Annotated in this window: 117 protein-coding genes, 4 tRNA genes and 1 pseudogene (1 of these 122 running past the window's edge); 52 read left to right on the forward strand and 70 right to left on the reverse strand. The window is 63.0% G+C overall.

The features are described 5' to 3' along the window. Positions 1–127, reverse strand: a 127-nt coding sequence (locus CK219_RS15155) for a GTP-binding protein (protein ID WP_244571411.1), incomplete at its 3' end; no start/stop codon positions are given. 229 nt (positions 128–356) lie between these two features. Between CK219_RS15155 and CK219_RS15160 the strand changes: the two genes are divergently transcribed. Further along, the gene (locus CK219_RS15160; protein WP_095767576.1) at positions 357–1,244 is read left to right on the forward strand and encodes a DMT family transporter; all 888 of its coding nucleotides are present in this window, start codon (positions 357–359) and stop codon (positions 1,242–1,244) included. A 71-nt stretch (positions 1,245–1,315) separates the two neighbouring features. Here the strand turns inward: CK219_RS15160 and CK219_RS15165 are convergent, their stop codons facing one another. Continuing rightward, the gene (locus CK219_RS15165; protein ID WP_095767577.1) at positions 1,316–1,573 is read right to left on the reverse strand and encodes a GlsB/YeaQ/YmgE family stress response membrane protein; all 258 of its coding nucleotides are present in this window, start codon (positions 1,571–1,573) and stop codon (positions 1,316–1,318) included. A 129-nt stretch (positions 1,574–1,702) separates the two neighbouring features. Between CK219_RS15165 and CK219_RS15170 the strand changes: the two genes are divergently transcribed. Then, entirely contained in the window at positions 1,703–2,158 is a 456-nt protein-coding gene (locus CK219_RS15170; RefSeq protein WP_095767578.1) for a YidB family protein, read from the forward strand. 68 nt (positions 2,159–2,226) lie between these two features. Here the strand turns inward: CK219_RS15170 and CK219_RS15175 are convergent, their stop codons facing one another. The 3 genes from CK219_RS15175 to CK219_RS15185 all read right to left on the reverse strand — a co-directional run bounded on the left by CK219_RS15175 (position 2,227) and on the right by CK219_RS15185 (position 3,053). Beyond that, positions 2,227–2,739, reverse strand: coding sequence for a hypothetical protein (locus CK219_RS15175; protein ID WP_095767579.1), 513 nt, complete (start codon positions 2,737–2,739; stop codon positions 2,227–2,229). A gap of 67 nt (positions 2,740–2,806) precedes the next feature. Further along, positions 2,807–2,880 (reverse strand) — tRNA-Gly (locus CK219_RS15180). An 88-nt stretch (positions 2,881–2,968) separates the two neighbouring features. Further along, positions 2,969–3,053 (reverse strand) — tRNA-Tyr (locus tag CK219_RS15185). Between the two features lie 199 nt (positions 3,054–3,252). On the opposite strand from CK219_RS15185, the gene CK219_RS15190 reads away from it, so the two are divergent. After that, the gene (locus tag CK219_RS15190) at positions 3,253–4,116 is read left to right on the forward strand and encodes an RNA methyltransferase (RefSeq protein WP_095767580.1); all 864 of its coding nucleotides are present in this window, start codon (positions 3,253–3,255) and stop codon (positions 4,114–4,116) included. Positions 4,117–4,175: 59 nt separating this feature from the next. Here CK219_RS15190 and CK219_RS15195 read toward each other — a convergent pair whose 3' ends face one another. The 3 genes from CK219_RS15195 to gcl are packed head-to-tail and all read right to left on the reverse strand — an operon-like array spanning position 4,176 to position 7,795. Then, on the reverse strand, positions 4,176–5,147 hold the full coding sequence (locus CK219_RS15195; RefSeq protein ID WP_280950901.1) for a 2-hydroxy-3-oxopropionate reductase: 972 nt from the start codon (positions 5,145–5,147) through the stop codon (positions 4,176–4,178). A gap of 42 nt (positions 5,148–5,189) precedes the next feature. Further along, entirely contained in the window at positions 5,190–5,987 is a 798-nt protein-coding gene (gene hyi, locus CK219_RS15200) for a hydroxypyruvate isomerase (RefSeq protein WP_095767581.1), read from the reverse strand. A 26-nt stretch (positions 5,988–6,013) separates the two neighbouring features. After that, positions 6,014–7,795, reverse strand: coding sequence for a glyoxylate carboligase (gene gcl / locus CK219_RS15205; protein ID WP_095767582.1), 1,782 nt, complete (start codon positions 7,793–7,795; stop codon positions 6,014–6,016). 203 nt (positions 7,796–7,998) lie between these two features. Between gcl and bhcR the strand changes: the two genes are divergently transcribed. Next, a complete protein-coding gene (bhcR, locus tag CK219_RS15210) occupies positions 7,999–8,820 on the forward strand; it encodes an HTH-type transcriptional regulator BhcR (protein ID WP_095767583.1) in 822 nt (273 codons plus the stop codon). Positions 8,821–8,917: 97 nt separating this feature from the next. Here bhcR and CK219_RS15215 read toward each other — a convergent pair whose 3' ends face one another. Then, positions 8,918–9,277 (reverse strand): hypothetical protein, encoded by a 360-nt coding sequence (locus CK219_RS15215; protein WP_095767584.1) that lies wholly within the window; start codon positions 9,275–9,277, stop codon positions 8,918–8,920. A 204-nt stretch (positions 9,278–9,481) separates the two neighbouring features. Here CK219_RS15215 and CK219_RS15220 point away from each other — a divergent pair, with 204 nt between their 5' ends. Then, on the forward strand, positions 9,482–9,841 hold the full coding sequence (locus CK219_RS15220; protein ID WP_245340488.1) for a hypothetical protein: 360 nt from the start codon (positions 9,482–9,484) through the stop codon (positions 9,839–9,841). A gap of 114 nt (positions 9,842–9,955) precedes the next feature. Here the strand turns inward: CK219_RS15220 and CK219_RS15225 are convergent, their stop codons facing one another. Both CK219_RS15225 and CK219_RS15230 read right to left on the reverse strand, forming a co-directional pair. Further along, the gene (locus CK219_RS15225; RefSeq protein ID WP_095767586.1) at positions 9,956–10,267 is read right to left on the reverse strand and encodes a BA14K family protein; all 312 of its coding nucleotides are present in this window, start codon (positions 10,265–10,267) and stop codon (positions 9,956–9,958) included. 204 nt (positions 10,268–10,471) lie between these two features. Continuing rightward, positions 10,472–10,639, reverse strand: coding sequence for a hypothetical protein (locus CK219_RS15230; protein ID WP_095767587.1), 168 nt, complete (start codon positions 10,637–10,639; stop codon positions 10,472–10,474). A 150-nt stretch (positions 10,640–10,789) separates the two neighbouring features. Between CK219_RS15230 and CK219_RS15235 the strand changes: the two genes are divergently transcribed. Further along, positions 10,790–10,865, forward strand: a tRNA-Thr gene (locus CK219_RS15235). 111 nt (positions 10,866–10,976) lie between these two features. After that, the gene (locus CK219_RS15240) at positions 10,977–11,177 is read left to right on the forward strand and encodes a DUF2905 domain-containing protein (RefSeq protein ID WP_095767588.1); all 201 of its coding nucleotides are present in this window, start codon (positions 10,977–10,979) and stop codon (positions 11,175–11,177) included. A 27-nt stretch (positions 11,178–11,204) separates the two neighbouring features. Here CK219_RS15240 and CK219_RS15245 read toward each other — a convergent pair whose 3' ends face one another. Beyond that, on the reverse strand, positions 11,205–11,819 hold the full coding sequence (locus CK219_RS15245; RefSeq protein WP_095767589.1) for a TetR/AcrR family transcriptional regulator: 615 nt from the start codon (positions 11,817–11,819) through the stop codon (positions 11,205–11,207). 93 nt (positions 11,820–11,912) lie between these two features. Here CK219_RS15245 and CK219_RS15250 point away from each other — a divergent pair, with 93 nt between their 5' ends. From CK219_RS15250 to CK219_RS15270, 5 genes are read left to right on the forward strand one after another with little or no spacing between them, the layout of a single operon-like run. Next, entirely contained in the window at positions 11,913–12,995 is a 1,083-nt protein-coding gene (locus CK219_RS15250; RefSeq protein WP_095767590.1) for a spermidine/putrescine ABC transporter substrate-binding protein, read from the forward strand. A gap of 8 nt (positions 12,996–13,003) precedes the next feature. Further along, on the forward strand, positions 13,004–13,849 hold the full coding sequence (locus CK219_RS15255; protein ID WP_095767591.1) for an ABC transporter permease: 846 nt from the start codon (positions 13,004–13,006) through the stop codon (positions 13,847–13,849). A 2-nt stretch (positions 13,850–13,851) separates the two neighbouring features. Beyond that, a complete protein-coding gene (locus CK219_RS15260; RefSeq protein WP_095767592.1) occupies positions 13,852–14,634 on the forward strand; it encodes an ABC transporter permease in 783 nt (260 codons plus the stop codon). Continuing rightward, positions 14,631–15,695 carry an ABC transporter ATP-binding protein gene (locus tag CK219_RS15265; RefSeq protein WP_095767593.1) on the forward strand — a complete coding sequence of 355 codons (1,065 nt, stop codon included), beginning with the start codon at positions 14,631–14,633 and terminating at the stop codon, positions 15,693–15,695. The genes CK219_RS15260 and CK219_RS15265 overlap by 4 nt, the downstream gene beginning before the upstream one ends. A gap of 3 nt (positions 15,696–15,698) precedes the next feature. Beyond that, entirely contained in the window at positions 15,699–16,457 is a 759-nt protein-coding gene (locus tag CK219_RS15270; RefSeq protein ID WP_095767594.1) for an MBL fold metallo-hydrolase, read from the forward strand. A 19-nt stretch (positions 16,458–16,476) separates the two neighbouring features. Here the strand turns inward: CK219_RS15270 and CK219_RS15275 are convergent, their stop codons facing one another. Next, positions 16,477–16,641 carry a hypothetical protein gene (locus tag CK219_RS15275; RefSeq protein WP_224532355.1) on the reverse strand — a complete coding sequence of 55 codons (165 nt, stop codon included), beginning with the start codon at positions 16,639–16,641 and terminating at the stop codon, positions 16,477–16,479. 245 nt (positions 16,642–16,886) lie between these two features. On the opposite strand from CK219_RS15275, the gene CK219_RS15280 reads away from it, so the two are divergent. Then, complete coding sequence (locus tag CK219_RS15280) at positions 16,887–17,660, forward strand: NAD kinase (protein WP_095767596.1); 774 nt, start codon at positions 16,887–16,889, stop codon at positions 17,658–17,660. A gap of 291 nt (positions 17,661–17,951) precedes the next feature. Continuing rightward, positions 17,952–19,493, forward strand: coding sequence for a DEAD/DEAH box helicase (locus CK219_RS15285; RefSeq protein WP_176477022.1), 1,542 nt, complete (start codon positions 17,952–17,954; stop codon positions 19,491–19,493). 93 nt (positions 19,494–19,586) lie between these two features. On the opposite strand, the gene CK219_RS15290 is transcribed toward CK219_RS15285, so the two are convergent. The 9 genes from CK219_RS15290 to CK219_RS31690 all read right to left on the reverse strand — a co-directional run bounded on the left by CK219_RS15290 (position 19,587) and on the right by CK219_RS31690 (position 28,740). Continuing rightward, entirely contained in the window at positions 19,587–20,195 is a 609-nt protein-coding gene (locus tag CK219_RS15290; RefSeq protein WP_095767885.1) for a hypothetical protein, read from the reverse strand. A gap of 252 nt (positions 20,196–20,447) precedes the next feature. Further along, the gene (locus tag CK219_RS15295) at positions 20,448–21,098 is read right to left on the reverse strand and encodes an OmpA family protein (protein ID WP_095767597.1); all 651 of its coding nucleotides are present in this window, start codon (positions 21,096–21,098) and stop codon (positions 20,448–20,450) included. A gap of 137 nt (positions 21,099–21,235) precedes the next feature. Next, positions 21,236–21,604, reverse strand: coding sequence for a GFA family protein (locus CK219_RS15300; protein ID WP_095767598.1), 369 nt, complete (start codon positions 21,602–21,604; stop codon positions 21,236–21,238). 261 nt (positions 21,605–21,865) lie between these two features. Further along, complete coding sequence (locus CK219_RS15305) at positions 21,866–22,243, reverse strand: hypothetical protein (protein WP_095767886.1); 378 nt, start codon at positions 22,241–22,243, stop codon at positions 21,866–21,868. 293 nt (positions 22,244–22,536) lie between these two features. Further along, positions 22,537–22,941, reverse strand: coding sequence for a GFA family protein (locus CK219_RS15310; RefSeq protein WP_095767599.1), 405 nt, complete (start codon positions 22,939–22,941; stop codon positions 22,537–22,539). A 31-nt stretch (positions 22,942–22,972) separates the two neighbouring features. After that, positions 22,973–24,104, reverse strand: a protein-coding gene (gene prfB / locus CK219_RS15315) for a peptide chain release factor 2 (RefSeq protein ID WP_141245365.1) whose coding sequence is annotated in 2 segments (ribosomal slippage) — positions 22,973–24,037 and positions 24,039–24,104 — 1,131 coding nt in all. Because the reading frame shifts where the segments join, the coding sequence is not laid out codon by codon here. Between the two features lie 137 nt (positions 24,105–24,241). Beyond that, positions 24,242–26,698, reverse strand: a complete 2,457-nt coding sequence (locus CK219_RS15320; protein ID WP_095767601.1) for a penicillin-binding protein 1A — start codon at positions 26,696–26,698, stop codon at positions 24,242–24,244. A 231-nt stretch (positions 26,699–26,929) separates the two neighbouring features. Then, positions 26,930–28,129, reverse strand: a complete 1,200-nt coding sequence (locus tag CK219_RS15325) for an N-acetylmuramoyl-L-alanine amidase (RefSeq protein WP_224712837.1) — start codon at positions 28,127–28,129, stop codon at positions 26,930–26,932. A 473-nt stretch (positions 28,130–28,602) separates the two neighbouring features. Next, positions 28,603–28,740: a hypothetical protein gene (locus CK219_RS31690; protein ID WP_176477023.1), complete on the reverse strand. Its 138-nt coding sequence runs from the start codon at positions 28,738–28,740 to the stop codon at positions 28,603–28,605. 92 nt (positions 28,741–28,832) lie between these two features. Here CK219_RS31690 and CK219_RS15330 point away from each other — a divergent pair, with 92 nt between their 5' ends. Next, on the forward strand, positions 28,833–31,781 hold the full coding sequence (locus CK219_RS15330; protein ID WP_095767603.1) for a ribonuclease E/G: 2,949 nt from the start codon (positions 28,833–28,835) through the stop codon (positions 31,779–31,781). A gap of 125 nt (positions 31,782–31,906) precedes the next feature. Here CK219_RS15330 and CK219_RS15335 read toward each other — a convergent pair whose 3' ends face one another. Together CK219_RS15335 and CK219_RS15340 are read right to left on the reverse strand one after the other, a co-directional pair. Then, positions 31,907–32,836, reverse strand: coding sequence for a glutaminase (locus CK219_RS15335; protein ID WP_095767604.1), 930 nt, complete (start codon positions 32,834–32,836; stop codon positions 31,907–31,909). 5 nt (positions 32,837–32,841) lie between these two features. Then, complete coding sequence (locus CK219_RS15340; RefSeq protein WP_095767605.1) at positions 32,842–33,990, reverse strand: aminotransferase class I/II-fold pyridoxal phosphate-dependent enzyme; 1,149 nt, start codon at positions 33,988–33,990, stop codon at positions 32,842–32,844. Positions 33,991–34,173: 183 nt separating this feature from the next. Here CK219_RS15340 and CK219_RS15345 point away from each other — a divergent pair, with 183 nt between their 5' ends. From CK219_RS15345 to aat, 6 genes are all read left to right on the forward strand, one after another. Continuing rightward, complete coding sequence (locus tag CK219_RS15345) at positions 34,174–35,586, forward strand: M48 family metalloprotease (RefSeq protein ID WP_095767606.1); 1,413 nt, start codon at positions 34,174–34,176, stop codon at positions 35,584–35,586. 58 nt (positions 35,587–35,644) lie between these two features. Further along, entirely contained in the window at positions 35,645–36,472 is an 828-nt protein-coding gene (locus CK219_RS15350; protein ID WP_095767607.1) for a DsbA family protein, read from the forward strand. 133 nt (positions 36,473–36,605) lie between these two features. Beyond that, on the forward strand, positions 36,606–37,040 hold the full coding sequence (gene aroQ / locus CK219_RS15355) for a type II 3-dehydroquinate dehydratase (RefSeq protein WP_095767887.1): 435 nt from the start codon (positions 36,606–36,608) through the stop codon (positions 37,038–37,040). Between the two features lie 26 nt (positions 37,041–37,066). Then, positions 37,067–37,531 carry an acetyl-CoA carboxylase biotin carboxyl carrier protein gene (gene accB / locus CK219_RS15360; protein ID WP_095767608.1) on the forward strand — a complete coding sequence of 155 codons (465 nt, stop codon included), beginning with the start codon at positions 37,067–37,069 and terminating at the stop codon, positions 37,529–37,531. 19 nt (positions 37,532–37,550) lie between these two features. Beyond that, a complete protein-coding gene (gene accC / locus CK219_RS15365; protein WP_095767609.1) occupies positions 37,551–38,894 on the forward strand; it encodes an acetyl-CoA carboxylase biotin carboxylase subunit in 1,344 nt (447 codons plus the stop codon). Between the two features lie 12 nt (positions 38,895–38,906). Beyond that, complete coding sequence (gene aat / locus CK219_RS15370) at positions 38,907–39,524, forward strand: leucyl/phenylalanyl-tRNA--protein transferase (protein WP_095767610.1); 618 nt, start codon at positions 38,907–38,909, stop codon at positions 39,522–39,524. Here the strand turns inward: aat and CK219_RS15375 are convergent. From CK219_RS15375 to CK219_RS15385, 3 genes are all read right to left on the reverse strand, one after another. After that, complete coding sequence (locus CK219_RS15375; RefSeq protein WP_095767611.1) at positions 39,515–39,904, reverse strand: hypothetical protein; 390 nt, start codon at positions 39,902–39,904, stop codon at positions 39,515–39,517. The two genes, aat and CK219_RS15375, sit on opposite strands and share 10 nt — an antisense overlap. A gap of 61 nt (positions 39,905–39,965) precedes the next feature. Beyond that, positions 39,966–40,538, reverse strand: a complete 573-nt coding sequence (locus tag CK219_RS15380) for a DUF2155 domain-containing protein (protein WP_095767612.1) — start codon at positions 40,536–40,538, stop codon at positions 39,966–39,968. Between the two features lie 136 nt (positions 40,539–40,674). Continuing rightward, positions 40,675–41,073, reverse strand: a complete 399-nt coding sequence (locus CK219_RS15385; RefSeq protein WP_095767613.1) for an NADH:ubiquinone oxidoreductase subunit NDUFA12 — start codon at positions 41,071–41,073, stop codon at positions 40,675–40,677. Positions 41,074–41,343: 270 nt separating this feature from the next. Between CK219_RS15385 and panB the strand changes: the two genes are divergently transcribed. Together panB and panC are read left to right on the forward strand one after the other, a co-directional pair. Beyond that, a complete protein-coding gene (panB, locus tag CK219_RS15390; protein WP_095767614.1) occupies positions 41,344–42,183 on the forward strand; it encodes a 3-methyl-2-oxobutanoate hydroxymethyltransferase in 840 nt (279 codons plus the stop codon). After that, positions 42,180–43,031, forward strand: a complete 852-nt coding sequence (gene panC / locus CK219_RS15395) for a pantoate--beta-alanine ligase (protein WP_095767615.1) — start codon at positions 42,180–42,182, stop codon at positions 43,029–43,031. Before panB ends, panC begins: the two co-directional genes overlap by 4 nt. A gap of 29 nt (positions 43,032–43,060) precedes the next feature. Here panC and CK219_RS15400 read toward each other — a convergent pair whose 3' ends face one another. The 3 genes from CK219_RS15400 to gatB form a co-directional block, all read right to left on the reverse strand. After that, positions 43,061–43,759: an AIM24 family protein gene (locus tag CK219_RS15400; protein WP_095767616.1), complete on the reverse strand. Its 699-nt coding sequence runs from the start codon at positions 43,757–43,759 to the stop codon at positions 43,061–43,063. A gap of 131 nt (positions 43,760–43,890) precedes the next feature. Continuing rightward, the gene (locus CK219_RS15405; RefSeq protein ID WP_095767617.1) at positions 43,891–44,379 is read right to left on the reverse strand and encodes a GNAT family N-acetyltransferase; all 489 of its coding nucleotides are present in this window, start codon (positions 44,377–44,379) and stop codon (positions 43,891–43,893) included. Positions 44,380–44,381: 2 nt separating this feature from the next. Then, positions 44,382–45,884, reverse strand: a complete 1,503-nt coding sequence (gatB, locus tag CK219_RS15410; protein WP_095767618.1) for an Asp-tRNA(Asn)/Glu-tRNA(Gln) amidotransferase subunit GatB — start codon at positions 45,882–45,884, stop codon at positions 44,382–44,384. 308 nt (positions 45,885–46,192) lie between these two features. Between gatB and CK219_RS15415 the strand changes: the two are divergent. Next, positions 46,193–46,449, forward strand: a pseudogene (locus tag CK219_RS15415) (YjhX family toxin). Between the two features lie 46 nt (positions 46,450–46,495). Here CK219_RS15415 and CK219_RS15420 read toward each other — a convergent pair. Then, on the reverse strand, positions 46,496–46,927 hold the full coding sequence (locus CK219_RS15420; protein WP_095767888.1) for a CBS domain-containing protein: 432 nt from the start codon (positions 46,925–46,927) through the stop codon (positions 46,496–46,498). Between the two features lie 204 nt (positions 46,928–47,131). Beyond that, positions 47,132–47,869, reverse strand: a complete 738-nt coding sequence (locus CK219_RS15425) for a rhomboid family intramembrane serine protease (protein WP_095767619.1) — start codon at positions 47,867–47,869, stop codon at positions 47,132–47,134. 430 nt (positions 47,870–48,299) lie between these two features. Here CK219_RS15425 and CK219_RS15430 point away from each other — a divergent pair, with 430 nt between their 5' ends. The 4 genes from CK219_RS15430 to CK219_RS15445 all read left to right on the forward strand — a co-directional run bounded on the left by CK219_RS15430 (position 48,300) and on the right by CK219_RS15445 (position 51,900). Continuing rightward, the gene (locus CK219_RS15430; RefSeq protein WP_095767889.1) at positions 48,300–48,938 is read left to right on the forward strand and encodes a PAS domain-containing protein; all 639 of its coding nucleotides are present in this window, start codon (positions 48,300–48,302) and stop codon (positions 48,936–48,938) included. Positions 48,939–49,110: 172 nt separating this feature from the next. Next, on the forward strand, positions 49,111–49,728 hold the full coding sequence (locus tag CK219_RS15435) for a PilZ domain-containing protein (protein ID WP_095767620.1): 618 nt from the start codon (positions 49,111–49,113) through the stop codon (positions 49,726–49,728). A gap of 257 nt (positions 49,729–49,985) precedes the next feature. Then, complete coding sequence (locus CK219_RS15440; protein WP_095767621.1) at positions 49,986–50,591, forward strand: transglutaminase-like cysteine peptidase; 606 nt, start codon at positions 49,986–49,988, stop codon at positions 50,589–50,591. Between the two features lie 757 nt (positions 50,592–51,348). Continuing rightward, positions 51,349–51,900, forward strand: coding sequence for an ankyrin repeat domain-containing protein (locus CK219_RS15445; RefSeq protein ID WP_095767622.1), 552 nt, complete (start codon positions 51,349–51,351; stop codon positions 51,898–51,900). A gap of 28 nt (positions 51,901–51,928) precedes the next feature. Here the strand turns inward: CK219_RS15445 and CK219_RS15450 are convergent, their stop codons facing one another. Beyond that, positions 51,929–52,456 carry a gamma carbonic anhydrase family protein gene (locus CK219_RS15450; RefSeq protein WP_095767623.1) on the reverse strand — a complete coding sequence of 176 codons (528 nt, stop codon included), beginning with the start codon at positions 52,454–52,456 and terminating at the stop codon, positions 51,929–51,931. A gap of 19 nt (positions 52,457–52,475) precedes the next feature. Next, entirely contained in the window at positions 52,476–52,820 is a 345-nt protein-coding gene (locus CK219_RS15455) for a hypothetical protein (RefSeq protein WP_095767624.1), read from the reverse strand. 110 nt (positions 52,821–52,930) lie between these two features. Here CK219_RS15455 and CK219_RS15460 point away from each other — a divergent pair, with 110 nt between their 5' ends. The 3 genes from CK219_RS15460 (at position 52,931) to CK219_RS15470 (ending at position 55,819) form a co-directional block, all read left to right on the forward strand. Continuing rightward, complete coding sequence (locus CK219_RS15460; RefSeq protein WP_095767625.1) at positions 52,931–53,659, forward strand: hypothetical protein; 729 nt, start codon at positions 52,931–52,933, stop codon at positions 53,657–53,659. Between the two features lie 162 nt (positions 53,660–53,821). Next, a complete protein-coding gene (locus CK219_RS15465) occupies positions 53,822–55,060 on the forward strand; it encodes a cytochrome P450 (RefSeq protein ID WP_095767626.1) in 1,239 nt (412 codons plus the stop codon). 51 nt (positions 55,061–55,111) lie between these two features. After that, positions 55,112–55,819: a transporter substrate-binding domain-containing protein gene (locus CK219_RS15470; RefSeq protein WP_095767627.1), complete on the forward strand. Its 708-nt coding sequence runs from the start codon at positions 55,112–55,114 to the stop codon at positions 55,817–55,819. 13 nt (positions 55,820–55,832) lie between these two features. Here the strand turns inward: CK219_RS15470 and CK219_RS15475 are convergent, their stop codons facing one another. From CK219_RS15475 to CK219_RS15500, 6 genes are all read right to left on the reverse strand, one after another. Then, the gene (locus CK219_RS15475) at positions 55,833–56,177 is read right to left on the reverse strand and encodes a cupin domain-containing protein (RefSeq protein WP_095767628.1); all 345 of its coding nucleotides are present in this window, start codon (positions 56,175–56,177) and stop codon (positions 55,833–55,835) included. A 1-nt stretch (position 56,178) separates the two neighbouring features. After that, on the reverse strand, positions 56,179–57,459 hold the full coding sequence (locus tag CK219_RS15480; protein ID WP_095767629.1) for an O-acetylhomoserine aminocarboxypropyltransferase: 1,281 nt from the start codon (positions 57,457–57,459) through the stop codon (positions 56,179–56,181). Positions 57,460–57,615: 156 nt separating this feature from the next. After that, positions 57,616–58,137, reverse strand: coding sequence for a CoA-binding protein (locus CK219_RS15485; RefSeq protein WP_095767630.1), 522 nt, complete (start codon positions 58,135–58,137; stop codon positions 57,616–57,618). Next, entirely contained in the window at positions 58,134–58,751 is a 618-nt protein-coding gene (locus CK219_RS15490; RefSeq protein ID WP_245340489.1) for a GNAT family N-acetyltransferase, read from the reverse strand. The genes CK219_RS15485 and CK219_RS15490 overlap by 4 nt, the downstream gene beginning before the upstream one ends. Positions 58,752–58,899: 148 nt before the next feature. Further along, positions 58,900–59,676 (reverse strand): AAA family ATPase, encoded by a 777-nt coding sequence (locus tag CK219_RS15495; RefSeq protein ID WP_095767632.1) that lies wholly within the window; start codon positions 59,674–59,676, stop codon positions 58,900–58,902. A 44-nt stretch (positions 59,677–59,720) separates the two neighbouring features. Next, the gene (locus tag CK219_RS15500; protein WP_095767633.1) at positions 59,721–60,542 is read right to left on the reverse strand and encodes an enoyl-CoA hydratase; all 822 of its coding nucleotides are present in this window, start codon (positions 60,540–60,542) and stop codon (positions 59,721–59,723) included. Positions 60,543–60,692: 150 nt separating this feature from the next. On the opposite strand from CK219_RS15500, the gene CK219_RS15505 reads away from it, so the two are divergent. The 4 genes from CK219_RS15505 (at position 60,693) to rpsI (ending at position 63,055) form a co-directional block, all read left to right on the forward strand. After that, positions 60,693–61,157, forward strand: coding sequence for a PaaI family thioesterase (locus CK219_RS15505; RefSeq protein ID WP_095767634.1), 465 nt, complete (start codon positions 60,693–60,695; stop codon positions 61,155–61,157). A gap of 116 nt (positions 61,158–61,273) precedes the next feature. After that, the gene (locus CK219_RS15510) at positions 61,274–61,849 is read left to right on the forward strand and encodes a LysE family translocator (protein WP_245340490.1); all 576 of its coding nucleotides are present in this window, start codon (positions 61,274–61,276) and stop codon (positions 61,847–61,849) included. Positions 61,850–62,120: 271 nt separating this feature from the next. Beyond that, entirely contained in the window at positions 62,121–62,585 is a 465-nt protein-coding gene (gene rplM / locus CK219_RS15515; protein WP_040983169.1) for a 50S ribosomal protein L13, read from the forward strand. Then, positions 62,585–63,055, forward strand: coding sequence for a 30S ribosomal protein S9 (gene rpsI / locus CK219_RS15520; protein ID WP_040983171.1), 471 nt, complete (start codon positions 62,585–62,587; stop codon positions 63,053–63,055). Before rplM ends, rpsI begins: the two co-directional genes overlap by 1 nt. Before the next feature lie 90 nt (positions 63,056–63,145). Here the strand turns inward: rpsI and CK219_RS15525 are convergent, their stop codons facing one another. Beyond that, complete coding sequence (locus CK219_RS15525; RefSeq protein WP_095767636.1) at positions 63,146–64,054, reverse strand: LysR family transcriptional regulator; 909 nt, start codon at positions 64,052–64,054, stop codon at positions 63,146–63,148. Positions 64,055–64,149: 95 nt separating this feature from the next. Between CK219_RS15525 and CK219_RS15530 the strand changes: the two genes are divergently transcribed. Continuing rightward, positions 64,150–65,022, forward strand: a complete 873-nt coding sequence (locus CK219_RS15530) for an aldo/keto reductase family oxidoreductase (protein WP_095767637.1) — start codon at positions 64,150–64,152, stop codon at positions 65,020–65,022. A 314-nt stretch (positions 65,023–65,336) separates the two neighbouring features. Here the strand turns inward: CK219_RS15530 and CK219_RS15535 are convergent, their stop codons facing one another. Both CK219_RS15535 and CK219_RS15540 read right to left on the reverse strand, forming a co-directional pair. Next, positions 65,337–66,395, reverse strand: coding sequence for a glycerophosphodiester phosphodiesterase family protein (locus CK219_RS15535; RefSeq protein WP_095767638.1), 1,059 nt, complete (start codon positions 66,393–66,395; stop codon positions 65,337–65,339). A gap of 83 nt (positions 66,396–66,478) precedes the next feature. Further along, entirely contained in the window at positions 66,479–67,693 is a 1,215-nt protein-coding gene (locus CK219_RS15540; protein ID WP_095767639.1) for an acyltransferase, read from the reverse strand. A gap of 124 nt (positions 67,694–67,817) precedes the next feature. Between CK219_RS15540 and speB the strand changes: the two genes are divergently transcribed. Further along, positions 67,818–68,819, forward strand: coding sequence for an agmatinase (gene speB, locus CK219_RS15545; RefSeq protein WP_095767640.1), 1,002 nt, complete (start codon positions 67,818–67,820; stop codon positions 68,817–68,819). A gap of 29 nt (positions 68,820–68,848) precedes the next feature. Then, positions 68,849–69,781 carry an N-acetyl-gamma-glutamyl-phosphate reductase gene (argC, locus tag CK219_RS15550; RefSeq protein WP_095767641.1) on the forward strand — a complete coding sequence of 311 codons (933 nt, stop codon included), beginning with the start codon at positions 68,849–68,851 and terminating at the stop codon, positions 69,779–69,781. Positions 69,782–69,833: 52 nt separating this feature from the next. On the opposite strand, the gene CK219_RS15555 is transcribed toward argC, so the two are convergent. Beyond that, entirely contained in the window at positions 69,834–70,925 is a 1,092-nt protein-coding gene (locus CK219_RS15555) for a COX15/CtaA family protein (RefSeq protein ID WP_095767642.1), read from the reverse strand. Positions 70,926–71,075: 150 nt separating this feature from the next. Here CK219_RS15555 and CK219_RS15560 point away from each other — a divergent pair, with 150 nt between their 5' ends. After that, a complete protein-coding gene (locus CK219_RS15560; protein ID WP_040999884.1) occupies positions 71,076–71,291 on the forward strand; it encodes a DUF2842 domain-containing protein in 216 nt (71 codons plus the stop codon). 33 nt (positions 71,292–71,324) lie between these two features. On the opposite strand, the gene CK219_RS15565 is transcribed toward CK219_RS15560, so the two are convergent. Continuing rightward, on the reverse strand, positions 71,325–72,383 hold the full coding sequence (locus CK219_RS15565) for a polysaccharide deacetylase family protein (protein WP_095767643.1): 1,059 nt from the start codon (positions 72,381–72,383) through the stop codon (positions 71,325–71,327). A gap of 90 nt (positions 72,384–72,473) precedes the next feature. On the opposite strand from CK219_RS15565, the gene CK219_RS15570 reads away from it, so the two are divergent. Continuing rightward, the gene (locus CK219_RS15570) at positions 72,474–73,703 is read left to right on the forward strand and encodes a GNAT family N-acetyltransferase (protein ID WP_095767644.1); all 1,230 of its coding nucleotides are present in this window, start codon (positions 72,474–72,476) and stop codon (positions 73,701–73,703) included. A 122-nt stretch (positions 73,704–73,825) separates the two neighbouring features. Next, positions 73,826–74,062 carry a hypothetical protein gene (locus CK219_RS15575; RefSeq protein ID WP_095767890.1) on the forward strand — a complete coding sequence of 79 codons (237 nt, stop codon included), beginning with the start codon at positions 73,826–73,828 and terminating at the stop codon, positions 74,060–74,062. 370 nt (positions 74,063–74,432) lie between these two features. On the opposite strand, the gene CK219_RS15580 is transcribed toward CK219_RS15575, so the two are convergent. Beyond that, positions 74,433–76,664 carry an exopolysaccharide transport family protein gene (locus tag CK219_RS15580; protein WP_095767645.1) on the reverse strand — a complete coding sequence of 744 codons (2,232 nt, stop codon included), beginning with the start codon at positions 76,662–76,664 and terminating at the stop codon, positions 74,433–74,435. A gap of 263 nt (positions 76,665–76,927) precedes the next feature. Between CK219_RS15580 and CK219_RS15585 the strand changes: the two genes are divergently transcribed. The 4 genes from CK219_RS15585 to CK219_RS15600 all read left to right on the forward strand — a co-directional run bounded on the left by CK219_RS15585 (position 76,928) and on the right by CK219_RS15600 (position 81,608). Beyond that, positions 76,928–77,491: a polysaccharide biosynthesis/export family protein gene (locus CK219_RS15585; protein WP_095767646.1), complete on the forward strand. Its 564-nt coding sequence runs from the start codon at positions 76,928–76,930 to the stop codon at positions 77,489–77,491. A 10-nt stretch (positions 77,492–77,501) separates the two neighbouring features. Continuing rightward, entirely contained in the window at positions 77,502–78,632 is a 1,131-nt protein-coding gene (locus CK219_RS15590; RefSeq protein ID WP_095767647.1) for a glycosyltransferase family 4 protein, read from the forward strand. A 97-nt stretch (positions 78,633–78,729) separates the two neighbouring features. After that, positions 78,730–80,265: an undecaprenyl-phosphate glucose phosphotransferase gene (locus CK219_RS15595; RefSeq protein ID WP_095767648.1), complete on the forward strand. Its 1,536-nt coding sequence runs from the start codon at positions 78,730–78,732 to the stop codon at positions 80,263–80,265. A 65-nt stretch (positions 80,266–80,330) separates the two neighbouring features. Beyond that, positions 80,331–81,608: an O-antigen ligase family protein gene (locus CK219_RS15600; protein ID WP_095767891.1), complete on the forward strand. Its 1,278-nt coding sequence runs from the start codon at positions 80,331–80,333 to the stop codon at positions 81,606–81,608. On the opposite strand, the gene CK219_RS15605 is transcribed toward CK219_RS15600, so the two are convergent. The 6 genes from CK219_RS15605 to CK219_RS15630 form a co-directional block, all read right to left on the reverse strand. After that, complete coding sequence (locus CK219_RS15605; protein ID WP_210200002.1) at positions 81,600–83,366, reverse strand: tetratricopeptide repeat protein; 1,767 nt, start codon at positions 83,364–83,366, stop codon at positions 81,600–81,602. The two genes, CK219_RS15600 and CK219_RS15605, sit on opposite strands and share 9 nt — an antisense overlap. Positions 83,367–83,613: 247 nt before the next feature. Beyond that, the gene (locus CK219_RS31695; RefSeq protein ID WP_095767649.1) at positions 83,614–84,459 is read right to left on the reverse strand and encodes a hypothetical protein; all 846 of its coding nucleotides are present in this window, start codon (positions 84,457–84,459) and stop codon (positions 83,614–83,616) included. A gap of 48 nt (positions 84,460–84,507) precedes the next feature. After that, positions 84,508–84,702 (reverse strand): hypothetical protein, encoded by a 195-nt coding sequence (locus CK219_RS32170; protein ID WP_095767650.1) that lies wholly within the window; start codon positions 84,700–84,702, stop codon positions 84,508–84,510. A 22-nt stretch (positions 84,703–84,724) separates the two neighbouring features. Then, positions 84,725–85,960 (reverse strand): hypothetical protein, encoded by a 1,236-nt coding sequence (locus tag CK219_RS15620; protein ID WP_176477024.1) that lies wholly within the window; start codon positions 85,958–85,960, stop codon positions 84,725–84,727. A gap of 221 nt (positions 85,961–86,181) precedes the next feature. After that, the gene (locus CK219_RS15625) at positions 86,182–87,510 is read right to left on the reverse strand and encodes a TfuA-like protein (RefSeq protein ID WP_095767651.1); all 1,329 of its coding nucleotides are present in this window, start codon (positions 87,508–87,510) and stop codon (positions 86,182–86,184) included. Further along, positions 87,507–88,715 (reverse strand): YcaO-like family protein, encoded by a 1,209-nt coding sequence (locus CK219_RS15630; RefSeq protein ID WP_210200003.1) that lies wholly within the window; start codon positions 88,713–88,715, stop codon positions 87,507–87,509. Before CK219_RS15630 ends, CK219_RS15625 begins: the two co-directional genes overlap by 4 nt. Positions 88,716–88,857: 142 nt before the next feature. Between CK219_RS15630 and CK219_RS15635 the strand changes: the two genes are divergently transcribed. Next, positions 88,858–88,934: transfer RNA gene (locus tag CK219_RS15635), tRNA-Pro, on the forward strand. Between the two features lie 416 nt (positions 88,935–89,350). Then, positions 89,351–90,421 (forward strand): acyltransferase, encoded by a 1,071-nt coding sequence (locus CK219_RS15640; protein WP_095767653.1) that lies wholly within the window; start codon positions 89,351–89,353, stop codon positions 90,419–90,421. Position 90,422: 1 nt separating this feature from the next. Here the strand turns inward: CK219_RS15640 and CK219_RS15645 are convergent, their stop codons facing one another. Continuing rightward, positions 90,423–91,436, reverse strand: a complete 1,014-nt coding sequence (locus tag CK219_RS15645) for a sugar-binding transcriptional regulator (RefSeq protein WP_095767893.1) — start codon at positions 91,434–91,436, stop codon at positions 90,423–90,425. Positions 91,437–91,589: 153 nt separating this feature from the next. Between CK219_RS15645 and CK219_RS15650 the strand changes: the two genes are divergently transcribed. Further along, positions 91,590–92,372 (forward strand): hypothetical protein, encoded by a 783-nt coding sequence (locus CK219_RS15650; RefSeq protein ID WP_095767654.1) that lies wholly within the window; start codon positions 91,590–91,592, stop codon positions 92,370–92,372. A 17-nt stretch (positions 92,373–92,389) separates the two neighbouring features. Here CK219_RS15650 and ptsP read toward each other — a convergent pair whose 3' ends face one another. From ptsP to CK219_RS15675, 5 genes are read right to left on the reverse strand one after another with little or no spacing between them, the layout of a single operon-like run. Continuing rightward, positions 92,390–94,375, reverse strand: coding sequence for a phosphoenolpyruvate--protein phosphotransferase (gene ptsP, locus CK219_RS15655; RefSeq protein WP_095767655.1), 1,986 nt, complete (start codon positions 94,373–94,375; stop codon positions 92,390–92,392). Between the two features lie 48 nt (positions 94,376–94,423). Continuing rightward, positions 94,424–94,804 (reverse strand): PTS glucitol/sorbitol transporter subunit IIA, encoded by a 381-nt coding sequence (locus tag CK219_RS15660; protein ID WP_095767656.1) that lies wholly within the window; start codon positions 94,802–94,804, stop codon positions 94,424–94,426. A gap of 26 nt (positions 94,805–94,830) precedes the next feature. After that, a complete protein-coding gene (locus tag CK219_RS15665) occupies positions 94,831–95,835 on the reverse strand; it encodes a PTS glucitol/sorbitol transporter subunit IIB (RefSeq protein ID WP_095767657.1) in 1,005 nt (334 codons plus the stop codon). 15 nt (positions 95,836–95,850) lie between these two features. Then, a complete protein-coding gene (locus CK219_RS15670; RefSeq protein WP_042643976.1) occupies positions 95,851–96,618 on the reverse strand; it encodes a PTS glucitol/sorbitol transporter subunit IIC in 768 nt (255 codons plus the stop codon). Positions 96,619–96,670: 52 nt separating this feature from the next. Then, positions 96,671–97,108, reverse strand: a complete 438-nt coding sequence (locus CK219_RS15675) for a transcriptional regulator GutM (protein WP_095767894.1) — start codon at positions 97,106–97,108, stop codon at positions 96,671–96,673. 189 nt (positions 97,109–97,297) lie between these two features. Between CK219_RS15675 and CK219_RS15680 the strand changes: the two genes are divergently transcribed. Both CK219_RS15680 and CK219_RS15685 read left to right on the forward strand, forming a co-directional pair. After that, positions 97,298–97,939: a hypothetical protein gene (locus tag CK219_RS15680; RefSeq protein ID WP_095767658.1), complete on the forward strand. Its 642-nt coding sequence runs from the start codon at positions 97,298–97,300 to the stop codon at positions 97,937–97,939. 89 nt (positions 97,940–98,028) lie between these two features. Next, positions 98,029–98,700 (forward strand): HAD family phosphatase, encoded by a 672-nt coding sequence (locus CK219_RS15685; protein ID WP_095767659.1) that lies wholly within the window; start codon positions 98,029–98,031, stop codon positions 98,698–98,700. Between the two features lies 1 nt (position 98,701). On the opposite strand, the gene CK219_RS15690 is transcribed toward CK219_RS15685, so the two are convergent. The 7 genes from CK219_RS15690 to CK219_RS15720 form a co-directional block, all read right to left on the reverse strand. After that, the gene (locus tag CK219_RS15690; protein WP_095767660.1) at positions 98,702–99,859 is read right to left on the reverse strand and encodes a DUF930 domain-containing protein; all 1,158 of its coding nucleotides are present in this window, start codon (positions 99,857–99,859) and stop codon (positions 98,702–98,704) included. A 134-nt stretch (positions 99,860–99,993) separates the two neighbouring features. After that, positions 99,994–101,364 (reverse strand): pyruvate dehydrogenase complex dihydrolipoamide acetyltransferase, encoded by a 1,371-nt coding sequence (locus CK219_RS15695; protein WP_095767661.1) that lies wholly within the window; start codon positions 101,362–101,364, stop codon positions 99,994–99,996. 3 nt (positions 101,365–101,367) lie between these two features. After that, on the reverse strand, positions 101,368–102,366 hold the full coding sequence (locus CK219_RS15700) for an alpha-ketoacid dehydrogenase subunit beta (RefSeq protein ID WP_095767662.1): 999 nt from the start codon (positions 102,364–102,366) through the stop codon (positions 101,368–101,370). Beyond that, positions 102,366–103,397 (reverse strand): thiamine pyrophosphate-dependent dehydrogenase E1 component subunit alpha, encoded by a 1,032-nt coding sequence (locus CK219_RS15705; protein WP_095767663.1) that lies wholly within the window; start codon positions 103,395–103,397, stop codon positions 102,366–102,368. The genes CK219_RS15700 and CK219_RS15705 overlap by 1 nt, the downstream gene beginning before the upstream one ends. Before the next feature lie 2 nt (positions 103,398–103,399). Next, complete coding sequence (locus tag CK219_RS15710) at positions 103,400–104,728, reverse strand: NAD(P)H-dependent oxidoreductase (RefSeq protein ID WP_095767664.1); 1,329 nt, start codon at positions 104,726–104,728, stop codon at positions 103,400–103,402. Between the two features lie 248 nt (positions 104,729–104,976). Further along, complete coding sequence (locus tag CK219_RS15715; RefSeq protein WP_095767665.1) at positions 104,977–105,435, reverse strand: YbaK/EbsC family protein; 459 nt, start codon at positions 105,433–105,435, stop codon at positions 104,977–104,979. Between the two features lie 205 nt (positions 105,436–105,640). Next, the gene (locus CK219_RS15720) at positions 105,641–105,907 is read right to left on the reverse strand and encodes a helix-turn-helix transcriptional regulator (RefSeq protein ID WP_095767666.1); all 267 of its coding nucleotides are present in this window, start codon (positions 105,905–105,907) and stop codon (positions 105,641–105,643) included. 298 nt (positions 105,908–106,205) lie between these two features. On the opposite strand from CK219_RS15720, the gene CK219_RS15725 reads away from it, so the two are divergent. Together CK219_RS15725 and CK219_RS15730 are read left to right on the forward strand one after the other, a co-directional pair. Next, positions 106,206–106,814, forward strand: a complete 609-nt coding sequence (locus CK219_RS15725; RefSeq protein WP_095767667.1) for a hypothetical protein — start codon at positions 106,206–106,208, stop codon at positions 106,812–106,814. A 300-nt stretch (positions 106,815–107,114) separates the two neighbouring features. Then, positions 107,115–107,375 (forward strand): hypothetical protein, encoded by a 261-nt coding sequence (locus CK219_RS15730; RefSeq protein WP_095767668.1) that lies wholly within the window; start codon positions 107,115–107,117, stop codon positions 107,373–107,375. Positions 107,376–107,444: 69 nt separating this feature from the next. Here the strand turns inward: CK219_RS15730 and CK219_RS15735 are convergent, their stop codons facing one another. The 5 genes from CK219_RS15735 to plsX all read right to left on the reverse strand — a co-directional run. Further along, positions 107,445–107,747 (reverse strand): DUF883 family protein, encoded by a 303-nt coding sequence (locus tag CK219_RS15735; RefSeq protein ID WP_095767669.1) that lies wholly within the window; start codon positions 107,745–107,747, stop codon positions 107,445–107,447. A 97-nt stretch (positions 107,748–107,844) separates the two neighbouring features. Next, positions 107,845–108,384: a MerR family transcriptional regulator gene (locus tag CK219_RS15740; protein WP_095767670.1), complete on the reverse strand. Its 540-nt coding sequence runs from the start codon at positions 108,382–108,384 to the stop codon at positions 107,845–107,847. A 130-nt stretch (positions 108,385–108,514) separates the two neighbouring features. Then, on the reverse strand, positions 108,515–108,838 hold the full coding sequence (locus CK219_RS15745; protein WP_040983242.1) for an integration host factor subunit alpha: 324 nt from the start codon (positions 108,836–108,838) through the stop codon (positions 108,515–108,517). Between the two features lie 104 nt (positions 108,839–108,942). Beyond that, on the reverse strand, positions 108,943–109,914 hold the full coding sequence (locus CK219_RS15750) for a beta-ketoacyl-ACP synthase III (RefSeq protein ID WP_095767671.1): 972 nt from the start codon (positions 109,912–109,914) through the stop codon (positions 108,943–108,945). A gap of 9 nt (positions 109,915–109,923) precedes the next feature. Beyond that, on the reverse strand, positions 109,924–110,828 hold the 3' portion of the coding sequence (plsX, locus tag CK219_RS15755) for a phosphate acyltransferase PlsX (protein ID WP_095767672.1). It continues 163 nt past the right edge of the window; 905 of the gene's 1,068 nt are visible here — the last part of the coding sequence; its start codon lies off the right edge, out of view; its stop codon occupies positions 109,924–109,926.

Raw genomic sequence — 110,828 nt, forward strand, 5'->3', positions numbered from 1 at the left:
CATAGCGCTTGTATTCGCCAAAATACTTCGTGATCGCCGCCGTCAGCGACGTCTTGCCATGATCGACGTGACCGATCGTGCCAATGTTCACATGCGGCTTGGTGCGCTCGAATTTACCTTTTGCCATAGTCTCTTTCCTTGGACGGCCTTGACCTTCAGTTCAGTCGAATGCGGGGCGATTAGCGACAACGGCTGAAAAACACAAGTACCTTGTGGCTGAGCGGATTCTTGCTCGACCCGAACCAATGGTCGATTTCGGTGGGATATGGCGCGGATATAGGGCCGCCGCGTGTAAAAATCAAAGGCTCCGGGCTGGCCCATTGCCGCCACGACGCCGCTCTGATCTTGTTCGCCGGATGCAGTTCATTCCATCCAATATCCGCGGCCCGCTGTTCATGATCGTCTCGACGGGGTCCTACCTCGTCAACGACACGATGATGAAGCTCGCCACCGTCGGATTGCCGCCCTATGAAGTTCTCCTGTTGCGGGGTGCTGCCGCCACGCTGTGGGGCGTGCCGCTGCTTCTGATGCTGGGCTATGCAAGGCAGATCCCGCTGCTCTTCGAGCGCAAGGTGCTGCGCCGCAACCTGTTCGAGCTGCTGGCGATCCTGTGTTACGTCGTCGCTTTAGCCAACATGCAGATCGCGGATTCCACCGCGCTCGGGCAAGTCACGCCGCTCATCGTGCTGGTCGGCTCCTCGATGCTGTTCGGCGAAAAGATCGGCGCTACGCGCATGGCGCTGATCGGCCTTGGCTTTGTCGGGGCGCTCATGGTCGCGCAGCCGACCATGCAGGGCATTTCGGTCTATGCGCTGCTGGCGCTCGGCAACGCCGCCTTCGCGGCGGTGCGCGATATAGCCGGCCGCAAGGTGGCCGCCGAGGTGCCGGGCATGATCGTCGCCATCTCCGCGGTCGTGGTGGTGCTGGTCGGCTCAGGCGCGGCGCATCTGGCGACGGAGCAATGGGTGATGCCGGAAGCACGCCATCTGCTGCTGATCGCCGGAGCCGGCCTGTTCCTGATCTTCGGCCATTTCTTCATCTTCATGGCCTACCGGGTCGGGCCGACGAGCGTGGTCGCGCCCTTTTATTACTGCTTCACCGTCTGGGCGGTGATCTCGGGGCTGCTGGTGTTCGGGCAATTCCCGAACGCGCTCGCCGTCTGCGGCATCCTGCTGGTCATGGCCAGCGGTCTCGCCATCGTCTCGCTCGACGAAAGAAAACGCCGGCTGGCCATGGTCGCCTGACGGCGCGCCTCCAGCCTGGGTCGACCCGACCGGGTCGACCTCCAGCAGCCTACTGGCTGTTCCCTGGCCTTCTACAGCGTGCGCTTGCCGGAAATCTGATGATAGGCCCAAAGCACGACGACCGAGCCGATGACGGCCACAATCAGGCTCCAGATGTTGAGACCTGTGACACCCGCCGAGCCGAAGGCGCTGAAGATCAGCCCGCCGACGACGGCGCCGACAATGCCGAGCACGATGTCCATGATCATGCCCTGGCCGGTCTTGTTGACGATCTTGCTGCCGATGAACCCGGCGATAAGGCCGAGAATGATCCAACTGATAATGCCCATAATTCCCTCCTAATTTCCCCGCCTAGTCATCATGGTCATATGATTGGCAAAAGCTCAAGACAGCTTGAAATTCCGCCCGTTTGCGCCATTGTGGGGCCGGGCGGGCTCGGCTGGATAAGGAGAGCCACGATGGGCCTTTTCGACAATGCCGTTCCGGGCGGCAACATCACCAAACCCCTGATGATCGCGCTCGGCGCGCTTTTGGTCGGCAAGATGCTGAGCGGCAGAAGCGAAGAGGCGGCCGCGCCGCAAGCGCCGGCGCCGACGCCTGCGGGAACCGACGCGTCCGCCGATGGCGGCCTGCTCGGCGGTCTCGGCGGCCTGCTCGACAAGCTCAAGGATGCCGGCCACGGCAATGTCGCCGACTCCTGGGTCGGCACCGGCCAGAACCAGCCGATCAACCCGGGTGATCTCGGCTCGGCGCTCGGGCCGGCGGTGATCCGCGAGATCGCGCAGCGCACAGGCATGAACGAGCAGGAGTTGCTGCAACAGCTCTCCACGGCGCTGCCCGGCATCGTCGACAAGCTGACGCCGAACGGCCAGATCCCGCAGCACCATCAGGTCGTTTCCGCTTTCAACAGCTAAGCGGGCTGGATGAAATGGAAACGCTGCGCGTCTCGGCGCGCGGCGTTTCTTGTGCGAACCGGTTGCAGCTATGCTTTGAAACCGTCAACGTCGATTAGTTCGATGACATTGTGAGGATCAGCACGTAGTACGTTGATAACCGCCAACCATATACGATGTGCTGTTTCGTACCATCTATGAGTAGCCTCGAAGTCCAGCGACTCTAGCCTGGAGTGGCCGACGCCGTCAGGTGATACCCCGAAGTGTCGACAGGCGTCATAGATATTAATGAATTTGTCGAATTCGTCCGCACTGACGTCCATCACGCCATGCTGCGCTACAAATCGCCTCCAGATGACTTTTGGGCTGGCAACCCTCCCGGCCAGCGGCGCTGGATCATTCTGACCAAGCAACTGAGACACGCTCAGACCCAAGGTAGCGACAATGAAAACGCATCGTTCGACTAGATTTTCGGTAGCTTCCTTGTCCTGCAAATAATTTGCGGCGAGTTCATCCCAATAGCGTCGAGCTTGCCGCAACGCATACAGCTGGAGGTTGGTGCTAGCGGTTCCGTCCGTGTTTATCGAATAATATGGTCTCATCGCCCGGCGATCCCTGAACCAGCGGTGCCAAGTAGGAAGCAACTTTCGGGACTTCTAGAGGCTTATCTGGAGCGGGTAGCGGGAATCGAACCCGCATATTCAGCTTGGAAGGCTGCTGCTCTACCACTGAGCTATACCCGCGCCTTGCACTGAGGTACCGGATTCCCCCGAAAAGCGCCATGCACTTTCGGGTCCGAGACTTTTCGTTTCAGGGCTTCCGGGCCGGCAGTGGTGGAGAGGGTTGGATTCGAACCAACGTAGGCTAAGCCAACGGATTTACAGTCCGTCCCCTTTAACCACTCGGGCACCTCTCCAGTCTGCCGCCGGAGCCATGCAACGAGGCATTTCCGCCGATCCGGAGCCCGAGTAAGATCTTCTCCGAAATCAGCGAAGCGCCTTATGGCGGCAAGGCCGGTGGGTGTCAACCGGCGCGGCCAGGGTTTTTCGAGGATGTTCGGCATTCATTTGGCCAGCCCATATCCTTAGCCGGACGGGACGGCTATAGAGGCCGCCATGAGCAACGATAAAAGCAACAAGTCCGGCTCGCGCAAGGACACCCACTACGCCAAGCTGAGGCGCGCGCATCGCGACCAGAAGGCGGGCGGGGCGCCGGCATTCCGGCCGCGCCAACCGGTGCCGCCGGGCGAGGCTGCCGCCGACGGGCTGGTGCGGCTTTACGGCCTGCATACGGTGCGGGCCGCGCTCGACAATCCGCGGCGCAAGATCAGGACGATGCTGGTGACGCGCAACGCCGCTGAGCGGCTTTCGATCGGCGATCTTGCCGCCCTGCCCTTCCAAGCCGAGCTTGTCGAGCCGAAGGACATCGACAGGATCACCGGGTCTGATGCGGTGCATCAAGGCGTGCTGATCGAGGCCGAGCCGCTCAAGCCGAAGCGTCTCGACGCGCTCGGCGACACAAAGCTGGTGCTGGTGCTCGACCAGGTGACGGACCCGCACAATGTCGGCGCGATCCTGCGCTCCGCCGTCGCCTTCGGTGCCGGCGCGCTGATCACCACCGCCCGCCACAGCCCGCAGGAATCGGGCGTGCTGGCGAAATCCGCCTCCGGCGCGCTGGAGCATATCGACCAGATCGAGGTGAAGAACCTCGCCGACGCCCTGGGGCAGCTGCACGACGCCGGCTTCCAGACCATCGGACTCGATTCGGAAGGACCGGCCGAGCTCGAGCAGACCTTCGACAGCGATAAAATCGCGCTGGTGCTGGGCGCGGAAGGCAAGGGCCTGCGCCAGAAAACCCGCGAGACGGTGACGGCACTGGCCCGCCTCGACATGCCCGGCGCCATCCACTCGCTGAACGTATCGAATGCGGCGGCAGTGAGCCTTTATGCGGCGAGGAAATTCATAGCGAGTAGGGAGTAGCGAATAGCGAATAGCGAATATTCGGGACACGATCCTTCGGCCCCGCACCCCCCTATTCGCTACTCCCTACTCGCTATTCGCTCCTTCGCCACTTCATGCCCCGCCATCCGCTCCAGCGCCCTGACCAGCGCGGAGTGATCCTCCTTGGCGCCGCCATTGGCGGCGCAGGAATTGAACAGCTGCTGCGTGGTCGAGGTGTTGGGTAGCGATACGCCGAGCGCCTTCGCCCCTTCCAGCGCCAGGTTGAGGTCCTTCTGGTGCAGTTCGATGCGGAAGCCGGGCGCGAAGGTGCGCTTGATCATGCGCTCGCCATGCACTTCGAGGATGCGCGAGGCGGCGAGCCCGCCCATCAACGCCTGCCTGACCTTGGCCGGATCGGCGCCGGCCTTCGAGGCGAAGACCAGCGCTTCGCCGACGGCTTCGATGGTGAGCGCCACAACGATCTGGTTGGCGACCTTAGTGGTCTGGCCGACGCCGTTCGGTCCGACCAGCGTGATGTTTTTGCCCATCTTCTCGAACACCGGCCTGGCGCGCTCGAAGGCCTTTTCCTCGCCGCCGACCATGATGGTGAGCGAGGCCGCCTTGGCGCCGACCTCACCGCCCGACACCGGCGCGTCGAGATAGTCGCAGCCGAGTTCGTTGATCTTTTTGGCGAATTCCTTGGTGGCGATCGGCGAGATCGAGCTCATGTCGATGACGAGCTTGCCCTTGGTCAAGCCGGAGGCGACGCCGTTCTCGCCGAATAGCACGTCCGCCACCTGGGGCGTGTCCGGCACCATGGTGATGATGATGTCGGCGGCCTTCGCCACCGCGTTGTGGCCAGAAACGGTCTTCAGCCCTTTGGCGATCAGGTCAGCAGACGGCTTGGAGCGATGGTCGCTGGCGACGACCGTGTAGCCGGCATCGAGAAGATGGCCCGCCATCGGCGCGCCCATGATGCCGAGGCCGATGAAGCCGATGGTGTCCATGTTGTTCTCCGTCGTAATGTCGAGGTCGCGTTCCTTCGCGCCCCCCTCTGGCCTGCCGGCCATCTCCCCCACAGGTGGGGAGATTGGCAGCTTCGCCGCAGGCTCTTAAGCCGCCGCGCTCCCCTGCCCGGCGAATTCCTTGAACCAGCCGAGCCCGGCCTCGGTGCCTGCTTTCGGCTTGTATTCGGCGCCGATCCAGCCGGAATAGCCGAGGCGGTCGATGTGGTTGCAGAGGAAGGGATAATTGATCTCGCCCGTCCCCGGCTCGTGACGGCCGGGATTGTCCGCAAGCTGGATGTGCGCGATGCGGCCGAGGTTGGCCTCGATTGTACGGGCGAGATCCCCCTCCATGATCTGCATGTGGTAGATGTCGTATTGCAGGAAGATATTCTTCGAGCCGACGCGATCGATCAGCGCCAGAGCCTGGTCGGAATAGTTCAGGAAGAAGCCCGGGATGTCGCGGGTGTTGATCGGCTCGATCAGCAGCCTGATGCCGGCCTGCTCCAGCTTCTCGGCCGCGAAGGCGAGGTTTTCGGCAAAGACGTCTCCCAGCGCCGTGCGGTCGGCGCCCTGCGGCGCGATGCCGGCAAGACAGTTGATCTGCTCGCAGCCCAGCGCACGGGCGTAGGTGATCGCCTTGGCGACGCCCTGGCGGAATTCCGGCACGCGGTCCGGCAGCACGGCAATCCCGCGTTCGCCCTTCGCCCAGTCGCCGGCCGGCAGATTGAACAGAACCTGTGTCAGGCCGTTCTTCTTCAGTCGCGCCGCCACGACATCCGGGGCATGCTCATACGGGCCGATATATTCGACGCCCTTGAAGCCGGCGCGGGCGGCGGCATCGAAACGATCGAGGAACTCGTGCTCGCCAAAGAGCATCGAAAGATTGGCTGAAAAACGCGGCATTCTTTTTCTCCTTCGTCCGCCTGAACTCAATCCAACATCATGATGGCCGTCGGCGCATCCTCGTTGCGCTCGGCAAGCTCCTCGAATTCGGTGACCTTGTCGATTTCCGTGCCCATGGAAATGTTGGTGACGCGCTCGAGGATGAATTCGAGGACGACCGGAACCTGGTGCTCCTTCATCAGCCGCTGCGCCTCCTTGAACGCGCCGGCGAATTCCTCAGGCTTCTTCACGCGGACCGCCTTGCACCCCATCGCCTCCGCCACCGCGACATGATCGACGCCGTAGCCCGCCTCCGGATCGCCTGCACGGTTGACGTTCTCGAAGGCGAGGCTCACCTCATAATCCATCGAGAAGCCGCGCTGCGCCTGGCGTATGAGGCCGAGATAGGCGTTGTTCACGACGACGTGGATGTAAGGCAGCTTGTGCTGGGCACCGACTGCCAGTTCCTCGATCATGAACTGAAAATCATAGTCGCCGGAAAGCGCGACGATGTCGCGATCCGGATCGGCGGCGCGCACGCCGAGCGCCGCCGGCAGCGTCCAGCCGAGCGGGCCGGCCTGGCCGCAGTTGATCCAGTTGCGCGGCTTGTAGACATGCAGGAACTGCGCGCCGGCGATCTGCGACAGGCCGATCGTGGTGACATAGGTGGTGTCGCGGGCAAACGCCTTGTTCATCTCCTCATAGACGCGCTGCGGCTTCAGCGGCACCTGCTCGAAATGCGTCTTGCGCTTCATGGTCTTCTTGCGCTGCTGGCACTCCTTCGCCCAGCCCGACCAGTCGCGCAGCTTGCCGGCCGTGCGCCATTCGGTGGCGACGTCGAGCAGGATCTTCAGCGCGGCGCCCGCATCCGAGACGAGGCCTAGATCCGGCGCGAAGACACGGCCGATCTGCGTCGGCTCGATGTCGACATGAATGAATTTTTTCCCCTTGGTGTAGACGTCGACCGAGCCGGTGTGGCGGTTGGCCCAGCGGTTGCCGATGCCGAAGACGAAGTCCGCCTCAAGCATCGTCGCATTGCCGTAGCGGTGCGACGTCTGCAGGCCGCACATGCCGGCCATCAGCCGGTGGTCGTCGGGGATCGCGCCCCAGCCCATCAGCGTCGGGATGACCGGCACGCCGGTGACTTCCGCGAACTCGATCAAAAGATCGGAAGCGTCGGCGTTGATGATGCCGCCGCCGGCGACGATCAGCGGCTTTTCAGTCTCGTTGAGCATCGCCAGGGCCTTCTCGGCCTGGGCACGCGTTATCGCCGGCTTGAAGGCAGCGAGCGGCTCATAGGCGTCGATGTCGAATTCGATCTCGGCAAGCTGCACGTCGACCGGCAGGTCGACCAGAACCGGCCCGGGCCGCGAGGAGCGCATCAGATGGAAGGCCTTCTGTAGCGTCATCGGCACCAGATAGGGCTCCATGACGGTGACGGCCCATTTGGCGACCGGTGCGGCGATCGAAGCGATGTCGACGGCCTGGAAATCCTCCTTGTTGAGGCGCGCGCGGGGAGCTTGACCAGTTATGCATAAGATCGGAATCGAATCCGCCGATGCCGAATAGAGGCCGGTGATCATGTCGGTGCCGGCCGGACCTGAGGTGCCGATGCAAAGGCCGATATTGCCGGCCTTGGCCCGCGTATAGCCTTCAGCCATGTGCGAGGCGCCTTCGACATGGCGCGCCAGCACATGGCGGATGGTGCCGCGCGCCTTCAGCGCCGAATAGAGCGGGTTGATCGCCGCGCCCGGCACGCCGAAGGCATTGGTGATGCCTTCCTTTTCGAGAACGAGAACCGCAGCGTCGACAGCGCGCATCCTGGCCATGGCAAGCCTCCATTTCGTTGGTTGGCTTGACAATGCCAGTGTGCGTTCGATTTTTCAATTTTTTCAGAATATTTTTTCATTTCTAGAAAACCGCTGTTATGGGCTGATTTCGCTTCACTTTTCCTTTTCCAAAAAATCGCTCATGGCCACTACTGAAAAACTTTTTCATTGCATTCGATGTCAAATCGGCGAGAATGGCCGGTATGGAAACGACGGAAAAACGCCAGCGCGGCCGGCCGCGCGCCTTCAACGGCCCATCCGAAGCGGCCTCGGTGCAGTCGCTCGACCGGGCGCTGCGGATCCTGGCCATCGTCGCCGAGGCCAGCGGCTTGTCGCTGAGCGAGATCGCGGCGCAAAGCGGCATTGCCGCCTCGACCGCCTACCGCATGCTGACGACGCTGGAAAACCACGGCATGGTCGAGTTCGATACGACCGATCAGCTCTGGTCGGTCGGCGTCGAGACCTACCGCATGGGCGCAGCCTTCCTGCGCCGGCGCAAGCTGGTCGACCGCGCCCGCATCGTCATGCAGGAATTGATGGAAAAGACCGGCGAGACCGCCAATCTCGGCGTCGCCGAGGACGATTGCGTCGTCTTCGTCAGCCAGGTCGAGACGCACCAGGCGATCCGCGCCTTTTTCCGGCCGGGCACGCGCAGCCCGTTTCATGCTTCCGGCATCGGCAAGGCGGTGCTGGCGCATCTCGAGCCCGAACGGGTCGCGGCAATCCTGCGCAAGGCGGGCCTGCAGCGCTACACCGACAAGACGCTTTCCGACATCTCGGCGCTTGCCCATGATCTGGCCGTTATCAAGCATCGCGGCTGGTCGGTTGACGACGAGGAGCGCCACCCCGGCATGCGCTGCGTGGCCGCCGCCATCTTCAACGAGTTCGGCGAGGCGCTCGGCGGCGTTTCGGTGTCCGGACCGACGGTGCGGGTCACGCCTGAGCGGCTGGCCGAGATCGGTCCGCTGGTGCGCGACGCCGCGGTCGAGGTGACGAAGATGATCGGCGGCGTGAAAGCCTACTAGAGCGTTTCACCGTTTCATGGAAACGGCGAACCGCTCTAGCTCTTTGTTTTGACGCAATTCCGGACGGAAAACCGCACACACTTTTCCTGGAATTGCTCTAAGACGCGCCTGGCAATGCGCTCTTTGCCGATATGTCGAAGAAATCGAGCAGGATGGCCAGCGCGACGCCACAGGCCGCGAAAATGAGGCCGGCGAGGAATATCCGACTGGCGCGGTCATGAATGCTTCGCTGCAAGGATTTGATGTCGAGCAGAATGGCCAGCGCCCGGATCTGCAGCGCAATGCCGACCAGGATCGGCAGGACGGCAATCAGATGGTAGGTCTGCCATGGGATGGGGTTGGCCGCCCAATGGGTGATGAAGCCTAGCGAGAACGCCAGCAGGATGCCGACGATGGTGATGGTGCCGTTGCGGAAAACCGGTTCGACCCGTTCTTCCTTGGGATCCAGATTGTCCAAGCGAGCCTCCCCGCGATTGGCGTCAAGGCCAGATTAAACGCTTGCAAAATCGCTGTACATCGTTGGTTGCTCAGCAAGGCAGGCCGGCCATACCAGGACGGACGCCGGACTTGACCGGTCTTGCCGCGGCGTCGGAATGCATGCCAAAGGGCACGGATGCGGAAAACAATCTACCTTCTGTCCGCCGCTTCACTTTGCGGATGCGTGGCGGCGACAGCGCCGCCGCCCTCCCCCAGCGGCAATCAACGCGTCGATCCTATTCCGATTTCGCTGGCCCTGGAGGAGATCATCACCGCCGGCGTCCGCCAGCACCTGAAGAACCCCATCGCTGCCAGATTCGGAACGATGCTCGCCGGAGAACGCACGTTGAACGGCCGCCACGAAGTGGTGGCGTGCGGCTATGTCGACGACAAGGGCTCTCCCGGCGGCAGCGAGCCATTCATCGGCAAGATCTATCCCGATGCCGGAAACAGCTTTGAACTGGTTGCGATAAATGACGTTTCGGTCATCGGCGCCTGCAAGGCGGCGGGATTGGCAATGCCGGAGCTGAAGCCCAATTCCTGAATTGCTGGAGGCCGAAACGTCGTCCGCTTCACATCAAGCCAATCAGGCGGATGCTCAGCGCAAGAAAAGGGGCTGCGGGCAGCCCCTCTTTCCAGCCGTTTGTTCAGCTCCCTCCTAGAGCCTGCAATAACGCGGGCCGTCGTAGCTCATATAGGTGTCGGTGCGCTCGTCGTAGCTGGCGTAGCGGGCATAGCAGCGGCGGACGTGGATCGAGTCGTAGCCGTCGTCTTCGACATAGACGCTGCGGGGCTGCTGCTGGGCAAGCAGGCTGCCGAGAACGAAACCGCCGACGCCGGCGGCGATGCCGATGCCGAGCTCGCGGCGGTGATGATGGTCGTGGGCGGCCGAAGGCTGGACGGTGCCGACGAGCGAGCCGGCGGCGACAGTGGTGGCGATGAGGCCGGAAACGATGGTGCGCTTGAACATGACGATCTCCTGTTTCGGTGGAGAGGCGAACCATCCGCCTCTTGATCGTCTGTCGCTGCGGCCCGGAAAAAGGTTCGAAGTATTTTTGCGATTTTTTTCGCCGGGATTGAGCGAACAGGGAGCAGCGAATAGCGAGTAGGAAAAGCGGGGATATGCTGAATGCAAATCCCCTATTCGCTATTCCCTATTCGCTACTCGCTCACTTCATCCCATCCCCGTCACGTGCCTCAGCCAAAAGGCCAGCACGATGAAGCCGACGAAGGTGGCGACGCCGGTCCAGTCGATGTTGGCCTTCTTCAGATCGCTGACGACCTTCACCAGCAGAAGCCAGGTCACGACGATGAGCGGCAGGATGATGACGAATCTGATCATGCGGCACCCGTTCGATGCGATTGCACCCGAGACAGATGTAGGAAGCGGCGCAGCGTTTTTCAGCAAGCCGGCCAAGCCACCCGGTCCATTAAGAAACCAAAACGGAGTTTTGTCTTTACTGGCGCACAAAATGTGCTACCGGAGCGCCGTGCCCTTGTAGCTCAGCTGGTAGAGCAGCGGTTTTGTAAACCGAAGGTCGCGGGTTCGATCCCTGCCGGGGGCACCATCCTGTAGCGGAGACGCCCGCAATGCCCTTCGAACAAACGCTGTTCGCGAGCGCACGCGGCTGAGCACGCCGGTTATAATCGCTAGTGGCGTGACGCAGACGCGGGGAAGCATGTCGCGAACCCTGATCATCGTTGGTCTCTGTTTGGTTGCCGTAGGTCTGCTATGGCCCTGGGTGGGCCGGATCGGCCTTGGCCGGCTACCGGGCGATATCGTCATCGAGCGCGAGAACTTCAGGCTCTACGTTCCCATCACCACGGGAATACTGATCAGCGTCGTGGTCTCGGCGATCCTGTGGCTGATCAACCGTTAGGGGCACTTCGGCGGCAGCGATTTCGCTTCACACCCCGATCGCCGCCACCAGCACCCTGTTCTGCCTTCGTATCGTCGCGCGCAGCTCCGGCATCTTCGCCTCGTCGCGCTTCACGAACTCGATGAACATCATGTTCATGTTGTTGAAGATCAGCTCGCCCACCGCCGGGCCGTCTATGTCTGGGCGCACTAGGCTGAGCTCCTGGAGGCGGACTATCAGCGCACTGATCTGCTTGGTCAGTTCCCGGTCGAGCGCCGTATAGGCCTGGCCGAAGGGGCTGTCGGGCAATTGCGTCGAGATCGCCATCGCCTGGCGCCACATCTCCTTGCTGAGATAATTTAGCGAGTGCTCGATATAGATGCCGATCAGCGTGTCCAGCGCGTCGCCGACATTGGCGGGCGGGCTGGCGACAACCCCTCGCCCGGCATTCAGCACCTCGTTGACCTCCATGGAGACGATGGCGCCGAGGATGTCGCCCTTGTTTCGGTAGTAGTTGTAGATCGTGCCGATCGAGACCTCGGCCTGCGCTGCGATCGCCTCGATCTTGGCGCCTTCATAGCCGGCCTCGCGGAACAGCTCCGTCGCCGCATCGATAATGCGCCTGTGCCGGTCCGCCTTCTGCCGTTCGCGCAATCCGCTCATATCGGCCTCTCTGCCATAAAATCATAATTGACTCAATTTTAGAATTGGTTCAACTTTTCTTCCAACAAGCCAGCAAGGCAGGGAGAACACTCGATGACCATCACCGCCCGGACTCCGCATTTCACCCTGAAGTCTCATCTCGTAGCGGCCTGCGCGACAGCCGCGTTGCTGCTCGCAGCCAGTGCCGCCCAGGCCGCCGATCTCAACGCTCTGATCTGGTGCGATCATTCCGATCCGGCGCTGCTGCAGCCCTTCGAGGAAGCCAACAACGTCAAGGTCAACGTCAAGGAATTCGAGGGCACCGGCGCGGGGCTCGCCATCGTCGACCAGTCGCAACCCGGCGACTGGGACGTGATGGTGATCGATTCCATCGACGTGCCGCGCGGCGTCGAGAAAGGCCTGTTCGAGCCGCTGCCCGAGGACAAGCTGCCCTTCGCCGACCTCTTCCCGGAAGTGAAGATGGATAAGTCGACCGTCGTTAACGGCAAGCGCTACGGCATCACCGAAAAGTTCGGCTACAACACGATCGGCTTCAACAAGACCAAGGTGGATCCGGCCGACATGCAGTCGCTGGCCTCGCTCACCAGCGACAAATACAAGGGCAAGATCGCGATCTACGACTATTACCTGCCGGTGATCGGCATGGCTGCTCTGGCCATCGGCAAGAAGACGGCCGACCTCACCGAGGCCGATCTGCCTGCCCTCAAAGCCGAGCTGCTCAAGATGAAGGCCAACGCCAAGCTGGTCGGCGAGGTCACGGCCAGCCAGACCGCTCTCGCCACCGGCGAGGTCGACATATTGGTCGGCGGCGGCGAATGGGTGACGGCGGGGCTCGCCAAGGAGAATCCAGCGCTCGATTTCTCGATCCCGAAGGAAGGTGCTGTGCTCTGGTCGCAGTCGCTCGCCATGTTCAAGGATTCCAAGAACAAGGACATGGCGCTGAAATTCATCCAATATATCCTGAGCCCCGAGGGCCAGGCGCGGCTTGCCACCTCTTCCTGCTACTGGGGCATGCCTTCGAACAAGAAGGCGGCGCTGACTGATGATCAGAAGAAGATCCTGCGCTTCGACGAGCAACCCGGCTTCCTCGCCCGCGCCCAGGCCTATCCGGCGCCGAACGCCGATCTCGATAAGAAGATGCAGGATATGTGGACCGAGATGCTGCAGGCGCAGTAAACCGGCCGATGACATCAGTGGGAAACAAGTCGCGCGCCCTGCCCTGGGCGCTGGTCACGCCGGCGCTGGCATGGACATGTGCTTTCTTCGTGCTGCCCTTCATCGCCATGGGGTTTTCCAGCCTGACGGCGCATGACGGCGGCGGCTTCACTCTGGCCAACTACAGCCAGTTCTTCACCGATCCGTCCTACTGGCGGGCGATGGTGAACTCGCTGGAGGTAACGGCGATCGTCACCGTCATCTCGATCCTGCTTGCCTATCCCTTTGCCTGGATCCTTGCCGAGATGGTGCCGGAACGCTGGCAACGGCTGGCGCTGATGCTGGCGGTGCTGCCGTTCTGGACCTCCTATGTCGTGCGCTCCTATTCCTGGCTGCTGGTGCTGGCGCAGAATGGCGTCATCAACCGGGCGCTTACCGGCATCGGCCTGATCGGCGAGCCGCTCCAGCTTGCCAACACGCGTTTCGCGACCGTCACCGGCTTCGTGCATTTCTTCGTCATGTTGTTGACGCTGACGATCTTCGCCAATCTGAAACAGCTCAGCCCGAGCTACCGCAAGGCTGCGGCCGACCTCGGCGCGGGGCCGGTGCGCACCTTCCTGCATGTCGTGCTGCCGCTGACCTTGCCCGGCATCATGGTCGGCGCCTTCCTCACCTTCGTGCTCTGCATCGGCGACTACATCACGCCGCAGATCCTCGGCGGCAACAATGAGCTGGTCATGCCGCAGCTCGTCATGATGCAGATCGGCCGCCGCGGCGACTTCCCGTTGGCTTCGGCGCTGTCGATCATCCTGATGGCTGTGGTGACCATCGCCTATCTTGCCTGCGCCCGCTGGCTGAAGATCGAGCGGGCCTGACCATGCGCGCCGCCATCCGCCTCGCCGCCTGGGTCTACGCCATCGCGATATACGGCTTCATCTTCCTGCCGGTGATCGTGCTGGTGCTGTTCTCGCTGCAGGCCACGTCTTTCCCGATCCCGCCCTTCACCGGCCCGTCGCTGCGCTGGTATCAGGCGGTGCTGTCGGATGCGCGGCTCACCTCGGCGCTCCTCAACTCGCTGCTTGTGGCGGTGCTCTCCTCGCTTGCCTCCGTCACGCTCGGCTTTCTTTCCGCCTGGGGTTTCGCCCGCTTCGTGCTGCCAGGTTCGGCCATCCTGCGCGGCCTGATCACACTGCCGCTGACCGTCAGCTATCTCATCATCGGCATGGGCCTGCTGGTGCTGTTCAACTGGGCCGGTGTGCCGAAATCGCTGCTCGCGGCCGGCATCGGCCATGTCGTGATCAATCTGCCGCTCTGCTTCGCCATCATCTACAGCCAGATGGGCGATCACCAGATCAACATCGAGCGCGCCGCGCGCGACCTCGGCGCCGCCGAATGGAAGGTGCTGCTCATGATCACCGTGCCGGTCATGGCGCCGGCGATCTTCGCCGGCTTCTTCCTGTCGATGACCTTCTCCTGGGATGAGTTCGTCATCTCCTTTCTGCTCACCCGCTTCGAGACGACGCTGCCCGTGGAGATCTGGAACCTGCTGCGCTCAGGCCTCAATCCCAAGACCAATGCCGTCGGCTCGCTGGTCTTTGCCGTCTCCATCGTCCTGGTGGTGCTTTTCGAGCTGACGCTGTTGCGGAGAAAGCCGGCATGAGCGCGCCCTTGGTCGATATCCGCAATGTCTCGCATCGCTTCGGCCAGCTACCGGTGCTGAAGAATGTCTCGCTGGCGATCGAGCCCGGCAGCTACACGATCCTGCTCGGACCGTCCGGTTCCGGCAAGACGACGCTGCTTTCGATCCTTGGCGGCTTCGTCACGCCCAGCGAGGGCAAGGTGTTCATCCGTGGTGTGGATTGCACCGCGGTGCCGCCGGCGAAGCGCCCGACGACCACCGTCTTCCAGGACTACGCGCTGTTTCCGCATATGAGCGTCGGCGGTAATGTCGGCTTCGGGCTGCGCATGCAGGGCGTCGACGGCGCGACCCGGGCGGCCAAGGCGCGCGAGGCGCTCGCTCTCGTCGGGCTGGCGGCCGCCTTCGACAAGAAGCCGCATCAGCTCTCCGGCGGCCAGCGCCAGCGCGTGGCGCTCGCCCGCGCGCTGGTCATCGAGCCGGCGGTGCTTTTGCTCGACGAGCCGCTCGGTGCGCTCGATCTCAAATTGCGCCGGCAGATGCAGGACGAGTTGAAGGCGATCCAGAAGCGCGTGGGCACCGCCTTTATCCATGTCACGCACGACCAGGAGGAAGCGATGGCGCTTGCCGATCATTGCGTGGTGATGAATGACGGCCGCATTGAGGACGAAGGATCGCCCGAGCGGGTCTACGCGCGGCCGGCGACGCGCTTTTCCGCCACTTTCATGGGCGAGAGCACGATTCTTGCCGGCAGCGTGACCGAGGCGAGGAACGGGATCGTCACGGCCTCGACGGCGGTGGGGCCGATTTCACTGCCAGGTGCATCGCATGCCGGCGCCAAGGTCACGCTTGCCATCCGACCCGAGCACCTGGTCCTGGGCGAAGCGAAAGGCGATGTCGCGCTAGGCATGGCCAAGATCGGCGATGTCGTCTTCCAAGGCAGTTTCAAGCGCGTGCTGGCCATCTCGACGCAGGATACCGCGCTGCAATTCATCGCTAAGGCGCCCGCTTCCGCTACCGTTCAGGCAGGCGACACGATCCAGGTTTCATGCAACGTTCAAGACATCATCCTGCTGGCGGACTGATCCATGGGTATGCTTCCGGTCATCGAGGCTCCGGACTGGTACGAAATCATCCGCATGGGCGACGATATCACGCTCATCCATGAGCCGTGGATAAAACCGTTCTTCCGCTGCAACATCTGGCATGTGCGCGGGCGCGACCGCGACCTGTTGTTCGACACCGGCCTCGGCCATTTCAGCCTGAAACGCCATGTGCCGCTGGTGAGCGAGCGCAAGCTTACCTGCGTGGCCAGCCACACGCATTTCGACCATATCGGCTGCCATCACGAATTCCCGGACCGCTGCGTGCACTCCGCCGAAGCGGCAATCCTCGCCGATCCGCGCAATGAATGGACGGTGGCGGACCGCTACGCCAATGAGCAGATGTTCGACGGTGCGCCTGAAGGATGGGATACGGCGCGCTACCGCATCCTGCCCGCGCCGGCGGGCCGGCTGCTCGATCATGGCGATATGGTCGACCTCGGCGACCGAGCCTTCGAGGTCATCCACACGCCTGGACACTCGCCCGGCGGGATCGCGCTTTATGAGAAAAAGACCGGCATCCTGCTGTCCGGCGACATAGTTTATGACGGGCCGCTGATCGACGACGTCTATCACTCAAATATCGAGGATTATGTCGCAACGCTGGTTGCCGTGCGCGAGCTCGACGTCTCGGTCGTGCATGGCGGCCATTTCCCAAGCTTCGGCAAGGTGCGCTACCGGCAACTCATCGATGAGTATGTCGCGGGCAAACGCAAGGCCGGGTGCCACTTGCAGAGCGGCTGAGCGATCAGGGAAGCGAAGCCTACAGCGCCCTTTGCGGGCAAAGCGTTCCCGTGGCGTCGCCGCAGCGGGAAGCTGTCGGTTGCGGCCGCTGGCTCATCTCTTCGGAATGACGCACCAGCTCGGCGAACATCAGCGCGAAACTTCCCATCATCAGGAAGACTATGATCAGACGCGTTACCGGCAATAGACAGGTCTCTCGACTGGCTAGCCCCCGCCAACCCATCCACTGTCGGCTAACATGATCGATCCGGCTTTACGAGTGTTTAAGCTTCGCCTTAACCATAGCAGCCATCACATTCATGTCGCGGCTGTCACGAAGCGCGATTGTCGGGTGTGCCCCCCGGCCGGCGCAGCGCCCTTCACAGACGTGGGCGCCGCATGCTACGCCGTCGCCGGCGCGGCCCCCCAGACGGTCGCCCTCCGGGAGCCATGAGCAAAGCCGCCAGCCGTTTCGCCTTCGTTTCTTCCGACACCGACGACGCCCGCGCGGCGTTGGAAAGCCTGTCCGCGCGCTATGGACAGGTGCCTGTCGCGGATGCCGAGATCATCATCGCGCTCGGCGGCGACGGCTTTCTTCTGCAGACGCTGCGCGAGACGATGAGCACGGGCAAGAAGGTCTACGGCATGAACCGTGGCACCATCGGCTTCCTGATGAACGAATATCGCGCCGGCGGCCTCGAGGACCGCATCGCCAACGCCGTCTCCGAGACGATCCGGCCGCTGGAAATGGTCGCTGTGACGCATGACGGCGAAACGATTTCGGCGCCGGCCATCAACGAGGTGGCGCTGTGGCGCCAATCCTACCAGACGGCGAAGATCCGCATCACCGTCGACGGCCAGGTGCGGCTGGAGGAGCTGAACTGCGACGGCGTGATGATCGCGACGCCCGCCGGTTCCACTGCCTACAATCTGTCGGCGCATGGGCCGATCCTGCCGCTCGATGCGCCGCTTCTGGCGCTGACGCCGGTCAGTCCTTTCCGGCCGCGCCGCTGGCGCGGGGCGCTGCTGTCCAACAAGGCGACCGTGCGCTTCGACATCCTGGAAGCCGAAAAGCGCCCGGTGAATGCCGCGGCTGATCATACCGAGGTCAAGGCGGTGGCCTCCGTCACCGTGCGGGAATCGCCGACGGCGACGGCAACTTTGCTGTTCGATCCGAACCATTCCTGGAACGAGCGTATCCTTGCCGAGCAGTTCCGCTACTGAGCCGGCGCAAGGATATTGTTTCGATCAATGCGTGTCGCCCAAAAGCGCGCAGCGGTTTTGGGCATACGGCGTGATCAAGCAAAGATATAAAGCGCGGAGCCTCAACCGTTTCAGCTCGACGCGCTTTAAGCATCGCGATTAAGGTTACGTCTTCACAATCGCTGTATTTCGGTCCGTTTCTGTTGACAAATCGAGGGCTTGCGCCTAACTGCAACACCGATCTTGCAGGCGCGCGGCGCCTGCCGCGGCTACTGTGTCGCGATTTTCCCAACCAACAAAGACAACAAACACTTGTCCTCAGACACCACGATCGCTCAAGAAGCGTTGACATTCTCAGACCTCGGCTTGTCGCCGAAGGTTCTCTCCGCGGTCACCGATGCCGGCTACACCACGCCGACGCCGATCCAGGCCGGCGCCATCCCGCATGCGCTGCTCGGCAAGGACGTGCTGGGTATCGCCCAGACCGGCACCGGCAAGACCGCTTCGTTCGTGCTGCCGATGCTGACGCGCCTGGAAAAGGGCCGGGCGCGCGCCCGGATGCCGCGCACGCTGATCCTCGAACCGACCCGTGAGCTCGCCGCGCAGGTCGAGGAAAACTTCATCAAATACGGCAAGAACCACAAGCTCAATATCGCGCTGCTGATCGGAGGCGTCTCCTTCGACGAACAGGACAAGAAGCTCGAGCGCGGCGCCGACGTGCTGATCGCGACGCCCGGCCGCCTGCTCGACCACCGCGAGCGCGGCAAGCTTCTGCTCAACGGCGTCGAGATCCTCGTCATCGACGAGGCCGACCGCATGCTCGACATGGGCTTCATTCCCGATATCGAGCGCATCTGCGAGATGATCCCGTTCACGCGCCAGACGCTGTTCTTCTCGGCGACGATGCCGCCGGAGATCACCAAGCTCACCGAGAAGTTCCTGCACGCGCCGGTGCGCGTCGAGGTTTCGAAGGCCGCCTCCACGGCGACCAGCATCACGCAGCGGCTGGTCAAGTCCGGCTCGAAACCCTGGGAAAAGCGCGAGACGCTGCGCGATCTGATCAAGGCCGAAGACGCCGATCTGAAGAACGCCATCATCTTCTGCAACCGCAAGGTCGAGGTGTCGGAGCTGTTCCGCTCGCTGTTGAAGCATGATTTCGATGCCGGCGCGCTGCATGGCGACATGGACCAGCGCGCCCGCATGCAGATGCTCGCCAATTTCCGCGACGGCAAGCTGCGCTACCTCGTTGCCTCGGACGTCGCAGCGCGCGGTCTCGACATTCCCGATGTCAGCCATGTCTTCAATTATGACGTGCCCATCCACGCCGAGGATTACGTCCACCGCATCGGCCGCACCGGCCGCGCCGGACGCGCAGGCAAGTCCTTCACCATCGCCACCCGCTCCGACACCAAATATGTCGACGCCATCGAGAGGCTGATCGGCACCAAGATCGAGTGGCATGACGGCGACCTGTCGACCGTGACCGAGAGCGAGGGCGAGGAGCAGCCGCGCCGCGGCCGCGGCGCCCCGCGTCGCGCCGGCCGCAAGGACGAGGACCGCAAGGACCGGGGCGAGCGCAAGAAGGACCGTCACGCCAAGCGCGACGAGACGCCCGATGCCGCGCGTGAGGAACAGCCTGTCGCCGAAGTGGCCGACATCGCCGAACGCCGCGCCCGCAAGGACGCGATCCGTTCCGAGAACGAGCGCAAGGGCCCTGGCAGCCGTCACGAGCAGCGCGGCGACGCCCGTCCGCAGCGCGACCGCCCCGGCCGCCATCGTCAGGAAGAAGACGACGCAACCGTCGGCTTCGGCGACGACGTGCCGGCCTTCATGCGGATCGTCGCGAAGGTCTGAAGCCGATATCAGCGTAGCCTGAATTGAAAACGGCCCCACACGGGGCCGTTTCGTTTTTGGCTTCGCCTGGACCAATTCAGCCAAAGGCGATGCCTACATCGGACCCGGCATCATCTTGGTCGGCTTCTCAAGCATCGGGAACTCGGCCTTGCTGCATTTCACGTTCGGGTTCGTCGGGCTGAACATGCCGTTCGGATTGTCCCTGAACAGCCATGCATGCAGGTCGTAGTGGACGAACTCCCTCGGAATGAGCGGGTAGTGGCCTTCCATCGGCCCCATGAATTTCTGCCCGAACAGCGTCGGCACCTCCTTGGTGTCCGGCGTCAGCGGCACCAGCCATTCCACCCCGACCAGCTTCAAGCCTTTCTTGGTCGGCTCGTAGATCAGGACGTTGGGTTTCATTGGGTCGAGCGGCTTGCCGACGCTCGGAACGTTGACGAAATGGATGCCCATCGCGCCCTTCTGATAGTACATAGCGCCGTCTATCTTCTCGCCGCCATAGTGGATGCAGCCGACGGTCGACAAATAGAGGTCGCGAACAGCGGCGGTGTAATCTTCATACTTGGCCAGCGATTTCTTCAAGGCTTCGATGTCGGCCTTGTTGGCGTCCTCGGCCTGGGCCGAAGCGAGCCCGAACGATGTGCCGATAAGACATGTCAAAACGAGGACGCCGCAGCGCCCCAAGCGAGCTGTTCTTGTCATGCATTCCTCCCAGATTCTCTTGATCTGGCCGTGCAAGACCGGGGCGGTAGATGTTGATTGCGCGGCCGATTGACCGCCCCGTCCCCTCTGGAACAGCAGAATGTTAGTCCTTTCCCTGGTTCTGGAAAAGCATTAATTAGAACAAACTAATGTCCTAAGGCCTTCGAACCCATCTTTGGGCCATTTCAAACAAAAACGGCCCCCTTCGGAGCCGTTTGTCTTGATGGAATTGCGCCTCTGCGCGCCGTTTTCTCAGGTGAGCGGCGACAGCTGGATTTCGACGCGGCGGTTCTGCTCGCGGCCGGCGGCGGTCGCATTGGATGCGATCGGGCGGGTCTTGCCGAAGCCGGTGACGGCGAAGCGGCGCTGATCGACGCCCTGGCCGGACAGGTAGTTGGCGACGGCAAGCGCGCGACGCTGCGACAGGTCGAAATTGTGCTCGTCGCTGCCGGTCGAATCGGTGTGGCCGAACACGTCCACAGTGGTCTGGCGGAATTTCTTCAGCACCAGCGCGACCGAATTCAGCACCGGATAGAAGCCCGGCTTCACCGCGTCCTGGTCGACATTGAAGGTGATGTCGGACGGCATGTTGAGGATGATCTGGTCGCCACTGCGGGTGACGCTGACGCCGGTGCCCTGCAATTGACGGCGAAGCTCGGCCTCGTTCTGGTCCATCGTCGCGCCGATCGCGCCGCCGGCGAGCGCGCCGATGCCGGCGCCGATCAACGCGTTGCGGCGGTCGTTGCCTCCGGCCAGCAGGCCAAGGCTGGCACCTGCCAGGGCGCCGAGGCCGGCACCGGCCGCCGTGTTGGAGATCTTCTGGTCGCCGGTATACGGATCGGTGGTGGTGCAGGCGCTCACCAATAGAGCCGTCGCCACGGCGACGAGCACAGTCTTCTTCATGAGATTGGTCCCTCTCCAATTCGCGGCCTTTGCGACCGCGCCAAATCAGCCCTTCCGCAGCCTTGTAGCATGAAATGCGGCGAAAAACGGAACGGGAATGCCGCCGGTAAAGTCCGGCGGTGGCTCCCGTGTCGGCTCTACCACAAATTCTTGCCGTCGATGACCACCACCTCGACCTTGTCCAGATCGAAATCATCGAACAGGCGCGAATTGACGCTGATCTTCGGGTTGTCGAAATCCGGCTCTCCGGTCGACCAATCAGGCGTCTCGGTGAAGGTGCCGCAGCCGCAAATGGCGCAGAAACCATGCTTCACCGTCTTTGAGCCCCAGCGATAGAAGGAGACATTCTCCGGCGGGCTCGTCAGCTTGAATTGCGACGGCACATAGTAGGCCCATAACGAGCCCCGCTTCGAGCAGAACGAGCATGTGCATTGCGTCACCGTCCGCGGCGCCTCGGCAACCTCGAAGGTTGTCGCCTTGCAGTGACAGCTTCCCCTGATGGTCATGGACTCAACCTCTCCGTTGTCCGCCGCGCCCTTAGTTTCACGCAATTCCGGACGGAAAACCGCTACGCACTTTTCCTGGAATTGCGCACTCTGGATTCACGCAATTCCGGACGGAAAACCGCTACGCACTTTTCCTGGAATTGCTCGGTGCAAGGCAACATAAAGAAACCGTCCTGACAACCGTCTGTCAGCAAGGTCGGCAGCCTTCTCCTGCCGTGGATCGAGCCCCAGCGCCTCGCCTTCCGCGGCAGGTTCAGAGCCCTAGTAAGAGGGAGGCGGCACGAACAGGCAGATGGTCTTGCCGGCGTCGAGCCCGGCCTGGTGCGCACACCAGTGGTACTCGCCGTCGGGCGAATTCTTGACCCGCTTGTCGGCATAAGCCACCACCTCGCCCGTACCTTTTATGACGTAGCCCTCGGGCCGCTCGCTGATCGATGACTGCGGCACCTCCTTGCAATCGTAGTTGGCACAACAGGCAAAGGGATATTTCCAGCCTTGCGGCATGGCCGCCGTGGGCTGGGCATCGTGCGCAGCAGCCGGCGGCGCCAGCGCCGCGATCGCTCCAACGGCGAACAGGGAGAACAAAAGTCGGCCAGCCGGTCGAACGGCTTGGGCCGATCTTGATATGGCAGCAGACATCGAAGCGTTCCTTTCGAGCATCAAGCGTTTTCGCTTGCCCGTTCCCGGAACGTGTCTTCCCAGTGGCCGGATCGTCGGTCGCAGATATGCCGCATCCGGCCATAAATGCTTTTTACCCAGCCCGAAGGCTGGGCTGATTCCCTGGCTGGCGCAAGCATCCGCTTGCAACGGCAATGCCGCGCTTCACGCCAACCTCTGCTATCCAGAATCGTGCGTCGGCTTGGTTAATGAGCGGTTAGCCGCGCGGATCTGGTGCCCGACAACGAGATTCGGCTCAAGCTGGTTCCAGACGTTCAGTCGGGAACGTGCTCATCATACTGCGGCAGGTCGTCAGCGATTGTGAACCACTTCGCCTTGGATCCGACAAAAATGTGCGCGCTCGGCCGTATCGCCGGATCGTCGACCAGCGTGCCCATGGCGACATGCACGTAGGCGCCGTCGCGGACCAACGAATAGATGAGCGAGCCGCATCGCCCGCAATGCGCGTCGTGGCCGCTCTCGTCGCCGAAGATCAGCAGCCCGCCCTCGCCCGCGATGAGCCGGAACTTGTCGCGCTCGATACCGGCGAACGGCTTGAACGCGGAGCCCGTCGTGCGCCGGCAGTTAGAGCAATGGCAGTTCGCCGCGTAAACGAATTCGTCCGCAACCTCATAGTGGACGGCGCCGCAGAAGCATTTTCCCGCAAGTACCGTAGACACCGGCTTCCTCCGCTCCTGCAACGGGTGCGTACTAGTCGAGGTCCGCCACCGCTTCGCCTGCGCCGCCCTCGATGCGATGCGAGAGCGAGGCTTCCATGAATTCGTCAAGGTCGCCGTCGAGCACGCTCGAAGGCGAGGTGCTTTCGACGCCGGTGCGCAGATCCTTCACAAGCTGATAGGGCTGCAGCACGTAGGAGCGGATCTGGTGGCCCCAGCCGATATCGCTCTTCGACGCCTCGGTGGCATTGGCGACCGCCTCGCGCTTCTTCAGCTCTTCCTCGTAAAGCCGCGAGCGCAGCATTTCCCAAGCCTTGGCGCGGTTCTTGTGCTGGGAGCGCTCGGCCTGGCAGGCGACCGCTATGCCGGTCGCCAGATGGGTGATGCGCACCGCCGAGTCGGTGGTGTTGACGTGCTGGCCGCCCGAACCCGAGGAACGATAGGTGTCGATGCGCACGTCGGATTCGGAAACATTGATCTCGATCGAGTCGTCGATAACCGGATAGACCCAGACGCTGGCGAAGGAGGTGTGGCGCCGCGCGTTGCTGTCGTAAGGCGAAATGCGCACCAGGCGATGGACGCCGGACTCCGTCTTAAGCCAGCCATAGGCGTTGTGGCCCTTGATCATCACGGTGGCGGACTTGATGCCCGCTTCTTCGCCGTCATGGACTTCCAGCACCTCGACCTTAAAGCGGCGGCGCTCGGCCCAGCGTGTGTACATGCGCAGGAGCATCGAGGCCCAGTCCTGGCTCTCGGTGCCGCCGGCGCCGGCATGGATTTCGAGATAGGTGTCGTTGGCGTCGGCCTCGCCGGACAGCAGCGTTTCGACCTGGCGCGCCTTCGCCTCGCCCTGCATCGAACGCAGCGCCGCCTCCGCTTCCGCGATGATGGCGTCGTCGCCCTCTTCCTCGCCGAGCTCAATCAGCCCGATATTGTCTTCCAGCGCCTGCGTCATCCCCTTGACGGCAGCGATGCCGTCCTCGAGCTCCTGGCGCTCCCGCATCAGCTTCTGCGCTTCGATGGGGTCATTCCAGAGGCTGGAATCCTCGGCGCGCGAATTCAGGTATTCAAGCCGCTTTACAGCCTGATCCCAGTCAAAGATGCCTCCTCAGCAGGGTTATCGCCTGCCTGATCTCGTCGACGATGTTGAGCGTTTCCGCGCGCATGGCTCTTGGTTCGGTCCTGTTCTTTTCGGTCTTTTCGGTCTTTTCGGAATAGGCGCGATACATAGGCACGGCATCGCTGCCTGTAAAGCGAAATGGGCCGGCACCACCCTGCCGGCCCATCACCAAATCCGGCAACGTCAGTAGAGGCCGCCGCCGCCGTCCTGGATGGCCTGGTTGGCCTGCGGCGACAGCGCTCCGCCCGAACCGTTCGAGCCATCCGCGCCCATGCCGATCACCCAGTAGCTGTCAGCCGGACCGGTGCCAGGCTTGAAAGCCTCGATGATGGTGTTCGGATCGCCTTCGGCGGCGCGCATGCCGGTCTTGCGGTTGATTGCGATCAGCTTCATGCCGTCGGGAACCTGGAAGTCGGTGTTCGGCTTGCCGTCGAGCGCAACGCGCATGAAATCCTTGAAGATCGGGGCCGCCAAGCCGCCGCCGGTGGCGCCGTGGCCAAGGCCGCGCGGCGTGTCATAGCCCATATAGAGGCCGACAACGAGGTTCGGGGTGAAGCCGATGAACCAGGCGTCCTTCTCGTCATTGGTCGTGCCGGTCTTGCCGGCGATGTGGCGGCCGAGCTCGCCGATGGTGGCGCCGGTGCCGCGCTGCACGACGCCCTCCATCATCGAGGTGATCTGGTATGCCGTCATCGGATCGAGCACCTGCTCGGAATTGTCGACCAGCTCCGGCTCGGTCTGGTTCTTCCACTCGGTGGCGTTGCAGCCTTCGCAGCCGCGCTCGTCCTGCTTGAACACCGTCTTGCCGTAACGGTCCTGGATGCGGTCGATGAGCGAGGGTTTGATCGATTTGCCGCCATTGGCCATGATCGAATAGGCCGACACCATGCGCATGACGGTCGTCTCGCCCGAGCCCAGCGCCATCGGCAGATAGGGCGCCAGATGATCGTAGACGCCGAAGCGCTCGGCATATTCCACGACCAGCTTCATGCCCATGTCGTTGGCCAGCCGCACGGTCATCAGATTGCGCGACTTTTCGATGCCCGAGCGCAAGGTGGCCGGGCCTGCGACCGTGCCGTCATAGTTCTTCGGAGTCCAGGTGGTGTTGCCGCTCTGGATGGTGATCGGGCCGTCCATGATCACCGAAGCCGGCGTGTAGCCATTGTCGAGCGCCGCCGAATAAACGATCGGCTTGAACGAGGAACCGGGCTGGCGCATCGCCTGTGTGGCGCGGTTGAATTCCGACTGCGCGTAAGAGAAGCCGCCGACCATGGCCAGCACGCGGCCGGTATGCGGATCCATGGCGACGAGGCCGCCTTCGACCTCCGGCACCTGGCGCAGCATGTAGGTGTTGTCGGAGCCGTCGTTCTTCTGCACGAAGATCACGTCGCCGGGCTCCAGCACTTCCGCCGGAGACTTCGCCCTGACGGACTTGCCGTTGACGAAGTGGCGCATGGCGAAGCCCATGTCCTCCTTGCTGACGGTGCCCTGGACGCGCTCCTTGACCAGATCGCCGGAAATCTGCCGCGTCGGCTGGATGCCGATGGTCAGCCCGGTTGCCGAACTGTCGAGGACGACGGCCAGCGTCCATTCCGGAACATCCTCGAGACCCTTCACGTTGCCGAGCGGCACGCCCCAGTCGCCGGAGACGTCGATATGCGTCACCGGACCGCGATAGCCGCGCAGCATGTCGTATTTGAGCAGGCCGTTCTGCATCGCCTTGCGGGCGATAAGCTGGACATTCGGATCGAGTGTGGTGCGCACCGACAGGCCGCCCTCGTAAAGCGCATTCTCACCGTAGCGCGCGATGATCTGGCGGCGGACTTCCTCGGTGAAGTACTCGCCGGCAAACAGGTAGGAACCGTTGCGGCGCGGCGTCACGCCGAGCGGTTCGGCCTTTGCCTTGTCGCCCTCCTCGCGGGTGACGTAGCCATTCTCGACCATCTGGTCGATGACCCAGTTGCGGCGCTCCAGGGCACGGTCGGCGTGCTTGAAGGGGTGATAGTTATTCGGGCCCTTCGGCAACGAGGCGAGATAGGCGGCTTCCGCGACTGTCAGTTCGTTGACGGACTTGTCGAAATAGGTGAGCGCGGCGCCCGCGACGCCATAGGCGCCAAAGCCGAAGAAGATTTCGTTGAGATAGAGCTCGAGGATGCGGTCCTTCGAATAGGCCTGCTCGATGCGGAAGGCCAGGATCATCTCCTTGATCTTGCGCTCATAGGTCTGATCAGAAGAGAGCAGGAAGTTCTTCGCCACCTGCTGGGTGATCGTCGAGGCGCCGACCTGGCGCCGGCCGGAACCTAAATTCTGCAGGTTGACGACGATGGCGCGGCCAAGGCCGGTGATGTCGATGCCGGGATGGTTGTAGAAGTTCTTGTCCTCGGCCGACATGAAGGCGGCCTTGACGCGGTCCGGGATGGCCTGGATCGGCAGATAGAGACGCCGCTCGCGCGCATATTCAGCCATCAGCGCGCCGTCGGAGGCATGGATGCGCGTCGTCACCGGCGGTTCGTATTTGGCCAGAACCTCGTAGTCGGGCAGGTCCTTGGTCAGATGGCTGATATAGATGGCAAGACCGGCCGCCACCAGCAGCGCCAGCGTCGTGCCGATGCCAAAGAAATAGCCGATGAGACGAATCATGCCCGCTCCAGTCCGAGGTTCGGGAATTTCCTAAACGAAGCCGACAGTCGCGCAAGCTTCCCGGGGCGGTCCCAATCCGCAATCGAAAAACCCATGTAGCGGCCATGTGGACAAAATACGGCAGCGCGAAATTTGAGGACTCGGTTGCCGAATAATAACGCCGGGTGTTGTCGTCATGCAACGCTGCTTGCGGTTGCAGGCGCCCAGCGGTTGCGGGCAGGTTCCGGCGGGTCAGCCGCCCGTCGCGGTTCCGGCCTTGGCGGCGGCAAACAGGGCAACCGCATTGGTTATGCTTTGCGCCGCCTTGCCGCGCCAGTCGGCGTTCAGCAGTTGCGCCTCGTCCTTGTTATTGGAGAGGTAGCCGAGCTCGACCAGGACGGACGGCACGTCCGGGGCCTTGAGCACCCTGAAGCCGGCCGAGCGCTGCGGATTGTTGATCATGCCGACGCTGGTCGACAGCTGACCGACCAGTGTGTGGGCGAAGCTCATCGAGAAACCATGGGTCTCCCGGCGGATCAGGTCGATCAGAATGTCAGTGACTTCCTTGTTGTCGTCCTCGATCTTCATTCCGGCGAACTGGTCGGACAGGTTCTCGCGATCGGCGAGCGCCTGGGCTTCCGGGTCGGAAGCCTTGTCGGAAAGCGTGTAGACCGTGGCGCCGCGAAGACCTTTGACGGCGATGGTATCGGCATGGACGGAGATCAAAAGATCGGCCTCGTGCTGGCGCGCGATGCGCACGCGTTCGTCGAGCGCCAGGTACACGTCGTTGTCCCGCGTCATGTAGACATCGTATTTGCCGACCGCGGCCAGCTTGTCGCGCAGTTCCTTGGCAAAAGCGAGCGTGACGTCCTTCTCGACCGTGCCGGCGGAGCTTTCGGCGCCGCCATCGACGCCGCCATGACCGGGATCGATAACCACCGTGAAGCGATGGCCGGGCGCCGAGACCGGTCCGGTGCCGACCCGTTCGCCTTTTTCGGTCGAAACCGTCGAACCAGTGGTCAGCGACTGGTTGGCGAGAGCTTCGTCGAACTCCCGCTCGGAGGCAGCCGACATATCGATGGCGATGCGGTAGCCGCTGCCGTCGTCATTCTTGAGCACGTCGAGCTTGTCGATGACGAAAGGGCCCTTGCCGGTGAGGATCAGGCGCGAGCCATGTCCCTGATCGCCGTAGCGAACTGCCCGTACAAGACCCCGCGGCTTCACATCCTTGGCGTCGAGCGCGAATCGCGTGCGCGGCAGATCGACGACCAGGCGATTGGGACCGCGCAGCAGGAACCATTTGACGTCCGGCTCGTGGTCGAAATTCACGACGATGCGCATCTTGGCGGCGTCGCCGGCCATCTTGTAGCCGGTCGCGCCAAGCAAGGTTTCGGCGTGCACGGCGGCGGCGAAACAGGACAGGACCGCCAGCAGCAAGCCAGTCCAGGTCACGCGCAGGAGATGCCCGGCGGCCCCACCTCTCTTGTTTGCGGCGCCCGCCGATCCCATCTCTTATCCGTCGCTCCCGGTTTGACGCATTGCGCCCGGTCTTCTCGCAGAATGCCTGTCAGGCCGCCAACTCGATTAACGATTGGTATTCAGAGAAGGTTAACCAAGCCTTTCATAGAGCGGGATGAAGGCGCCTTCCCCAGGGGAAGCGCTTTTTGCCGGCATCCGAAATCGGGGTTGCCTTCCATCCCGCCAAATCATAAAAGCGACATTGGATCACTGCAATCCTGGAACCGCTCGCCTCAGCAGTTTCCTGCCAAAGGCTGGATGCAAAGGCGGCTCCTTTACCCTTCCAGGCTCAGGTGGTCGCGACGATTTTCGCAGGCGTGCCCTCGTGGCGGGGGAATCGCTTGCGTGAGGAAAACGGCCGGGATTGTCCCGCGCCGGCTCTTTATGAGCAAACAAGCTGGTCCGGCTTAGCCCGGGCTTTGGTTCAAAAGGTTCTGCCGGGTGCCGATGGCTTCAAGCGCAATCATGGAAAGGTCCGCATCAAACCGCGCCGTAATGGCTGCGGGCGGCACCGCCATTGCGCTCAAGCGGCGGCCGGCGGACATTCAATTATCCGGCATGCACACAGATACAGGCGCACAGCGGCGGGCATTGCCACGCCAGCTGCGGCCGTCGGCTGCCGGCAGGAAACAAAATAATGCCCAACAAGATGCTGATAGACGCCTCCCACCCGGAGGAAACACGCGTTGTTGTCGTTCGCGGTAACCGCATCGAAGAATTCGACTTTGAATCCCAGGACAAAAAGCAGCTTAAAGGAAACATCTATCTCGCCCGCGTAACCCGCGTCGAACCGTCCCTCCAGGCAGCCTTTGTCGAATATGGCGGCAACCGTCACGGTTTTCTCGCCTTTAGCGAAATTCATCCCGATTATTACCAGATCCCGGTCGCCGACCGTCAGGCTCTGCTGCGCGCCGAGGCGCAGGAGGCCGAGGACGAAGACGACGAGGAAGCCGAGAACGGCGAAGAGCAGCATGCCCGCGACCGCGGCGGGCGGCGCAACCGCCGGCGCGGCGGCAAGAACCGCGACCGCGGCGAGCACAAGCACGCTTCATCGGAGAACGAGGAAAGCCCGGCCGAAGCAATAGCCGTTGACGAAACCGCCGCTGCGGTAGCCGAGGGCGAGGAAGCCGCCAGCGAGACCGCCGCTACCCCGGCAGAAAATGCCGGAACCGCCTCCGAGGCCGTCGAGGCCGTATCGGAAGCGGCTGAAGGACCCGCCGCCGAGGCTGGCGGAGATGACGCCACGGACAACGACAATGGCAAGCCTTCCGAAGGCGGTCCTACTTCGATTGCCGCGAGCATCGATGCCGACGTGATTTCCGAGGCGATGCCGCAGGCGGATCAGCAGAGCGGCGAAGCCGCCGCCAGCGACGATGATCGCGGCATGCTGGAGGACGTCTCGGCCTCGCATTCGGACGAGCACGAGGTCGAATCGGTCGGCGCCGAGGACGCGCTCGAGGAAATCCGCAACCGCCGCAAGCCGGTGCGCCGCCAATACAAGATCCAGGAAGTCATCAAGCGCCGGCAGATCCTTTTGGTGCAGGTGGTCAAGGAAGAACGCGGCAACAAGGGCGCGGCGCTCACCACCTATCTGTCGCTTGCCGGCCGCTATTCGGTGCTGATGCCGAACACGGCGCGCGGCGGCGGCATCTCGCGCAAGATCACCAACGCCCAGGACCGCAAGCGGCTGAAGGAGGTCGTGGCCGATCTCGACGTGCCGCAGGGCATGGGCGTCATCCTGCGCACTGCCGGCGAGAGCCGCACCAAGGCCGAGATCAAGCGCGACTACGAATATCTGATGCGGCTTTGGGAAAACGTCCGCAACCTGACGCTGCAGTCCTCGGCCCCAGCCCTGGTCTATGAGGAAGGCAGCCTGATCAAGCGCTCGGTGCGCGACCTCTACAACAAGGACATCGACGAGATCCTTGTCTCCGGCGAAGACGGCTACCGCGAGGCCAAGGATTTCATGCGCATGCTGATGCCGAGCCACGCCAAGGTGGTTCAGCCATTCCGCGACACCACGCCGATCTTCGTGCGCAACGGCATCGAAGCGCAGCTCGACCGCATGCTGCAGCCGCAGGTGACGCTGAAGAGCGGCGGCTACATCATCATCAACCAGACCGAGGCGCTGGTTGCGATCGACGTCAACTCCGGCCGCTCCACCAAGGAGCATTCGATCGAGGAGACGGCGCTCCACACCAATCTGGAAGCGGCAGAGGAAGTCGCGCGGCAGTTGCGGTTGCGCGACCTTGCCGGTCTGATCGTCATCGACTTCATCGACATGGAGGAGAACCGCAACAACCGCTCCGTCGAGAAGCGGCTGAAGGATCACCTCAAGAACGACCGTGCCCGTATCCAGGTCGGCCGCATCTCGCACTTCGGCCTGATGGAAATGTCGCGCCAGCGCATCCGCGCCAGCGTGCTGGAATCGACCATGAAGCCTTGTCCGCATTGCGGCGGCACGGGCCATGTGCGCTCCGATTCCTCCGTGGCGCTGATGGTCGTGCGGGCGATCGAAGAATTCCTGCTCAAGGATTCGCGCAGCCACATCATCGTGCGCACACCGTCGGCGACCGCGCTCTATGTGCTCAACCATAAGCGCGCCAACCTGGTGGAGCTCGAAGCCCGCTTCGGCCTGACCATCACGATCGAGGCTGACGAGACGCTCGGCACCCAGCACTACGCGATCTTCCGCGGCGCCATTGCCGAGAAGCCGGAAGGCTTCGTCGAGGTGCGCAGCCTGCCGGCCTATGTCGAGCCGGAAGAACCCGAGGACGAGATCGTCGTCGAGGAAGCGGAGGAGGAAGTCTCGGTCCAGCCCGAACAGCCGCGCCACGCGCAGCAGGGCCAGCACCAGCAGCGGTCCGAGGATGGCGAAGGCCGTGACCGCAAACGGCGCAAACGCCGGCGGCGGCGCGGCGGCAGGGATCGCGACCGCGAGCACAATGGTGACGTCGCGGCGGCGCCGATGGAAGCCGGCGAAACCGATGACGACGAGACGACGAACGAGGCCGCCGACGAGGCAACCGCCGGCGGCGAGGCTGTAGCGGCCACTCCCGACGACGGTTCCGGAAAGAAGCGCCGGCGCGGGAAGCGCGGCGGTAAGCGCAACCGACGTGAAGACGAAGCTTCGGAGGCCGTTGGCAGCGAAACCGTGGGCGACATCGAGGGTGAGCCGGTTGAAGGCCAAGATGCCGTAAGCGAGCCGGCGATTGCCGCTCCTGCCGAGGAACCTGCTGCTCCCGCCGCGGCTAATGACGATGCCGAGGCGGTCGAAAAGCCGAAGAAGCCCCGCCGTTCGAGGGCTAAGAAGGTGGCTGAGGAAGCCGCGGCCGAGACGGTATCGGAGCCTGTGGCCGAGGCTCAGGTCGCGCCCCCGGCTGTCCAGCCCGAGCCGGAGCCGGCCGCTGCCGCTCCCGCGGCCACCGAGGCGGAGCCTGCCACCAACGCCCATCCGACGCGGCGCAAGCCACAGTCAGTCGACACGCCGGTTGTTCCCGTCGTGTCTTCGAACGTGTCCGACGAGGCCAAGGCCGAAGACAGGCCGAAGCGCGCCGGCTGGTGGCAGCGCAAGGGTTTTTTCTAGACCTTTCAGATCGTTAAGCTGATCTTTTGAAACAATCCCGCGCCGCGCCAGGCGCGGGATTTTTCATTTTCGCCGACTGCCTTTTCAGCGCAGCTCCGGGTGGCAATCGCCAGCGCTTTGCTGTTTTACGGCGCGAAGATCGACCAGTTCATCATCCGGGCGAGCTTCTCCAGCGCGATGGAGCCGAGCTTGGAGTTGCCGTTCTCGTTGAGGCCGGGCGACCACACCGCCAGCGAAGCAACCCCTGGCACGATGCCGAGAATGCCGCCGCCGACACCGCTTTTGCCGGGGATGCCGACGCGGAAGGCAAAATCGCCCGAACCGTCATAGTGGCCGCAGGTCAGCATCAGCGCGCCGATGCGGCGTGCCCGTTCGGCCGAGACGACCGAATGCCCGGTCGCCGGGTTCCTGCCGCCATTGGCTAGAAACCGGCCGGCCATGGCGAGCTGACGGCAGCTCATGGCAACCGCGCAATGGTGGAAATAGACACCCAGCGCGAGTTCGGGAGCATGATGGAGATTGTCGAAGGATTTCATGTAGTTGGCCAGGGCAAAGTTGCGGTGGCCGGTGGCGCGCTCGGATGCCGCCACCTCGCGATCGATGATGATCGTCTCGTCATCGGCGAGGAACTGGATGAAACGCAGGATTTCGCCGATCGCCTCGCGCGGCTGATGGCCGGCGAGCAGGACGTCGGAGACGACGATGGCGCCGGCATTGATGAACGGATTGCGCGGGATGCCGTTCTCATGCTCGAGCTGGACGATCGAGTTGAACGGGTTGCCAGATGGCTCGCGGCCGACGCGAAGCCATAACGCATCGCCGACCTTGCCCAGCGCCAGCGTGAGCGTGAAGACTTTCGAGACGCTCTGGATCGAAAAGGGCTGATCGGCATCGCCGGCCAGGATGACGCGGCCGTCATTGGTCACGGCGGCAATGCCGAATTTCTTCGGATCGACCTTGCCCAACTGCGGGATATAGCTCGCCACCTCGCCGCGGTCGGTGCGCTCCGCCATTTCGGCGGCCACTTCCGCCAGTGCTTGCTCGAGTTCCGGCATGGCGGTTATTTCAGCCAGCGTTCGATGCGCGCCAACGCCTCGACCATGTCGTCATGGCTGCCGGCATAGGAAAAGCGCATGGTGCGATGGCCCTGCAGCGGGTCGAAATCGCGGCCGGGCGTTGCCGCGACATGCGCCTCGGCCAGCATCTTGCGCGCAAAGGCCATGCTGTCGTTGGTGTGGCGCGTGACATCGCAGAACGCATAGAAGGCGCCGTCCATCGGCGCGGCAAGCGCAAGGCCGAGTTCCGGCAGGCGCTTCATCAGAAGGTCGCGGTTCCAGGCGTAGCGCGCCTTCACCTCTTCCAGTTCCTGCGTTGCCTTGAATGCCTCGATCGCCGCGACCTGCGACAGTTCAGGCGGCGAGATATAGAGGCTCTGGGCGATCCGCTCGACCGGCCGCACAAGCTCTTCCGGCAGCACCATCCAGCCGACCCGCCAGCCGGTCATGCAATAGTATTTCGAAAAGGAATTGATCGCAGTCACGCCGGCGCCATGCGCCAGGGCGGTGACATCCGACGCCGCGTAGGCCAGCCTGTGATAGATTTCGTCGGAGATCACTGCGATGCCCAACTCCTCGGCGGTTTTCACCAGCGCGGCAAGCTCATCGGCCGGAATCACCGCGCCGGTCGGATTGGCGGGACTGGCGAACAGCACGCCCTTCAGCGGCTTCCCGCGATGGGCGGCCTTGAGGTGCTCGGCATGCAGGTAGGCATCCGAGCCGAGCTCTATCTCGACGATCTCGATGCCGAGCGCGGCCATGATGTTGCGGTAGGCAGGATAGCCGGGCGCGGCGATGGCGACACGGTCGCCCGGATCGAACATGGCCAGGACAGCCAGGTTGAAGGCGGCAGACGAGCCGGTCGTGACGGCAATGCACGATGGCGCGACGTCGATACCGTAGTGCTCGCCGTAATGCCCCGCGATCGCCTTGCGCAGATCGGCCAAGCCCAAAGCGTCGGTGTAGCCGATGCGGCCATGCCGCAGGGCCGCGGCCGCCGCCTCGCGGACCCCGACCGGCGCGGGATCCGACGGCTGGCCGACCGCCATCGACACCACGGGCACGCCGGTGGCCTTCAGCCGGTTGGCTTCGGCCAGGATGTCCATGGCGTGGAACGGCTCGACTTCCCCGCGGCGCGAAAGCGAAACGACCATCTGACCTCTTCCAACTGCTCTATTTGGGCGAATTCTGGACGCAAGCCAGAGCAGACTTGCCCTAACTGCCTTAGTTACGGGACAGCGCCGCACAAATGCCCGATTGATGTGGGGATCACAAGCGCGCAGGAAGTTGCCGGCGCCGACTTTTCATCTTTCGCCCGCTCGTCTACCAGTGGACCTATGTTGAGCCGACCCCGACCGTTAATTGGCAAAGCGACCTCACTCAGCCGAACCGCGCGCGGCTTCGCGACGCTTCTGCTGGCCGCCACCGTTGCTTTATCGAGCTCGGTCAGCGCCTTCGCGCAGGGCGTGCCGGTGGTGCGCGACGCCGAGATCGAGGCGCTGGTGCGCGATTATGCCCAGCCGATCTTCAAGGCGGCCGGGCTTGCCAATGACGGCATCGACATCGTTCTGGTCAACGACCAGAGTTTCAACGCCTTCGTCACCGGGCGGCGGCTGTTCATCAACACCGGCGCGCTGGTGACCGCCGAAACGCCGAACGAGATCATCGGCGTCATCGCGCACGAGGCCGGCCATATCGCCGGCGGCCACCAGGAGAAATTGCGCGACCAGCTCGACCGCGCCAAGACCATGGCCATCATCGCCACGCTGCTCGGCGCCGGCGCCATGGTGGCCGGCGCCACCACCAACAGCCGCGGTCTTGCCGGCGCCGGCATGGGGGTGGCCGCCGGCGGCGGCGAGATGGCGCAGCGCTCGATTCTGGCCTATCAGCGCACCGAAGAGATCACCGCCGACCGTTCGGCGATCACCTATCTGAACGCCACCGGCCAGTCCGGCATGGGCATGCTGAAGACCTTTGCCCGCTTCCAGAGCGCTCTCTCGCTCGCCGGCACCCAGGTCGATCCCTACCGGATCAGCCATCCGATGCCGCAGGAGCGCATCGCCAACCTCGAAGTCCTCGTCAAGCAAAGCCCCTTCGTCAACGCTGTCGACCCGCCGGCACTGCAGCAGCGGCACGACATGATGCGCATCAAGATCGCGGCTTATATGCAGGGCCAGGCAGCCGTCGCGCGGCTGATGCGCAAGAACCCGACCAGCCTCGCCTCGCGTTACGGCGACGCGCAGCAGACCTATCTTTACGGCAATCCGGGCGCGGCGCTCGCCAAGACGGCGGCGCTGATCAAGGAACAACCGAAGAACCCCTATTTCCACGAACTGCGCGGCGACATCCTGATGAAGGTCAATAAGCCGAAGGACGCGGCGGACGCCTACGCCAAGGCGGCCAGCCTCGATATCGCGCGCTCCGGCCTGCTGCTGGTTTCGGTCGGCCAGTCGCTGATGGCGGTCGGCACGCCCGATTCGCTGAAAAAGGCTGTCACCCAGCTTAACAACGGCGTCGCGCGGGACAGGGACAATTCCGAGGCCTATCGTTTTCTGGCGCAGGCATATGGCGAGCTCGGCGACATTCCGGCTGCCGATCTTGCCACCGCCGAGGGTCACTATTATGCGGGCGACTACAAAAACGCTAAGATCTTCGCCATGCGCGCTCAACAGAAATTGAAGCGCGGCGAACCCCGCTGGGTCCGGGCGCAGGATATTATAAACTACACGCCATCGAACAAACTCAAATGAACCTCCCGGGCCCTGGCGGCGACCAAGGCGGACCGGAACCGGCAAAAGGAACGACGATATGAACAAGGCAATCCTGCTTGGCAGCGCCGGCGGTCTGGCGGTGGCGCTCGGCATGCTGGCTTTCGGTTTCATGGCGGGAAACCCGCAGCCCGCGAGGGCCGACACCGTGCAAGTCGCCCAGGTCACGTCTTCCACCGATACCAAGGCCTCCGCCGATACCAAGATCGATCGCAAGGAGGTCGAAGGCATCATCCGCGACTATCTCTTGAAGAATCCGGAAGTTCTGCTCGAGGTGCAGGACGCGCTCGAGGCCAAGCAGAAGGAAGAGCAGCGGCTCGCGGCGCTCGGCGTCATCAAGAACTCCAAGGACGAGATCTTCAACTCGACCTTCGACGGCGTCGTCGGCAACCCGAAAGGCAAGGTCACGATCGTCGAGTTCTACGATTACAATTGCGGCTTCTGCAAACGCGCCATCGAGGACATGCAGGCGCTGACCAAGTCCGATCCGGACCTGCGCTTCGTGCTCAAGGAGTTCCCGATCCTCAGCCCGGATTCGCAGAAGGCCAGCGTCGTCTCCATGGCGTTCCACCTGATGCATCCGGAGAAGTATCGTGAGTTCCACACCGCGCTGCTCGGCGGCCAGGGTCGCGCCACCGAGGCGACCGCGATCAAGGTGGCGCTTTCGCTCGGCGCCGACGAGGCAGCGCTGCGCGAGAAGATGAAGGACCCGCGCATCGCCGAAACGCTCTCGCGCACCTATGAGCTTGCGACGAAACTGTCGATCACCGGCACGCCGTCCTATGTCGTCGGCAACGAGGTGATCTTCGGAGCGCTCGGCCAGCAGGTTCTGGCGGAAAAGATCGAAGAGGCAAAAAGCGCGCTCTAGGCGCGCCCGCGGTGTAAAAGCCGGCCGCTGTGGACAGCGAAAGAACGCACTTGCGCTCTTTTCGCGGGCGGCTATGCCCATTATAGAGGCCCAGTGCGCCGGCTTGGGGTCGGCGCAGAACAAGGTCGGCATATTGAAAACGATTTTCGTCCTCAACGGTCCCAATCTCAATGCGCTCGGCAAGCGCGAGCCGGGGATTTATGGCGGCAAGACGCTTGCGGCCATCGCCGAGGACTGCAAGGCGGCCGGCGCCGCGCTCGGGCTCGAGATCGATTTTCGCCAATCCAACCATGAGGGCGATCTGGTCGACTGGATCCAGGAAGCCAGCGAGAAGGCGGCAGGCATCGTCATCAACCCCGGCGCCTACAGCCACACATCGATCGCCATCCATGACGCCATCCGCGCCGCAGCACCGCTGCCCGTCGCGGAAGTCCATCTTTCCAACATCCACGCGCGGGAGCCCTTCCGCCACGTCTCCATGGTCGCGCCGGTCGCTGTCGGCATGATCTGCGGGTTCGGGCCGCTCGGCTACACGCTCGCGCTGCAGGCACTGGCGGCACGCCTGTGACCGGCCCCCAAACAGAAGGCTCGAAAATGTCGATAAAAAAGAACGGTGTTGACCAGCAGCTGATCCGCGATCTGGCGGGCATTCTGAACGACACCAATCTGACCGAGATCGAGGTCGAGCTCGGCGACCTCAAGGTGCGCGTCTCGCGCCAGGCGCAGGCCGTCCATGCGGTTGCAGCGGCGCTGCCGGCGCCCGCCGCGGCTCCGGCGACCGCCGCGGCTCAGCCAGCAACGGCAGCCGCGGCCGCCGATATGTCCAAGAACGCAGTGCCCTCCCCGATGGTCGGCACCGCCTATCTGGCACCCTCACCCGACGCCAAGGCGTTCATCGAGGTCGGCCAGAAGGTCAAGGAAGGCCAGACGCTGCTCATCATCGAAGCGATGAAGACGATGAACCAGATCCCCTCGCCGCGTGCCGGCACGGTGACGGCGATCCTCATCGAGGATGCCCAGCCGGTCGAATACGGCATGCCGCTGGTGGTTCTTGAGTAGAGCCGGGAACAATCAGGAGATGTTCCAGAAAATCCTCATCGCCAATCGCGGCGAAATCGCGCTCCGGGTGCTGCGCGCCTGCAAGGAGCTCGGCATCCAGACGGTGGTGGTCCACTCGACCGCGGATTCCGACGCCATGCATGTGCGGCTTGCCGACGAGAGCGTCTGCATCGGCCCACCGCCGTCCCGCGAAAGCTATCTCAACATCCACCAGATCGTCGCCGCCTGCGAGATCACCGGCGCAGATGCCGTGCATCCGGGCTACGGCTTCCTGTCGGAGAACGCCAAGTTCGCCGACATCCTGGCGGCCCACAACATCACCTTCATTGGCCCGTCAGGCGACCATATCCGCGTCATGGGCGACAAGATCGAGGCCAAGCGCACGGCGAAGCGTCTCGGCATCCCCGTCGTGCCTGGGTCCGATGGCGCGATCAGCGAAGAGAAGGAAGCCAAGCGCGTCGCCGCCGAGATCGGCTATCCGGTGATCATCAAGGCCTCCGCCGGCGGCGGGGGCCGCGGGATGAAGGTGGCGCACACCGAGGCGGACCTCGAAGTCGCCTTGCAGACGGCCAAGTCGGAAGCGGGGGCGGCCTTCGGCGACGACGCCGTCTACATCGAGAAATATCTGCAGAAGCCTCGCCATATCGAGGTGCAGGTGTTCGGCGACGGCGCCGGCCGAGGCGTGCATTTCGGCGAGCGCGACTGCTCGCTGCAGCGGCGCCACCAGAAGGTCTGGGAGGAAGCCAATTCGCCGGCGCTCAATGCCGAGGAGCGTTCGCGCATCGGCGGCATCTGCGCCAGGGCTATCGCCGATCTCGGCTATTCGGGCGCCGGCACGATCGAGTTCCTCTACGAGAATGGCGAGTTCTATTTCATCGAGATGAACACGCGTCTTCAGGTCGAGCATCCGGTGACCGAAGCGATCACCGGCATCGACCTCGTGCATGAGCAGATCCGCGTCGCCTCGGGCGGCGGGCTGTCGGTCAGGCAGGAAGACATCAAGTTCAACGGCCATGCCATCGAGTGCCGTATCAACGCCGAGGATCCGCGCACCTTCACGCCCTCGCCCGGCACGATCACGCATTTCCATACGCCCGGCGGCCTCGGCATCCGTGTCGATTCCGGCGTCTATTCGGGCTACAAAATCCCGCCCTATTACGACAGCCTGATCGGCAAGCTGATCGTGCATGGCCGCAACCGCGTCGAATGCATGATGCGGCTGCGCCGCGCGCTCGACGAATTCGTCGTCGACGGCATCAAGACGACGCTGCCGCTGTTCCGCGACCTGGTCGGCAATCCCGACATCGCCAATGGCGACTACGACATCCACTGGCTGGAAAAATACCTGGCCAAGGGTGAATAGCACGGGGATGCGATGACCCGCCCCTACGCACCAGGCTATCGCATTCCGACCGACCTGCTGCTTCGGGCTTACGCTTCCGGTGTCTTCCCGATGGCCGAGAGCGCCAACGACCCGGAAGTGTTCTGGGTGCGGCCGGAAACGCGCGGCATCATTCCGCTGGACGGATTCCACACACCGCGCAGCCTGAAGAAGACGATCCGCAAGCATCCGTTCGAGATCCGCTACGACTTCGATTTCGAGGCGACGATCGACGGCTGCGCCGAAAAGCGCGAGGAGCGCCGCTCGACCTGGATCAACGCGCCGATCCGCGAAGCCTATGTCGAGCTCTATCGCCTGGGCCACTGCCATTCGGTCGAAGCATGGCGCGAGGAACGGCTGGTCGGCGGCCTCTATGGCGTCTCGCTCGGACGCGTGTTCTTCGGCGAAAGCATGTTCGCCAGGGAGACCGACGCGTCGAAGACCTGTCTCTACCATCTCGTCGAGCGGCTGAAGGCGCGCGGCTTCGCGCTGCTCGACACGCAGTTCACGACCGAGCATTTGAAGCGCTTCGGCGCTGTCGACGTGCCGCGCGGCCAGTATGAGAAGCTGCTCGCAGAGGCGCTGAAGGGCGAGGCCGTCTTCTATCCTTGAGCCCGCGCTGCCGCCTCGATCGGCGTTTGCGAATGGAACATCATCTTCCAGCCGTCAGCGCGATGGACATAGCCGGTGCTGACGAGGGCAGCATAGGATTCGCCGTTCTCGCGCGTCGCGCGCGCCTCGTAAGTCAGCATGACGATGTCGCTGCCGGGCTCGACCATGCCCTTCAACTTGATGTCGAGGTCCCGCCATCTGTTGGGCTTGGCGGCGGTCTTTGCGAGATCGGCATTGGTCATCGCCTGCGCCATCTGCGGGAACGCCACCAGACAATCCACATCGGCATTGGCTTCATAGTAAGCGGAATCGCCTGTCCAAAAGCCCTTCTCGATATCGAGAAGCTCCTGCTTGTTGGCCGTGATCGATCTGGTGGTCATCGCAGAATCCTCCTCGCCTGTCGCCGATCTGGAACGGCTCAAAGACGGGCAGGTTCCGAGATCAGTTCGTGTCGGTCGTGTCGTCCGGTGCCGGCGCCGCGTCAGTCGGTTCGGAGGCGGCGTCCGCCGGCTGCGCCGCAGCCCTGGCCTTGGCGGCTTCGGTCTTCGGCTTGCCTGTGTCGGCCTTGGCCGCGGTCGGCGGCGGCACGTCCGACTTCTGCTTGCAGCCCTTGAGCCAGACGTCATAGACGGCGTGCTCGACGGCGTTGAGGCCGGGGCTTTCGGCAAACATCCAGCCGGTGAAGATGCGGCGGATCTTGCGGTCGAGCGTGATCTCGTCGACCTCGACGAAGGAATCGGTCTTCGGCTGCTCCGTGTCCGGCCGCGAATAGCAGACGCGAGGCGTCACCTGCAAAGCGCCGAACTGAACGGTCTCGTCGATATAGACGTCGAAGGTGATGATGCGGCCGGTGATCTTGTCGATGCCGGCGAACGCGGCCACCGGATTGGTGATGCGGTCGGAGGCCGCAGGTGCAGCGGCCGGCGCCTGCGCGGCGGCGAATACCGCAGTCGAGGCAAGCAGAACGGACGTCGCCGCGATCAGCGCCTTTGAGATGTTGCCGAAAGAGCTCATGCAAAATACCGGTGGTTGCGCCCGGGTGATTCTCTCAACGCCCAAGGCTAGTCATGGCTGCGCAGTCAGCAAGCAGCTAAATGCCAATTGTGGCGATAACGGACCGAAGCGGCGTCTTGGATTACAATCCGAGGGATTACGACCCCGGCGTCCAGGCGTCGTAGTCGCCGGTCACCTGCGGGCGATGCTGGTTGGTCAGGATGGAACCCTGCGGACGATAGGCGCCGGGCGTTCCGGTCAGGTTCGGCCGATGCTCCTTCTGCCACTCGCGCGCCTTGTAGCTCTCGCTCGAGGGAGCGGTGTCGACGCGGTGGTGGATCCAGCCATGCCAGCCCGGCGGGATCTTCGAGGCTTCCGAATAGTCGCGATAGATGACCCACCGGCGCGTGCGGCCTTCCGAATCGATGCCGCCCTCGTAATAGACGTTGCCGGCTTCGTCCTCGCCGACCCGCTTGCCGAAGCGCCAGGTGTGGAAGCGGGTGCCGAGCGTCTGGCTGTTCCACCAGGTGAAAAACTGCAGCAGGAAAGTCTTCATCCAAATCCTCGCGGCGGCAGCGGCTGCGCCTTTCCCCTGCTTATGGCGTCACGTCATCGCGAAGGCAAGGGTTTTGCCATGTGCCGAAAGGAAATGCTCCATGCGTTCATATCTTGATGCATGTCGTCGTCCCAGAACCGCTCCACACTTCCGGCCGACATGCATTAATCGATGCAGTTGTCCTGCCGGCGGCAGTGCGGCTTGCCAAGCGCCGCCTGTCTTTCTAAAGCTCGGCCCGCCCGTTCGGGGCACGCCTTGAGGAGGTGACGATTGAGCCGGGATCCGTCCGCCGACAGCCGGATCAGCGCCGAAGACATTCGCCGCCGCAAGGGCGGCGTGCCGATCGTTTGCCTTACCGCCTACACCTATCCGGTCGCCCGCCTGCTCGATCCGCATGTCGACCTGCTGCTGGTCGGCGACAGCGTCGCCATGGTCCTGCACGGCCACGCCACCACGCTCGGCGCCTCGCTGGAGATGATGATCGCGCACGGCCAGGCTGTGATGCGCGGCTCGGCCAAGGCCTGCGTGGTGGTCGACATGCCTGCGGGCAGCTACGAGACGTCGGCCGCCCAGGCCGTCGCTTCGGCGCGGCGCATCGTCGGGGAAACAGGCTGCCAAGCCGTGAAGCTCGAGGGCGGCGTCGACATGGCAGCCCAGATCGCGGCGATCGTCGCCGAAGGAATACCGGTCATGGGTCATATCGGCCTGCAGCCGCAATCGGTGGAGAAGGACGGCGGCTACAAGATCAAGGGCCGGACAGACGACAATATCGCAGCGCTCTTGCGCGATGCAGAGGCGGTGGAAAAAGCCGGCGCCTTCTCGGTGGTCATCGAGGGCACGATGGAGGCCGTGGCTGCGAAGCTTACCCGTCACATTTCCATACCGACCATCGGCATCGGCGCCAGCGCCGACTGCGACGGCCAGATCCTGGTGATCGACGACATGGTCGGCATGACCGTCGACCGCGTGCCGAAATTCGTCAAGGAGTACGCCGACTTGCGCAGCATGATCGCGAATGCGGCGGCCCGCTACGCCGCCGAGGTGCGCAGCCGTGCCTTTCCTGGCCCCGACCACGTCTTCACGACAGCATCCGGCAAGGACGACACATGAACGCGCCAATCGTCGTCGACAGCGTCGCCGCGCTTCGGACACAGGTCAGGAACTGGCGACAGGCCGGCCTGAAGGTCGCCATGGTGCCGACCATGGGTGCGCTGCATGACGGCCATATCTCACTGGTCAGGATCGCGCTCGAACGGGCCGATCGCTGCGTCGTCTCGATCTTTGTCAACCCGGCCCAGTTCGCGCCGACGGAGGATCTCGACAAATACCCACGCCAGCTGGCGCACGATCTCGACCGGCTGCGGGATGCGGGTGCGCATCTCGCCTTCACGCCGGGCGTAAACGAAATGTACCCCGCCGGCTTCGCCACGAAGATCTCGGTGGGCGGCCCCTCTCGTGGCCTGGAAACCGACTTCAGGCCGAGTTTCTTCGACGGCGTCGCGACCGTGGTAGCAAAACTCTTCCTGCAGGCGGCTCCCGATTGCGCCGTGTTCGGCGAGAAGGACTACCAGCAGCTTTGCGTCGTCAGGCAGCTCTGCCGCGACCTCGACCTGCCGGTCGAGATCGTCGGCGCGCCGACGGTGCGCGACGTCCATGGCCTCGCCATGTCGTCGCGCAATGCCTATCTCGGCGAAGCCGAGCTCGGCATAGCACGCGAGCTCAACGTGATCCTGCGCCGCACCGCGGCGGCGCTTGCGGGCGGCGCGGACGAAGCCGGCGCCACCGACGCCGCCGCGAAGGCCCTCGTCTCCGCGGGGTTCCAGAAGGTCGACTATGTCGCCGCGCGCGAAGCCGCGACGCTCAGCCCCTGGCGGAAAGACCGCGACGGCCGCCTGCTGGCGGCCGCCTGGCTCGGCACGACACGCCTGATCGACAATGTGGAAATTCCCTCCGCCTGATCGGACTTTCGTTCGATCAGGCTCGCCGCCTACTCTTCCGACGGCATATGCAGATACATCGACTGGATGCCGACGCGGCCTGGCCCGGTGAAGCGATTGACGACGAAATTCATGGCGGCGCCGAAGAAGCCGCTGGAAAGCCGGTCGATCCTTGTATCCATCTTCACCGAGGCGTCCTTGAACAGCCAGCCGCCCGGCTCGATGTCGATGGTCTCGCCGGGCGCCAGCACCTTCTCGAAGACATTGCCGTAACCGTGCAGCCAGACGATGCCGTCGCCTGTCTCGCCGCGGAAGCGGTCGATGAAGAAGCCGCTCTGGCCAAACAGCATCGTTCCCAGCCCGCGCACGCGCTCGAACGTGTAGTCGACGCTGGCGGTCGCGGCGAGGAACTGGTGCTCGCGCACCTGGACCTCCTCGCCGCGCCGAAGATGGATCGGCACGATATGGCCCGGTCCGTCGCGGCTGAAGGCGATGATGCCCGGCCCCGACGCCTCGGTGACGAATATCTGCATGCCGGCGATCATGCGCTTCAGCGCGCCCTTCAGCGATTTCAGGCCGATGGTGATGGCGGTGTTCTTCCAGAGCAGGATGTGGTGCTCGAAATAGACCGGCATGTTGGTCACATCGACCGACAGCACCGGCACCAGTTCGCCGGCGACGTGATAGGTCACGCCGCCAAAAGTCTCGTCCGACACCTCGGTCGGCATCAGTTCAGGCAAGCTCGGCATGGCAATCCCCCATTTTGCCGGCGACGCCTCTGGCTAGTGGGAGAGCGGGACACCGGCGATGCGCAGCCTTGACCACGCGGGTCGGCGCGATCAAATCAAAACCGCGCGATGAATGGGGGCTCGCCGCCCACCTAGCGGAGCCGCTTCTCCATGATGAGGGCGGGCAGTCCCGAATTGCCGCCGCAATCGGCGGTTCTGCCTGCCGGGCGGAACCCATTCGCCTCGTAGAAGGCGATCGCCGCGGCATTTGCTTCCTCGACCTCGAGGCGCAGCGTATGCATCTCCGGAAAGCTGGATTCAACTTCATCGAGCAGCGACTGGCCAATCCCCTGCCGTTGGCAGGCCGGATGGACGTAAAGCTGGTTCAAAAGGACGATCTTCGGGTCGGTGGTGGCGGCAGCGAACGCCATGCCGCCGAGCCGCTTGCCGTCGTCAGCCACCAGGAACTCGGAATTCGGCCGCGCCAGCCGCGCCTTGAGCGAGGCGATCGAATGCCAGTCATCCGTGATTTCAGTTACCCGCTTGGTGCCATAGACGGCGTCGTAAGTGGCATGCCAAGTCTCGACCAGCAACGCACGGACGGCTGCGAGATCGCGTTCGCTGGCCGTCCGCACGAACATCGCTAGCCCTCGATGCCGAGCTTGGCCTTGACGAGGTCGTTGACCGCCTGCGGGTTGGCCTTGCCGCCGGTCGCCTTCATCACCTGGCCGACGAACCAGCCGGCCATGGTCGGCTTGGCGCGCGCCTGCTCGGCCTTGTCGGGGTTGGCGGCGATCACCTCGTCGACGGCCTTCTCGATGGCGCCGGTGTCGGTGACCTGCTTCATGCCGCGGCTCTCGACGAGCTGGCGCGGATCGCCGCCCTCGTTCCAGACGATCTCGAACAGGTCCTTGGCGATCTTCCCGGAGATGGTGCCTTCCTTGATCAGATCGATGACGGCGCCGAGCTGCTCTGGCGAAAGCGGAGCATTTTCAATGTCTTTGCCGGCTTTGTTGAGAGCGCCGAGCAGGTCGTTGATGACCCAGTTGGCGGCGAGCTTGCCGTCGCGGCCGGATGCCACCTTCTCGAAATAGTCGGCAATCGGCTTTTCCGACACCAGCACCGAGGCATCATAGGTCGACAGGCCAAGCGACGAAATCAGCCGCGCCTTCTTGTCGTCGGGCAGTTCCGGCAGGTGTTGCGCCAACGCATCGACATAGGCCTGGTCGAATTCCAGCGGCAGAAGATCGGGGTCGGGGAAATAGCGATAGTCATGCGCCTCCTCCTTGGAGCGCAACGAGCGCGTCTCGCCCTTGACCGGGTCGAACAGGCGGGTCTCCTGGTCGATCTTGCCGCCATCCTCGAGGATGGCGATCTGCCGGCGCGCCTCGGATTCGATCGCCTGGCCGATGAAGCGGATCGAGTTGACGTTCTTGATTTCGCAGCGTGTGCCGAATGCGCCGCCCGGGCGGCGCACCGAGACGTTGACGTCGGCGCGCAGCGAACCTTCGTCCATGTTGCCGTCGCATGTGCCGAGATAGCGCATGATGGTGCGCAGCTTCGTCACATATGCCTTGGCCTCGTCGGCCGAGCGGATGTCGGGCTTGGAGACGATCTCCATCAGAGCCACGCCGGAACGGTTGAGGTCGACATAGGACATGGTCGCATGCTGGTCATGCATCGACTTGCCGGCATCCTGTTCCAGATGCAGGCGCTCGATGCCCACCTCGATATCCTCGAACTCGCCCTGGCGGTCGGGCCCGACGGAGACGATCACCTTGCCCTCGCCGACGATCGGCTGCTTGAACTGCGAGATCTGGTAGCCCTGCGGCAGGTCCGGATAGAAATAGTTCTTCCGGTCGAAGACCGATTTATGATTGATCGCGGCCTTCAGGCCGAGCCCTGTGCGGATCGCCTGCTTGACGCATTCCTCGTTGATGACCGGCAGCATGCCCGGCATCGCTGCGTCGACAAGGCTGACATTGGCATTGGGCGCCCCGCCGAATGACGTCGAGGCGCCGGAAAAGAGTTTTGCCTCCGAGATCACTTGCGCATGCACTTCGAGCCCGATGATGATCTCCCAGTCGCCGGTGGCGCCAGGGATCAGGCGTTTTGCGTCGGGGGTGCGGGTGTCGATGATGCTCATGGAGGCCTGCAGACTTTGAATTCTCGGAGTTGCAATTAATGTACTCATTGAGATGCATTAATGCACATTTTGGGTGCGCAACTTCGCTAGTCCAAACCGCCCTGCGAGACAAGCGCAAAGCCCGCACGCTGGCCTTTTCCGCCACGTTCGCTTATAGGATACCCCATTCCAATGGAGAGTGGATGTCCACTTACGCTCAGTCCCGGTGAAGCCCTGACCTCCTAAGCGAGGCAGGGCAGAAAACCTGAAACCCCGTGCCGCGATGTCTCGCAGCGGCGGCTTTTGTTGTTTTTCCCGGGACTTCTCCAATGGACATTTCGCGTAACGAGCAGCGCATCCTGCACCTGCTCGCGCAGGGCGGCGCATTGAAATCGAAAAGAACGAAAGCAGGAAGATCGCCTCGGTCCTGTGCCTGACCCGCGATGGCTGGCGCTATCCGGGCTTCGACCTGGAACTCTTTCGGAAATTGAGGCGCAAGAAGGCGGTTTCCTCGACGAACGGCGGTCCTTACCGCATCACACGACGCGGGCTCGAGCTCGTGCGCGCCGAACTCGACAATCGCTAATGCCTAATGCCGCCGGACGAAACGCCGGCGGCACCTTCCGTTTGCTTCAGGCCGTGGCGATATAGGCCCTGATCTCCTCGGCCTCGCGCTCGACATCCTCGATGCGGCGCTTGACCACGTCGCCGATGGAGACGATGCCGTCGAGCAGCCCGTTTTTCTCCACCGGCAGATGGCGGAAGCGGCCTCGCGTCATGATCTCCATCACCTCGTTGACGGTGTGGTTTTCGTTGCAGATCTTGACCTTCGGCGTCATCGCCGAGCGCACGGGGATGTCGAGCGCGGCGGCGCCCTCCTTGGCCACGACCCTAACGATATCGCGCTCAGAGAGAATGCCGACGATCTTTCGGTCGCCATTGGTGATGACGAGCGCGCCGATCCTGTGCTCGGCCAGCATGCGAATGGCCTCGCTGAGTTTTTCATTGGGCCCGAGCGTGAACACGTCATGGCCCTTGCTTTCAAGAATTGCCTTAACCGTCATGGCGTCCTCCACTGCCTTTGACGCCCCCGGCGCCCTTAGGAAGACACTGGGTGCTTGGGCAACATCGTGCGCCGTGATTGGTTGCATTTCAAGTGCGCCTAAGGACTAGATCAGGAAGGCGTATCGTTGAATCGCCATCCTGATCTATCTCTTGTTGGAGCATGATCTTCTCCGAAACCGGTTCCAACTTTTCGGGATCATGCCCTAGGCGGCAGCCAGCGGACGGTCGAAGAAACGCAATCCGAAAAAGCCGGCGACGAAGCCGCCGATATGGGCTTCCCAGGCGATCTGGCCGTCGATGCCCGGCGCGAAGCCGAGCAGGCCCGTGGCCAGATTGATCACCATCCAAACGCCAAGAAAGGTCATGACGCCGCGCGAACGCAACACCGATGCGACCGGCAGCGGCTCGCCGGCGAAGGCACCCCGGCCCGACGAACGGTCGACGCGGAAGCCGTAGCGCGCGGCCGCGCCCATCATCCCGGAGATCGCGCCCGATGCGCCGACGAGCGGCATCTCGCCATAGGGATGCAGTGCCCAGAACAGAGCGACCGAGGCCAGTCCGGTCACAGCGTAGAACATTGCGAAACGTAGCGCGCCAAGACGATTGGCGAGCGGCGAGCCGAAGGCTGCAAGCCAGATCATGTTGATGGTGATATGGGCGACGCCCCCATGCATGAACGCATAGGTGAACGGGCGCGTGAACAAGAACCAGTCGAAGCCGTATTGGCCGGTGTACAGCACCGGAATGAAGGCGCCGTCATAGAGCAGCGTCATTTGCTGCGTTTCGTTCAGCACATATTGCTGCAGCAGATAGACGACCGCGCAAATGCCGATCACGGCAAGCACCACCGGCGGCAGGTTGAACACAGGTTCGCGCCGCCGCGGCTCGGAAGCCTCGTCCGGCTGTGGTTCGTTTTCAGTGGGGCTTACGGGCTCGCTCATGCACCCTTGCAGGTCCGGGACTCGGCGTTTTCGACGAGCATGTAGATCACGCGCTTTGGAATCACAAACGGCTAATCGCCACAGCGCCCGCGCAGAAAAAGGCGAATCAGAAGAGCAAAGGCCGAATCAAAAAGAAGGCCGTTCAGGTGTCCCCCTGAACGGCCGGTCGAGCCCCCTGCTCCCCATAAACTCGTGACTGAAGTGCTGCCGATCGCTGCTGAAACGACCGTTTTGGAGTGGTTTTGATGTGCCACAGGCCTCGGCGGCACACAATGTAAACCGTTTGTTAACCTTAACGACCCCGAGGCGTGAACAAACGTTAACGATACTGGCACGCATCCTGCTCCGCACCGCATGAAGGTCATCGGAGGGCGCCCTGTCTGTTCGCCGATGGGACATCAAAAGACAGGTTGTGCGGAGCAGGATGGACATGAACGAAAAAGGATCGATCGCGCTGTTCCAATATTGGAACCAGCTGCGTGATGGCCGCCTTGCCCCGAAGCGATCGGAGGTGGAGCCGGCGGACATCAAGTCGCTTCTGGCCGACACCTTCATCCTCGAGCGCGATACGCGCGGCGAGGCGGTGTTCCGGCTGGCCGGCACGAGGCTCTGCGCCTATTATGGCCGGGAGCTCAAGGGCTTCTCCTTCCCTTCGCTCTGGCGCGAGAAGGATCAACGGCTGGTGTCGCGGCTCATGCAGGGCGTTTTCGATCAGAAGTCGGTTCTGCTCATGACCTATGAGGGATTCAGCCGGAACGGCCGCTCCAACAAATTCGAGCTCCTGGCGCTGCCGTTGGACGGCGGCGCCGAGAGCCCGCGCTGCCTGGGCATCATCAGCACCGCCGACAAGCCGTTCTGGCTTGGCGCCGACCCGCTCGCAGACGCGCTCATCGATTCGATTCGGGTGATAGACCCCGAGAAGGAGCCGATGTTCCTGAAGAACCGTCCGGCGATCGACGTCCCCTCGCTCGTTCCGACCGAATTCGATGCTCCGGAGACCATTTCGGCGCTCGGCCGCGTGCGTCGCATCCGCCATCTCGTCGTCCTCGACGGCGGGCGTCACGAGTGAGCCCCGCCGTGTGAGGTTTCCCGCCGCTCTCGCTAGATTTTTCAGCGCTGCGCGTGCCCCAGGCCCAGGCTTTTGCGGCCGACTTTTCCCGTTTGTTAACCTGCTTTGCTGTAGCTTTTCGGGCGAAATTCCTCGCATCGTCGCGCGGAATGCCAACCGGGTGTAGGCAGTCATGAGGTCAGCGGCGGTAGAATATGCGCCGTCACGAGCTGAGCGGCGCAACTTCCAGCGTGTCCGCGTCAAAATCTACGGACGTTTCATGCTGGAAGACCGCACCGAGCATCCTTGCCAGGTGATCGATATGTCGCCCGGCAACGTTGCGTTGCGCACGGACCGGATCGGCATGCCGGGCGAGAAGGTTATCGCCTATATCGACCATATCGGTCGTGTCGAAGGCATCGTGACGCGTACGTCGCAGGACGGGTTCGCCATGACCGTCATCGCCTCGGAGCGCAAGAAGGACAAGCTTGCCGCGCAGCTCACCTGGCTTGCCAACAAGCATGAGCTCGACCTGCCCGAGGACCGCCGCCACGAGCGCGTGGCGCCGCGCAATCCGATGAGCGTCCTCCAGCTCACGGATGGGCGCCAGTATCAGTGCCGCATCATCGACCTGTCGCTCTCCGGTGCCGCCATCGAGATCGATGTCAAGCCGGCAATCGGCGTCCAGGTCACGTTAGGCACGATGCGCGGCCAGATCGTGCGCCATTTCGAGGACGGCGTCGCCATAGAATTCGCCGTCATCCAGCGGCCGGAAACTCTGGATCAGGAATTCAACGCGCCGCGGTCCTGACGCAAACCCGCACCGCAAGCGCGAAGCGAGCCGGCCGGTAGCGGCCGGTTTTTTGTTGCCTGATTTTGGCGGGTCGGACGCGGGTCGCCAGCGCTATCTAGATCTCACGCGAGCCGGCGAAATCTGAATAATCCGAAATCGCGGTAGTTCAAATTTTATGTTTATTCTACCGGCGTTTTACTCAATGTCTACTTCGGGTTTTTGCGTCAAATAAATCCCAACGTGGCACAGTCTTCTCAAACGGGGAGACTACAACAATGAAAATGACGAGGGGCAAGCTGTTGCTCTTGGCAATGGCGATGCAGCTTTCCGCCTGGGGTACGGCAAGCGCAGGACCGGCTTTCATGCATACGGGTGGCCGCACCACCCAGCCGGTCGGTCACTACGATTTCTGCCAGCGCATTCCGGTCGAATGCAATGAACGGACGCCGAAGGGTTCGCCGGTCGAGCTGACGCGCAAGCTGTGGGCGACGATGGTCAACGTCAATAATTCGGTCAACAGCCGCGTCAAGCCGCGCACCGACATGGAGATCTACGGTGTCGAGGAATACTGGGCCTATCCCGACAAAGGTTATGGCGACTGCGAGGATTACGCGCTGGAGAAGCGCCGTGAGCTGATGGCCGTGGGCGTGCCGGCCGGCAATCTGCTGATGACGGTGGTGCGCCAGCCGAATGGCGATGGCCATGCGGTGCTGACGGTGCGCACCAGCCTCGGTGAATTCATCCTAGACAATCTCGAGCCGAAAGTGCTCGCCTGGAACGACACCGTCTACACCTACCTCAAGCGTCAATCGACGGAGAATTCGGGCGTTTGGGTGACGATCAACGACGGCCGCGACGACGCGGTCGCCAGCGTCCGCTAAGGCGCCAAAGCGATCGGGTACGTCGCCGTGACGCGGCGGCGCGCCCAACAAAAAAGCCCGGTCGAGTCCCCACCCTCCCCGTCCCCAACGACCGGGTTTTAGGAGCCGGCCCCTGTCCCCGGGGCCGGCTCCGCCATTCTTGCAAGCCGAATAAATTTAAAGTATTAGAACAATTGCGGAGATGAGCTTAAGCCGTCTCCGACAATGGGTACAGATGTTGATCGAAGGATCTCCATCTACCGTTGATACTGCGGAGTGGCACTCATGTGAGTGCTGTCTCGTGCGAGGAATATCCTTCCGAAAGAGGGGCAACGGCTCAAGCCTTGCTGCACATCCGCTTCACGTTGATGAAGCAAAGGGTGTGCAAAATGCATAGATCGATCAAATCACTCAGAACCGCGCTCGCCCACAGACAACAATGGCGATGTTTCTATTGCAAGTTCCTAATGTGGTCCCGAAACGCGGCGGAATTTGCGGCGACCTATCAGATCCCGACCGGCTTGCTGGACCGTTTCCGTTGCACTGCGGAGCATCTAACGCCGAGAACGAATGGCGGTGGAGGAACTATCGATAACATTGTTGCGGCGTGTCAGTTTTGCAATGAAACTCGGCATCGAGCGAAAGTGACGCTATCCCCGGCAGAGTACCAAAGGCGGGTGCAAAAGCGCGTAAAGGCCGGCAAATGGCACCCGCGGCCCCTGCATCACCTCTTAGCAAAGGCTCAACAACCTACCCGACCGATTGGGTGACAGGATAGATGCTGCAAGTCCCTGAGGATCGCTGCGAGCGCCATCGGCTTTTCAAGGCCATAGACGACGCCTTTAAGGCCGGCGACTTCGAAGGCCTTGGCAAGGCGCTCGGCGGCTCAGCGCGCTGGTTCGACGAGCGGATGCCGTTCGAGCTCGGACTTGGCCACCCGCTGGAATACGCGATCTACTGGAGCCCGGCCGCGTTCATCACCGCGCTTCTCGATGCCGGCACAAACCCGAATTATGAAGACCCGGCCGGGTTTCCATCCATCATTGCCGCGCTGTCGACGGAACGGCCTGACCGGCTGGACGTCATCCATATCCTGCTCGCGCATGGCGCCGACCCGGAAATGCGCGGCGTGAACGACTGGACCGCCCTGCACTACGCGGTGTCCCGGCGCGACGCCGAGGCTATCCGTCTGCTGCTCCTGTCAGGCGCGGACGCTTCGCTGAGGACCCGCATCGACGACTATGAGACGGCCCTGGAAGGCGCCGAGCAGGCCGGCTTCGAAGCGGGCGCCCTTCTGTTGCGTGAAGCGATGAACAGCCGCCGCGGATGAAGACAGGCGGAGTTGCCGCCCGCCGCCGTCACACTGTCTTGAGCTTGGCCTTAAAGCGTTTGGTATTGGCCACATAGTGGGCGGCCGAGACGCGCAGCCGCTCGATCGCCGCTTCGTCCAGCGTCCTTATCACCTTGGCGGGCGAGCCGACGATCAGCGAATTCTCCGGAAAAACCTTGTTTTCGGTCACCAGGGCGCCGGCGCCGACCAGCGAGTTGTTGCCGATCCTGGCGCCGTTCAGCACGATGGCGCCCATGCCGATGAGGCTGTTGTCGCCGATCGTGCAGCCATGCAGCAGAGCGCGGTGGCCGATCGTGCAGCCTTTGCCGATGGTCAGCGGAAAGCTGGGATCGGTGTGCATGATCGTGTGTTCCTGCACATTGGTGTCGGCACCGATGATGATCGGTTCACCGTCGCCGCGGACGACGACGCCGAACCAGAAGCCGGCATTGCGGCCGATCCGGATATTGCCGATCAGCGTGGCGTCGGGCGCGATCCAGTTCGTATCGACGTCCTCGAACTCGGGCGCTTTCCCATCGATCGCATAGACCGGCATTGTTCGTCTCCGAATCGTCTCAACCAGCGAATTCGAAAGACCCTAAGGTGGCTGTCGCCCAGGATGCAATGGCGATGAGCACGACGCCTAGCGCCAGCGCCCACGCGATGGCCGTGCAGCCGCAGGACAACAACGCCATCGTGCCGATGCGCCCTTCGCGCCGGGCGGCCAAGGCCTCGTTGGTGAGCATGAACGGCCCGGCGCAGGCCGTTGCCGCGAGCGAACGCAGGATATGGACCGGCGAAACATAGGGTTCAGCAAAGGCCAGGCGCCGGCCGGCCAGCAATTCCATGGCCGATCCGGCCAGCCCGCAAGCCGTGAGACCAACCGCGAAAGCGTAAAGAACAAGCACAACGGGATCCATGTTTACCAACCGTTTACCATGAAAACGCACAGTCGTGCCACCGCGCTGCAAGAGCCATGCCGCGCAAGCTGTGCCGCCGAAGGACAGGTGGGCGGATCGGGGAAGAGCAAATGAGAGAGGCAAATGTTGCCGAGAGCGCTGACTTCGAGGTCGTCAACTCGACCTTGATGAAGCGGGTCTTTTATATCTTCGCGGCGCTGGCGCTGCTTTCGATTGCCATCAGCGTCGGCGGCAAATGGCTTGGACGATCGATCGCCATGGCCGGCTATACCGATGACATGACGGTGCGCCGGATCGTCATGGGCAACAATCTGATCAACGTGCCGGCAAACTTCATCCGCTTCGACCAGGCCAGGCGCGACGGCATCGCCTCGCGGCTCGATCTCTATCTTCGCTATCCCGAGATGGACGGCTACAGCACGGCCGCGCGCGACGACTTCAACCATGCGACGACCAGGAAGATCATCTTCCTGTCGTTCGAGCCGCGGATGATGTCGCGCGACATGAGCGGCCGTTTCGCGCCCATCTACAGCGCTCTGATCGAAAAGCCGGGAACGCCCGGCCCGGGCGGCACGACGGTTTACGCCTTCAGCGAAAAATCAGGTTATCTCAACGAGGTGTTGGCTGTTGCCGAGCGTCCCGGCAAGGATCCGTTCGTCGCCCGCTGCCTGAGCGGCCCGAGTGCCGAGGAATCGCTGGCGCCCTGCGAGCGCGACATCCAGGTCGGCGACGATCTCAGCCTTACCTATCGCTTTCCCCGCGAGCTGCTCGCGAACTGGCCGGCGCTCGACGCAGCGATTGCAGCCAAGGTCGCGAGCATCCTCAAGACAGGCCATTGACAACTCACCCAATCAATTAGCCGGCCATCAAATTAGATCATTTCGGCGCGCAGCCGACGACGATCACATACCCTTCCCGGCTCGCCTGGCTCAACGCTTCAGCTTCACGGGCGCCTGGATACGGTCTGGCATCAAGCTGACAAGACGCGCTAATGGTCAAGCATGATGCCAGCTTATCTCGCCTTCGACCCGACCAGTCGCCGCCTGCGTCTCGACCCGCACGAGCCGACCTTCGTGCAGAACCCGTACGAGGCCTACGGCTTCCTGCATGGCACAGCCAATACCTTCTTCTGGGAAGATTATGGGTTCTGGTGCTTTGGCGGCTTCAATGACGTCAGTCGCCTTTTGCGCGACCGCCGTTTCGGCCGGCAGAATCCCGCCGGCATACCTGACAGCCGCGGCGTCGGCGACGACCGCTCGCACCTCGTCGCCTTCGATGCGATCGAGGCCAATTCCATGCTGGAGCTCGAGCCACCGGTGCATACGCGGCTCAGAACGCTGGTCAATCGCGCCTTCGTCTCTCGTCAGGTCGAGCGGCTCAGGCCGCGCATCGAGGTTTTGGCCAACGAGCTGGTCGACCGCTTCGAGCCAAGCGGCATCGACCTTCTGCCCGCCTACGCCTCGCCTTTGCCGATCACCATCATTGCGGAAATGCTCGGCGTACCGGTGGAGATGGGGCCGCAACTGCTCGACTGGTCGCATCGGATGGTCGCCATGTACATGCATGGCCGCACACGCGAGACCGAGGAGATGGCGAACCGCGCCGCGCGCGATTTTTCCGACTTCCTGCGGGGCTACATTGCGGAGCGGCGCAAGAAACCTGGCGACGATCTGCTGTCGCTGCTGATCGAGGCCCAGGACAACGGCCAGAAGCTCTCGGAAGACGAGCTGGTATCCTCAGCGATCCTGCTTCTCAATGCCGGCCATGAGGCGACCGTGCACCAGACCGGCAATGCGGTGCGCTCGATCCTGGCGCAAGGCGGCGATCCGCGCCGCTTCTTTGCGACACCGGAGGCGAATGTCGCGACGGTCGAGGAATGCCTGCGCTACGACCCGCCGCTGCATATGTTTCTGCGCTATGCCTATGAGGAGATGGAGGTTTCGCCGGGCATCCTGGTCAAGCCCGGGGAGATGGTGGCGCTGCTGCTCGGCATGGCCAACCATGATCCGTTGGCTTTTGCCGGACCTGACACCTTCAATCCGGCCCGCACGGACCAGAAGAATGTCTCCTTCGGCGCCGGCATCCATTTCTGCATCGGCGCACCGCTGGCCAGGCTGGAGTTGCAAGTATCGCTGAAGACGCTGTTCGATCGGCTTCCGGAGTTGCGCCTGGCGGAGACACCGCGCTTCCGCGACACTTACCATTTTCACGGGCTGGAACGGGTCGCCGTTACCTTTTGACCGGCGAACAATCCGCCTCGCACAGCTGAAATTATCGTTCGGAACTCAGACATGAAATTCGCCTATCTGCAGGAGCCGCCTTTCTGCTTCACCGATGCCGCGGGCAAGCTCGGCGGCTGCGACGCGGTGCTCGCCGAGAAAGTTTGCCAGATGGTTGACCTGGAGAACTTCTCGCCGATCGAGGCGGAATTCGCCGAACTGCTTCCCGGTTTGGTGGACGGCCGCTGGGACATGACGACCGGCCTGTTCATCTCCGAGGAGCGCAGCAAGCTCGTGGGCTTCACGCGGCCGATCTGGTCACTGCCGGACGGGTTGATGGTCGCCAAAGGCAATCCGCTGGAGCTGAACGGCTATCGCTCCGTCGCCCAACATCCTTCCGCCGTGCTCGCAGTTATATCGGGCCAGATCCAGCACCAGACCGCGCTGCAGAACGGCGTTCCGCCCCAGCGGATCAGGATATTCGCCACGCAGGCCGAAGCTGCCGAAGCCGTTGCGGCAGGCCATGCCGACGCGTATGCCAGCGTCGCCATGGCGCATCGCGGCTATGTCAACGGACGGACTGGCGCACCGCTTGCCGTCATCGACATCCCGGCCTTTGAAAAGCAGCCTGCGGCAGGCGCTTTCGCCCTCGCCAAGGGCAACGACGCGCTGCGCCGGCGCGTCGATCAATGTCTCGGCGATCTGCTCGGAAGTGCATGGCACCGGGAGATCATGAGCAAATACGGCTTTTCCGACGGCGATGTCGATCGGCTGCTTTGATTGCTGGAAGCATTCAAAGCCGGATCACATATTCCTTGCGCGTTTTCTCGAGCACTTCCCATGTGCCCTTGAACCCTGGCCTCAGCACGAAACTGTCGCCGGCCCGCACGGTGCGCGCCTCGCCGCCATCCTCGGCGATCACCGAGACACCGGACAGGATGTGGCAGAACTCCCATTCGTCATAGGCGATGCGCCATTTGCCCGGCGTCGCTTCCCAGACGCCGGCATAGAGGCCGCCGTCGCCCTCCTCGACATTCCAGGTGCGGAATTTGGGATCACCCGAAATCACCCGGTCCGGCGGCGGCGCGCCGGCCTCCGGTTCGACCGCATCGATGTTGAGCGCAAGAAAGGCCGACATATCAGACCTTGCCGAGCGCCTGCTCGAGATCGGCAACGATATCGTTGACGTCCTCGATGCCGACCGAAAGGCGGACGGTGTCAGGTCCGGCGCCGGCCTTGACCTTCTGCTCATCGGAAAGCTGGCGGTGCGTGGTCGAGGCCGGATGAATGACCAGCGATTTGGTGTCGCCGACATTGGCGAGGTGCGAGAACAGTTCGAGCGCCTCGACGAATTTGATGCCGGCCTCGTAGCCGCCCTTGAGGCCGAAGGTGAACACTGCGCCTGCGCCCTGCGGCGAATATTTCTTCTGCAGCGCGTTGTTCTTGTCACCTGGAAGGCCGGGATAGTTCACCCAGGCTACCTTCGGATGGTTCGACAGCCAGCCGGCAACGCTCGCGGCATTGTCGCAATGACGCTGCATGCGCAGCGGCAGCGTTTCCAGGCCGGTCAGGATCAGGAAGGCGTTGAAGGGCGAGATCGCCGGGCCGATGTCGCGCAGGCCAAGCACGCGGGCGGCAATCGCGAAGGCGAAGTTGCCGAAAGTCTCGTGCAGGACGAGGCCGCCATATTCAGGGCGCGGCTCCGACAGCATCGGGTATTTGCCGGACTTCGACCAGTCAAAGGTGCCGCCATCGACGATGACGCCGCCGATCGAATTGCCGTGGCCGCCGATGAACTTGGTCAGCGAGTGCACGACGATGTCGGCGCCGTGCTCGATCGGCCGGACCAGATAGGGCGAGGCCAGCGTGTTGTCGACGATCAGCGGCAGGCCGTGCTTGCGGGCAATATCGCCGATCTTCTCGATGTCGACGAAGACGCCGCCAGGGTTGGCAAGGCTTTCGATGAAGATCGCCTTGGTCCTGTCGTCGATCTGGCTCTCGAAGGTCGCCGGATCGTTTGCTTCTGCCCAGCGAACTTCCCAGCCGAAGTTCTTGAAGGCATGGCCGAACTGGTTGATCGAGCCGCCATAAAGCTTGTTGGCGGCGATGAAGTTGTCGCCCGGCTGCATCAGATTGTGGAAGACGATGACCTGCGCGGCGTGGCCCGAGGCGACGGCAAGTGCCGCGGTGCCGCCTTCGAGCGCCGCGACGCGTTCCTCGAGAACCGCCTGGGTCGGGTTCATGATGCGCGTGTAGATGTTGCCGAAGGCCTTCAGCCCGAACAGCGAGGCGGCATGGTCGGCGTCGTCGAAGACGAAGGAGGTGGTCTGGTAGATCGGCGTGGCGCGGGCGCCGGTCGCCGGATCGGGCTTTGCGCCTGCATGAACGGCTAAAGTGCTGAAACCAGGCGTACGGGTCATCGAAATCCCTCTCCTAACGTTCGAAATCGCCGGGCATTCTTGGCGAAGCGCGGCGGGGAATGCAAAGAAGAAAATACCGTTCGGGGCGCGATCTGCGACGAACGCCCGGGAAAATCCATTTCGTCCCGGAATAATTTTGCGCGAACTACCGCGTGCTTATTTCTGTCTTACGCCGAAGCTCTGAAATCCCTGGCGCATCACAGGTTTTTTCGACGACAGCACGCCGGAGTTGACGCCAGTCCAGCCGATCTCGCCGGACAGCTTGCCGTATTCGATCTTCGGGCAGCGGTTCATCACCACCTTGATGCCGACAGCTTCGGCGCGGGCAGCCGCCTCATCGTTGCGCACGCCAAGCTGCATCCAGACGACCTTGGGCAGCGGGTCGAGCTGAAGCACCTGGTCGACGACGCCGGGCACCGCCGCCGAGCCTCGAAAAATATCGACCATGTCGACCGGCTGCGGCAGGTCGGCGAGGCTGGCGTAGACAGTGCGGCCAAGGATTTCCTTGCCGGCATGGCCGGGATTGATCGGGAACACCGAAAAGCCCTTGGCCAAGAGGTATTTCAGCACGAAGTAGCTTGGCCGCACATCGTTGGGCGAAGCGCCGACCATGGCGATCGTCTTCACCGAATTCAGGATGCCGGCGATGTAGCTGTTGTCGTAGGTATCGTGGTTCATGCTGCGACGGTTTTCCTGCGGTAATGGTAACGATAAAGCTCGCGATCGAAGCCGAGCGAGGCGTAGAGCGCGCGTGCGGGCGTGTTGTCGGCGACCACTTGCAGGCAGCCGGCCTTGGCGCCCGCCCGCCTGGCCCAGCCGATCAGCCCGCCGACCGTCCTGCGGCCGAGCCCCTGCTGCCTGAATCTGGCGTCGGTTTCAACTGCCTCGACGACAAGCAGACCGTTGCGGATGACGCCGAAGGCAAAGGCTGCGATTTGGCCATCACGCTCACACGACACGAACGCTCTGTCACCCACGATCAGGCTGGTCATATGGCGAAAGATGCGGCGCTCCGCCTCGTCGTAGCCGCCAGTACGGAAGCGCGCCTCGAACCAGTTCTCCGTCGGCGCCGCTGAGACCGTGATATCGCCTTCATTGTTTCCCTGAAGCACGTCGATCTGGGCATGGAGGTGTATCGTACCACCTTCCCGGCTGTAATCCCGACGGTCGAGTTCGAGTTCCAGTTCGGCCGCGATATCGGGAACGCGAAACAGCGGGGCCTGGCCATGGCTGGCATAGAACGCCTCGGCGGCGTCGATTACTCGCTCAGGCGCGCCGCGCAGGCCACGCATGGGATTAGCGGAATTCGGCCGCCTGATCCGCCCACCTGAACGGCGAAACATCCATCCGAGAGCGACGGTCTCACGCGCAGCAGGCCAGGCTTCGCGGCAGGCGTCTTCCACTTCCCAATTGAGATCTTCCCGGTTCACGCGCCCACCGCTAATCATCGCCTTCCCGCAGCGCCTCCTCCATAAACATCCCAGGATCGCTGCAGAAGTCGCGCATCATGCGAAAATGATCGGTGTCCTGAAAATCGATCAGGTCGAGGCCGAAGCGGCCGATGCGGAAGAGCCGTGCGTTCGGGCAAGCCATCAGCAGCGGCGAATGCGTTGCCATGATCACCTGCGCGGTGCCGGACTGCTCCATGCGTTGAAGCAGTTTCAGCAGCTCGATCTGGCGCGTCGGCGACAGCGCGCTTTCTGGCTCGTCGAGGATGTAGATGCCTTGTCGGCGGCAGCGCTCCTCGAAGAAGCGGATAAAGCCCTCACCATGCGACCATGACAGGAAATCGGGCGGCGTTCCGCCAGATTCCCGCGCCGCTTCATCGAGGTAGCGGGCAACGGAATAGAAAGACTCGGCGCGAAAAAACCAACCAGCGGTCACCTTCGGCAACCAGTGACACCGAAAGCTATCCGCCAGCCCTGCGCCGCTCTTGTCGATGGCAATGGAATGGTCGACCGGACGGTAACCTTTTCCGCCGCCCGCCTCGTCATAGCCGGCCAGCGCGCCGATGGCTTCAAGCAGCGTCGATTTGCCGGTGCCGTTCTCGCCGACGATGACGGTGATGGCGCTCGTGAATTCAAATTCGAATTCGCGGGTGTGGAAGATCGGCAGGTTCCACGGATATTGCTCCCAATCCGCGACGCGCGACGGCTCAAGCAGGATGCGCTTGAGATAGGGCGCTTTCAGCCGCGTCAGTTGCTTGCGGGCAGCCACGTCGAACCTTCAGCGATGGAATGGCTCGGTTCCATTCAAGCCGGCTACTCGTCGGTCCATTCGGGCTTGCGCTTGCCGATGAAGGCGCCGATGCCTTCCTCGGCGTCGCGCGCCAGCATGTTTTCGACCATCACGCGGCCGGTATGGGCATAAGCGTCGGCCAACCCCATTTCGGCCTGGGCATAGAAAGCCTCCTTGCCGGTTTTGATCACCAAAGAGGATTTGGATGCAATGGTTTGCGCGTATTTGTTGACAACCTGAATCAGATATTCGCGCGGCACGATGCGGTTGATCAGCCCGAACTCCTTGGCGGTCGCCGCATCGATCGTCTCGCCGGTGAGCAGCATTTCCATCGCCTGCTTGCGCGAGACGTTGCGCGACAGCGCCACCATAGGCGTCGAGCAGAACAGACCGATGTTGACGCCAGGCGTGCAGAAACTCGCCTCGTGCGAAGCGATGGCAAGGTCGCAGCTGGCGACCAGCTGCAGGCCGGCGGCTGTCGCGAGGCCGTCGACCTCTGCGATCACCGGTTTCGGGTGGCGCACGATGGTCTGCATCAATTTCGCGCAGGCCGCGAAGGTCGTTTCGAAGAAGGCCTTGCCCCGATCCGGTTCGGCGCGGTGCGCCGTCATTTCCTTGAGGTCATGGCCGGCACAGAACACTTTTCCCGACGCTGCAAGGATGATGACGCGCACGGATCTGTCGGTCTTAACGCGATCGAATTCGGCCTGCAGCGCCGCCATGGTCGCCAGCGATAACGCATTGGCCGGCGGGCTGACGAGCGTGAGGCGCAGGATGCCCTTGTCCTGGCTGACAAGAACAGGACCGTCGGCGACGGCGGGCTTGATGGCGACGACTTCGGCCATTTTTAAACCTCTCGATCAGCGCTCGCGGCTTATGGAGCAACAGAACTACCATGCTGCCGGTTGAAGAACAGCCGCGAGACGTGTTTTCTCCGTCGCAGCGTTTGGTCCAGACGCACCGCCCGGAACTGCTCTTTCATATAGGACGCCGCCATGCCCGCCCAAAGCGATCTGAAGCCAATGCTCAACGCGGCGGAAGTCAATGCACTGATGGCAAGCGTCTATCCGCAGCTCAACGACAATTTCACCTCCTATGAGGCGATCGACGTTTTTCCGGGCGGCTGCACGGTGCGGCTGAACGCTGACGAGCGGCATCTGCGTCCCGGCGGCACGGTATCCGGTCCGGCGCTGTTCACGTTGGCCGACATCGGCGGCTATGTCTGCGTGCTCAGCCATGCCGGCCCGGACGCGCTTTCGGTGACGGTCAATCTCGACATCAATTTCATGCGCAAGGCCGAAGCCGGTCCGATAGATGGCCATTGCCGGATCCTGAAGCTCGGCAAGAGCCTGATGGTGTTCGATATCGATATTGTCGCGGGCCCGGACGGACACACTGTCGCGCACGCCACCGGCACCTATTCGATCCCGAGGAAGCGAATAAGCGACAAGCCGGCCTGACGTCTTGCCGGAACTCCCAGTCGATAGGTTCGTTCTGCGGCATGCCCGATGTTACGACCTACCTTGCCTTCGTCGGCGCCGTGCTCGCCTATCAGCTTTCTGGTGTCGGTCCAGACATGATGCTGGTGATCAGCCGCGGCGTCGGGCAAGGCTGGCGCCATGCCCTGGCGACTGCAGCGGGCTGCGTATCGGCCGGCGTCGTCCAGATTCCATTACTGGCAATGGGGCTTGCCTCGCTGATCACATCCTCCCCATCTCTTTACAGCCTCCTTCAGATCGTCGGCGCCATCTATCTGATCGCCATCGGGATCAAATTCCTGTTGGCCCGTCGGTTGGGCAAAGGTGGCGGTGCGTCTACCTTTGCCGAGACGAGCAGTATCCCAGCCGCTTTCCGGCAAGGCGTGATCTGCAATCTCACCAATCCGACGACGCTCGCTTTCATGCTGGCGGTGCTGCCGCAGTTCGTTCATCCCTGGGTCGGTTCGCCTGCACTGCAGTTCATCATTCTCGGTACGACCATGAAGATGATGGGACTGGTTGTCCTCAGCGCTTTCGCGTTGACCTCCGGCGCGGTTGGCGGCTGGCTGGGGCGCCGAGGCACGTTCGTCGTTTGGCAAGAAAGGCTGACAGGAGCCTTGATGGTCGCGATCGGCGTCAAGCTTCTTCTTGCCGCCGTGACCGGGCGGCGGTGAACGAAAGAGAGCTATTTTGACAAATAGGTGTGAGGTAAAATAATACCTTCTACCTTAGTTATTGAATTTAAACGGCTTTTCGCGACCATAAACCGCAACCGATGCTTGACGCGCCAAGCACCCTCGCCTATAAGCCGACCCGAAGCAGCGGCCCGCAAAGGCCGCCGTTTTGTTATTGGCGGAGCGGCTCCGGTCATCCCGTCAATCCAAGCAACAAGAAACGCCTTCTCTGTCCCTCCTGGACGGGAAAGGTCAAACCTGAGAGCAAAACATGGCTACCTTTTCGCAGAAGCCTGCGGATGTGGTGAAGAAGTGGGTGCTGATCGACGCCGAAGGTCTCGTCGTCGGTCGTCTGGCCACTGTCATCGCCAACCATCTGCGCGGCAAGCACAAGCCCACCTTCACCCCGCATGTCGATGACGGCGACAATGTCATCGTCATCAATGCCGACAAGGTGGTGTTCACCGGCAAGAAATATACCGACAAGGTCTATTACTGGCACACCGGCCACCCCGGCGGCATCAAGGAGCGCACCGCGCGTCAGCTGCTCGAGGGCCGTTTCCCCGAGCGCGTCGTCGAGAAGGCCGTCGAGCGCATGATCCCGCGCGGCCCGCTTGGCCGCCGCCAGATGAAGAATCTCCGCGTCTATGCCGGCGCCGAGCATCCGCACACCGCCCAGCAGCCCGTCACGCTTGACGTGGCCAAGCTGAACTCCAAGAACAAGAGGGCCTCGTAATGGCTGAGCTTTCCTCGCTCGCAGAACTCGGCACAGTCGCCGCGCAGCCGGCCGCGCCCGTGCATGTCCAGAAGCTCGACAAGTCGGGCCGCGCCTATGCCACCGGCAAGCGCAAGAACGCCATCGCGCGCGTCTGGGTGAAGCCGGGCTCCGGCAAGATCACCGTCAACGATAAGGAATTCGCGAGCTATTTCGCGCGTCCGGTGCTGCAGATGATCCTCAACCAGCCGATCGTCGCGGCCAACCGCGCCGGCCAGTACGACATCGTCGCCACTGTCATCGGCGGCGGCCTCTCCGGCCAGGCGGGTGCGGTGCGTCACGGCATCTCCAAGGCGCTGACCTATTACGAGCCGGGCCTGCGCTCGGTGCTGAAGAAGGGCGGCTTCCTGACCCGCGACAGCCGCGTGGTCGAGCGCAAGAAGTACGGCAAGGCGAAGGCCCGCCGCTCTTTCCAGTTTTCCAAGCGCTAAGGAGCGCTTGGAGGCAAGTTCTCGAAGCGCTAAGCGCCGCGAAGTCCAAGCATTTCGAAAAGGTCGCCTCCGGGCGGCCTTTTGTTTTTCTTACCAGTGCCCGGCCGGCGTCCTGATGTAGTCGATGAAGGCGCGCAGCGGCGCCGGCACCAAGCGGCGCCCGGGATAATAGAGAAACGGCCCGGAGAATTTCTGCCACCACGGTTCCAGCACAGGTTCCAGCGCGCCGCTCTCGAAATGCGGGCGTACCCAGTCCTCGAAGAGCCAGAGAATGCCGACGCCGGCGATCGCCGCATCGATAGCGAGATCGACACCGCCACCAATGCTGACGAGCAATGGTCCCGTGGTATCGACCCGCACCACCTCGCCGTCGCGCTCGAACTCCCAAGGCGTCATGACCCCGCTCGGGAAGCGACCGCGCACGCACGCATGACCAAGCAGGTCACGCGGATGCTGCGGCCGGCCGTGCCGATCGAGATAGGCTGGCGCGGCCGAGGTGGTGAAACGCTGGGTGCGCGGCCCGATCGGCATAGCGATCATGTCCTGCTCCAGCCGTTCGTCATAGCGGATGCCAGCATCGCAGCCGGCCACCAGCAGGTCGACAAAGTTCTCCTCCGCGATCACCTCCAGCCGGATGGCCGGATATGCAGCGAGAAATCCCGGAACGATTTTTGGCAGCACCAGCCGCGAGGCGCTTATCGGCACGTTGAGGCGCAAGGTGCCGGCAGGTCGGTCACGGAAACCGTTCACGACGTCGAGCGCGGCCTGCACCTCACCCAGCGCGGGGCCAAGACGCGCCAGCAGGCTGGCGCCTGCCTCGGTCAGTGCAACACTGCGCGTGGTGCGATTGAAGAGCCGCACACCAAGTTGGGTTTCCAGACGGCGGACGGCTTCGCTGAGCACTGAGGCGTTGCCTGCAGTCACGCGGGCCGCTTCGCGAAAGCCGCCGGCGCGAGCGACGGCCATGAATGCCTGGAGATCGTTGAGATCAGCCGCCATTGTTCTTATTTCCGCACAGGTCGTGCTGGTAATACCCGGTTATCAGGACAGCAGCCATCCCTTATCTCCCTCGCCGACAGCGAAGGAGAGCAACAATGTCCAGTGTAGACAAATCCGGTACTTATAAACTCGGCGACCGCTCAGTGCATCGGCTCGGCTATGGCGCCATGCAGCTTGCGGGCAAAGGCGTGTTCGGCCCGCCGAAAGACCATGACGCGGCCATCGCCGTGCTGCGCGAAGCGGTGTCGCAAGGTGTGAACCATATCGACACCAGCGACTACTACGGGCCTTATGTCACCAACAAGCTGATCCGCGAGGCGTTGGCGCCCTACCCCGACAACCTCACCATCGTCACCAAGATCGGCGCCCGTCGCGGGGAAGACGCCTCCTGGCTGCCGGCTTTTACAGCTGATGAGCTCGAACAGGCCGTGCACGATAATCTTCGCAACCTTGGCCTCGAGGTGATGGACGTCGTCAATCTGCGCATCATGTTCGGGGTGCACGGTCCAGCGGAGGGCTCCATCGAGGCGCAGGTCACCAAGCTTGCCGAGCTTCAGCGCAAAGGCCTTGTACGCCATATCGGCCTGAGCAACGTCACGCGCGCGCAGATCGCGGAAGGCCGAAAGATCTGCGACATCGTCTGCGTGCAGAACCAGTACAACCTCGCGCACAGGGACGACGACGCGCTGATCGATGAGCTCGCGCGCGACGGTATCGCCTATGTGCCGTTCTTCCCGCTCGGCGGCTTCAGCCCGCTGCAGTCGTCGACGCTCTCGGACGTCGCGGAACGGCTCGGTGCGACGCCGATGCAGGTTGCGCTGGCATGGCTGCTGCAGCGTTCGCCCAACATCCTGCTTATCCCGGGCACGTCGTCGGTCGAGCATCTGCGCGAGAATCTGGCGGCGGCGGAGCTCGAGCTGTCGGGGGATGTGCTTAGTGAGTTGGAGGGCGTGGCGAAAGCGGCGTGATGGACGATTAGCTGATCTCCCCCCTTGTGGGGGAGATGGCCGGCAGGCCAGAGGGGGGCGTGAAGGAACGCGGCGCTGCAGGATCAAGGTTCCTCGCCCCACGAATGTGGGGAGAGGTGGCTCGGCGAAGCCGAGACGGAGAGGGGAGCACCCTACGAAGACCCCCTCTCCGTCCGCTTCGCGGACACCTCTCCCCCACCTTTGGCGGGGGCGAGGAACCCAAGCACCGTTACGCCGGCGGGACAGCGCCCCCTCTGCCCTGCCGGGCATCTCCCCACGAGGGGGGAGATTGGCAGCTCCAGCGTCAACGCCAGCTAATTGATGCTCGCCGTATGTGCCGGCTCAGCCTGCTTGATGTCCGTCGTGTAAGGCACGCGATAACCATTGGCCGTCAGCCACGCGATTGCCGCCTTCGGCTCGTCGGTCTGGATGATGGTGGCGCCGCGGTCGACCCAGAAACCCCAGGCTTCGTGCGGCAGGCTGGCGGCGACGGCAAGCTCGTCGCCACGGCCGCCGGCGAGGAAGCCGCCGGGCTTGTTGACGACGGCGTAGGTGTCGGCCCAGAGGTGCCAGTCGCCCCGCGCCGCTTCCGCCCGCATGCGGGTGCTGAACAGCGGCCCGCCGGTCGATGTCAGCGTCTCGGCGCCGTTGCGCCAAGTGATCAATTCGACGGCGCGCGGCGCGAAGGCCTTGTCGACCTCGCTGGCGAAAACTGCATCATGCACGGCGTCGTCGGCAAGGATCGGCATGAACTGGAAGCCGCCGCCGGCCTGGGTAAGTGCCGCGCTCGCGGCATCGATGCGCTGCCGGTTCCAGAGATTCTCCTTGACGATCACCTGATCGGCCATGCCGAGATCGCGCGCCTCCGCGACCATGCCAGGCAGGTCGGTCACCTGCAGCTTGTTGTCGAGGTTGATCAGGATCCTGTCCCTGGTCGTCAGCAGCATCTCGCGCAGTGTCGATACAGTCTCTTTCGTAACGGCGCCCGTGCCCTCGACGACCAGCCGGCATTTCTTAAGCTCGGCCAACGTGTATTTCACCACCTCGCCCTTGCACGTGGTCGTGCGGTCGAGCCAGCTGTCATGCATGATGACGAATTCGCCGTCTTTCGCGCGCCGGACGTCGACCTCGACGATCTCGGCGCCGATCGCGATCGAGCCCTCGACCGCGGCCAGCGAATTCTCGGCGTAAAGCGTCTGGCCGGCCTGCATGCTGCCGGCGCGATGCGCGGCAATCATCACATGATCGCGCCACTGGTTGGCATGTTCGAAACGGTCGAGGATTTGGCTCGCCCGCGTCTCGCCGGCTAAGCTTTGTCCAGCAATGGTGGCAAGGGCGACGGAAAAGGCAAGGCTCAGCCAGAGTGTTCGCATCGGGGAATCGCTCCGTTCCTGGTCGGGACCCGGTTAGGCGATGCCCATGACAGGCCGGTGAACGAAGCCGGCTAGTTTTTGGATCAGATCCGCTTGGAAATGCGGCGGAACCAGGCCAGTGCCGGCATTTCGACGAAGCGCCATGTGAACCACGACGCGGCAATGACGGCGATCAACATCGCGGCCAAAGCCGCGAAGCCGATCCAGGGCGAGCCGGGGCCGAAGCCGGTCGCATGGTCACCGCGCAGCATCAGGTCGCCGACTATGCCGAGCCCGAGCTTGCGTTCGATCAGGCCGCCGACATTGATCACGCGGACCTGGACGAAGATGTGGACCATGTAGATCGAATAGGAGAGCGAGCCGAGCAGCAGCATCGGCCGGCTGCGCAAGGCCAAGCTGACCCACCCGCCCTCATGGGCAAAGAGATAAAGCGCCAGCGCGAAGATGACCGGCGCGGCAATGCCGGCGTCATTCGTTCCCGCCACCGAAACGAACAGCGCGATCACGACGATCATCGCCAGCTCCGCCAGCGTCCAGGCGAGGCGCCCTGCCCCGCCGCTCAGCGCCTGTCGCGCCTCTGCAATGGAATCGTGCTGAAACCAGGCAAGCAGCGCGCCGAGCGAGAAGCCGTAAAGACAGCGGATGAAGCCGAAATCGAAGGACACGTCCATATGACGCGTCGAGACCGCGAGCAGGAAAAGCGGCGCCGTCGCGGCTGCAGCAACGAGCCATATCCAGGCACGCTGGCCGGCGGTGAAGACGATGGCGGCGAAAAGCAGATAGGTGAAGAACTCGGCCGAAATGCTCCAGCTCGGCGCATTCCAGCTCAGATGATCCTCAACGCCCATGCCCTGCAGAAGGAAAAGGTTGGCGACCAGGCTCTTCAGGTCGAAGCCTGCGGTGAAGGGCGCCGGGCCCGTTGCGTGAAGCGCCGGCAGGACGAGCCGCAGCGCCTCGAAGCCGGCGAAGGCGGCGAGCATCAGGAAATGCAACGGATAGATGCGGCCGAAACGCACGAGCGCGAACCGTGCAAGGTCGTCCTGCCCGGCGAGCCGCCCGCCATAGGCGCTGGCAATGACGAAGCCGGAGAGCACGAAGAAGAAATCGACGAACAGATAGGAGCCGCCGACAAAGGCGCTCTGCGACACTATCGAGGTGGTCGGGAAATGGAACAGCGCCACCAGCAGCGCGCAGATACCGCGCCAGGAATCCAGCACCAGGAAACGTTCTCCGGCCGTCGTGCCGACACGGGTCGCGGCGGGCGCGGATGCAAGATTGAGCAAGGCAGTCTCAGCCATAATGATACAGATCCTGTGTTGCCGTGGCACTCGCCGAGCGCCGCTTCGTTTCCGCAAGCTGTGACTGGCATGTTGCGTGCCGGTTCTGTAGTTGTGGCTGCCCCGACGAAACCGAGGATTCCTAATGGCGAACAATGAGATCGACCACGCCTTCACCGCCCGCTCCAAGACGGGCGCGTCGTTCGAGCCGACCTATGCCGGCGCGCTGTCGTTCATGCGGCGCAAATATACGAAGGACGTGAAGGGCGCGGACGCGGTCGTGTGGGGCATTCCCTTCGACGCCGCCGTCACCAACCGGCCCGGCGCTCGCTTCGGGCCGCAGGCGATCCGCCGCGCCTCGGCGATCCTCGACAACGATCCGCAATATCCATTCTCGCGCGACCTCTTCGAGCACCTTTCGGTGGTGGACTATGGCGATTGCCTGCTCGACAGCGGCAATCATCAGAAAACTCCCGGCACGATCGAGCGCGAGGCGGCCAAGATCCTGAAATCAGGCGCGTTCCTTTTGACGCTGGGCGGCGACCATTTCGTCACCTGGCCGCTGCTCAAGGCGCATGCCGCGATCCACGGGCCGCTGGCGCTCGTGCAGTTCGACGCGCACCAGGACACCTGGCCCGACGACGGCAAGCGCATCGATCACGGCTCCTTCGTCGCCCGCGCGGTGAAGGAGGGGATCATCGACCCCGATCGCTCGATCCAGGTCGGCATCCGCACGCATGCGCCCGACACGTTCGGCATCAAGATCCTCTACGGCCATGAGGTCGAGGAGATGCGCGCCTCCGACATCGCCTATGCGATCGTCGAGCGCACCGGTGGCAAGAAGACCTATCTCACCTTTGACATCGACTGTCTCGACCCGGCCTTCGCGCCGGGCACCGGCACGCCGGTGGCAGGCGGCCCCTCCTCGGCCAAGATGCTGTCGACACTGCGCCAACTCGGCCAGATCGACATCGTCGGCGCCGACATCGTGGAGGTTGCGCCGGCCTACGATCATGCCGATATAACGGCGATCGCCGGATCGATCATCGCCATGCATTATCTCGGTCTGCTGGCAGAGCGAAAGGCGCGGCTCGACGAACTGAGCAACGGCAATCATGCCGCGGCAAATCACGCCTATGGCATATGACATTGGAATCGCGAGGAATTTGGCAAGGGATGAAACCGAAAATCTTCATTGACGGCGAGCACGGCACGACAGGCCTGCAGATCAGGGCGCTGCTGGCCGACCGTGACGACCTGGAGATCATCTCCATCCCGACGGAACGCCGCAAGGAGACTGCCGCCCGCGCCGAGATGCTCAACGCGGCCGATGTCGCGATCCTTTGCCTGCCGGATGCGGCGGCCAAGGAAAGCGTGTCGCTGATTACGAACGATACGACCAAGGTGATCGACGCCTCGACCGCGCATCGCGTGGCCGAGGGGTGGGAGTATGGCTTCGCCGAAATGGACAAGGACCAGGCGAAGAGGATCGGCAGCGCGAAACGCATAGCCAATCCGGGCTGCTGGCCGCAGGGGCCGATCGCGACGCTGCGGCCACTGGTTGCGGCGGGCCTGCTGCCTGCCGACTTCCCGGTCACCGTCAACGGCATTTCCGGCTATTCCGGCGGCGGCCGCCCGATGATCGAGGACTATGTCGGCAAGGGCGAGGACGCGCCCGAGTTCCTACCCTACGGGCTGACGCTGCAGCACAAGCATGTGCCGGAGCTCCGCACCTATGCAAAGCTGTCGCACGACCCGATCATGCAGCCGGCGGTGGGCAATTTCGCGCAAGGCATGATCACCGTGGTGCCGCTGCAACTCGGCGGTCTCGACCGCGTGCCCACTGGCGCCGAGCTTCACGCGGCGATTGCCGACCATTATGCGTCGATCGATGGCGGCGTGGTCGAGGTCGCGCCCTACACCCATATGGAGCGCATGCCGGAGATCGATCCGGAGATCTATAACGGCACCAACCGGATGAAGGTCTACGTCTTCGCCAATGATGAGAGGGCGCAAGCACTGCTGATGGCCGTCTACGACAATCTCGGCAAGGGCGCGTCGGGCGCCGCGGTGCAGAACCTCGATCTGATGCTCGGCATCAAGCACTGAGCGGTCGTGAACCTGGAGCTTGCTACCGCCGAGGCGATCCGCAAGGTTCGCCTCAGCCTCTGACGCGTATATCGGTCGGCAGCGGATAGGCGCCCTTGGTGCCGCGCCAATGCGCGGCAGCGAAGCCAAGCAACACAAGCGCGATCGTCTGATGCGTCAATGCCATGTGCAGCGGCACCTGCATCACTAGCGTGCCGATGCCGATCGAGGCCTGGACGACCACCAGCGCGAACAGAAGCGTGGCCCGGCGGGCATGGGTGGTGCCAGGCTGGCGTCGCCACGTCGCGATCATATGCCAGAGCGCCACGACAAAGATCGTATAAGCGCCCACTCGGTGGACGAACTGCACCGTCTTCGGGTTTTCAAAGAAGTTCAGCCAGGCCGGCTTCAGAAGAAGCAGATCGGAGGGGATCACCTTTCCATCCATAAGCGGCCATGTGTTGTAGGAAAGGCCCGCATGCAGCCCGGCGACCAGCCCGCCGAGATAGATCTGGATCAGCGCCAAAAGCACTATGAAGCCGGCGAGCCGCTGCGTCGACCGGTCGGCGGCGGGCTCCGAATGCGGCGCCAAGCCTCGCGCCACCACCATTGTCGCCGTGAAGATCAGCGCGGCAAGCGTCAGATGCGTCGCCAGCCGGTACTGGCTGACCGAGACGCGATCGACCAGGCCCGAAGCCACCATCCACCAGCCGATGGCGCCTTGCAGTCCGCCGAGCAGAAGGATGCCGACCAGCTTCAGCCCAAGGCCGCGCTCGATGCGGCGCGTCGCCCAGAAGAACAGCAGCGGCAAGGCAAAGACCGCCCCGACGCTGCGCGCCAGGATGCGGTGCGCCCACTCCCACCAGAAGATCGATTTGAAATCCTCGACGCTCATGCCCTTGTTGATCTCGGCATATTGCGGGATCTGCTGGTAGCGCTGGAACTCTTCCTGCCATTCGGCGTCGTTGAGCGGCGGGATGACGCCGTGAATCGGCTGCCACTCTGTGATCGACAGCCCCGAGCCGGTGAGACGCGTGGAACCGCCGACCAGAACCAGCGCGACCAGCGCGAGCAGCACGACGTAGAGCCAGCCGCGCACCAAAGCGCGGTTGTGCAGGTCGCGGTCGCGTGCGGCATAGGGGGCTGTGGCGGTGATGGCAGCCATTTCGCATTCCCGGCGGTTGAAACGCGCGATTGGTGGACCAAGGCCGCTCGACTGGCAAGACTGGACAGCGCGGCACGCCGTCGCGCCGGGCCGCGACGGTTGCGCGCTCTTGGCATTCGGCCTAAGCGGGGCGGTCAACGGAACCGCGACATGCCCATTCGCCTGAAAAAGCTGATCGGAACCATATTGCTGGTGGCGCTGGTCGTCATCTACGCGCTGATCGCCTCCGCCGTCGCGGTCACCAGGCTCGCCGAATACGGGCCCACGGCGCATCTCCTGTTCTTCCTGCTCAGCGGCTTTCTCTGGGTTCTGCCGGCCATGGCCATCATCAAATGGCTGATCATCGAGCCGCGCCCGAAGGGATGAATCTTGCCGGCGTCAGGCAAGCGCGAGGCAGGCCTAGACCGTAACGACCATCTTGCCTGCATTGGCGAGCGGCGTCGTGAAGCCGGACAGCATCGTGCGGATATGCGCAAGGCTTTGATAGCGGCCATTGACAGAGATGCGCGGCAGCGCGTGCAGGAAGCCGGCATGCTCGGCGCGCAGCACACCATGCCGCGTGGTCACCGCCGAGGCATAGCCTGCGTCGCGGGCAAAGCCCACCTCGCGGCAGCTGACCGCGCTGGCATAGCCATAAGGGTAAGCCAGATGACGCGGCTCCTCGCCGAGTTTTTCCGCGAGGACGCGGCGGACGTCGCCGATCTCATGGCGCGCATCGGCCTCGGACAGCCGCTTCAAGTTCCGATGATTGACGGTGTGCGCGCCGATGGTCACCAACGGGTGCGCGGCCATGATGCGAAGCTCATCCCAGTTCATCAACGTGCATGGGCGGCCCGAGCCGATTTTGAACCCAGTCGAACGGGCGAGCTCGCGCAGCGCTGCGCCTTGCTCTTCCTCGGGGACTTCCAAGGTCAGCCAGGCGTTCAGCCGCGCGACGGCCTGGATCTTTCGGCCTTGTGTCGAGCAATCGATCGCCGTCGACTTGCCCCCCGTCGTCAGCGTCAGGCGCGAGCTGGTGTCGACGATGTCCTCGATCACGTCCCACCAGAGATCGACGGCGCCGTCGATCAGGCCGGGGGCGACGTAGATGGCGATCGGCGCGCCGTGTTTTTCCAGGATCGGAAGCGCCTCGGTCATGTTGTCGCGATAGGCGTCGTCGGCCGTGATCGTGGCGAACTGGCCGCCTTTCCCGCCCGTCTTGATGCGTTCGATCGCTTCATCAAGGGAAACAAAGGCATAACCCTGCCCCTTCATGTCCGAGATCAGCTTGTCGAGGAAAGTGGGAGCGATGTTCAGATGCCGATTGACGCTGTTCGGCTTCTCCGGTGTCGCGGTGACGCGGTGCAGCATCAGGATAGCGCCGATGCCGCCGACAAACGGCCGCGCCAGAGGCGCAAGGCCGGAGTAGCGGGCAAGGTTCAGCGCCAGCTTCCGGATTGCATCGCCCCCGTCGATCATTCCTTCACCTTTTGCGCCTAGGCTTATTCAAGCACGACATTCGCCTATGCGAACCCCAGGTTGCAACCAATACGTCTTAAGGATTGAGGGATGGTTGACGCCACCGCGTCATTTGATGGCAATCGGGTCGCGGCCAACGAGGCTTCCGCGCGCCCGGTGCGAGCCGACCGGGACCGGTGGATTGCGACCGCGAGCGGCGGCACCGGCCTTGCCGACTATGTGCCATTCTGCGCCTCGGCGCTGTTCGCGCCGGCGCAAAGCGCATCTTGGGTGAGCAACTGGGCGGCCGCGACCGGCGCCGACATGGTCGTCGCAACGCTGTCCTGCGATGGCCGCCCCGCGCTGTCGCTGGCCCTGGAGATCGTGCGACGCGGCCCGTTCAAGGTTGCCCGTTTCGCCGGCGGGCGCCACGCCAACGGCAATTTCGCCGCCGCCGACCCGCGTTTCCTGCCTGCTATCGACGGCCAGGCGATCCGCTCGATGTTCAAGGCAATCGCCCGAGCGCGGCCGGACATCGACCTGATCTCGCTTGAAAGGCTGCTGCCAGACCTCGACGGCGTCGCCAACCCGCTGGCCGCGCTGCCCGGCTTTCCAAGTCCGAACCTTGCGCTTGCGGTCGATCTCGGCGGCGGGTTCGACGCGCTGCTGTCGCGCGCGAGCGGCAAGCGCAAGCGCAAGAAGCACCGCTCGCAGACGCGCAAGTTCGAGGCGGTCGGCACCTTCCGCCGCATCGAGGCGCGCACACCCGAGGAGGTCGACAGGCTGCTCGATGCCTTCCTCTCGATGAAGGAAGCGCGTTTCGCCAAGATGGGCATCGCCAATGTCTTCGGCGACAGGCAAGTACGCGACTTCTTCCGGGCACTGTTCGCCGATGCCCTGGCCGAGGAAAAGCCGCCCTTCCTGCTGCACGGCCTGGATGTGGCGGGCAAGCTGCGCGCGGTGACCGGCTCCAGCCGGTCCGGCAAGCGGCTGATCTGCGAGTTCGGCGCCATCGCCGAGGACGATCTCTCGTCCGCCAGCCCGGGCGACTTCCTGTTCTTCGACAACATCCAGGAAGCCTGCGAGCTTGGCTTCGATGTGTATGATTTCTCGGTCGGCGACGAGCCTTACAAGCGGCTCTGGTGCGACATCGAGGTCCAGCATTTCGAGGTGCTTGCGCCGCTGACGCTGAAGGGCCGGGTGCTGGCGGCAGGGCTGCGACAAGGCGCGCGCGCCAAGGCCTTCATCAAGAACAACCCGACGGTCTGGAAGCTGACCAAGATGCTGCGCCGCAAGGCTGCCGGACAGGCGGCGCCTGTCGCGGCCGAAGACGACAGCTAGGCCTGGTCAGAGTCGCACAATCGCCGTCGTGTTCCCGGCGCGATGCGCGCAAGCGGGACCTGAGTGACTCAACGGAACCTATCGAGCGCCGGGAGGTTTTCGCACCCAGAAGGAGAATGGCCATGGCTAAGTGCGACCAGTGCGGCAACGACTATGACAAGGCATTTCTTGTGAGCCTGGGCGGGCAAACCTACACGTTCGACAGCCTCGAGTGCGCGGTCCAAAAGCTTGCGCCGACCTGCCCTCACTGCAGGGTGCGGATCATGGGACATGGCGTCGAGCAGGGCGATGTCATCTATTGCTGCGCGCACTGCGCCGGGCAGGAAGGGGCCAACGCTCTGACCGATCGCGCGCCGTGACAATCGCGATTCCGCTGCCCCTTCAGGCCACGCGAGAATGCCTTTCCGAACGCGCCCTTGACCGCGACCCTGCGGCAGGCGTTCAGTTCTGGAGCGGTTGCACCGTTTCACGGAAACGGCGAACCGCGCTCTCTCTTTGTCTTTGACGCAATTCCAGCCGGAAGGCTGCGGCGGGGGCCGGCCTAGGGTTCACGGTCCCGCTCTCGATCATCCACGCACGAAAATGCGCAGCGCGAAGCATCAAAACTAGGTGCCTCGCCACCGATGTAAAGTGCAGGAGTCGCCGAGAAATGCCGCGGTTCGCCCTTGTAGCTAAGAATTGCCTCGGGGCTGAGCCGTGTCCCATTCGTCGCGGTGCCGGCCTCCGGTCTTATGCGGCCGACCGGCGTCGGGGCAATGGGTCTCCCGGTTCATGGCCGACCGGTGTGACCAGTGTCAGGTTGGGATAGCCGTTCTCGATCAGCTTGACCGCGGCCTGCGTCACTTGGTCGTCGGCCTCCAGCATGGACAGGAAGACTTCGGTGCCGTCACCGACCAGGCGGCCGATGCCTTGCGCGTCGGCCGGGCCGCATTCGACCACGACGAGATCGTAGGCCGTGGTCAGCGACTGCATGATGATCGGCAGCCGATCGGCGGCGCGCATCGCGCGGACGGGGTCGGCGGTGCCGACCGGAATGACGTGCGCATCCGAATAGAGATCGGGATGGATGACGTCACTGAACTGCGCTTCGGAAGCGAGCAGATTGGTGATGCCCGGGAACAGGCTCGAGTCCAGCATCGGCCGCGACGCCGCGCCCGACGCGGTCAGATCGAGCAGCAGCACGCGCAGGCCGGCGTCAGATACTTCACGCGTCACGAGCACGGCGGAGGCGGCCGCCTCGTCGCCTTCCGGCGATACGAAGATCGCGCGCGCCGCGCCGGAAGAGATCAGCTTCTCGGCAGCCCTGTCGACATCGATCTCCCCGAGCCTCGACGGACCCGGCTTGGGTTCCGGCTCGGGCATTGGTTGCTCTGCCGCAACGGTGTCGGCTTCAAATGTCTCATTCTGCGCGATCGGCGGCTGTCTCTCCGGACCTCGCTCGCTGGCCATGGACGTCTCATAGGGCGCGAAAGGACTGTGGTCGTCGTCGATTTCGGCTACAACCGGCTCGGTGCGCGCAGCGGGCATCGCCACCTGCTCGATATCGGTGAAACGGGCGCCGGCGGCCGGACGCATGGCACGGCCCGAGAACAGCTCGCCAAGCAGCGTGCCGATCGCCATCAGCAGCAGCGAAGCGGCCGCGGCGGCCCCGGTGATCGGCCCGATCTTCGGAAAATAAGGTTGCGACGGCACCTGGGCCTGCGCGATCAGGCTCGCCGCCACAGGCGAGTATCTGCGATCCTTGCGTGAGGCTACCGCATTGTAACTTGCCATATAGGATTCAAGCTGTTGGCGCTGAACGTTCGCGTCGCGCTGCAAGGCATCCAGCTGCACCTGCTGCTCGCCGGCGCGCGCTGACGCGGCCTTCAAGGTGTTGACGTCCGCGATCAGCTGATCCTCGCGGGCCTTTGCCGTCTGAGCCTGAGCCGACAACCCCCGGATGATCTTTTGCGCCTCGTTGCGAATCTGGCCGTCGAGGTCGGCAAGCTGCGACTTCAGCGCCCGGATGCGCGGATGATTGTCCAGCAGGGTTGTGGAAAGATCGGCGATATTGGCCCTCAGCTCCACCTGGCGCTCGCGCAGGCGCTGGATCAACTCGGAAGACAGGACCTCCGGCACGCTGTCCAGCGAATCGCCATTCTGCAGCGCCCGGCGCACGCTCTCGGCACTCGCCTCGGCGGCGGCGCGGCTGGCGCGCACACGCGACAATTCGCTCGACAGCTCAGAGAGCTGCTGAGTCGGAAGCACCGAATTGTTGCCGCCCATCAGCAGGTCGGACTGTGCGCGGAACGCGGCGACCTTGGCCTCGGCATCCCTCACGCGATTCTGCAGATCGGCGATTTCCGGCGCCAGAAAGTTGGTCGCGGCGGCGTTCGATTCAAGCTTGGCGTCACTCTTCGAGGCGATATAGGCCTCGGCAATGCCATTCGCGACCGCTGCGGCAAGCTTGGGATCCTTCGAGGCGAACTCGATCGCGATCGCGCGCGTCTTTTCAACGGCGTAAACATTGAGCTTGTCGTGCATGGCGTTCAGCACACGCTCGTCCGGCGGGATATCGAAGGGATCGCTTTTCAAGCCGACGAGCACAAGCACACGCCCGAGCGACGACATTTTCAGCGTTTCGTCGAACTCCGGCAACTTGTCCAGGTTGAGCTTGGTCGCCACCTGCTTGAGGATGTCGGGCGAGGAAATGATCTGGACCTGGGTGGCCACGCCCTGCTCGTCGAGAATCGGCTTGTCGTCATCGTTGGTGCCCGGCGGCCGGGTGTATTCCGATTCGCGCGAGCCGATCTCCAGCTTGGCTGTCGCCTTATAATAGGGCGTCGCGAGCCAGGCGAAGGCGAAGGCCAGCCCGGTGACCAAAAGCGTCACAAAAACAATGCGCAGCCAGTTCCTCGCCAGGCTGGCGAAAAGCTGTCTCAGATCGACATCGACGTCTGCGGCCGCTGACTGAACGGACATGCATCCTGCTCCGAACTTTGAGTCGAAGCTGGACCGTAAAGAACTATGGTAACTCACCCGTTAAGATCAGAATGAATGCTTATTAGAGGGCACTCAAAGAAGATTGCTCGAAAGCAATAGAACAATTGGGCTTTTTACCGATCTCCGCTCTCCCGGACCGCGCTCCTTTACCGCCCATTAACCCTAACAGGATGATAACGGTTGCACTTTCCTGGGGTTGTGCCGCGGCTTGCGGCAAGAGCGATGAAGGTTCCTGGCCGGTCATGAAAAGCACTGCTTCCCTCTTTCGCGCTTTGCTTGCCCTGTCGCTGCTCACCGGCTGCTCGAGCTACCGCCCGACACCCGCCGCCTTTCATGAAGTGCTCGATCAGCCCTACCGACTCGGCGCCGGCGACCGCGTCCGTGTCACGGTGTTCGAGCAGGACGGGTTGACCAACACCTACAGCGTTGACCAGTCCGGCTATCTGTCCTTTCCGCTGGTCGGCGCGGTGCCGGCGCGCGGCCACACCGCGCAGCAGTTGGAAAAAGCGATCGCCGACAAGCTGCGCCAAGGCTATCTGCGCGATCCCGACGTTTCGGTCGAAATCGACCGCTACCGGCCGATCTTCGTCATGGGCGAAGTGGGCGCTGCCGGGCAGTATTCCTACGTGCCGGGACTCACCGTGCAAAAGGCGGTGGCCATTGCCGGCGGCTTCACGCCGCGCGCCAATCAGGAGAGCGTCGACATCACCCGCGATATCAACGGCAAGGTGATGACCGGGCGGGTGCTGACATCCGATCCACTCCTGCCCGGCGACACCGTCTACGTCCGCGAACGGCTGTTCTGAAAAACCCGTCGTGGCGGTGAACCTCAGGATCGTGCACTGCTTTCGCTCACCTGTCGGAGGAATCTTCCGACACGTGCGCGACCTGACCGAGGCGCAGGTCGCCGCCGGCCATGCGGTGGGAATCGTCTGCGACTCGACCACCGGCGGCGACTATGAGGAGCGCTTGTTCGAGGCGATGAAGGACAGCCTCGCGCTCGGCATCCATCGCACGCCGATGCAGCGTCATGTCGGGCCGGGCGACCTCGCCTCGGCCTGGCGCACCTATCGAATCATCCAGGAATTGCGGCCGGACGTGCTGCACGGGCACGGCGCCAAGGGTGGCGCCTATGCCCGGCTGTTCGGCTCACTGTTGCGGGTATCAAGGTTTCGCGTTGCCCGCCTCTATTCGCCGCATGGCGGCTCCCTCCACTATGACGAAACGACGGCGATGGGGAAGCTGTTCTTCGGCCTGGAGCGCTTCATGGCGCGCTTCACCGATTGCCTGCTGTTCGTTTCCGACTACGAGCGCAACACCTATCGCCGCAAGGTCGGCGAGCCGCCCATACCCAACACGCTTGTCTATAACGGCCTGCGCGCCGCCGAATTCCAACCGGTGACGACGGCAGCGAATGCCGCCGATTTCCTGTACATTGGCATGATGCGCGACCTGAAGGGCCCGGATATCTTCATCGATGCGCTGGCTATGGCCGGCGAGGAGCTCGGACGCCCCTTAAGCGCCGTGATGGTCGGCGACGGCGACGACCTGCCGCGCTACCACGCGAAAGTGGAGCGACTCGGCCTGAAAAGCCACGTCCGATTCCTGCCGCCCATGCCGGCAAGAGAAGCCTTCGCGCTGGCCGAGATGATCGTCGTGCCGTCCCGCGCGGAGGCGATGCCCTATGTCGTGCTCGAGGCTTTGGCCGCTGGCATGCCGATGATCGCGACCGCTGTTGGCGGCATCCCGGAAATCTTCGGCGAAGGCTCCCCTGCCCTGATCCGCCCCGACGCATCCCAGCTCGCCGCCAAAATGGGGACGGCGCTCAGCGACTTCGACAGCTATCGAAAACTGATGCCGCAAACCGATGAGCTGAAGGCCCGATTCGGCGCGGACGTTATGGCCGCCGATATCGAGAAGGCCTATTTCGCGGCGCTGAGCAAATAGGTCCGCGGACCGCAACAACTCCAAAACCACCGGTTGTTTCAAGGCTTTCTTAGCTCTCTTTTGCTATGCAGTTGCGCGAAGCTCGCGGACAGTTCCCATGAATGAGATCGACCCCGCGCACCGCTTTTCCATGGAAGCGGTGCGCAACTACGATGCTCCCGCCGATGGCGAAAAGCCTGGCGGCATCAACGATGTGGCGCGCCAGGTCGCTTCGCAATACCGGCGTGATACCATGTCGCCGATCATGGTCAGCGGCGTGCTGCGCATGGTCGAGTTCGCGATGCTGTTCCTGTCTGGGCTCGGCGTCTATTTCTACTATGTCGGCTTCTTCAGCTATCTGGCCTGGCAGTATCCGTTGGCGATCGCGGCGACGTCGTTCCTGGCCGTGGTGCTGCTCGACGTGACCGATTGCTACCAGATCGCGGCGCTGATGCGCCCCCTCGCGAATTTCGGCCGCGTGCTGCTGGTCTGGGCAGGCAGCTTCGCGCTGATGGCGCTCACCGCCTTCGCCATTAAGGCGTCGGAAGACTATTCGCGCCTGTTGTTCGGCACCTGGTTCGTGGCCGGCTTCGCGCTGATCTTCGGCCTGAGGCTCGTGATGTCCAGCCTCATCCGGCGCTGGGCGCGCGACGGCCGCATGGAGCGCCGCGCGCTCATCGTCGGCGGCGGCAAGGCGGCCGAGCAGCTGATCCGCTCGGTCGAGAAGCAGCCCTACAACGACATCCGCATCTGCGGCATCTTCGACGACCGCAACGACAAGCGCTCGCCGCCGATCGTCGCCGGCTATCCGAAGCTCGGCACCATCTCCGAGCTCATCGAATTCGCCCGCATCGCGCGCATCGACATGCTGATCGTCTCGTTGCCACTGACCGCCGAATCGCGCGTCCTGCAGCTTCTGAAGAAACTCTGGGTGCTGCCGGTCGATATCCGGCTTTCGGCACATTCCAACGCGCTGCAGTTCCGGCCGCGTGCCTATTCCTATATCGGCTCGGTGCCGATGCTCGACATCTTCGACAAGCCGATCAACGACTGGGACTCGGTCGCCAAGCGCGCCTTCGACATCGTCTTTTCACTCATCGGGATCATCGTCTTCTCGCCGGTGATGCTCGTCACCGCGATCGCCATCAAGCTCGACAGCAAGGGTCCGGTGCTGTTCAAGCAGAAACGGCACGGCTTCAACAACGAGATCATCGAAGTCTACAAGTTCCGCTCGATGTTCACCGACCGGTCCGATCCGACCGCCAAGCAGACAGTGACCAAAAACGATCCGCGCGTCACCCGCGTCGGCCGCTTCATCCGCAAGACCTCGATCGACGAGCTGCCGCAGTTCTTCAACTCGCTGTTCGGCTCGCTGTCGCTGGTCGGGCCGCGCCCGCATGCCATCGCCGCGCAGTCGCACAACCTGCTCTACAACGAGGTGGTGGACGGTTATTTCGCCCGCCACAAGGTCAAGCCCGGCGTCACCGGCTGGGCGCAGATCAACGGCTGGCGCGGCGAGATGGACACCAACGAAAAGATCCGCATGCGCACCGAATACGACCTCTATTACATCGAGAACTGGTCGATGCTGTTCGACCTGCGCATCCTGTTCCTGACGCCGATCCGCCTGCTCAACACGGAAAACGCCTATTGAGCGCCATCGCCCATGAGTTGCAGCCGCAGGCGGTCAACAAATTGCCGCCTTCGGCGGTCAACCAGTTGCCGCCGTCAGCGGTCAACGCCAAGCTGATCTCGCTGATCGCGTCGGCGGCGATCGGCGTCGGCATTCTGCTTTCCGGCTTCGTCATCAGCGAGCCCGCGCCTTACGAGATCTACATGGCCGGGCTGATCGCGGTCTGGGCGTTGTTCGGGCTTCGAATCTCGCGCGCGATCGTGCCCTTGCTGGTGCTTCTGGTGGCGATGAACATCGGCGGCATGATCGCCATGACGCAGATGGCCGACCTCGCCAATACGCCGCTCTACCTGGCGGTCTCGCTGTTTCTCGCCTTCAGCGCTGTGTTCTTCGCGTCGGTGACCTCGGTCCAGCCGAGCCTCTACCGCCTGATCTTCATCGTCTATGTGGTGTCGGCGGTGGCGACGTCGCTGCTCGGCATCGCCGGTTATTTCCATGCCTTTCCGGGCGCGGAAATGTTCACCAAATACGACCGCGCCGCCGGCGCCTTCCAGGATCCGAACGTGTTCGGGCCGTTCCTGGTGCTGCCCGGCACCTACCTGCTCTATCTGCTCTTGACCGGCCCGGTGCCGCGGATGCCGCTTCTGGCGGTGCCGCTGCTCATCATCACCGCCGGCATCTTCTTCTCCTTCTCGCGCGGCGCCTGGGGCATGTTCGCCGTGTCGGCGGTGCTGCTTACCGCCTGCCTGTTCCTGCAGAGCGCCAGCGGCAAGTTCCGGCTGCGCGTGGTGGTAATGACGATCGCGGCCGCGGCGCTGCTGGTCATCGCCCTCATCGTCATCCTGCAGTTGCCCGGCGTGTCGGACATGTTCACCCAGCGCGCGCAACTCGAGCAGAGCTACGATTCGGCGCGGCTCGGCCGCTTCGCCCGCTATTCGATCGGCTTTCAACTGGCGATGGAGCACCCGTTCGGTATCGGCCCGCTGGTCTTCGGGACGATCTATGGCGAGGACACGCACGACATCTGGCTGAAGGCGCTGATGGATTATGGCTGGCTCGGCTTCGTCTCGTTCCTGACGCTGACGCTATGGACGATCGGCGCCGGCTTCCGCATCCTTCTGCGCGACCGGCCGTGGCAGCCCTATCTGCTCTGCGCCTATGTCGCCTATCTCGGCAATATCGGCCTCGGCACCTTCATCGACGTCGACCACTGGCGCCATCTCTACCTGCTGCTCGGCCTGGTCTGGGGCGCGATCGCGCTGGAGTACCGGCACCAGCGGGAATTGCGGCTGGCGCGAACGCTGGTTCCGGCAGTGACCGCGCCACCTATCTCGGGCAAGAGCCGTGCGGCCGTGTTACCTTAACCCGGCTTTTAGCAGGCCATCGACAAGCAGCTCAGTGTCCTCTGGGTATTTGTGCGGGGGCACTTTACGCCACTGCTCGGTGGTAAAATTCGGGTGCACCTGCAACAACGCATGAGCATGTCTTTCCGCTTCCCGGACATTGCCGAGATGGGCATGGCTCGCTGCCATAAGCCGATGACCCTCGGAGCCGTCCCGCATCTTTTGCAACGTCTCTATGGTCTTTTCATATTCGCCCAGTTGGAAATAGGCATCGCCCAGATACCAAAGATAAGCATCGGGATAGTAGGGGTTCAGCCGCATCGCCCGCTCGAGTAGCTGCACGGAGCGCTCCGCCTGGCGAACGTAGACAAGGCAGTCGCCCATTTCGGCCAGCAGATCGGCGTCGTTGGGGTTGAGTTGCAAAGCGCGTTCATAGGCGGCGATCGCCGGATCGTGTTCCTTTTTGTAGAGATGGGCCAAACCCATCTCTGAATAGCCGCGTGCATCGAGATCGTCGTGCAGGACGGCCAGATTTGCCAGGTTCAACGCCTCGTTCAGCGCTCCTTCCGGATCGCTGGTCCAGGCATAACGCCATTCGACGTTGAACGTCCGCGACAAGGCCGCATAGCTGCGGGCATAGCGAGGGTCGAGATTGCGTGCCTGCTCATAAAGCCGCCGGGCATGTGAATTGCTCTCGGGACGGAAGCGAAAGCTGAGATCCTGCCCGCGCAAGATCATGCCGTAGGCATGAATATTGGGATGGTTTTGCGATATCAACCGTCGCTTCTCGGCCATGTCGATATGCACGGCCAGCCGCGACGCGGTCGTCGCAGTCACGTCGTCCTGGAAGGCAAAGATATCCTCGATGCCGCCGTCGTAGCGTTCCGACCAGATCGTATTCTCGGTCTGCGCCTCAATCAGGTCCATGGCAATCCGAAGACGGTTGCCCGCACGACGCAAGCTTCCCGACAGGAGATAGCGAACGCCGAGCTGATTGGCGATCTCGCGCAGCGACTGCGTCCGCGCGGCAACGGCCAGTGTCGAGTGCCGCGCGATCACCATGAGGTTGCGGAACCGGCACAGATTGGAAATCAGGTCGGCTACGACACCTTGGCACAAGTGAAGGTCCGCCGGATCGCCCGAAACGTTTTCGAGCGGCAGGACTGCCAGCGAACCCTCCGGGGCGAAACGCTCGGGCGCAGGCGCGAAGGGCAGAGCCGAGACGCTGGGCTCGGCATGCGACAATTCGAAATCGACTGCGAAGACCTCTACCTCGTCAGCAATGTTTCTCAGCTTTTGCTTGCCCAGTGAGCGGAACGAGCACTCGCTATCACTGCGAACAATCTGGCGAACGGCTTCAGCGATGCAGATGCCGCGCGGCGGCGCCAGCGATTGTATCCGCGCAGCCAAATTGATGCCGTGGCCATAGATCTCACCGTCGCTGGCGATCGTGTCTCCAACGGTGATGCCGATTCGATATGCGACGGGCTCCTGGGCGCCCGACCATACCGTCTCGTTGGACATTTCCCGCTGCATCTCGATCGCGAATCGCAAAGCCAAAGCTGCACCAGGGAACAGCGCCACCAGGCCGTCGCCGGCGGTGTCGACAACTGAACCGCCATAGTCGGCGACCAGGCCGCGTATGAAGCTGAGCGATCGGGTCAGGCGGACAACCGTTCCTGCCTCATCCTGGTCCATGAGTCTGCTGTAGCCGTGCACGTCCGCGTAGACGATCGCGGACAGCTTTCGATTAAGCATCTCGTAGCGGCTGGTGACCATTGCTCTTCCCGCCGGTGTTCCCAACAACCACCGGGCAATGCAGCATAGCACGCAGAAATCGCCAACAGCATCCTGGAAAGAAAGGTGATAAAAGGAATATTGCTGAGATTTAAATTAATTAGCTTCTTCTAATGCAATGCCCGCGCGATCTGGGAGCAGCAAGGCTCCGCATGGTCCATCGGTAGCCGCGGCCAATCCTCGGCACGGTGAAGCACGCGCCCCGTTAGGGGGGCGCGTCGCATGCAGGTCAATCGCTATTACCGCCGCCGCGGGCGCTCATGCCGCGCGCGCTCATTCCCCTTGCGCTCATGCCACGCGCGCTCATCCCCCTCGCACTCATCCCGCGCGCGCTCATGCCGGCACTGTCCATGCCGCCCGGCCCGCCGCCGCCCATTATCGCTGCAAGCAGCACATCCTCGAACATGCCTGTCTCGACATCCATGCGAACTGTGTAGTCGGCTTTGTCGTAGGACCAGACGCGCAAGCCATCGGCAAAGTCGAAGTCGGCTGCCGCAAGGCCTGTCAGTCCGGTCGGACTGGGCGAACGGGCGGGACTGAACGTGCCTAGATCCTCCGCGACAAGCTCCCCATCACCGTGCACAAGGAATATTATGGGCCTTGGGAGGTCGTAGTAGCTTCCCTCAAAACTGAAGCCATATATCCTTGCAAACCTGCCGTTTTGCAGTTGGTCCTCAAGCAGTCTGTTCTTGCCGCTTCGGTTTGCCGCGCCCGGACGGCGCCCGATGAATTCGAATCCGCCCTCGAGCTTCATGAAATAGCCGACGAAGCTATTTCCGCCGGTCACCTGGATTATTGCACCGGGAGGCGTGTCATCCTTGGTCCACCGACCGTCCGCGCCGCCGACCGTGTACACGCCAATCTGGTCCCGAACCTTTTGTTTCCAAACAACAATCTTGCTCTTGTCCGCCAGACGCACACCATTCACGACCTTGTTGCCAGTCAATGCCGGTATATTCTTGGCAGTCGCGACCTGCGCGACGATAGGATTTAGAAGTGGGTTCACCACCTGCAGATCGATTACAAAATGGCCGAATAGATTAACACCCGACACGCTAAGAAGGCTCTCTACCATCGCCGCAACCCTCCGGTTCCTGGATCATATGTCTAACATCAAACAGCATTATTTCTTGGCATCGCGCGGCCTTTTGGCTTCTGTTTTATTCTCAGCCGCTTCCACCTCATGCGTCACAACATAAGCGCGATCACTTTCACGCCATAATACGCTTACAACCTTACCTGGCTTTTTGGAGATGTTGTCTACATGGGCTTGCAACAATTCAATGTCGTCCATGATTTCCGTCACGACGTAAGGCATTGGACATTCCTCCTCATCTGACTCAAAGAACGCCGGCCCTGCTTCTGGCCAGTCTGTCTCGCGTTCCCATCTGTCTCGCAACGCGCAGATGCCGTGCACAACAAGCGCCATGACGTGCCGGCACGAATACCCTCGGCAAACCGAAGTGGCTTTTGGGCCCGAACGGCTTGATCTTGGGGCCGGCGCTCACAAAACCGATCGCGCGGCGGTTTAGGTTGACGTCGATGATTGTACGCCAGCGTCCGCCGGTCATCAGCCTGTCGACGGCGCGCAACGTGTTCCCCACCTTGGCATAGCTGAGATCGTCCGGCGAAAGCCGCCGCCAGGTCTCGGCGAGAAGCATGCCGAGTTCGTCGCGCGAGGCGACGAGTGCTTCGCGAAACGCCAAAGGCGACGCGGCATAAGCTTCGTCGAACATTGGCTGGATGACGCGGAAATAGTCGAGGCTGTCCTCCAGCCTGTCGGACAGGTCTTCCTGGCTTTGGGTGATCAGGCCGCGCGCCACTAGCTCCTCATGGAAGAGGTCGACGAAGATGTCGAACATCGCGCCGGTCAGCGGCTGGGCAAGCGCATGCTCGTCGCTCCAGCCCTGGACGAAATCCATCATTGACAGCGGGTTGGCCGCGAGCCTGATCTGGCTGTTGGAGGATAGCTCGGCGATGCGGTTGACGAGATTGTGTGTGTAGAGATTGCCGTGACTGGTTTCCAGCAGCTCATCTATGACGGACTCGAAATGCAGACCGGTGATAAGGGCGGCGAGGTCGGCCGAGGATTCGTGGAAGCCGTAATATTCCGCGCTGGCCGTTCCGGGGTCGGGCACGCCGATGGTGGAATAGATGACGCAGTGGCCAACCTCATGGGCGACAACATCGAAATTGAGGGTGAACGACTCGATCTCGCCATCCGGCGTCTCGTGGATGCCAACCTCTAGAAAGCCGTAACCCATGAACGCGTTTTCGTGGAGATTGCGCTGTATCACCAGTTCCAGGCGGTCGAGGTCGCGCTGGAAATGCCAGGCGATGGGATGGCCGAAATATTTCTCCCACACGTCCAGCGTGAAACGCACCGAACCGAACAGATGCGCAGCCTCGAATGTTGGATCGTCCAGACCGATATGATCGAAATGCCCATCGACATCAGGAAACGCCGGGGGAAAGACGCCGCCGCGCCAAGGTGGCATCAAGTAGAGTGGGTCGCCGCGGACATTTTCCGCGAGACCGTAGGCAAACGCCTTGCCAATGGGATCGACAACATACATGCGCCCGTCGCCCGGGCCAGGGCCGACCGATCCCGCCGGCGAAGACACGAGCACGATTTCAGGACGACGAAAAGCCTTGAGGAACGGCGCTTGGGCGAAAAGCCGAAAGCGCGTCCCATTCCTGAATGCAGAGCCTTCCCCTCCAGATGTCACGCTTGCCCCCTCGGATGGACAAAGACATGCACGTCAAACTGGCTGCAATATCGTCGGCGAATGCGGTTTCAAGTTAGCCCGTTTTCGTCAGTCGGGCCAGAGTCATCGGGCGAGCGGCGGACCATGAAAGCATATGCATGAGCCAGCAGGTCATAGAACCTGTCGACGCCGGGAAATCCGATGGAGAGGGCATAGTCGGCAATGTCGCGAGGAACGGGGCGGCCGAGTTGGGTTGCAAAAAACCATGCGGCAAGCAGGGCACGCGGCATCGGCGCGGATAGTGATGGCGGGTGACGCTCCCTGGCGAGCGCACTGTCTCGATAACCAGGGTAAAGGTCGAGTTCGCGCAGCCGGTCAAGCATACCTTGGCGCAACTCCGCATCGCGCTCTCGCGCGAGCGTCTCGACAACCGCATCATCCTCGATCATGCGATCAAGGCCAGCGAGATCCGTTCCGTTGTCGTGCGCCCAGCCGATGACGTCCGCCTGCCGCATAAGCCCGCGTCGCGAGCGAAAATCGCCCATGGCACGCTTGACCGCCTGGCGATCCGGCGCTGCATGCTCGCCACGAGCCAGCAGACGAAGCAGTGCCTCGCGGCGCAATTGCGCATAGTCGCCGCGCAGCCGAAGCTCGTCGAGAACGGCATCCTGTTCAGCCGTGGCCTCGCCGCCTGACTTGCCGGTTGCGTTTCGCCAGGACGCATTGTGCCAGTTCTCCGTCCACTCGAAATGGAAATCGGGAGGCCCCTGCACGGCGCCGCTGCGGACAAACGCGTCCATCTCCTTCAGCAGCTCCAGCCCGTCTTGGCGCTTCCTGTCGACCTTACCCGTTCGCAGCCAGGCCGCCAGCTCCTGCTCCGTGCGCGAATCGCCGACGTCGGCCAGCACGTCGGGCCAGGTTCTTTCCTGGTAGAAGCGCGCCTTTGACGAGGCTGCAAGGCGCGCCCCTGTCGGTCTGTCGATGATCCCTTCTGCTACCGCCCGCTCGAGCGTCGCGCGGATATTGACCATCGGTTCGCTCAGATGCATGTACCCCGTCTCCGGCGGGCCATGGATAAGCGCGACCTCGTCGTCGTCGGTGACCTCGCCGTCGCGATAGGCTTCGAAAATACGCCCGACGCCGCGCATGCCGAACGAGTGCAATTCCGCGGCGCGGAGCGCACCCATGCTGGACGCGCCGAATACCGCGATCCCGCGCGTCAGGGCCCAGAGTATTTCCTTGTGCAAGACCGCCGGCTGACCATCGAAATAGCCGTCGATGACGCCGATCGCCCTGGGGCTGTCGCGCGTGGCGGCATAAAGGTCGCCCTGGCGCACGGGTGGGCGAAATTCGAATCCGTCGTGGGATGCGATGTCCTGCACCCGCAGGCTTGGGCCGCAAAAGACGATCGGATTCACCGTCTATCATCCAACGTTCGGCGGGCTCGCTCGCCCGGCATGTAGGCGTCGTGATCGTCAGGGCCTTCGAGGCCAGGTATCACGACACGAACCACGGGAAGGCCGATATCCTCCTTGGACAGATCGACGGTGATGATCTCGCTTACGCCTGCCGCCTGCAACCTTTCGACCAGCCAGGCTACATTGCGTGCAATCCCGTGTGCAGCCCTCCCTTCGGCAGGGCCAAGTCGCCTCGTGCCGGAACGTTCGGCCAGCAATCTCTCTGCCTGCCGGCGACGTTTGTCCCGATAGTCTTCGCCGTATTCCTCGGCGGTCAGATCGTCTCGGGCCGCAGATACGTAGGTCGTTCGCACCTGAGCCGCCTCGATGAGCGCCTTCAAGAAGGCGGTCTCCGGCACCGGGTGCGCTGCCGCGCCTATCCCGTAATGGCTATTTTGGTCCCGGCGATCCGCGATCAGACAGAAAAAGGCCGGCACGCCAACATCAGAGGTTGTTTCCCACGCCGCGACCTCGAAGTCCGCGTCTTCCAGCTTCTTCAATACGTCGCAGCACGGGCCGTCCGGCGCGCTGCCGAGGTCGACGCCGGTGCGCCGGCGGCTGGCAGACGGCATCCGGTTCCACAGGGCAGTCGCGTCGCGTTCGATGATCTCGCAAATCCCGTGATGGATCGCTTCATCGGCTGTATTTCCAGAGGCGAGCCCATTGCTGCTGCAATCAAAGAAGCCACTTCCGGGAGGCGGCGGGACTGTGAAGTTGGCCCGCACCGACTCATAAGGTAGCCAGCGCATCCCACCGGAGATCATCTCCCGGCCCTCAATCCATAGCGTCACAATGTCCTTCGTAAAGGCCTTGCGAGTGATGCGAGCTAGCCTTCCAATCTCGGCGAACCGATGTGATTGCGAGAGTTCAGCCATGCTGCCGAGCTTCAGCGCGCGCTCGATATGCTCTGCATGGTAAAGCTCCGCCGCTTCCATGAGGCCCGAAGCCGTGGCCGATTCCAGGTCGATGCCCTTGCCCTGTGAAACAGCCAGCGATCGGGCATTGGGGCGACATACCATCACCACCGGTATACCTATGCGATCAAGCCCGGTCACATTGGCGACCCTGGTGATGCCCATCCGCGCCCAGTGCGGGCGAATCCGAGCAATCGCGCTACGGGCACCCTCCGCCTGATAAGGAGTTCCTGGCACCGTGCCATTCGCCAACGACACTATCTCCTGATCCCCGGGTAGATCGCGAGACCTTACCGATTTCTACCGGTGCACAACAGAGCAGGCCTGGCTGAGCAGCCAGCCTTCGAATTCGGTTGACCCGCACCGCCTTATCACGATACATCGCCACCCGGTCCGGAGTGTAGCGCAGCCCGGTAGCGCACTTGACTGGGGGTCAAGGGGTCGTCGGTTCGAATCCGGCCACTCCGACCATTTGAAAGAGAACTTCCCCCAAGTTCTTAGGTTGAGCCGAAGGCTTCCGCTCCTTGGGCAACCGTTTGGTCCAAAAACAGCTTCTCGTTGATTTTAGAGTAGTTCCGCGATTTGTCGGCAGAAGCTTGGGGGCTGTCACGCGAGCGGAAGATCTATCTGGCCAGGAGGCCGAAGAACAAGAAGATCGTTGTCCGTTCGCCAGTAGGGCATGCGGTGCGCTTCTCCATCGGCGATCAGAATCGTCGACGCAGTTAGGTGCATGGCGCCGAGCAGCGCCTCGGTTCTCCCTCATAGCGCCGGGCGCTGACACCGACGTGGAGCGTTAACGGATTTGTTAATGCGGCTCGGCGTATAGGATTCCACGCAGTATCGACAGTTCTGAGCACCGCTTCGCGCTTACAGCAACGGCACTCTGTATGAAACCGAAGCCTTCTTCAGCGGGATCGAGCCTCACACAGCTGACCAGCTTGCGATTTTTCGCCGCTCTCTATGTGCTTGCCTTCCATTCGGCAGACATTGACGGAGCGCCGCCCCCGATCGCCGATTTTGTGCAGAACGGCTATCTGGGCGTCTCGTTCTTCTTCCTGCTGTCCGGCTTTATCCTCACCCATTCCTACTTCGACAAGATGTCTGACTGGTACGAGATCCGACAGTTCGCCTTAGCGAGGTTTTCCAGAATTTATCCAATCTATCTCCTTGCCCTTATTGTGGCTCTGCCGCTGACAAGCATGCCTTTGGATAACCCGCTTGCATCACTGGCGACACTTGGCCTTGTTCAGGCCTGGGGCGCACCAACGACAATGCTCGGATTCTTCTGGAATCCTCCGAGTTGGACACTCTCGATCGAGTTCTTTTTCTATCTTGTGTTCCCGTTATTGCTTCCCGTCCTTTCAAGGCTTACGACCGGAGTCCTGTGGATCAGCCTGGCAGCTTTGGTGCTGATTTTCGTAGTTATGTGTCTGCCGGGTCTCGGGCCGATGGGCTACCTTGCGTTCGGCTGGATGGAGTTGGTGCCTCTCCCGCTGCTGAGGCTGCCCGAATTTATGACCGGCATCACCTGCGCTCTGCTGTTTAGGGCCGGCGCGTTCGATCGCTTCCGCAGCGACCTGGCCGCCATTCTGGCCATGGCGTTCACGATAGCCACGCTTGTCGCGACACGCATGGTGACGACGGGAGGTTTCGCGGCAATCGGCTTTGTCGCGCTGATTGCGACATGCGCCGTGAATGACGGCAGGACCCAACGCGTGCTGTCGTACAAGCCGCTCGTGCTGCTGGGCAATGCGAGCTATGCCCTCTACATCCTGCAAATCCCGGTGCGAAAGTGGATTCCGGTGCTGTTCACCGGAGAATTGGATTGGGTCGGGAGTCTTTTGTACCAGCCTTTGCTGGTCATTATCTCGCTCGTCGTCTTCATTCTGGTGGAGGAACCTGCCCGCAAGCACCTGCGCTCCTCAATTCCGCAGCGAGCGAGCCCTTCCGTCGCATGATTCAAGCGCCATGCGCCGCGAGCATGCGGCGCGCGCTTTCCTCGTCGGTGATCAGGATGGTCGGCGCGATCAGGTTCATGGCGCCGAGCAGCGCCTCGGTCTTTTCCGCGCCGCCGGAGGTGAGAATGCGGATTGGGGCCTTGCGCAGCCGGTCGACATCCACCGACATCACATGGCTGTTGACGGGATGGTCGACCAGATCGCCATTGCGGTCATAGAAATGGAACAGGAGATCGCCGACGGCGCCGCGCGCAAGCAGCGCCTCGCGGTCCGCTTCCTTCAGAAAGCCGCCGCGCGAGAAGGTGGTGGCCGAAGCGATGCCGCCGACGCTGAGCAGCACGGCGTCGAGCGCGTCGGCCATCTCAAAAATCTCCTGCAGGCCGCAGCGCTCGACCAGCGCGATTTTTGTCTCGACGCTGTCGACGACCGCAGGCGTCGGCATCAGATAGCCATCACCCTGGAAGATCTGGGCGAAGCGCCAGGCGAACTCGGCCGGGTTGACCCGGCGCGCGACGCCGACGCCGCCAAGCAGCGAAATCACGCTGAAATCGGTTAGCGATTTGGCACTGATGAAGGGCAAGGTGTTGAACAGCGTCACGCCCCAGCCGACGCCGACCCGCATGCCGGATTTCATCGCGTCGGACAGGAACATGCCGGTCTTGGCGGCGATTGCCGGGATCGGGTCGGCATTGGGATCGGTGAGCGGCGCCACCAGCGCCTGCTGTAGTCCGAAGGTCTGTTCGAGCGCGCGCTCCAGCCGCACGATCTCCAAAAGCTCGCTCTCGATGGTGATCTTCACCTCGTTGCGTGCCCTCGCCTCGGCCAGCATGCGCACGATGGTGACGCGGCCGACGCCGAGCACGTCGGCGATCTCGTTTTGCGTCATCTGCTCGACGAAATACATCCAGGCGGCGCGGATCCTGAGGCGGTCGGTCCGGCTTTCGCTGACGACCTGCTCGGATGCCTCGGCCGCCGCCCTGCCGTTTTCGGATTCACCCTGCCGTCGCCTGCCCAAATTCCCCTCCAACCCCGGCGGTGACACTGCCGTCGCCGATTCTGCATGCTGGTTAAATATCGCCTATTGATCTACCAATCGAGACGAACAATCTAGAGAGGGCGGCTGGCGCCCAAAGCCGTGACAGGCTTCAGCATTTCGAGGCAATTGGCGATGCTGCGACAAATTTCCGAAGACGTCCGCGCCAACCTGAAGGACCGGCTTCGGGAACTGCGCGACGCCATCCGCCAGAACCGCCACGACAGCGCCGGCGATGCCTCGCAAGATATCGCCGGCAATTTGTCTCCCTTCCCGGGCCGCAGCCTGCTCGGCCACGCCGCGAGCGCCGTCGACGGGGCGCTGACGATTGCCGAATCCTTCGTACCGCATTCCCGGCCGCTCAAGGTCGACGGCACGACCGTCAAAAGCCTGCGGATCTATTTCCCGCATGGCGATGAAGACCGGCAGATCGGCGGCGAGCGTCAGTTCAGGCGCGACATGTATTATCTGACCCGCGCGGTCCTCGCCGGCTACGGCATCGACAATCCGCGCGTCCACGAGGCGAGTTTTTCCGCCGTGCATGTCGCGATGCGCAAGCGCCACGCGAATCTCCTGGCTGGCGCGACGGCGGATGCGGCATCGACGGACCAGGTCGCGGCGGCCTGTGCGGCTCTGCTCGTCGAATGCCTCAACCACCGTCCGGTTCAGCCTGGCGAGACCGGTCCAGGCCCGGCGATAGCCGGCGACCGGTCTCTCGACATCAGGTGCCTTGCGCCTGTGGCGCTTGCCTGCGGACTGGCGACCAGGGCGGACGGAACGCCCGAGCCCGACATTCTCGAGATCGCGGAGCTGGCTGCCGAAGTGCGGGAGGACCGCATCCGACAGGCCTGTGCCCAGCCCAATGCCGTCCAGGAACTGACACCGGTTCTCGCCACCCTGCTCGCGCATCTAGCGTAACCGCCGCGAATTATCCGCTACCGTTCGGCCGCCATGGCCGCGATCGTCTTCTTGGCGCGCTGGATCGAGGCCGGGCTCATGCTGAGCTCGGTCAGGCCCATCCCGATGAAGGTGGGGATCAGGTCCGGACGGCCGGCGGCCTCGCCGCACATGCCCACCATGATGCCGGCGGCGACACCCGCCTTCGCCGTCAGCTCGATCGCCGACATCACGGCCGGATTGGTGACGTCGTTGAGCTTGGCGACCGTCGGATTGAGTCGGTCGGCGGCCATGATGTACTGGGTCAGGTCGTTGGTGCCGATCGAAAAGAACGCCACCTCCTTCGCCAGCGCGGGCGCGATCAGCACGGCGGCTGGCGTCTCGATCATGACGCCGAGGTCGAAGCTCGCATGCGGCACGCCTTCGGCCTTGAGTTCGTCGGCGCATTCGTCGACCAGCGCGCGCGTGCGCGTGACCTCCGCGATCTCCGAGACCATCGGCAGCATCACCTTGATGTTGCCGTGGACGGCGGCGCGCAACAGCGCCCGCAGCTGCTTCTTGAAGATGTCGGGGCGGTCCAGGCACATGCGGATGCCGCGCCAGCCGAGGAAGGGATTCTCCTCGTCCGGAAATTCGATGCCGGCGATCGGCTTGTCGCCGCCGATGTCGAGCGTGCGCACGATGACCGGATGCGGCGCGAAGGCCTTGGCCAGCGCGCTGTAGGTTTCGGCCTGCATCTCTTCCGACGGCAGATGCATGTGGCGCATGAAGAGCAGTTCGGTTCGGAACAGGCCGACCCCCATGGCACCTGCTTCCTGCGCCGTCTCGATCTCCTCCAGCGAGCCGATATTGGCCGCGACCTCGATCACCGTGCCGTCGGCGCGCGTCGGCGTCACGCCTTTGAACACTTTCAGCCCGGCGCGCTCCTGCGCGGCAGCCTCGACGCGCCGGGTGAAGTCAGCCTGCGCGGTCTCGTCAGGGTCGACGATCACATGCCCGGCACTGCCGTCGATCGCAACCTCTTTGGCGGTTCGCAGCTCGTTGACCTTGTCGCCCAGACCGAGCACCGCCGGGATGCCGTGCGAGCGGGCGATGATGGCAATGTGCGAGGTGGCGCCGCCATGGCCGCTGACCACGCCGCCGATGCGCTTCAGCGGCGCGCGCGCCAGATCCCAGGCGCCGATGTCGTCGGCAATCAGGATCGCGCCCTGCGGGATGGTTTCCAGGCTGACTTCGTCCTGGCCGAGCAGCGCCAGGCAGATCTGCCTGCCGACGGCATGGACGTCGTCGGCCCGGGCGTTGAGATAGTGGTCGTCGACCGCGCTGAAATCGGCGGCAATGGTGGCCGCCGCGCCGATGACGGCGGACACCGCGTCATCGCCTTCCTTGATCAGCTTCTCCGCCTCGCCGGTCAGGCTGTCGTCGGCGGCGATGTCGCGCAAAGCGGCGACGATGCCGCGGTCGCCAGCGGAGAGATTGTTCTCGGCAAGCGTGCGGTCCATGCGCGCCTGGACGCTGGCGACGGCGCCGCGGAAGCGCTCGAGCTCGCCGTCGATCTCATCGGCCGGCAGGCGTCTGCCCGGTCCCTCGATCTCCGGCGGGAAATGGGCAAAGGCCGGCCCGATCGCCACGCCCTCGCTTGCGGCGACGCCTTGAAGTTTCGGGGTTCCATCCACCGCTGCGGCAGAAGGCTGCGCGGCCTCACGAGCGGGCGCCGGGGCTGCGGCTTGCGAGCCCTCATCACCCGCCTCGCCCTCGTCGTCGAGGCCGGCGCGCGGGTTCTCAAGATAGCCGATCAGCGCCTCAATCGCCTCGATCGCGTCGGCGCCGTTGGCGCGCACGGTGACTTCCTGGTTCTCCTTGACAGCCAGGAGCATCAGCTTGACCGAGCTCTTGGCGCTGACCGCCTTGCCGTCCTTGACCAGCTCTACGTCGGATTCGAAACCCTTCGCAAGCTTCACGAACCGCGTGGCGGGACGGGCGTGCAAACCTTCGTGCACTCTGACGATGGTCGAGCGTTCCATGGCAATTACTCTAGGCTTGGGCGCCGTCGACAGACAGCGCGGATATTATCAGGCGGCGATGGTGATGACAGCGCCTGGCGTCAGCGCCGCCACGAGCGCCCCGGTGTCGACCTCGGATGCGCAAACCTCGCCCGGCCTTTCGGCCTCGGATGCTCCGTTGAAGGAGATCACGACATGACCCATTTCCCGGACCTTGCTCCAGGCCGTGGAGCCGACCGCCGTTATCGTCGCCGAAACCGGTCCGAGCGTGATCGACGCGCCCTTTTGCGGCGCGTCGTCACTAGGCCCCTGCTCTGCCAAGTGCAGCACCGAGACTTCGGCGAGTTCAGGAGGCGAGCCATCCGCGAACAGGATGACCACGCCGCCTTCGGCGAGGTCCGCCACTTCGGGTCCTATTGCTGTGACCCGTGTCTTGAGAAGAACCGACATATGGCGAACCTCGTTGTTACGCGTTTTTAGAACACGATCAGGGAGACGATCCATGCGATCAGCACGGAGACCGGGCCCATGATCTGGCGGCTGATGAGCACCGCCGGCACGCCGATCTCGATCGTCTTCGGCTTGGCTTCACCGAGCGCCAGACCGACGGGAACGAAGTCGCAGCCCACTTGGGTGTTGTAGGCAAACAACGCCGGCAAAGCCATTGCGGGCGAGATGGTGCCGTTGGCGATCTGCGGCCCGATGATGGCGACGCCGATGACCTGGGCGATGACCGCGCCTGGGCCAAGGATGGGCGACAGGAACGGCAGGCCGCAGATGGCCGAGATGACCAGCAGGCCGACGATGTTGTTGGCCAAGGGTCCCATCGGCTGTGCCAGCACGTCGCCGATGCCGGTGTAGAGGATCAGGCCGATCAGCATGGTCACGAAGGCCATGAAGGGCAGCACGTTGCGGATAACCTGATCGATGGTGCGGCGGCCGGAGTTGAAGAAGATGCCGACGACACGGCCCATGACGCGGCCGATCGAGCTGATCAGGCCGATAAGCCCGCCTTCGCTCGGCAGCGGCTCGGCCGCCCTGGCAGTGGTGTTGTTGCTTGAACTCATCGATGCTGCTCCCCCCGCAGTGGTGACCGCCTCGGATCCGTCCGCCATTGTGACGTTGGCCGGCTTCACGCCCGAAACGTAGATGTCTTCCGTGATGAACTGGGCGAGCGGACCCGCCTGGCCGACCGGCGTCAGGTTGACGGTCGGGATACGCTTGCGCGGATAGACGCCGCAGCGCGCGGTGCCGCCGCAGTCGACGACGACGACCGCCATCTCGCTTTCGATCGGCGGCGACTTGAAGCCGTCGACGGCCTGGGCGCCGGTCATGTCGGCGATCAGCTGCGCCACCGGATGAATGCCGCCGCCGGTTACCGACACGACCTTATTGCGCTGTTCGGTCGGCTCGATGACCAGAGGCCCGCCCCAGCCGGTCGAACCCTTCGAGATCTTTACTGCCTTGTATGTAGTGGCCATGGTGTCCTCCCGCCCTTAGAGCTCGACGCCCTGGCGGCGTGCCATGATGGCCGTGATGCGTTCGGTCAGGATGCCCTTGAGCAGGATGACGACGAGGCCGACGATGGCGTACCAGATGGCCACCTTGACGTGATAGCCGTTGGCGATGACGCCCCGCTTCTCGAGATCGAGCAGCGCGACCAGCATGCCGCCCCAGACGAAATATTCGCCGGGGTTGATATGCGGGAACAGGCCGAGTGGCGGATGCACGTAGGACACCGCCGCGTCGTAGAAGGCAGGCTTGTGCTTTTCTTCGAGGAAGGAGCCGAAAGTGTAGGCCATCGGGTTGGTGAGGAAGAACACCGACAGGACCGGCAGCACGGTGTAGCGGGTCAGCGCGATACGGCCGGCGCCGCGCGCCAAGCCGTGGACACGCTCCTCGCCGACCAGTTCGGTGACGGCGTAGAAGGCGGTCATCAGCACGACCAGCGTCGGGATGATGCCGGTGACGAAGCCGGCGAAGACTTCGCCGCCCTTCTGGAAGATGCCGATGAAATACTTGCCGATCGCAGTCAGCCAGCCGAGCTGCTCTTCCTGCTGCACATTCTTCAGCTGTTCCTTGAGCTGATCGGCGGTGACCGGCGCATTGTCGGTCGTCGCCTGCGCCAGGACCACGAGATGGTCGGTGGCATGCTCGACGCCGAGCTTGCCGTGCCAGGCAGCATCCGAGACCATGGTGCCTGCGACATGCAGGTTGTGCACCGCCAGGTCGGCATGCTGCGCCAATAACGAAATTACAGACATTTCTCCTCCTTATGACCCCCGCCGGTCATTCCCAGCCGGCTGCCGGCGTCGCTTAAGCCCTTGCTACGTTCAAACCGGACAGGCCCGGCTTCTTCCCCGGCTCCGACCGCGCGCGGTCGATCTGCTCGATCGCCCGTTTCACGGCCTCGGCCACACCGGGTTCCCCCTCCCCCATGATCGCAGGGTTGGACCGGAGTCGATCGAGGGGGATCCCCTCGAATTCTTCATGTCGCTTGAACTTGGTGAGCACCGAACGGCCGCTCATGACCATCATGCGGCGCACGATGAGGTCCGGCGTCACGACGACGAGCGCGATGGTGCCCTTGGCGAGCCGGCCGCGGAAATTGCCGGCTCCGACAAAGCCGTCCTTGAACTCTCCGGTGACGCCTTTGAAGACGTCCGCATAATGCCGCATCTGCAGCCAGACGCCGAGCGATTGCAGCGCCCAGACGACAAACAGCAGAAGCAGCGCCCACTGCCAGATCGCCATTTCGGTTTCCTCCCGATTCTCTTCCTCCGGCACATATTGGACGGAGGCGAGATGACCCGAAAGTGAGAACATTTGTTTCCTAGAATGTCAACATGTATTATATTAGCCGCCGTAACGCTCCACAGGCGGCTGACCGATTTCGGCAACGGCAGCGCCTGTGCTAGCCTGTCGTCAAACGGGATCAGAGACATGGATCTGCCTTTCAGGCACGAACTGGCGCTTATGCCGGACCTTCGTCACCGGCTGCGGCAGCTGCGCTGGTTTCGCGCCACATTCCGCAGCAGCGCGAAGGTGGTGTCGGAAACCTTCGGCGTTCGTTTCGAGATCGACGAGGCCAAGCTGACACGCGCCTTTCTCGACTGGATCGACGTCATGGAAGCGCAGAAGCGATTCGCAGCTGTCGACCGCGCGGACTTCATCGTCTTCGCCGCCGGGCTGGTGCTGCGCGAGCTGATCCGCCAGGCGCCGGCACGGGAGGTCTCAGGTCTCACCGAGATGATCGAGACGGAGGCCAATGCCGGCACGGCGGAAATCGTGCGCTTCTGGCCGGAAGGTTTCCTCTACACCAACTATTGCGTGTCGGCGATCCTGGCCGTGCACGAGCAGGAGTTCGGCACAGCGCCCAGCATCGATAAATGCGCCGACGACCTGCGCACCTGGTGGTCCTACCGCGAGAACGCGACGGAAATGCCCGCCTATGCCGTGGCCTTCCTCGACCGCTTCCTCGGCGCCGAGCCCAACTGGATCACACCCGATCGTGCGCAGTCGCGCCAGGCTATGCAGCGCGCGCTTGGATCCACGCCGGCCAGCGAGGCGCTGCGTCAGCTTTGATGCGCAGGAGATGCATCCGCCTCGCTATTGAACATCTGACTTTTTATCGATAGCGATGTGCTTATTGGCACAGAGGCCGGGAGAAGCGCGTGGCGCAACCTAGACTGATTTTCGATTGCGACGGCGTTCTCGTCGACAGCGAACCGCTGGCCGCCAAGGCCTATGAGCGCGTCTATGAGAAGCATGGCATGCCCGGCGTCCATGGCGGCATCATCGCGCAATGCATCGGCATGAAGCAGGCCGACATCATCGTCAAAATCAAGGAACTGACCGGCCATCAGTTCCCGCCCACCGCCGACGGCGACATCTGGGCCGAGACCAAGCTGCTCTTTTCGGAGGAGCTGAAGCCGACACCGGGGATCCTGCCGTTCCTGAGCGCGCTTGCCGGCGACCGCTGCGTCGCCTCGTCATCTTCGGTCGAACGCATCAACCACAGCCTGTCGGTGACCGGACTGTCGCGCTTCTTTGGCGAGGCGATCTTTTCCTCCTCGATGGTCAAGAACGGCAAGCCGGCGCCCGACATCTTCCTCTACGCCGCCGAGAAAATGGGCGCGAAACCAGCCGACTGCATCGTGGTCGAAGATTCGCCTTTTGGCGTCCAAGGCGCGGTTGCGGCCGGCATGATCGCGATCGGCTATACCGGCGGCGGACATACCTATCCCGAGCACGGGGCCCGGCTGAAGGCCGCGGGCGCGGATTTCGTCTGCGCCGACTGGCACGACGTCAGCCGGCAGTTGGCCGGGCTTGGTGTCCCGGCCTGAACTAGCGGAGACTTGGGAAGCGACGCCGCGTCCACTCCCCAGGCGGGACCAATCCCCCCACGCGGAAGTTGAAGGACAGGACCCTCGTTGCATCGGCGTCGACCTCGCAGCGGAAGCTCAGATCATACCACTGGGTTGTCGTGCTGAAGGCAGCCTGCGGAGGGTTAAGAACATTGCCCTGCTTCAGGGGAATGGTCGGCAGCCATTTGGGCGAGTAATCGGCACTCTGCAATTCCTGGTTCAGAACGTTGGCGCACAGGTTGGCTACGCGCTGATCGCGCGGCACATTCTCCATTGAGCTTGTGGCAAACGCGTTGCCGGTCGCACCCGGCGAGTAAAGCTTTCTGACGCCCGGAAGGCCGGAATAGATCGGCGATCCCGCAACCTCGCTGTCGGTGGGGCTTGACCTTCCCGGGTTCCCGCTTGGCGCTCTCAGAGCTCTTGCGGATTTGAACTTCATCGCCTTGGAAGGCCTGGGCTTTACTTTTTCGGCCGGCGCAGGCTTGTCGCCGGCCTCGGCCGTCAACGGCTTTGGCGCTTCGGCAGCTTGCTTTTCGGCGGGTTGCGGCTCCTGCTTGTCCGGCTGCTGTTTGTCGGTGTCCTCGGTTGCCTGCTTCTCCTCGCTTTGCGCGGGTTTTTCGTCCGGCGCGGTGGTTACCGGCTTCTCTTGAGCCTTGTTGGTGTCCGCCTGCTGCTCGGGCGTTGCAGGCGGAGCCGGCTGGTTGGTCGCGGGCTGCGATGAGACGGGCGGCTTCGCGGGTTCATCCTTGGCCGGCGACGGAGCGTCGGCCGGCGCGCTGCCGCCGTTGAGAGATTTCTCCGGGCCGGTATCCTTCTCGCCATACTGAAAAACGCGCTTCAGAACCGGAATGTCGTCGGGTTTCGGCGGCTGCGGCGGTGGCTTTTGCACGGCCTGCTCGGGAGGCTTTTCGGCCTTCTTTTCAGGCTTTGGCTCCGGCGGCTTTGGAGCGGGCTTTGGCTTGGGCTGCTCGGGCGGCGGCACGATCGCGACATTGACCGGCTGTTCCTGCTGGTCCGGCTGTTGCTCGGGTCTCGGCAGGCCAAAGAACAAGAACGCTGCGATCAGGGTATGCAGGAATAGCGATGCGGCCAGGGCCCACCGCCAATTCCGAAACCATTCCCGTATCTTGCCGTTCATTGCGCCCGATGTGGAACGAAATGACGGCGGCTTCAAGCATTTGCCGGGATTTGCGCGTGCTGCAGGCCTGACAAGTCGGTGATCGGAGGGCCTGTGGCGTAAGCAAGCCCGATCAAACCCCTGCAGGGATTGGCTTACACCAGCATGCCCATCGGGTTTTCGATCATGCGCTTGAAGGCGCCGAGCAGTTCGGCGCCGAGCGCGCCGTCGACGGCGCGGTGATCGGTCGACAAGGTCACCGACATCACGGTGGCTATTCTGATCTCGCCCTTCTTGACCACCGCCCGTTCCTCCCCGGCGCCGACCGCCAGAATCGTCGCATGCGGCGGGTTGATGACGGCGGCAAAGTCCTTGACGCCGAACATGCCGAGATTGGACACCGCCGTCGTGCCGCCCTGATATTCTTCCGGCTTCAGCTTGCGGCTCCTGGCGCGGCTGGCCAGGTCCTTCATCTCGTTGGAGATGACCGACAGCGTCTTTTCGTCTGCATGCCGGATGATCGGCGTGATCAGGCCGCCGGGGATCGAGACGGCAACGCCGACATCGGCGTGCTTGTGCTTGACCATGGCGTTGTCGGTCCAGGAGGCATTGGCGTCCGGCACCGCCATCAGCGCCATGGCCATGGCCTTGATGACCATGTCGTTGACCGAGAGCTTGTAGGCCGGAACCTCGCCCTTCTCGGTCTTCTTCATCGGGGCTGCGGCATTGAGCTGCGTGCGCAGCGCCAGCAGCGCGTCGAGCTCGCAGTCCAGCGTCAAATAGAAATGCGGGATGGTCGACTTCGCCTCGACCAGGCGGCGCGCGATGGTCTTGCGCATGTTGTCATGCGGCACGAGCTCGTAGGAGCCCTCGGCGAACAGCTTCAGCACCTGGTCGTCCGACATCGGCTTGGCTGCGGCCGGAGCGGACGGGACTTCGACCGGAATCTCGGCGGGCGGCTGGACAGGGGTGGCCGCGCCTTTCGCGGCGACCGCGGCCTCAACGTCGGCGCGCACGACGCGGCCACGCGGACCGCTGCCTTGTATTTCGGCTATCTTAAGACCGGCTTCGCGAGCCAAGCGGCGCGCCAGCGGCGTTGCGCGCTCGCCCTGCGATTGGCCGATCTCCCCCCTCGTGGGGGAGATGCCCGGCAGGTCAGAGGGGAGCGCGAAGGAACGAGACGTTGGCGGGACAGCGCCCCCCTCTGTCGGCTTCGCCGACATCTCCCCCACTAGGGGGGAGATTGGCGCCCTGTTCTGCGGCGTCGTTCCTGATTCATAGACCTCGTCATCGGCGTAAATCCAAGCGACGGGCTCGCCGACCGGAATGTCGACGCGCTCCTTGCCGGTGACGTTGCGCAGCGTGCCACTGGCCGGCGCGTCGATCTCCATCGCCGCCTTGTCGGTCTCGATCTCGAAGAGCACGTCGCCCTTCTTGACGCGAGCGCCCTCCTCAGCGAACCAGCGCGAGATCTGTCCGGTCGCCATGTCCATGTCGACCTTGGGAAGAATGACTTCGGTCGGCATCGCTCAGCGGACCCCTTTCACCAGGTCGCGCGCGGCGGCGATGATGTCGGGAACCTGCGGCACCGTGGCCTTTTCCAGATCCGGATTGTAGGGGATCGGCGTCTCGGCGCCGCCAAGGCGCACGATCGGCGCATCGAGATAGTCGAACGCCTCGCTCTCGGCGACCAGCGCGCTCACCTCCGCGCCGATGCCGAGCGTCTTCACCGCTTCGTAGACGCAGAGCAATCTCGATGTCTTCTTCACGCTGTCGATGACGGTCTGCCTGTCGATTGGGCGGATCGTGCGCAGATCGACCACTTCGATGTCGATGCCCTCGCCTTCAAGCACAGCCGCGGCGTCGAGCGCCTTCTGCACCATGATCGATGTAGCGACGATGGTGAGGTCGCGGCCTTCGCGGCGGATCTCGGCCTTGCCGATCGGAACGGTGTAATGGCCCTCCGGCACATGGCCCTTCATCTTGTAGAGCAGCTTGTGCTCGAAGATCATGACCGGGTCCGGATCGGCGACCGCGGCAAGCAGCATGCCCTTGGCATCGTGCGGCGTCGCCGGCTGGATGACCTTGAGGCCGGGTACATGGCCGAGCCAGGCCTCTAAGCTCTGGCTGTGCTGCGCGGCGGCGCCCGTACCCGAGCCCGCCGGGAAACGCATCACCACCGGCACCGAGACCTCGCCGCCAAGCATGAAGCGCATCTTAGCCGCCTGATTGACGATCTGCTCCATAGCGAGCGTGGCGAAATCCGAGAACTGGAATTCGAAGATCGGCCGCATGCCGGTGACGGCCGCGCCCACCGCGACGCCGGCGCCGCCCAGTTCGGAGATCGGCGTGTCTATAACCCGCTCGGTGCCGTAGCGCTCGACGAGGTCGCCGGTCACCTGGAAGGCGCCGCCATAGACGCCGATATCCTCGCCCATCAGGAAGACACGTTCGTCCATGTCCATGGCGATCGCCATGGCTTCCTGGATCGCCTGGGCGTAGCTCAGTTCACGCAGCGCAGCGTCCATCACGCTTGCTCCGTGTAAACATAATTCTGCAAGGTGGCGATCTCCGGCGTCGGGCTCGCCTTGGCGAACTCGATGCCGTCGGCGATCTCCTTGGCGACCGCGTCGCGGATCGCCTGGATACCCTGGTCGTCGATGAAGCCGAAATCTCGGAGTTCCGTCTCGAAGAGCGTGATCGGATCGCGGTTCGCCATCCAATCCTCGATCTCTTCCTTGGTGCGGTAACGGTTGCGGTCGCTCTTGGAATGGCCGCGATGACGGTAGGTCTTGGATTCGATCAACGTCGGCCCCTCGCCCGCGCGCGCTCGCTCGACCGCCTTGAAGGACGCCTCGGCGACCTCGGAGAAGATGTTGCCGTTGACGATGACGCCCGGCATCGAATAGGCGGCCGCGCGCTCGGCGATGTTCTTGACCGCGGTCGAGCGCGCCGTCGAGGTCGACATGCCGTAGCCGTTGTTCTCGCACACGAAGATCACCGGCAGCTTCCAGACCGCCGCCATGTTCAGCGCCTCGTGGAAGGCGCCCTCATTGTTGGCGCCGTCGCCGAAGAAGGAAACCACGACCTTGCCGGTCTTCATCATCTTGGACGAGAGCGCGGCGCCCACCGCGATCGGGATGCCGCCGGCAACGATGCCGTTGGCACCGAGATTGCCCTTGGCGACATCGGCGATATGCATGGAGCCGCCGCGGCCCTTGCAGTAGCCGGTGGTCTTGCCGAAGAACTCCGCGAACATGCGGCTGACTTCGGCGCCCTTGGCGATGCAATGGCCATGGCCGCGATGCGTCGAGGTGATCTGATCATCCGCAGCGAGCGGCATGCAGATGCCCATGGCACTGGCTTCCTGGCCGATCGACAGGTGCATGGTGCCGTGGATGAGGCCGCGCGTGTAGCACTCTTCCGCGCCCTCTTCGAAGCGGCGGATGAGATACATCTTATGAAGCACCTCCCTCAGCTGCTCCGGACTGTACTGGCGATAGATGAAAGGCAGGTTGGCCCGGCTATCCACGACGGCGGCTTTGCTGGCTCCAGCCATGATCACGCCTCCACGGCGCCGTAAACGAGCTTGTCCTGGCGGGCACGCAGCTCGGCGATCTTCGAGCCCGGCGCGGGCGCCGCGTTGGCATAGGTGATGAGCTCGCCCCTCTTGATGGGTGCAGTCACGGAGCCGCCCTGCAGCAGGCCGCAGGGAACGGCGCGCGCCGCATGGGCTTCCGGAGCAGTCATGATCCAGGCGCGGTAGCAATATTCGCCGATGGCATCGAGCTTGTCGCCGGGCTTCAGATCCTTCTTGGCGACGGCGCAGACCTCGGCCACGGGCTTGGCCAGCGGCACCATGTCGGCTTTGCCGTAAAGCACGACACGGGCGCAGGTAAGCGGCACTTCCAGCGAGGTGAGGTGATAGGGACGATGGAAGGTGAAATACGGACCCTTGCCCATCTTCAGGTCTTCCATGCGCTCCGAGATGCGCGGATGCGACATGTCGGCGACGACGAAGACGCCGGGCGCCACACCCTTGCCGATCGAATAGTCGACGACGCCGACCTTCGACAGCACGCCGCCGTCCTTCTCGGGCACCAGCACCTTCGACAATTCGCCGAGCGTCGCCGCCGGACCGTGCATGCCGGGCTTGTCGGGCACCAGCCCGGTCGCATTGGCGATCGCCGCCATCTCGACCATGGTCTTCGAACCGTCGACGAATTCGACCAGCATACGCACGTTCATGTGCCGGCGCTTCGCCTCCTCCTCATAGTCCGGAGGCGTGGCGTCGATGTTGAGCGGATTGTTCTTGCCCTTGCCGGCGGCAACGATCGGGTGGCCCATGGCGGAGACGAACTCGATCAGCTCCATGCATGAAGACGGCTCGTCGCCGGCGCCCAGCGAGTAGGTGACGCCGAGGCGGTCGGCTTCGCTCTTGAGATAGGCGCCTATGGTGACGTCGGCCTCGACATTCATCATCACCAGATGCTTGCCATGCTCCATGGCGCGCAGGCCGATCTCGGCGCCGACCGCCGGAACGCCGGTCGCGTCGATGACGACGTCGATGAGGTCGTTGCCGATAACAAGGCTGGAATCGTTGGTGACGGCGATCTTGCCGGCCTCCATGGCCGACGTCATGGCCGATGCGCTCGAAACCTCGCGCGCGTGTCCGGTCTCCTGGAAGGCGATATCGACGGCCTTGCCGGCGGCCGGCAAGTTGAGTTCGGAAATGGCGCCGATCTCGATGCCGGACATGTGGGCGACGCGGGTTACGATGTCGGTGCCCATTTCGCCCGAGCCGATCAGGCCAATGCGAATGGGCTTGCCGGACTTGGCGCGCTCCTCGAGGTCACGGGCAAGGCCCGTCAACGAAATATTGGAAGCCATGCCGCTTATTCCTCCCACATCGCATGCTGTTTGATCGCTTGACGGGTATTGAACATCTGTATTTCTGTCAAGACTAATGTCCAAATCTTTGACCATCCTCGACGCTTTTCGAGTCGGTTGACGCGCGACGGCGAAAGGCGCGGATGCCTATACCAAACCAAATGGAAGCGAGCAGGCCCCGCCGAATGTCGGTCAAAGCCGCGCTACGGCCCGCGACGAACCATGACGGGATATCTAGGCGGCAATTGCTACTTGCAAACGTCGACCCATACGGCGCCGACCAGATCGGCCATGCGCTGCGGTGTGATGCGCACCGCGGCATTGGTGGCGCCGGCTGCGGGAACGACTTCGTCGAAGGCCTTGAGCGACAGATCGCAATAGACGGGCAGCGGCGACGGCAGGCCGAACGGGCAGACGCCGCCAGGCGGATGGCTGGTGATTGCCAGCACCTCCTCGCCGCCCAGCATGCGCGGCTTGCCGCCCATGCTGTCCTTGAATTTGCGGTTGTCGAGCCTGGCGATGCCGCTGGTCACGACCAGCATGGCCTCGTCGCCCACGCGCAGGCAGATCGTCTTGGCGATCTGCGCCGGCATGACGCCATGGGCTTCGGCGGCAAGCGCGACCGTGGCCGAACTTGCCTCGGTGACGATGACTTCGATATCGGGCGCATGCTCGGCAAAAAAGGCGCGAACCGATTCCAAACTCATGGCGACCCCTCGTCAGACCTGTCGAACACCGGCTGGCGAATCGCATGGCGGCGCGGTCATTGACAAGAGCCACGGCCGTGCGTTGCGCATCCTTGTCTTGATGCCTGTCGTTTCCCCAAAACCGCAGCGCACAGTTGGCGACGTGCATCAAAAAGCCCGCCAGGCATGCCTTGGCGGGCTTTCACACGGACGCTTGCTTGCGTCCCTATTGCTGCGTGGGCCGGTTCTCGGCGGCCGGCACTCTGATCAATTCCTCTTCCGGCACCTGCAGGGCGGAAGCGATGCGCCGAAGCTTGGCGGGGTCGGCATCCTTGCCGTCCTCGATGTCGACGATCTCGCCCACGGCGAGGCCGCAGGTCAAAGAGAGTTCCTCGATCGTGTATCCCCTGGTTTCGCGCGCGGCTTTGAACGGGTTGAGGCCGGACGCGGCAATAATGTCGTTGGAAACAGCGTTTCGTACGGTGTTGGGCATGGCAACTCCTTGAGATGAAACAGGGTCGGATGAAATGTGGTGTTGCCTGAGACGGGCGGGAGAATGCTCGTTAACAAATGATTTGCCAAGAGCACCCATGCGGCGTCACGCGTTCGTGAAGCTGCGTTTCGGCTGATGCCTCGGGCTGCGTACATGTAAGGTCGCGCAGCGCTCAATCAAGTTCTTTTGAAGGTCCGCGGCCGGATCCGCCGGCATTTTCGACGTCTCGATTCGTTAGCTTGCCGTCACCGGCGGCAGACAGGCAGACGCCGGGCGTTTCTCAGAAGGATCGGATGCCATGAATTTGAAATCGTTCGCAATTGTGCTCGGCACAGTCTCAAGCGTCATCGGCGCGACGCAAGCGTGGGCCGCGGATGCCATACGTGTTCGAGGCACTGTCGTCAGCGTTGCCGGATCGACGCTGACGGTCAAGGATCGCGATGGCAAAACCAATGCGATCACGCTCGGCAACGGGTGGAAGATTTCAGGCGTAGCCACGGCCTCGGCAGCCGACATTAAACAGGGCGATTTTCTCGGCATCGCCTCGATATCCAAGGCCGACGGCGGCAGCGGCGCGCTGGAAGTCGTGATCTTTCCGGCTGCTCTGAAGGGTACCGGAGAAGGCGATCGCGACTGGGACCTGCAGCCCAACAGCCGCATGACCAACGGTACCGTCGCCGATGTCAGCGAGATCGAAGGCCGCACCGTCACGCTCACCTATGACAACGGCCAGAAGAAGCAGATCGCTATCCCGCAGACGACACCGATCGTGACATTCGCCACCGCCACGCCGGCAGATCTCACGCCGGGCATCGCAGTGTTCGTCAATGCCGAGCATGGCGGCGACGGCAAGCTGGTCGCGAACCGGGTCGTTGTCGGGAATCACGGCATCGCGCCGCCGATGTGAGGAGGCAGCGAACAGCTCGAACAGCTTTGGCCGCTTGAACACTCGGCCTATCCGAGGCGGCGGCATCGCGGAGTGAGCCGCCTCCATGTCGGGTGCGCGCGCCGGATGCGTGGCGCGCGCCGAGGAGAGCCGCGCCCGGCTTTCCCAATCCGCCGATATCGCCGGTCAAATGAAAAAATCGCGCGGCATATGAACCTTTCCATTGGCCGCAGCACTAAGCGGTCATGGGCGCCGCAAGGTGCTCCTCACCCCAACGGGACGCCAGGACGGCGATCCCAAACCAATGGAAGGAAATGCTCAATGACCAACTTCAAACGTATCACCCTGGCCGCGGCTCTCGTCGTCTCGGCTTTCGGCTCGGTCTCGGCTCCGGCTTTTGCGGGCACGCATCCGACCGGCGACGGCGGCGCGGTCTGTAAGGGCCATGGTTCTTGCCTGGTGCTGCAGCTGGATTGCAAAGGCACCTATACCGATGCCACCGACAAGAACGGCACCGTCTACGGCAAGTGCAGCCAGGTCATGAAGGTCGACCCGAAGACGCGGCTCAAGCTTGCGAACTGATCACCTGTAGCGGCACGGAAATGGCGGCCGTCGAGAACGGCCGCCATTTCTTTTTATCCCGTCGATCGATCAGCGCCGGCCGATCAAAAGGCCGGCAAGCAGTCCGACCACGACCAGCCCGACGGCGGCGGCCGTCGCCGGATGATCGCGCGCCGTGCGCTCGATCGCCCTGCCCCTGCGCCTTATTGCCGGAAGCGCCTCGTGGAGGCGATCGGCAAGTTGCGAATAATAGTCGGACGCCGCCTCGCGGCCATCCTCGTAATAGGCGTCACCGCGCCTGGCCAGAACCTTCTTCAGGTCGTGCAGTTGTCGCGAAAGTGCCGCGACCTGCTTGTCGATATCAACGTCGGAGAGGGTCGAAAACGATGCCATGCTTGTTGTCCTTCTCTTCGAGAAGGCCTAACGCACGGGCGAAGAGCCCGTTCCGGCCGACCGACCGACCGAGCACCGTCAAGTCGAAGATGACCGTTCAACGAACCTGGTCGAGCAGGCGCTTGCATTCCAGCAAGTCGAACAGCGCCTCCTGCAGCAAGGCGCGATTGTCACGCGACAATCTCGACGAGTCGGGTTGAACCGGACCTTCGTCGTCGCTCTTGCCGAGACCGAAGAAACGGCGGCTGGGCTTCACTTTCGGCTGGCCGACCAGCGCGTCCTCGTCGCCGCGCGGCTGCGCGGCCGCCGTCAGCGGCACCTGCTCGGCCTGGCGGCGCTGGGCGATGGCCTCCACCGCGGCCATGTCGCCATTGCCGATGGCGACCAGGAAATGGCTGCCGTTCTCGCGCAACAGCTTCTGCACGCCTTTGATCGTATAGCCCTGATCGTAGAGCATATGCCGGATGCCCTTGATGAGCTCGACGTCCTGCGGCCGGTAGTAGCGCCGGCCGCCGCCACGCTTCATCGGCTTGATCTGGGTGAAGCGGGTCTCCCAGAAACGCAGCACGTGCTGCGGCAGGTCAAGATCTTCCGCGACTTCGCTGATGGTGCGGAAAGCATCGGGGCTCTTGTCCATGGGCCAATCCTCCACACTGGACCACGATCCGGGCATGGTGCCGAATCGCATCTATTTCAGCGATTTATGAAACGATATTCAAGCCCAGCGTCAAAACCGCCGGCGGTTTTCAACCGCATTCGCCAGCAAACTACTTGCCGCCCTTGCCCTTGCTGTTCTGATGCGAACGCAGGATCCGGTTCTTGAGCACGTTCGAGGACTTGAACGTCATCACCCGGCGCGGCAAGATCGGCACTTCCTCGCCCGTCTTGGGATTGCGGCCGATGCGCTCGTTCTTGGAGCGGACATGGAAGGTGGCGAAGGACGACAGCTTGACCGTCTCACCGCGAACGATGGCTTCGCAGATTTCGTCCAGCACAGCCTCGACAAGTTCCGCCGATTCCGTTCGCGACAAACCAACCTTCCGGTAAACGGCTTCAGCAAGGTCGGCACGCGTAAGTGTCTTTCCCCCCATGCGACCGTCCCATCTGCTCGCAAAAACGTAAATCGATACAGGCAAAGGCTGAGCCTAAGTAATTGATCCGGCAAGGTCAAGGACCGAACCGGCGAGTTCGGCACTTACCAGCGGAGCAACACCGCGCCCCAGGTGAAGCCTCCACCCATCGCCTCGAGAAGAACCAGGTCGCCCTTCTTGATGCGACCGTCGGCGACGGCCACCGACAAAGCGAGCGGCACCGAAGCAGCCGAGGTGTTACCGTGTAAGTCGACAGTGACCACCACTTTCTGCTCGGCAATCCCGAGCTTCTTGGCGGAAGCGTCAATAATCCGTTTATTGGCCTGATGCGGCACGAACCAGTCGAGGTCCTCGGCCGTTATGCCGGCCTCGCTGAAGGTCGCTTCGATGACGTCGGTGATCATGCCGACGGCATGCTTGAACACTTCACGGCCTTCCATCCTCAGATGGCCGACCGTTCCCGTGGTCGAAGGACCCCCGTCGACGAAGAGCTTGTCCTTGTGCACGCCGTCGGAGCGCAGGCTCGCGGCCAGCACGCCGCGATCGGTGATCGCGCCGGCTCCGTCTTCCGCTTCGAGAACCAGCGCGCCGGCGCCGTCGCCGAACAGCACACAGGTCGAGCGGTCGCTCCAGTCGAGGATGCGCGAGAATGTCTCCGAGCCGATCACCAGGACGCGTTTGGCCAGGCCGCCGCGGATATAGAGATCGGCAGTGGCAACGGCGTAAACGAAGCCAGAGCACACGGCCTGCATGTCGAAGGCAAAGCCGTGATGCATGCCGAGCCGGTTCTGGATTTCGACAGCCGTCGCCGGGAACGTGTTGTTGGGCGTCGAGGTCGCCAAGATGATGAGATCGATATCGGCCGGCGTCATGCCGGCGCTGTCGAGCGCGGCCCGCGCCGCATCCTCTCCAAGCGAGGCAGTCGTCTCGTCGTCGGCGGCGACGTGGCGCTGGCGAATGCCGGTGCGCTGGACGATCCACTCGTCGGAGGTCTCGACCATGCCTTCGAAGTCGGCATTCTTCATGATGCGGCGGGGCAGCGCGGCACCGTTGCCGCGCACGACTGATCTGATCAAGGCTCTTTCCTATTCCTCGGCGTCGGCGACGCCGGACTTCCTGTTTGCCTGCGCGGTCGGGTTGCGCGCATGGAACAGATCGAGGTCGGCCTCGATCCGGTCAAGCAGATTGTTGCGTACCATATCGTAGCCGAGCTCGATGGCGGCCGCGAATCCGTCCGAATCGGCGCCGCCATGGCTCTTCACGACGATGCCGTTCAACCCCAGGAAGACGCCACCATTGGAGCGACCGACATCCATTTTCTCGCGCAGCCTGTCGAAGGCGCCCTTGGCGAAGACGTAGCCGATCTTGGCCATGAGCGTGCGGCTCATGGCGGCGCGCAGATAGCCGGCGATCTGCCTTGCAGTGCCCTCGGCGGTCTTGAGCGCGATGTTGCCGGCGAAGCCCTCGGTGACCACCACGTCGACCGTGCCCTTGCCGATATCATCGCCCTCGACGAAGCCGCGATAATTCATCGACGCCATGTTGGCCTCGCGCAACATGCGGCCGGCTTCCTTGACCTCTTCCTGGCCCTTGATCTCCTCGACGCCGACATTGAGCAGACCGACGCTCGGCCGCTCGACGCCAAACACCGAGCGCGCCATGCCGGTACCCAGAATGGCGAAATCGATAAGCTGGTGCGCATCCGCGCCGATGGTGGCGCCGACGTCGAGCACCACGCTTTCGCCGCGCGTCGTCGGCCAGAGCGCCGCGATCGCCGGGCGGTCGATGGTGGCCATCGTGCGCAGGCAGAATTTCGACATCGCCATCAGCGCGCCGGTGTTGCCGGCCGAGACGCAGGCCTGCGCGCCGCCGTTCTTGACCGCTTCGACGGCCTTCCACATCGACGACTTCCAGCGGCCGTGGCGAAGCGCCTGGCTCGGCTTGTCATCCATGCGCACGGCGATCTCGCAATGGACGAACTCGCATATCT

Origin of the sequence: Mesorhizobium sp. WSM4313 (assembly GCF_002294725.1) — a bacterium.
Lineage (GTDB): Bacteria > Pseudomonadota > Alphaproteobacteria > Rhizobiales > Rhizobiaceae > Mesorhizobium.

Bases quoted from the DNA above. Each gene is read 5' to 3' on its own strand.
- CK219_RS15385 (WP_095767613.1), bottom strand. From the start codon at position 41,073: ATGAAGACTTTCCTGCTGCAGTTTTTCACCTGGTGGAACAGCCAGACG.
- CK219_RS15425 (WP_095767619.1), bottom strand. From the start codon at position 47,869: ATGAGCGAGCCCGTAAGCCCCACTGAAAACGAACCACAGCCGGACGAG.
- CK219_RS15335 (WP_095767604.1), bottom strand. From the start codon at position 32,836: ATGCCGGAACTCGAGCAAGCACTGGCGGAAGTGGCCGCCGAAATGGCG.
- CK219_RS15485 (WP_095767630.1), bottom strand. From the start codon at position 58,137: ATGAACCACGATACCTACGACAACAGCTACATCGCCGGCATCCTGAAT.
- CK219_RS15450 (WP_095767623.1), bottom strand. From the start codon at position 52,456: ATGCCGGTCTATGCGATCGATGGGAAAGCGCCCGAGTTCGAGGACGTC.
- CK219_RS15705 (WP_095767663.1), bottom strand. From the start codon at position 103,397: ATGGCTGGAGCCAGCAAAGCCGCCGTCGTGGATAGCCGGGCCAACCTG.
- CK219_RS15340 (WP_095767605.1), bottom strand. From the start codon at position 33,990: ATGGTCGTTTCGCTTTCGCGCCGCGGGGAAGTCGAGCCGTTCCACGCC.
- CK219_RS15500 (WP_095767633.1), bottom strand. From the start codon at position 60,542: ATGGCCGAAGTCGTCGCCATCAAGCCCGCCGTCGCCGACGGTCCTGTT.
- CK219_RS15525 (WP_095767636.1), bottom strand. From the start codon at position 64,054: ATGGCGGCTGATCTCAACGATCTCCAGGCATTCATGGCCGTCGCTCGC.
- CK219_RS15715 (WP_095767665.1), bottom strand. From the start codon at position 105,435: ATGAGTTTGGAATCGGTTCGCGCCTTTTTTGCCGAGCATGCGCCCGAT.
- CK219_RS15250 (WP_095767590.1), top strand. From the start codon at position 11,913: ATGACCATCACCGCCCGGACTCCGCATTTCACCCTGAAGTCTCATCTC.
- CK219_RS15165 (WP_095767577.1), bottom strand. From the start codon at position 1,573: ATGGGCATTATCAGTTGGATCATTCTCGGCCTTATCGCCGGGTTCATC.
- CK219_RS15475 (WP_095767628.1), bottom strand. From the start codon at position 56,177: ATGTCGGCCTTTCTTGCGCTCAACATCGATGCGGTCGAACCGGAGGCC.
- CK219_RS15240 (WP_095767588.1), top strand. From the start codon at position 10,977: ATGTCGCGAACCCTGATCATCGTTGGTCTCTGTTTGGTTGCCGTAGGT.
- CK219_RS15480 (WP_095767629.1), bottom strand. From the start codon at position 57,459: ATGACCCGTACGCCTGGTTTCAGCACTTTAGCCGTTCATGCAGGCGCA.
- ptsP (WP_095767655.1), bottom strand. From the start codon at position 94,375: ATGGAACGCTCGACCATCGTCAGAGTGCACGAAGGTTTGCACGCCCGT.
- CK219_RS15710 (WP_095767664.1), bottom strand. From the start codon at position 104,728: ATGGCTTCCAATATTTCGTTGACGGGCCTTGCCCGTGACCTCGAGGAG.
- CK219_RS15295 (WP_095767597.1), bottom strand. From the start codon at position 21,098: ATGAAGAAGACTGTGCTCGTCGCCGTGGCGACGGCTCTATTGGTGAGC.
- CK219_RS15190 (WP_095767580.1), top strand. From the start codon at position 3,253: ATGAGCAACGATAAAAGCAACAAGTCCGGCTCGCGCAAGGACACCCAC.
- gcl (WP_095767582.1), bottom strand. From the start codon at position 7,795: ATGGCCAGGATGCGCGCTGTCGACGCTGCGGTTCTCGTTCTCGAAAAG.
- CK219_RS15575 (WP_095767890.1), top strand. From the start codon at position 73,826: ATGGCTAAGTGCGACCAGTGCGGCAACGACTATGACAAGGCATTTCTT.
- panC (WP_095767615.1), top strand. From the start codon at position 42,180: ATGAACGCGCCAATCGTCGTCGACAGCGTCGCCGCGCTTCGGACACAG.
- speB (WP_095767640.1), top strand. From the start codon at position 67,818: ATGGCGAACAATGAGATCGACCACGCCTTCACCGCCCGCTCCAAGACG.
- accB (WP_095767608.1), top strand. From the start codon at position 37,067: ATGTCGATAAAAAAGAACGGTGTTGACCAGCAGCTGATCCGCGATCTG.
- CK219_RS15535 (WP_095767638.1), bottom strand. From the start codon at position 66,395: ATGCGAACACTCTGGCTGAGCCTTGCCTTTTCCGTCGCCCTTGCCACC.
- CK219_RS15245 (WP_095767589.1), bottom strand. From the start codon at position 11,819: ATGAGCGGATTGCGCGAACGGCAGAAGGCGGACCGGCACAGGCGCATT.
- CK219_RS15300 (WP_095767598.1), bottom strand. From the start codon at position 21,604: ATGACCATCAGGGGAAGCTGTCACTGCAAGGCGACAACCTTCGAGGTT.
- CK219_RS15445 (WP_095767622.1), top strand. From the start codon at position 51,349: ATGCTGCAAGTCCCTGAGGATCGCTGCGAGCGCCATCGGCTTTTCAAG.
- CK219_RS15280 (WP_095767596.1), top strand. From the start codon at position 16,887: ATGAGCAAAGCCGCCAGCCGTTTCGCCTTCGTTTCTTCCGACACCGAC.
- CK219_RS32170 (WP_095767650.1), bottom strand. From the start codon at position 84,702: ATGCCTTACGTCGTGACGGAAATCATGGACGACATTGAATTGTTGCAA.
- CK219_RS15675 (WP_095767894.1), bottom strand. From the start codon at position 97,108: ATGGCGATCTGGCAGTGGGCGCTGCTTCTGCTGTTTGTCGTCTGGGCG.
- CK219_RS15665 (WP_095767657.1), bottom strand. From the start codon at position 95,835: ATGGCCACTACATACAAGGCAGTAAAGATCTCGAAGGGTTCGACCGGC.
- argC (WP_095767641.1), top strand. From the start codon at position 68,849: ATGAAACCGAAAATCTTCATTGACGGCGAGCACGGCACGACAGGCCTG.
- CK219_RS15435 (WP_095767620.1), top strand. From the start codon at position 49,111: ATGAGGTCAGCGGCGGTAGAATATGCGCCGTCACGAGCTGAGCGGCGC.
- rplM (WP_040983169.1), top strand. From the start codon at position 62,121: ATGGCTACCTTTTCGCAGAAGCCTGCGGATGTGGTGAAGAAGTGGGTG.
- CK219_RS15505 (WP_095767634.1), top strand. From the start codon at position 60,693: ATGCCCGCCCAAAGCGATCTGAAGCCAATGCTCAACGCGGCGGAAGTC.
- CK219_RS15695 (WP_095767661.1), bottom strand. From the start codon at position 101,364: ATGCCGACCGAAGTCATTCTTCCCAAGGTCGACATGGACATGGCGACC.
- CK219_RS15605 (WP_210200002.1), bottom strand. From the start codon at position 83,366: ATGGTCACCAGCCGCTACGAGATGCTTAATCGAAAGCTGTCCGCGATC.
- CK219_RS15230 (WP_095767587.1), bottom strand. From the start codon at position 10,639: ATGATCAGATTCGTCATCATCCTGCCGCTCATCGTCGTGACCTGGCTT.
- CK219_RS15670 (WP_042643976.1), bottom strand. From the start codon at position 96,618: ATGTCTGTAATTTCGTTATTGGCGCAGCATGCCGACCTGGCGGTGCAC.
- CK219_RS31695 (WP_095767649.1), bottom strand. From the start codon at position 84,459: ATGGTAGAGAGCCTTCTTAGCGTGTCGGGTGTTAATCTATTCGGCCAT.
- CK219_RS15225 (WP_095767586.1), bottom strand. From the start codon at position 10,267: ATGTTCAAGCGCACCATCGTTTCCGGCCTCATCGCCACCACTGTCGCC.
- CK219_RS15290 (WP_095767885.1), bottom strand. From the start codon at position 20,195: ATGACAAGAACAGCTCGCTTGGGGCGCTGCGGCGTCCTCGTTTTGACA.
- CK219_RS15510 (WP_245340490.1), top strand. From the start codon at position 61,274: ATGATGCTGGTGATCAGCCGCGGCGTCGGGCAAGGCTGGCGCCATGCC.
- CK219_RS15265 (WP_095767593.1), top strand. From the start codon at position 14,631: ATGAGCGCGCCCTTGGTCGATATCCGCAATGTCTCGCATCGCTTCGGC.
- CK219_RS15330 (WP_095767603.1), top strand. From the start codon at position 28,833: ATGCCCAACAAGATGCTGATAGACGCCTCCCACCCGGAGGAAACACGC.
- CK219_RS15725 (WP_095767667.1), top strand. From the start codon at position 106,206: ATGAATTTGAAATCGTTCGCAATTGTGCTCGGCACAGTCTCAAGCGTC.
- CK219_RS15620 (WP_176477024.1), bottom strand. From the start codon at position 85,960: ATGTATGTTGTCGATCCCATTGGCAAGGCGTTTGCCTACGGTCTCGCG.
- CK219_RS15595 (WP_095767648.1), top strand. From the start codon at position 78,730: ATGAATGAGATCGACCCCGCGCACCGCTTTTCCATGGAAGCGGTGCGC.
- CK219_RS15305 (WP_095767886.1), bottom strand. From the start codon at position 22,243: ATGTCTGCTGCCATATCAAGATCGGCCCAAGCCGTTCGACCGGCTGGC.
- CK219_RS15470 (WP_095767627.1), top strand. From the start codon at position 55,112: ATGAAATTCGCCTATCTGCAGGAGCCGCCTTTCTGCTTCACCGATGCC.
- CK219_RS15350 (WP_095767607.1), top strand. From the start codon at position 35,645: ATGAACAAGGCAATCCTGCTTGGCAGCGCCGGCGGTCTGGCGGTGGCG.
- CK219_RS15160 (WP_095767576.1), top strand. From the start codon at position 357: ATGCAGTTCATTCCATCCAATATCCGCGGCCCGCTGTTCATGATCGTC.
- rpsI (WP_040983171.1), top strand. From the start codon at position 62,585: ATGGCTGAGCTTTCCTCGCTCGCAGAACTCGGCACAGTCGCCGCGCAG.
- CK219_RS15260 (WP_095767592.1), top strand. From the start codon at position 13,852: ATGCGCGCCGCCATCCGCCTCGCCGCCTGGGTCTACGCCATCGCGATA.
- CK219_RS15375 (WP_095767611.1), bottom strand. From the start codon at position 39,904: ATGACCACCAGATCGATCACGGCCAACAAGCAGGAGCTTCTCGATATC.
- CK219_RS15430 (WP_095767889.1), top strand. From the start codon at position 48,300: ATGAACGAAAAAGGATCGATCGCGCTGTTCCAATATTGGAACCAGCTG.
- CK219_RS15400 (WP_095767616.1), bottom strand. From the start codon at position 43,759: ATGCCGAGCTTGCCTGAACTGATGCCGACCGAGGTGTCGGACGAGACT.
- CK219_RS15690 (WP_095767660.1), bottom strand. From the start codon at position 99,859: ATGAACGGCAAGATACGGGAATGGTTTCGGAATTGGCGGTGGGCCCTG.
- CK219_RS15345 (WP_095767606.1), top strand. From the start codon at position 34,174: ATGTTGAGCCGACCCCGACCGTTAATTGGCAAAGCGACCTCACTCAGC.
- CK219_RS15255 (WP_095767591.1), top strand. From the start codon at position 13,004: ATGACATCAGTGGGAAACAAGTCGCGCGCCCTGCCCTGGGCGCTGGTC.
- CK219_RS15565 (WP_095767643.1), bottom strand. From the start codon at position 72,383: ATGATCGACGGGGGCGATGCAATCCGGAAGCTGGCGCTGAACCTTGCC.
- CK219_RS15640 (WP_095767653.1), top strand. From the start codon at position 89,351: ATGAAACCGAAGCCTTCTTCAGCGGGATCGAGCCTCACACAGCTGACC.
- CK219_RS15680 (WP_095767658.1), top strand. From the start codon at position 97,298: ATGGATCTGCCTTTCAGGCACGAACTGGCGCTTATGCCGGACCTTCGT.
- CK219_RS15740 (WP_095767670.1), bottom strand. From the start codon at position 108,384: ATGGACAAGAGCCCCGATGCTTTCCGCACCATCAGCGAAGTCGCGGAA.
- CK219_RS15745 (WP_040983242.1), bottom strand. From the start codon at position 108,838: ATGGGGGGAAAGACACTTACGCGTGCCGACCTTGCTGAAGCCGTTTAC.
- CK219_RS15720 (WP_095767666.1), bottom strand. From the start codon at position 105,907: ATGCCCAACACCGTACGAAACGCTGTTTCCAACGACATTATTGCCGCG.
- CK219_RS15650 (WP_095767654.1), top strand. From the start codon at position 91,590: ATGCTGCGACAAATTTCCGAAGACGTCCGCGCCAACCTGAAGGACCGG.
- gatB (WP_095767618.1), bottom strand. From the start codon at position 45,884: ATGAGCATCATCGACACCCGCACCCCCGACGCAAAACGCCTGATCCCT.
- CK219_RS15560 (WP_040999884.1), top strand. From the start codon at position 71,076: ATGCCCATTCGCCTGAAAAAGCTGATCGGAACCATATTGCTGGTGGCG.
- accC (WP_095767609.1), top strand. From the start codon at position 37,551: ATGTTCCAGAAAATCCTCATCGCCAATCGCGGCGAAATCGCGCTCCGG.
- CK219_RS15530 (WP_095767637.1), top strand. From the start codon at position 64,150: ATGTCCAGTGTAGACAAATCCGGTACTTATAAACTCGGCGACCGCTCA.
- bhcR (WP_095767583.1), top strand. From the start codon at position 7,999: ATGGAAACGACGGAAAAACGCCAGCGCGGCCGGCCGCGCGCCTTCAAC.
- CK219_RS15320 (WP_095767601.1), bottom strand. From the start codon at position 26,698: ATGATTCGTCTCATCGGCTATTTCTTTGGCATCGGCACGACGCTGGCG.
- CK219_RS15460 (WP_095767625.1), top strand. From the start codon at position 52,931: ATGAGAGAGGCAAATGTTGCCGAGAGCGCTGACTTCGAGGTCGTCAAC.
- CK219_RS15380 (WP_095767612.1), bottom strand. From the start codon at position 40,538: ATGAGCTCTTTCGGCAACATCTCAAAGGCGCTGATCGCGGCGACGTCC.
- CK219_RS15700 (WP_095767662.1), bottom strand. From the start codon at position 102,366: ATGGACGCTGCGCTGCGTGAACTGAGCTACGCCCAGGCGATCCAGGAA.
- CK219_RS15175 (WP_095767579.1), bottom strand. From the start codon at position 2,739: ATGAGACCATATTATTCGATAAACACGGACGGAACCGCTAGCACCAAC.
- CK219_RS15580 (WP_095767645.1), bottom strand. From the start codon at position 76,664: ATGTCCGTTCAGTCAGCGGCCGCAGACGTCGATGTCGATCTGAGACAG.
- CK219_RS15555 (WP_095767642.1), bottom strand. From the start codon at position 70,925: ATGGCTGCCATCACCGCCACAGCCCCCTATGCCGCACGCGACCGCGAC.
- CK219_RS15660 (WP_095767656.1), bottom strand. From the start codon at position 94,804: ATGTCGGTTCTTCTCAAGACACGGGTCACAGCAATAGGACCCGAAGTG.
- CK219_RS15440 (WP_095767621.1), top strand. From the start codon at position 49,986: ATGAAAATGACGAGGGGCAAGCTGTTGCTCTTGGCAATGGCGATGCAG.
- aat (WP_095767610.1), top strand. From the start codon at position 38,907: ATGACCCGCCCCTACGCACCAGGCTATCGCATTCCGACCGACCTGCTG.
- hyi (WP_095767581.1), bottom strand. From the start codon at position 5,987: ATGCCGCGTTTTTCAGCCAATCTTTCGATGCTCTTTGGCGAGCACGAG.
- CK219_RS15195 (WP_280950901.1), bottom strand. From the start codon at position 5,147: ATGGCCGGCAGGCCAGAGGGGGGCGCGAAGGAACGCGACCTCGACATT.
- CK219_RS15570 (WP_095767644.1), top strand. From the start codon at position 72,474: ATGGTTGACGCCACCGCGTCATTTGATGGCAATCGGGTCGCGGCCAAC.
- CK219_RS15420 (WP_095767888.1), bottom strand. From the start codon at position 46,927: ATGACGGTTAAGGCAATTCTTGAAAGCAAGGGCCATGACGTGTTCACG.
- CK219_RS15540 (WP_095767639.1), bottom strand. From the start codon at position 67,693: ATGGCTGAGACTGCCTTGCTCAATCTTGCATCCGCGCCCGCCGCGACC.
- CK219_RS15490 (WP_245340489.1), bottom strand. From the start codon at position 58,751: ATGCGTGGCCTGCGCGGCGCGCCTGAGCGAGTAATCGACGCCGCCGAG.
- CK219_RS15455 (WP_095767624.1), bottom strand. From the start codon at position 52,820: ATGGATCCCGTTGTGCTTGTTCTTTACGCTTTCGCGGTTGGTCTCACG.
- CK219_RS31690 (WP_176477023.1), bottom strand. From the start codon at position 28,740: ATGTCCGCCGGCCGCCGCTTGAGCGCAATGGCGGTGCCGCCCGCAGCC.
- CK219_RS15585 (WP_095767646.1), top strand. From the start codon at position 76,928: ATGAAAAGCACTGCTTCCCTCTTTCGCGCTTTGCTTGCCCTGTCGCTG.
- CK219_RS15270 (WP_095767594.1), top strand. From the start codon at position 15,699: ATGGGTATGCTTCCGGTCATCGAGGCTCCGGACTGGTACGAAATCATC.
- CK219_RS15405 (WP_095767617.1), bottom strand. From the start codon at position 44,379: ATGTTCGTGCGGACGGCCAGCGAACGCGATCTCGCAGCCGTCCGTGCG.
- CK219_RS15170 (WP_095767578.1), top strand. From the start codon at position 1,703: ATGGGCCTTTTCGACAATGCCGTTCCGGGCGGCAACATCACCAAACCC.
- CK219_RS15465 (WP_095767626.1), top strand. From the start codon at position 53,822: ATGATGCCAGCTTATCTCGCCTTCGACCCGACCAGTCGCCGCCTGCGT.
- CK219_RS15730 (WP_095767668.1), top strand. From the start codon at position 107,115: ATGACCAACTTCAAACGTATCACCCTGGCCGCGGCTCTCGTCGTCTCG.
- CK219_RS15735 (WP_095767669.1), bottom strand. From the start codon at position 107,747: ATGGCATCGTTTTCGACCCTCTCCGACGTTGATATCGACAAGCAGGTC.